The sequence below is a fragment of the Desulfovibrio sp. ZJ200 genome, from assembly GCF_011039095.1.
In the GTDB taxonomy this organism is placed as follows: Bacteria; Desulfobacterota; Desulfovibrionia; order Desulfovibrionales; family Desulfovibrionaceae; genus Desulfovibrio.
The window spans coordinates 1-103615 of sequence record NZ_JAAKEH010000005.1 but is presented as its reverse complement, the minus strand read 5'-3'; the positions used below and the strand labels follow the sequence as shown (position 1 = coordinate 103615).

At 59.0% G+C, this 103615-nt stretch carries 95 protein-coding genes and 1 tRNA gene; 48 read left to right on the top strand and 48 right to left on the bottom strand.

What is annotated here, in order from left to right; all coding sequences use genetic code 11:
• The 3 genes from G7Y52_RS02940 to G7Y52_RS02930 form a co-directional block, all read right to left on the bottom strand.
• Positions 1–230: helix-turn-helix domain-containing protein (locus G7Y52_RS02940; protein WP_165065509.1), on the bottom strand; the 230-nt coding region annotated here is incomplete at its 3' end.
• Between the two features lie 242 nt (positions 231–472).
• Positions 473–1153 (bottom strand): outer membrane lipoprotein chaperone LolA, encoded by a 681-nt coding sequence (lolA, locus tag G7Y52_RS02935; RefSeq protein ID WP_165065782.1) that lies wholly within the window; start codon positions 1151–1153, stop codon positions 473–475.
• A 25-nt stretch (positions 1154–1178) separates the two neighbouring features.
• Complete coding sequence (locus tag G7Y52_RS02930) at positions 1179–3512, bottom strand: DNA translocase FtsK (RefSeq protein ID WP_241159569.1); 2334 nt, start codon at positions 3510–3512, stop codon at positions 1179–1181.
• Here G7Y52_RS02930 and G7Y52_RS15195 point away from each other — a divergent pair.
• The gene (locus tag G7Y52_RS15195) at positions 3447–3635 is read left to right on the top strand and encodes a hypothetical protein (protein WP_241159570.1); all 189 of its coding nucleotides are present in this window, start codon (positions 3447–3449) and stop codon (positions 3633–3635) included. The genes G7Y52_RS02930 and G7Y52_RS15195 overlap by 66 nt on opposite strands.
• Before the next feature lie 378 nt (positions 3636–4013).
• Here G7Y52_RS15195 and efp read toward each other — a convergent pair whose 3' ends face one another.
• Positions 4014–4571, bottom strand: a complete 558-nt coding sequence (gene efp, locus G7Y52_RS02925) for an elongation factor P (RefSeq protein ID WP_165065779.1) — start codon at positions 4569–4571, stop codon at positions 4014–4016.
• Positions 4572–4764: 193 nt separating this feature from the next.
• Here efp and yihA point away from each other — a divergent pair, with 193 nt between their 5' ends.
• On the top strand, positions 4765–5391 hold the full coding sequence (gene yihA / locus G7Y52_RS02920) for a ribosome biogenesis GTP-binding protein YihA/YsxC (protein ID WP_165065803.1): 627 nt from the start codon (positions 4765–4767) through the stop codon (positions 5389–5391).
• A gap of 3 nt (positions 5392–5394) precedes the next feature.
• Here the strand turns inward: yihA and G7Y52_RS02915 are convergent, their stop codons facing one another.
• Positions 5395–6858, bottom strand: a complete 1464-nt coding sequence (locus G7Y52_RS02915) for a cation diffusion facilitator family transporter (RefSeq protein WP_165065774.1) — start codon at positions 6856–6858, stop codon at positions 5395–5397.
• A 62-nt stretch (positions 6859–6920) separates the two neighbouring features.
• Between G7Y52_RS02915 and G7Y52_RS02910 the strand changes: the two genes are divergently transcribed.
• Positions 6921–7292, top strand: coding sequence for a hypothetical protein (locus G7Y52_RS02910; protein ID WP_165065771.1), 372 nt, complete (start codon positions 6921–6923; stop codon positions 7290–7292).
• 450 nt (positions 7293–7742) lie between these two features.
• On the opposite strand, the gene G7Y52_RS02905 is transcribed toward G7Y52_RS02910, so the two are convergent.
• From G7Y52_RS02905 to G7Y52_RS02850, 12 genes are all read right to left on the bottom strand, one after another.
• Complete coding sequence (locus G7Y52_RS02905; protein ID WP_165065769.1) at positions 7743–8474, bottom strand: outer membrane protein assembly factor BamD; 732 nt, start codon at positions 8472–8474, stop codon at positions 7743–7745.
• 588 nt (positions 8475–9062) lie between these two features.
• On the bottom strand, positions 9063–9989 hold the full coding sequence (gene trxB, locus G7Y52_RS02900; protein WP_165065766.1) for a thioredoxin-disulfide reductase: 927 nt from the start codon (positions 9987–9989) through the stop codon (positions 9063–9065).
• Positions 9986–10309, bottom strand: a complete 324-nt coding sequence (gene trxA / locus G7Y52_RS02895; RefSeq protein ID WP_165065763.1) for a thioredoxin — start codon at positions 10307–10309, stop codon at positions 9986–9988. The genes trxB and trxA overlap by 4 nt, the downstream gene beginning before the upstream one ends.
• A 341-nt stretch (positions 10310–10650) precedes the next feature.
• Positions 10651–11736, bottom strand: coding sequence for a tRNA (adenosine(37)-N6)-threonylcarbamoyltransferase complex transferase subunit TsaD (gene tsaD / locus G7Y52_RS02890; RefSeq protein ID WP_165065760.1), 1086 nt, complete (start codon positions 11734–11736; stop codon positions 10651–10653).
• Between the two features lie 89 nt (positions 11737–11825).
• Complete coding sequence (gene fbp / locus G7Y52_RS02885; RefSeq protein ID WP_165065757.1) at positions 11826–12833, bottom strand: class 1 fructose-bisphosphatase; 1008 nt, start codon at positions 12831–12833, stop codon at positions 11826–11828.
• Between the two features lie 100 nt (positions 12834–12933).
• Positions 12934–14430: a hypothetical protein gene (locus G7Y52_RS02880; RefSeq protein ID WP_165065754.1), complete on the bottom strand. Its 1497-nt coding sequence runs from the start codon at positions 14428–14430 to the stop codon at positions 12934–12936.
• A gap of 182 nt (positions 14431–14612) precedes the next feature.
• Entirely contained in the window at positions 14613–15776 is a 1164-nt protein-coding gene (locus G7Y52_RS02875; protein WP_165065751.1) for a hypothetical protein, read from the bottom strand.
• A complete protein-coding gene (locus tag G7Y52_RS02870) occupies positions 15760–16086 on the bottom strand; it encodes a septum formation initiator family protein (protein WP_165065748.1) in 327 nt (108 codons plus the stop codon). Before G7Y52_RS02870 ends, G7Y52_RS02875 begins: the two co-directional genes overlap by 17 nt.
• Entirely contained in the window at positions 16083–16337 is a 255-nt protein-coding gene (locus G7Y52_RS02865; protein WP_165065746.1) for a hypothetical protein, read from the bottom strand. Before G7Y52_RS02865 ends, G7Y52_RS02870 begins: the two co-directional genes overlap by 4 nt.
• A complete protein-coding gene (gene pgsA, locus G7Y52_RS02860) occupies positions 16334–16897 on the bottom strand; it encodes a CDP-diacylglycerol--glycerol-3-phosphate 3-phosphatidyltransferase (protein WP_165065743.1) in 564 nt (187 codons plus the stop codon). Before pgsA ends, G7Y52_RS02865 begins: the two co-directional genes overlap by 4 nt.
• A gap of 368 nt (positions 16898–17265) precedes the next feature.
• On the bottom strand, positions 17266–18180 hold the full coding sequence (locus tag G7Y52_RS02855) for an Mrp/NBP35 family ATP-binding protein (RefSeq protein WP_165065740.1): 915 nt from the start codon (positions 18178–18180) through the stop codon (positions 17266–17268).
• Between the two features lie 43 nt (positions 18181–18223).
• Entirely contained in the window at positions 18224–18835 is a 612-nt protein-coding gene (locus G7Y52_RS02850; protein ID WP_165065799.1) for a protein-L-isoaspartate(D-aspartate) O-methyltransferase, read from the bottom strand.
• 228 nt (positions 18836–19063) lie between these two features.
• On the opposite strand from G7Y52_RS02850, the gene G7Y52_RS02845 reads away from it, so the two are divergent.
• On the top strand, positions 19064–20386 hold the full coding sequence (locus G7Y52_RS02845; protein ID WP_165065738.1) for a M23 family metallopeptidase: 1323 nt from the start codon (positions 19064–19066) through the stop codon (positions 20384–20386).
• A 30-nt stretch (positions 20387–20416) separates the two neighbouring features.
• On the opposite strand, the gene G7Y52_RS02840 is transcribed toward G7Y52_RS02845, so the two are convergent.
• Both G7Y52_RS02840 and folK read right to left on the bottom strand, forming a co-directional pair.
• On the bottom strand, positions 20417–20710 hold the full coding sequence (locus G7Y52_RS02840; protein WP_165065736.1) for a transcriptional regulator: 294 nt from the start codon (positions 20708–20710) through the stop codon (positions 20417–20419).
• A 133-nt stretch (positions 20711–20843) separates the two neighbouring features.
• A complete protein-coding gene (folK, locus tag G7Y52_RS02835) occupies positions 20844–21353 on the bottom strand; it encodes a 2-amino-4-hydroxy-6-hydroxymethyldihydropteridine diphosphokinase (protein WP_165065796.1) in 510 nt (169 codons plus the stop codon).
• 200 nt (positions 21354–21553) lie between these two features.
• Here folK and xerD point away from each other — a divergent pair, with 200 nt between their 5' ends.
• The 9 genes from xerD to G7Y52_RS02795 all read left to right on the top strand — a co-directional run bounded on the left by xerD (position 21554) and on the right by G7Y52_RS02795 (position 31529).
• Positions 21554–22477, top strand: a complete 924-nt coding sequence (xerD, locus tag G7Y52_RS02830; protein WP_165065733.1) for a site-specific tyrosine recombinase XerD — start codon at positions 21554–21556, stop codon at positions 22475–22477.
• Entirely contained in the window at positions 22474–25140 is a 2667-nt protein-coding gene (locus G7Y52_RS02825) for a CBS domain-containing protein (RefSeq protein WP_165065730.1), read from the top strand. The genes xerD and G7Y52_RS02825 overlap by 4 nt, the downstream gene beginning before the upstream one ends.
• Before the next feature lie 269 nt (positions 25141–25409).
• On the top strand, positions 25410–25886 hold the full coding sequence (locus tag G7Y52_RS02820; RefSeq protein WP_165065727.1) for an HIT domain-containing protein: 477 nt from the start codon (positions 25410–25412) through the stop codon (positions 25884–25886).
• Positions 25887–26056: 170 nt separating this feature from the next.
• Positions 26057–26512, top strand: coding sequence for a LapA family protein (locus tag G7Y52_RS02815; protein WP_165065724.1), 456 nt, complete (start codon positions 26057–26059; stop codon positions 26510–26512).
• 120 nt (positions 26513–26632) lie between these two features.
• On the top strand, positions 26633–29380 hold the full coding sequence (gene mutS / locus G7Y52_RS02810) for a DNA mismatch repair protein MutS (protein ID WP_165065721.1): 2748 nt from the start codon (positions 26633–26635) through the stop codon (positions 29378–29380).
• Positions 29377–29772, top strand: coding sequence for a DnaJ family domain-containing protein (locus G7Y52_RS02805; protein WP_165065718.1), 396 nt, complete (start codon positions 29377–29379; stop codon positions 29770–29772). Before mutS ends, G7Y52_RS02805 begins: the two co-directional genes overlap by 4 nt.
• A gap of 22 nt (positions 29773–29794) precedes the next feature.
• On the top strand, positions 29795–29971 hold the full coding sequence (locus G7Y52_RS14845) for a hypothetical protein (RefSeq protein WP_206215175.1): 177 nt from the start codon (positions 29795–29797) through the stop codon (positions 29969–29971).
• Positions 29941–30162 (top strand): hypothetical protein, encoded by a 222-nt coding sequence (locus G7Y52_RS02800; protein WP_165065715.1) that lies wholly within the window; start codon positions 29941–29943, stop codon positions 30160–30162. The genes G7Y52_RS14845 and G7Y52_RS02800 overlap by 31 nt, the downstream gene beginning before the upstream one ends.
• The gene (locus G7Y52_RS02795; protein ID WP_165065712.1) at positions 30135–31529 is read left to right on the top strand and encodes a hypothetical protein; all 1395 of its coding nucleotides are present in this window, start codon (positions 30135–30137) and stop codon (positions 31527–31529) included. Before G7Y52_RS02800 ends, G7Y52_RS02795 begins: the two co-directional genes overlap by 28 nt.
• Positions 31530–31881: 352 nt before the next feature.
• Here the strand turns inward: G7Y52_RS02795 and G7Y52_RS02790 are convergent, their stop codons facing one another.
• The 4 genes from G7Y52_RS02790 to rimI all read right to left on the bottom strand — a co-directional run bounded on the left by G7Y52_RS02790 (position 31882) and on the right by rimI (position 35197).
• The gene (locus tag G7Y52_RS02790; RefSeq protein ID WP_165065709.1) at positions 31882–32943 is read right to left on the bottom strand and encodes a Smr/MutS family protein; all 1062 of its coding nucleotides are present in this window, start codon (positions 32941–32943) and stop codon (positions 31882–31884) included.
• Positions 32944–33142: 199 nt separating this feature from the next.
• Entirely contained in the window at positions 33143–33544 is a 402-nt protein-coding gene (secG, locus tag G7Y52_RS02785; protein WP_165065704.1) for a preprotein translocase subunit SecG, read from the bottom strand.
• 385 nt (positions 33545–33929) lie between these two features.
• Positions 33930–34685, bottom strand: coding sequence for a triose-phosphate isomerase (gene tpiA / locus G7Y52_RS02780; protein ID WP_165065701.1), 756 nt, complete (start codon positions 34683–34685; stop codon positions 33930–33932).
• 47 nt (positions 34686–34732) lie between these two features.
• A complete protein-coding gene (rimI, locus tag G7Y52_RS02775) occupies positions 34733–35197 on the bottom strand; it encodes a ribosomal protein S18-alanine N-acetyltransferase (protein WP_241159568.1) in 465 nt (154 codons plus the stop codon).
• On the opposite strand from rimI, the gene G7Y52_RS02770 reads away from it, so the two are divergent.
• Positions 35196–35717 (top strand): NUDIX hydrolase, encoded by a 522-nt coding sequence (locus tag G7Y52_RS02770; RefSeq protein WP_165065698.1) that lies wholly within the window; start codon positions 35196–35198, stop codon positions 35715–35717. The two genes, rimI and G7Y52_RS02770, sit on opposite strands and share 2 nt — an antisense overlap.
• A 53-nt stretch (positions 35718–35770) precedes the next feature.
• On the opposite strand, the gene G7Y52_RS02765 is transcribed toward G7Y52_RS02770, so the two are convergent.
• Genes G7Y52_RS02765 through G7Y52_RS02755 form a run of 3 tightly spaced genes read right to left on the bottom strand, consistent with a single transcriptional unit; the run spans position 35771 to position 38640 of the window.
• Positions 35771–36562 carry an inositol monophosphatase family protein gene (locus G7Y52_RS02765; protein ID WP_165065695.1) on the bottom strand — a complete coding sequence of 264 codons (792 nt, stop codon included), beginning with the start codon at positions 36560–36562 and terminating at the stop codon, positions 35771–35773.
• Between the two features lie 12 nt (positions 36563–36574).
• On the bottom strand, positions 36575–37600 hold the full coding sequence (locus G7Y52_RS02760) for a rod shape-determining protein (RefSeq protein ID WP_165065692.1): 1026 nt from the start codon (positions 37598–37600) through the stop codon (positions 36575–36577).
• A 2-nt stretch (positions 37601–37602) separates the two neighbouring features.
• On the bottom strand, positions 37603–38640 hold the full coding sequence (locus tag G7Y52_RS02755; protein ID WP_165065688.1) for a GAF domain-containing protein: 1038 nt from the start codon (positions 38638–38640) through the stop codon (positions 37603–37605).
• 404 nt (positions 38641–39044) lie between these two features.
• Here G7Y52_RS02755 and G7Y52_RS02750 point away from each other — a divergent pair, with 404 nt between their 5' ends.
• Genes G7Y52_RS02750 through G7Y52_RS02735 form a run of 4 tightly spaced genes read left to right on the top strand, consistent with a single transcriptional unit; the run spans position 39045 to position 43582 of the window.
• The gene (locus tag G7Y52_RS02750) at positions 39045–40781 is read left to right on the top strand and encodes a hypothetical protein (RefSeq protein ID WP_165065685.1); all 1737 of its coding nucleotides are present in this window, start codon (positions 39045–39047) and stop codon (positions 40779–40781) included.
• Positions 40778–41530 carry a 16S rRNA (uracil(1498)-N(3))-methyltransferase gene (locus tag G7Y52_RS02745; protein WP_165065682.1) on the top strand — a complete coding sequence of 251 codons (753 nt, stop codon included), beginning with the start codon at positions 40778–40780 and terminating at the stop codon, positions 41528–41530. Before G7Y52_RS02750 ends, G7Y52_RS02745 begins: the two co-directional genes overlap by 4 nt.
• Positions 41531–41532: 2 nt before the next feature.
• Positions 41533–42774 carry a replication-associated recombination protein A gene (locus G7Y52_RS02740; RefSeq protein ID WP_165065678.1) on the top strand — a complete coding sequence of 414 codons (1242 nt, stop codon included), beginning with the start codon at positions 41533–41535 and terminating at the stop codon, positions 42772–42774.
• Positions 42758–43582 (top strand): lysophospholipid acyltransferase family protein, encoded by an 825-nt coding sequence (locus G7Y52_RS02735; protein WP_165065674.1) that lies wholly within the window; start codon positions 42758–42760, stop codon positions 43580–43582. Before G7Y52_RS02740 ends, G7Y52_RS02735 begins: the two co-directional genes overlap by 17 nt.
• Before the next feature lie 141 nt (positions 43583–43723).
• On the opposite strand, the gene G7Y52_RS02730 is transcribed toward G7Y52_RS02735, so the two are convergent.
• Positions 43724–43801: transfer RNA gene (locus tag G7Y52_RS02730), tRNA-Pro, on the bottom strand.
• A 136-nt stretch (positions 43802–43937) separates the two neighbouring features.
• Here G7Y52_RS02730 and G7Y52_RS02725 point away from each other — a divergent pair.
• The 8 genes from G7Y52_RS02725 to G7Y52_RS02690 all read left to right on the top strand — a co-directional run bounded on the left by G7Y52_RS02725 (position 43938) and on the right by G7Y52_RS02690 (position 53919).
• The gene (locus G7Y52_RS02725) at positions 43938–45002 is read left to right on the top strand and encodes a chemotaxis response regulator protein-glutamate methylesterase (RefSeq protein ID WP_165065671.1); all 1065 of its coding nucleotides are present in this window, start codon (positions 43938–43940) and stop codon (positions 45000–45002) included.
• Positions 45003–45028: 26 nt separating this feature from the next.
• Positions 45029–46966, top strand: a complete 1938-nt coding sequence (locus G7Y52_RS02720; protein ID WP_165065668.1) for a HEAT repeat domain-containing protein — start codon at positions 45029–45031, stop codon at positions 46964–46966.
• Positions 46967–47550: 584 nt separating this feature from the next.
• Positions 47551–48477: a protein-glutamate O-methyltransferase CheR gene (locus G7Y52_RS15190; protein WP_241159567.1), complete on the top strand. Its 927-nt coding sequence runs from the start codon at positions 47551–47553 to the stop codon at positions 48475–48477.
• A 12-nt stretch (positions 48478–48489) separates the two neighbouring features.
• On the top strand, positions 48490–49266 hold the full coding sequence (locus G7Y52_RS02710) for a ParA family protein (protein WP_165065662.1): 777 nt from the start codon (positions 48490–48492) through the stop codon (positions 49264–49266).
• A complete protein-coding gene (locus G7Y52_RS02705; RefSeq protein WP_165065659.1) occupies positions 49260–49922 on the top strand; it encodes a chemotaxis protein CheW in 663 nt (220 codons plus the stop codon). The genes G7Y52_RS02710 and G7Y52_RS02705 overlap by 7 nt, the downstream gene beginning before the upstream one ends.
• Before the next feature lie 136 nt (positions 49923–50058).
• Positions 50059–50427 carry a response regulator gene (locus G7Y52_RS02700; RefSeq protein ID WP_165065656.1) on the top strand — a complete coding sequence of 123 codons (369 nt, stop codon included), beginning with the start codon at positions 50059–50061 and terminating at the stop codon, positions 50425–50427.
• A 69-nt stretch (positions 50428–50496) separates the two neighbouring features.
• Positions 50497–53541 (top strand): chemotaxis protein CheA, encoded by a 3045-nt coding sequence (locus G7Y52_RS02695; protein WP_165065653.1) that lies wholly within the window; start codon positions 50497–50499, stop codon positions 53539–53541.
• Positions 53542–53724: 183 nt separating this feature from the next.
• Positions 53725–53919 carry a hypothetical protein gene (locus G7Y52_RS02690; protein WP_165065650.1) on the top strand — a complete coding sequence of 65 codons (195 nt, stop codon included), beginning with the start codon at positions 53725–53727 and terminating at the stop codon, positions 53917–53919.
• Positions 53920–53976: 57 nt separating this feature from the next.
• Here the strand turns inward: G7Y52_RS02690 and G7Y52_RS02685 are convergent, their stop codons facing one another.
• The 3 genes from G7Y52_RS02685 to G7Y52_RS02675 form a co-directional block, all read right to left on the bottom strand.
• Entirely contained in the window at positions 53977–57552 is a 3576-nt protein-coding gene (locus G7Y52_RS02685; protein WP_165065647.1) for a PEP/pyruvate-binding domain-containing protein, read from the bottom strand.
• 248 nt (positions 57553–57800) lie between these two features.
• Positions 57801–61502 (bottom strand): pyruvate carboxylase, encoded by a 3702-nt coding sequence (locus G7Y52_RS02680; protein ID WP_165065644.1) that lies wholly within the window; start codon positions 61500–61502, stop codon positions 57801–57803.
• Between the two features lie 5 nt (positions 61503–61507).
• Positions 61508–62317 (bottom strand): biotin--[acetyl-CoA-carboxylase] ligase, encoded by an 810-nt coding sequence (locus tag G7Y52_RS02675; protein WP_165065642.1) that lies wholly within the window; start codon positions 62315–62317, stop codon positions 61508–61510.
• Between G7Y52_RS02675 and G7Y52_RS02670 the strand changes: the two genes are divergently transcribed.
• On the top strand, positions 62316–63437 hold the full coding sequence (locus G7Y52_RS02670) for an HD domain-containing protein (RefSeq protein ID WP_165065638.1): 1122 nt from the start codon (positions 62316–62318) through the stop codon (positions 63435–63437). The genes G7Y52_RS02675 and G7Y52_RS02670 overlap by 2 nt on opposite strands.
• Positions 63438–63749: 312 nt before the next feature.
• Here the strand turns inward: G7Y52_RS02670 and ybeY are convergent, their stop codons facing one another.
• From ybeY to G7Y52_RS02655, 3 genes are read right to left on the bottom strand one after another with little or no spacing between them, the layout of a single operon-like run.
• Complete coding sequence (gene ybeY, locus G7Y52_RS02665; RefSeq protein ID WP_241159566.1) at positions 63750–64247, bottom strand: rRNA maturation RNase YbeY; 498 nt, start codon at positions 64245–64247, stop codon at positions 63750–63752.
• Positions 64244–66685 (bottom strand): HDIG domain-containing metalloprotein, encoded by a 2442-nt coding sequence (locus G7Y52_RS02660; protein ID WP_165065635.1) that lies wholly within the window; start codon positions 66683–66685, stop codon positions 64244–64246. Before G7Y52_RS02660 ends, ybeY begins: the two co-directional genes overlap by 4 nt.
• Complete coding sequence (locus G7Y52_RS02655; protein WP_165065632.1) at positions 66651–67649, bottom strand: PhoH family protein; 999 nt, start codon at positions 67647–67649, stop codon at positions 66651–66653. Before G7Y52_RS02655 ends, G7Y52_RS02660 begins: the two co-directional genes overlap by 35 nt.
• Before the next feature lie 158 nt (positions 67650–67807).
• Here G7Y52_RS02655 and G7Y52_RS02650 point away from each other — a divergent pair, with 158 nt between their 5' ends.
• Together G7Y52_RS02650 and G7Y52_RS02645 are read left to right on the top strand one after the other, a co-directional pair.
• On the top strand, positions 67808–69040 hold the full coding sequence (locus G7Y52_RS02650; protein ID WP_165065629.1) for a hypothetical protein: 1233 nt from the start codon (positions 67808–67810) through the stop codon (positions 69038–69040).
• Positions 69041–69245: 205 nt separating this feature from the next.
• Positions 69246–69677, top strand: coding sequence for a helix-turn-helix domain-containing protein (locus G7Y52_RS02645; protein ID WP_165065626.1), 432 nt, complete (start codon positions 69246–69248; stop codon positions 69675–69677).
• Positions 69678–69906: 229 nt separating this feature from the next.
• Here the strand turns inward: G7Y52_RS02645 and G7Y52_RS02640 are convergent, their stop codons facing one another.
• From G7Y52_RS02640 to G7Y52_RS02580, 13 genes are all read right to left on the bottom strand, one after another.
• On the bottom strand, positions 69907–70170 hold the full coding sequence (locus G7Y52_RS02640; RefSeq protein WP_165065623.1) for an RNA-binding protein: 264 nt from the start codon (positions 70168–70170) through the stop codon (positions 69907–69909).
• Between the two features lie 234 nt (positions 70171–70404).
• Positions 70405–70602, bottom strand: coding sequence for a hypothetical protein (locus G7Y52_RS02635; protein ID WP_165065620.1), 198 nt, complete (start codon positions 70600–70602; stop codon positions 70405–70407).
• 77 nt (positions 70603–70679) lie between these two features.
• On the bottom strand, positions 70680–71087 hold the full coding sequence (crcB, locus tag G7Y52_RS02630) for a fluoride efflux transporter CrcB (RefSeq protein ID WP_206215174.1): 408 nt from the start codon (positions 71085–71087) through the stop codon (positions 70680–70682).
• Between the two features lie 156 nt (positions 71088–71243).
• Positions 71244–71627, bottom strand: coding sequence for a fluoride efflux transporter CrcB (gene crcB, locus G7Y52_RS02625; RefSeq protein ID WP_165065617.1), 384 nt, complete (start codon positions 71625–71627; stop codon positions 71244–71246).
• A 78-nt stretch (positions 71628–71705) separates the two neighbouring features.
• Positions 71706–72920: an ammonium transporter gene (locus tag G7Y52_RS02620; RefSeq protein ID WP_165065614.1), complete on the bottom strand. Its 1215-nt coding sequence runs from the start codon at positions 72918–72920 to the stop codon at positions 71706–71708.
• 53 nt (positions 72921–72973) lie between these two features.
• On the bottom strand, positions 72974–73999 hold the full coding sequence (gene yut / locus G7Y52_RS02615) for an urea transporter (protein ID WP_165065611.1): 1026 nt from the start codon (positions 73997–73999) through the stop codon (positions 72974–72976).
• A gap of 143 nt (positions 74000–74142) precedes the next feature.
• Complete coding sequence (locus G7Y52_RS02610) at positions 74143–75105, bottom strand: urease accessory protein UreD (protein ID WP_165065607.1); 963 nt, start codon at positions 75103–75105, stop codon at positions 74143–74145.
• A 12-nt stretch (positions 75106–75117) separates the two neighbouring features.
• Positions 75118–75750 (bottom strand): urease accessory protein UreG, encoded by a 633-nt coding sequence (gene ureG / locus G7Y52_RS02605; RefSeq protein WP_165065604.1) that lies wholly within the window; start codon positions 75748–75750, stop codon positions 75118–75120.
• A gap of 154 nt (positions 75751–75904) precedes the next feature.
• Positions 75905–76690, bottom strand: a complete 786-nt coding sequence (locus G7Y52_RS02600; RefSeq protein WP_165065601.1) for an urease accessory UreF family protein — start codon at positions 76688–76690, stop codon at positions 75905–75907.
• Positions 76650–77360, bottom strand: a complete 711-nt coding sequence (locus G7Y52_RS02595; protein ID WP_165065598.1) for an urease accessory protein UreE — start codon at positions 77358–77360, stop codon at positions 76650–76652. The genes G7Y52_RS02600 and G7Y52_RS02595 overlap by 41 nt, the downstream gene beginning before the upstream one ends.
• Before the next feature lie 185 nt (positions 77361–77545).
• On the bottom strand, positions 77546–79264 hold the full coding sequence (locus G7Y52_RS02590; RefSeq protein ID WP_165065595.1) for an urease subunit alpha: 1719 nt from the start codon (positions 79262–79264) through the stop codon (positions 77546–77548).
• Positions 79265–79303: 39 nt separating this feature from the next.
• Positions 79304–79711, bottom strand: coding sequence for an urease subunit beta (gene ureB / locus G7Y52_RS02585; RefSeq protein ID WP_165065592.1), 408 nt, complete (start codon positions 79709–79711; stop codon positions 79304–79306).
• Positions 79712–79747: 36 nt separating this feature from the next.
• The gene (locus G7Y52_RS02580; protein WP_165065589.1) at positions 79748–80050 is read right to left on the bottom strand and encodes an urease subunit gamma; all 303 of its coding nucleotides are present in this window, start codon (positions 80048–80050) and stop codon (positions 79748–79750) included.
• A gap of 516 nt (positions 80051–80566) precedes the next feature.
• Between G7Y52_RS02580 and G7Y52_RS02575 the strand changes: the two genes are divergently transcribed.
• From G7Y52_RS02575 to G7Y52_RS02545, 7 genes are all read left to right on the top strand, one after another.
• Positions 80567–81655, top strand: coding sequence for an RluA family pseudouridine synthase (locus tag G7Y52_RS02575; RefSeq protein WP_165065586.1), 1089 nt, complete (start codon positions 80567–80569; stop codon positions 81653–81655).
• 307 nt (positions 81656–81962) lie between these two features.
• Entirely contained in the window at positions 81963–83327 is a 1365-nt protein-coding gene (der, locus tag G7Y52_RS02570; protein WP_165065583.1) for a ribosome biogenesis GTPase Der, read from the top strand.
• Between the two features lie 165 nt (positions 83328–83492).
• Complete coding sequence (locus G7Y52_RS02565) at positions 83493–84623, top strand: branched-chain amino acid ABC transporter substrate-binding protein (protein ID WP_165065580.1); 1131 nt, start codon at positions 83493–83495, stop codon at positions 84621–84623.
• Positions 84624–84800: 177 nt separating this feature from the next.
• A complete protein-coding gene (locus G7Y52_RS02560) occupies positions 84801–85709 on the top strand; it encodes a branched-chain amino acid ABC transporter permease LivH (protein ID WP_165065577.1) in 909 nt (302 codons plus the stop codon).
• Positions 85710–85711: 2 nt separating this feature from the next.
• Positions 85712–86935: a branched-chain amino acid ABC transporter permease gene (locus tag G7Y52_RS02555; protein ID WP_165065574.1), complete on the top strand. Its 1224-nt coding sequence runs from the start codon at positions 85712–85714 to the stop codon at positions 86933–86935.
• A complete protein-coding gene (locus tag G7Y52_RS02550; protein ID WP_165065570.1) occupies positions 86932–87717 on the top strand; it encodes an ABC transporter ATP-binding protein in 786 nt (261 codons plus the stop codon). The genes G7Y52_RS02555 and G7Y52_RS02550 overlap by 4 nt, the downstream gene beginning before the upstream one ends.
• Positions 87710–88414 carry an ABC transporter ATP-binding protein gene (locus G7Y52_RS02545; protein WP_165065567.1) on the top strand — a complete coding sequence of 235 codons (705 nt, stop codon included), beginning with the start codon at positions 87710–87712 and terminating at the stop codon, positions 88412–88414. The genes G7Y52_RS02550 and G7Y52_RS02545 overlap by 8 nt, the downstream gene beginning before the upstream one ends.
• Positions 88415–88623: 209 nt before the next feature.
• Here the strand turns inward: G7Y52_RS02545 and G7Y52_RS02540 are convergent, their stop codons facing one another.
• On the bottom strand, positions 88624–89730 hold the full coding sequence (locus tag G7Y52_RS02540) for a glycosyltransferase family protein (RefSeq protein ID WP_165065564.1): 1107 nt from the start codon (positions 89728–89730) through the stop codon (positions 88624–88626).
• Between the two features lie 192 nt (positions 89731–89922).
• Between G7Y52_RS02540 and G7Y52_RS02535 the strand changes: the two genes are divergently transcribed.
• From G7Y52_RS02535 to G7Y52_RS02505, 7 genes are all read left to right on the top strand, one after another.
• A complete protein-coding gene (locus tag G7Y52_RS02535) occupies positions 89923–90513 on the top strand; it encodes a tetratricopeptide repeat protein (RefSeq protein WP_165065561.1) in 591 nt (196 codons plus the stop codon).
• Between the two features lie 385 nt (positions 90514–90898).
• Positions 90899–92179, top strand: coding sequence for a DNA repair exonuclease (locus G7Y52_RS02530; RefSeq protein ID WP_165065558.1), 1281 nt, complete (start codon positions 90899–90901; stop codon positions 92177–92179).
• Positions 92179–96159, top strand: coding sequence for an AAA family ATPase (locus tag G7Y52_RS02525; RefSeq protein WP_165065555.1), 3981 nt, complete (start codon positions 92179–92181; stop codon positions 96157–96159). The genes G7Y52_RS02530 and G7Y52_RS02525 overlap by 1 nt, the downstream gene beginning before the upstream one ends.
• A gap of 133 nt (positions 96160–96292) precedes the next feature.
• Positions 96293–96469, top strand: coding sequence for a hypothetical protein (locus G7Y52_RS02520; RefSeq protein WP_165065552.1), 177 nt, complete (start codon positions 96293–96295; stop codon positions 96467–96469).
• A 229-nt stretch (positions 96470–96698) separates the two neighbouring features.
• Complete coding sequence (locus G7Y52_RS02515; protein ID WP_165065549.1) at positions 96699–98219, top strand: APC family permease; 1521 nt, start codon at positions 96699–96701, stop codon at positions 98217–98219.
• Between the two features lie 42 nt (positions 98220–98261).
• Positions 98262–99338: an ABC transporter substrate-binding protein gene (locus G7Y52_RS02510; RefSeq protein WP_165065546.1), complete on the top strand. Its 1077-nt coding sequence runs from the start codon at positions 98262–98264 to the stop codon at positions 99336–99338.
• A 103-nt stretch (positions 99339–99441) separates the two neighbouring features.
• Positions 99442–100467 carry a transporter substrate-binding domain-containing protein gene (locus G7Y52_RS02505; protein ID WP_165065543.1) on the top strand — a complete coding sequence of 342 codons (1026 nt, stop codon included), beginning with the start codon at positions 99442–99444 and terminating at the stop codon, positions 100465–100467.
• 141 nt (positions 100468–100608) lie between these two features.
• Here G7Y52_RS02505 and G7Y52_RS02500 read toward each other — a convergent pair whose 3' ends face one another.
• Positions 100609–100851 carry a hypothetical protein gene (locus G7Y52_RS02500; protein WP_165065540.1) on the bottom strand — a complete coding sequence of 81 codons (243 nt, stop codon included), beginning with the start codon at positions 100849–100851 and terminating at the stop codon, positions 100609–100611.
• 10 nt (positions 100852–100861) lie between these two features.
• Between G7Y52_RS02500 and G7Y52_RS02495 the strand changes: the two genes are divergently transcribed.
• From G7Y52_RS02495 to G7Y52_RS02480, 5 genes are all read left to right on the top strand, one after another.
• Positions 100862–101377: a hypothetical protein gene (locus tag G7Y52_RS02495; protein WP_165065537.1), complete on the top strand. Its 516-nt coding sequence runs from the start codon at positions 100862–100864 to the stop codon at positions 101375–101377.
• Between the two features lie 20 nt (positions 101378–101397).
• A complete protein-coding gene (locus tag G7Y52_RS02490) occupies positions 101398–102036 on the top strand; it encodes a DUF4433 domain-containing protein (protein ID WP_165065534.1) in 639 nt (212 codons plus the stop codon).
• 8 nt (positions 102037–102044) lie between these two features.
• Positions 102045–103118 (top strand): macro domain-containing protein, encoded by a 1074-nt coding sequence (locus G7Y52_RS02485; RefSeq protein WP_165065532.1) that lies wholly within the window; start codon positions 102045–102047, stop codon positions 103116–103118.
• Between the two features lie 2 nt (positions 103119–103120).
• Entirely contained in the window at positions 103121–103252 is a 132-nt protein-coding gene (locus tag G7Y52_RS15450; protein WP_277424276.1) for a hypothetical protein, read from the top strand.
• Positions 103253–103320: 68 nt separating this feature from the next.
• The coding region (locus G7Y52_RS02480) for a helix-turn-helix domain-containing protein (RefSeq protein ID WP_165065529.1) at positions 103321–103615 on the top strand (295 nt) is incomplete at its 3' end.

The following is a 103615-nucleotide window of genomic DNA, read 5'->3' as shown; positions in this document are numbered from 1 at the left end:
TTTTTATCAAGAAGGGCTTGCAATTCCCGAATCTCCTCGCATGAGAAACAACTTGGGCGATGGCCATTGGGTTTGGCTGATAATCGTTGGTTTTCACGGTAAGCTCTGACCCAATTGCAGATGCTAGCCGGGGTATAACCTAAAATATCTGCCAATTGCCTGGCTGTTGCTTTTCCATCAAGATACGCATGAACAGCCTTGGTTCGGATTTCTTCAGATGCAAATTTCATCTCTGCAATCTAAACGATTTTTAAATAAAATAAAAGTCAAATTGCTCTAGAGCATACTGCTTTTGAAACGCTCGCTCCGGCGCTTCACAGCGCAAGTAAATTTCGCCTGCGTCTCTCTCTACTGTTGTCATCTGTAAGGCGACACAGCCGCCAACGGCTGACGCGCGCGGCGGGCATGGCTTCGCTCTGCCAGAGCGTTGAGCTACTTTCATGAGCAAAACGCCCGAAAAAAACTTCATTCTTTACTTGAACAATTCTTTTTCCGGCACTGCCTGCTCAATGCGATCCTCCACTTCCACGCCTTTGGGCGGCGTAAAGCTGAAATCAGAGGCTTTGGATCGCGTATCCGGTTTAAACTCGGTGAAACGCACGTCATTGATGTTGCCGTAAAAATCCACAATACTGGCCCGGCGGATATACCCGCTCCCCGGCTCCACCCAGATCAGCGCTTCCACCATTTGCGGCGCGGGTTCCTTGGGATAAAGACGCAATTTGGCAAGTCCGTTTTCCAGGCCCTCATCCTTGACCTCAAAGTCCTGGGTCAAAACCGCCTGCCCGGTAATGACCTGGATGATGCTGCGCGAATCCTGCGCCAGGCTGGGCGGGTACCGGTACGCCACCTCTTCATCCGGCAGGTAATCCCAGATTTCCCTGGCCGTCACCACCAGGGTTTCGGCATGCGGTTTGGCCGTCTGCCAACGGATCAGCAATGGCTTTTGAAACAGGAGCGTGCCTTGCCGTTTTTCCACGGAGCCGCTTTCCTTGTGGGTCAGGGTTTGCTCAAACGAGGCGGAAAAAGATTGCAATTTTTCATACCGTTGCTGAATGAGGCCGGTCAGATCCGACGCCAGGGCCGGGACCGACGCGCAGAGCAAGGCGCAAAAAAGTGTTCCGGCAGTGCTGATTCTGCAAAAATTGCGCATGCTACCTCCAGAATAACGCGGCAACTTACCGGACAACGGGCCGCGGCTTGCTGCCGTCGGCCGGTCCGATGATACCGTCTTGTTCCAGTTGTTCCACAAGGCGGGCGGCGCGGTTGAAACCGATTTTGAAGCGGCGCTGTACCAGAGAAATGGAAGCCCGGCCCTGCTCGCTGACAAAAGCCTGCACTTCGGCATACAGGGGATCCTGAGCAGCGTCGCCGGCCCCGCTGCTCTGGCCCGCGCCGCTGCTTTCCACGCCCCACTCGGCAAAATCCACTTTGTACGAGGGGCGCAAGTGCCGCTTCCAGTACGTCACCACGCCCTGCACTTCCTCGTCGCTCAAAAACGGACCGTGCAAACGCTGCAAACGACCGCCGCTGGGCTTGAACAGCATATCTCCCCTGCCCAGCAGGTGCTCGGCGCCGACCTGATCCAAAATAGTGCGCGAATCATGTTTGGATGTGACCTGAAAAGAAATGCGGCAGGGGAAATTGGCCTTGATCAGGCCAGTGACCACATCCACGCTGGGGCGCTGCGTGGCCAGAATCAAGTGAATGCCGGCGGCGCGCGCCAACTGGGCCAGGCGCACGATGCTGGTTTCCACTTCGCGGGCCGCGGTCATCATCAGATCCGCCAGTTCGTCAATGACAATGACAAGATACGGCAAGGGTTCCAGATCCGCAAAGTCGGGCGGCAGATCATTTTTAAAGGCCGCCAGCTTCTGATTGAAGCCTGCCACATTGCGCACGCCAAGACGCGCCATGGCTTCATAGCGGCGGTCCATTTCGTGCACCGCCCAATCCAGCGCATTTTTGGCCTCATTCATTTCCGTGACCACAGGATGCACCAGATGCGGCTCATCGGCATAGACCGCCATTTCTATGCGCTTGGGATCAACCAGCAAAAGCTGCATATCCTCCGGCTGCGTCCGATAGAGCAGGCTGATCAGAATACCGTTCAGGCAGACGCTCTTGCCCGCGCCCGTGGCTCCGGCCACCAGCAAATGCGGCATGCGGGTGAGATCGGCCATAAAGGGCTTGCCTGCAATATCCTTGCCCAGAATCATGGTCAACGGGCCGCAGCCCTTGCGAAAAGCCTCACAGGCGGCCAGTTCCCTGAAGTTGACAATTTCCCGATTGTCATTGGGTATTTCAATCCCCACTGTGTCCGAGCCGGGAATGGGCGCTTGAATGCGCACGGCCATGGCCTTCAGGGCCAGGGCAAGATCGTCGCTCAGGTTGGCGATGCGGCTTACCCGGATGCCCGGGGCCGGGCGCACCTCATACATGGTCACCACCGGCCCCGGCGTGATCCGCACCAGCTCGCCCTGAATGTCAAAATCCTTGAGGCAGGCCATCAGGGTCCTGCCTTTGCCTTCGCGATCTTCACGGCCTTGACCGTGCGGCGTTTTGGCGGGCGGCGCAAGCAGTTCCAGGCCCGGCAACGGCACAGGAGCCTTTTTGCCCATGGCAGCGGAAATCAGTTTCTCCCATACCGGTTTTTTCGCATCACGCTGATGATCCTTTTCAACACCGCCGTCCACCGGCATTTCCTGCCTGGGCGTGGCTAAAGCCTGCTCTTTGTTTTCAATCGGTTCCGGAGCAGCCTCATCCCCGGAATGCGCCGCCATGTCGCCCAGATCCTCGGTCTGGGCAAAAGGCTCGTCATTGTCTTCGCCCGACTGTGCTTGCTTTGCCTTTGGAGCTCGCGGCGCAGCTTTTTTTTCATTATCATAGACTTCGGGCAGGGCATCAACGGCGGGGCGGATGCCGCCGAGCGCATCCCGCCATTGGGCCAGGCGGGTCAGAAAGCTCCATTGCGGCAAACGTAATGGGGGCAGGCGCCATTTTTTGCGCCCCTCCTGATCGCTCACAGCCGCGTTTTCGGCATTGAGCCTGGCGCTCAGCCAATGACCAAAGCGCCCGGCCAGGCTGAACCAGGAGATATTGCAGGCCAGTTGCAGACCGACCAGCAGGACAAACACCCACAGCAAGGCAGAGCCGCCGGGGCTTAAATAAAGGCTGGCGTTGTTATGCAGGGCGTTGCCTACCATGCCGCCGCCCCAGAGATCGCCCAGAGAAATATCCCAGGCTGCGCCTATGACAAGCAGACAGACAGTCAGGAGAAAAAAACCGCACCAACGCCACCAGTGCATTGCGTAGGCCGGGGAGACATAGGCGGCGCCCAGCGCTCCGAAAACCAGCGGCCAGAGCAAGGCGGCCACTCCGAAAACATCATTGAGAAAACCTGCCGCGTAAGCGCCGAACAGGCCTGCCTTGTTCTGCACATCCGCATGTCCGCTGACTACATGATTAAAGCTTGGATCATTGGCGTCAAAGCTGAGCAGGCTGAGCAGCAAAAGCAAAGCCCAGAAGAGAAGAAAAAGGCCGAACAGCTCCCGGCCGAATTTGTGGGCGTCCGTAAGACTAACCTCCCGGACAGAGCAAGGGCTTTGCTGCCTGCTCCGTTCGAAAGTGGATAAAAACGCCGGGCTCTGTTTTCCCTGTCCTCTGTTTTTTGCCGACAAGCAAGGACAAAGGCAGCAAAGCCGACCGTTGCACTCCCTGCATTGCGGATTGAGCAGAGGGTTGAGCAGCGGCATCCGACAAGAAACAAATCCCCAAAGCCGCCCCTGGGAAGGGAAAGAAAGAAGCGCGGCGCACAGCACGAACTGAAACCGTACTGCCCCCTTCCCTGCTCAAGCCCCGGGCCTGTTCGGACACAGTACCAGGAAGAGCGGCGCCCATTTCCTGCGCACTGGCTCGCGCATTTGATCCGGTCAGCAAAGGAATGCCGGGGGAAGTCGGGAACATATCGCGGCAGCAAGTCACAGGAACTGCCACGCTGCAAACGCCTGCTCTCATTCCCTGCCCAGATACTCCCTGGTGCGCGTGTCCACTTTGATTCTGTCGCCGGTATTGACAAAGATGGGCACCTGGACCATGAGGCCGGTTTCAAGCTTGGCCGGTTTGGTGACATTGCTCACCGTATCGCCCTTGACGCCCGGTTCGGTTTCCGTGACTTCCAGCACCAGGGTCAGCGGGATATCAATATCCAAAGGAGAGCTTTTGTAAAGCAGCACGCGGCACTCCTGCCCGTCTTTGAGAAAGCCCTCTTTGCCGCCGGTGGAAGCGACGGCCATCTGCAACTGCTCGTAGGTTGTCATGTCCATGAAAATAAGCTCGTCATCCTGCCGATAAAGAAACTGCATGTCGCGCGTTTCCAGATCCGGCTTCCCCACCTTGTCGCCGGAACGAAATGTTATGTCCTGCATACGCCCCGTCAGAATATTGCGCAGCTTGGTGCGAACCATGGCGCCGCCTTTGCCGGGCTTGAAATGCTGAAAATCCACTATTTCGTAAGGCGTGCCTTCCACTTCTATCTTAAGGCCCTTGCGAAAATCTGTGGTCGAATACATGCTTTCCTCCTGCATGAAGCCGCATGCCCGGTAGTGGCCGAAAAGCTCGCCCTTCATTTGCCAAACAAGGCTGGAGCGGCTACTCTGCGCCGAAAGTTAGGTTGTGTGAGAGCAGAATCCCGAATTAAAAATATTCGATGAAAAGCGCCTTGTTGTCAAGATATAATAATAAAGTAAAACATGAGGTTTTATGATCACCGTCAGTCTCACGCTGGAAACCACGGCCTATACATTGGATCAGCTGATTTCCCGGCCAGAGCCGCAGCTTGCCCTTGCAGGGCGCTCCAATGTGGGCAAGTCATCACTGATCAACGCGCTCGCCGGACGAAAAAAACTGGCCAAAGTCAGCTCAACGCCCGGCAAGACGCGATCCGTCAACTTTTACAAGGTGGAGCCCCATGACTTCTATCTTGTGGATCTTCCGGGCTACGGCTATGCCCGCGCAAGCCATGCGGAGCGGCAGAAATGGGCGCGCCTGTTGGAACACTATCTGGCGGACTGCAAGAAGCTCAGGGCTCTTGTTCTTTTGTTGGACTGCCGTCTGCCGCCGCAGAAAATAGATCTGGAGCTGGCCTCGTTTGCCCGCCAGTGCCGCCTGCCCCTGCTGCCCGTTCTGACCAAGGCTGATAAATGCAAGCAGCAGGAACGCGCCTTGCGGCAAAAGCAATGGCAGAATCTGCTGGGCGTAAGGCCCGTGGTGACTTCGGCCGAAAGCCGCTTGGGCATGGAGCAACTCTGGCGGGCATTGGCCGCTGCTGCGGAAGCGGCGCCTGAAGCGCGGCAAAGCACTCCGGCAAGCGAAAAAAAGCCGGAAGAGTAACCTTCAGCGGGCTGCCTCTTCCTTGCCCGCCGCAGCTTGCCGCGGCTCCATGTGCACGATAATTCGTGCCAGAAACGGCACTGCGGCGCGGAGCTGCTTTTCCAGCCTGAGGCAGACAGTATGCGCCTCCTGGACGCTCAACTTGCCGTCGATATTGCAATGAAAAGAAATGCAGATGCCCTGCTCCGGCAATTCATATATGGAAAATTTATGCGGATTGTCAGCCAGGGGCTCGCTGGCCACAATGGATTGAACCTGCTTCCAGGCCAGCTCATAGAAAGGCACGGAAACAGCGGCCCCGGCGCACAGCACGCTGGCTGCGCCTTCCGGCTCCATGTGGCTCACGACCTCAACGCCCGGCAGAGCGCGGCGCAAATCCTGCTCAAAAGCCTGTACGCGCGCATACCCTTTGGCAAAGGGCAATACGCCGGGCAGTTCCACATGCAGCTCAATATGATCGAATTCGCCGCCGCGCAGCACATGCACATTATGCGTCGCCAAACCGTGTTCCGAGGCGATGAGCTGCACCAGGACAAAAGGATTGTCGCTCCGCTGTGAGCCGTTGCTCAACGGTTCCACATGCACGCTCACGTCCGATCCCGGCAAAACCGCTGCCACGGCCTGTTCCGCCTCATGGGCCAGTCTGTGCCCGTCACTGACGCGGATGCCCGGGGCCACTCCCACGGTCAGTTCTACAAAGCTTTGCGGTCCGCTGCTGCGCAAACGCACGCGGCGCACCGCGGTTATGCCCGGAACCTGTTTGACGGCGGCGACCACGTCTTTTTGCTCTTTCGCAGAGCCCGAATCCATGAGCGCGTTAACGGCTGCGCAGGCCATGCTCAGGCTGGCCCGGAAAATAATCAGAGCCACCAGCAAGGCCGCCACCGTATCGGCCTGGGTCAGCACTCTGTACAGGGGCTCGGGCAATTGCAGGGTTGACGCCAGCCAAACGGCCAGCACGCCCACCAGAACCACCACGGAAGAAAGAATATCCGTGGAAAAGTGCAGGGCATCAGCTTCCAGGGCCTGACTTTTATACTGCCGGGCAACACGTCGCAAAATGCGCACGCGGTTGACGTCAACGGCCACGGAGATTGCCATGACGCCAACGCCCCACAGGGATGGCGTCACCGGACTGGCCCCCTCCATCAGGCGTCGCACGCCTTCGTAAACCACCCAGATACAGGTCAAAAACAACAGGAGAGTCTCGCCCAGCGCGGAAAGATTTTCGATCTTGCCGTGGCCGTAGGGATGACGGCTGTCCGGCGGCAGCGCTGAAATCCGCACTGCCATCAGGGTCATGCCTGCGGCAAGCAGATCAAGGCCGCTGTGCAAGGCTTCGGAGAGAATGCCCAGACTGTTGGTGTGCAAGCCGACTGCCAGCTTGAGCGCGGTCAAGGCAAAAGCGGCGACCAGCGAAGCAAGTGCCGCCCTGTGCTTTTCGGTTGTAGCGTCAGGAACCGTCATGGGCTTTCTCCCGCGAGTCCAAGTAAAAAAGCCCCGGAAGGAGCCCAGCACTTATTTCAACTTTGTATATCCCGGTTTTCAGCGGCGCTGATAAGCATTTTTGGCGCCGGCTGCATCCGGAGGGTGCGTCCTGCATCCCTGAAAAGTTCTACGTTGAAATTCTGTGCGGGATCACGCGCTATTCCACCGTCAACCACAGGGCACAGCCCTGCTCGGAAGCAATCAATATGCGGTTCGTTGCAGGCTGTGAGCAAGCACAAAGGTCAGATTTTGCCACAGCCGCTGTGAAGCTCTTGTCGCGGTTTGCGAACGTGGTAAGCGACAGCATCGACAGAGACTGCAAACATCGGAACATAGAGCATTTTGCTTTTGAAATTATTCAATTTCAAAAGCGGCGCTGCCATCATTTTCCCGCAAGCGGGACAAGCGCCTGAAAAGCGTGGTTTTCAGGCTCATTGCTTCAGCCGTTGCGACGAAGGAAGCTACGGATGAAGACAGCAACTGGTTACTGCGACAGCCAGCCAACGCAACCGCTGTCGCTATCCGTAAGCAAGCAAAGCTTGCTAACGGCTACCGCCGGCGCGGGCGTCCGCTCCCGCGGCCGCCAGAGCGGTTGCCGTTTGCAACAGCAAACCGCTCTAGAAAAATCTCAGCGGCTGAAGCACAATCGCGCGTTTAGAGCGTTTTGCTCATGAAAGCAGCAAAACGCTCCAGCCTTCGCTGCGGCAGTGGCATACGGATACCCGCAACGATTCCTTTGGACAAAGCTCAGTGCAAGCCAACTGCTGTTTTTCTCCGTACGGCTCGCCGAGCTCGCCTGCGGCCAAAGCAAAAGCGTAGTGTCAGCAGGTCCTGGAGACAGTCTCTGCGCTCATATATCGGAATTACAGCCAGGTAAACCACTGCCGCCAGGTCCCCTGCCGCTTTTCACGCACTTGGGCCCCTTGCTCTTCACGATAGTAATGATACGAGGCAAGGCCTTTTTCTTTGGCGTGATCCGCAACTTCAGGCACATCTTTAAAGTTTTCCACGATAAACTCATAGCGTCGCCAGGCCGGGCCGTATTTTTTCATGTGCCAGAACACGTCAGCTATGTACAGCTCATGCTCAGCCATCAGTTTGCGGCAGGTGAGCATATGTTCTTCCGCGCTCTTGGCATACGGAGAATCCGGATAGGTCTGGCGCAGGCGGTTGAAATAATCATAGGCTTCCTGCAAGCCCGTCGTGGCCCTGTCAATGGAGCGGAATTGTTTCAAGAGAGACATGCCCGTCTGATAAAGCACATAGGGAATAGCTTCGTGACGAGGATGCAGCGACTCGAAATCTTTATAGCTTTCAGCGGCCAGCTCATACTCTTCATCCAAAAAGTAGGCGTCGCCAAGGGAAAGCTCGGCATCAATGGTATAGGGGCTAAAAGGATAGGCATCACGCAACTTATTATACAACTCCACGGCGCGCACATAATTCTTCTCGCTCATGGCGTCATTGCCGGCTTCAAAAATCTCTTGCGCGGTATCTTCAGCAGGCGGCAGATAAATCATGTCGATAATGCCGCAACCGGAAAACGCGAACATGCTGATGACAAGCAGGAGCGAGCGAAGCAGTTTTTTATGCATGGAGCTGTTCCAAAAAGGCAAAACAGATTGAATGCAAAATCGCTGAAGCGATCCTGCGAGCCAAAACCGCGAAGGCTCTCGCGGCTCTTCCCACGCCGATGCCGGTCTTTTGAGCGCCGACACGCGATGTGGCCTGGATGCCGCAGAGGCCAGTGCGGCTGAGAGGCGCAAAAGCCGCTCAGGCCGCCGATTATGTCCAAACGTATCAGGTAAACGCACTCCGCTGGAGGTACCCTTCCAGCCAATGGGCAGCCCCTGCCCATTCTGAAGCATAGTGCTTTTGAAACGCTCGCTCCGGCGCATAACGGCGCAAGTAACTTTCCTCTGCTGTCGTCATCCGTAAGGCGGCACAGCCGCCAACGGCTGACGCGCGCGGCGGGCATGGCTTCGCCCTGCCAGAGCGTTGAGCTGCTTTCAAAACGCTCTAACTTGAAAAATACTGCACACCCTTTGAAAAGAATGGGGCAAAGCACGCCAAGCGTCTTGCCTTTCGTCTCGCACGGTCAAAATCTGAAAATTTTATCCGGCAGCCCAGTGCAGATTGTTCTTCAAAAAACGAAGAAACGCGGCACATTGAAAAAAATCCATTCAGGGATGAAGCTGCTCCAAAAAGATAAAGGCCGCTTGGGCCGCTGTCGCCCCATCGCCAGCGGCGGTAATAACCTGTCGGCAAAGTTTTGAGCGGATATCGCCTGCTGCGAATATGCCGGGAATATTGGTGCGCATTTCCGTATCCGTCACAAGAAAGCCCTGGGCATCCCGCTCCAGCGCCTCGGGCAGAAATTCCGTGGCAGGCGTGAGGCCCACATAGATAAAAAGGCCATCAAGGGGCAACTGTCTCTCTTCACCGGTTTGAACATTCTGAAGAGTGAGGCCGGTCAGCTCGGTATCGCCGTTCAGGCGAGTGATAATGGTGTTCCGCAGAATCTCGACCTTCTCCGGCATGCCTTCCAGCCTGTCAAGATAGACTTTAAGGCCCCTGAATCCTTCGCGTCGATGAATCAGATATACTTTGCCCGCAATGTTGGAGAGGTACAGAGATTCCTCCAGAGCCGCGTTGCCCCCGCCGACGACAGCCACGGCCTGATCCCGAAAAAAATTTCCGTCGCAGAGAGCACAGTACGAAACGCCATGCCCGAGCAACTTGTCTTCATTTTCAAGGCCCAGGGGACGATGACGCGCGCCAGAACAGACCAGGACGGTTTTGCAGGCATATACCTCGCCGCTGGCGCGCACATTGAACTGGCCCGCCGTGCCGGAAACGGATTCCACGGCGCCGGTGGGCCGTTCAATGTCAAGGCCGTCCAGATGGGCGGCAAAGAGATCCGCCAGCTCATATCCCTTGATGCCTTTGGGGTAGCCGGGGTAATTCTCAAGGGATTCCGTTGAAAGCACCTGCCCTCCGGGGCTCAGTTGCTCAAACAGGAGCACGGAGCAGCCGGAGCGCGCAAGATATAAGGCAGCCGTAATGCCGGCAGGCCCGCTGCCAATGACAACGGCGTCAAATACCTTCATGCCAGGGCCTTTGAATCGAGCAATTCTTTCATGGCCGCCTTGGTGACGGCGCCGGTGATTTGTTCCACAGTTTCACCGTTTTTAAACAACACCAAAGTGGGAATGGCGCGAATGCCGAATTTGGTAGGCGTGGCGGGATTTTCATCAACATTCATCTTCACGATGCGAACTTTGCCGTCGTATTCTTTGGAAAGCTCATCAATGATCGGACCCACCGCGCGGCAGGGGCCGCACCAGGGAGCCCAGAAGTCGAGAAGAACCGGCAGTTCGGATTTGAGCACGACATTTTCAAAGGTAGCGTCAGTTACCTGTTCAGCCATTGGGACATCTCCTTGCTTTTCTTGGCGTCACGTTTCAGGCGTCGATACGCCTGCAACGGCGGGACGCTCATTGTGCAGGCGGCAGCCGGCAAGGCAGCGACCGTTGCCGTATGTACTGAGAGTAGATTCCAAACGCTTCAGTGTCAAGATAATCTGCGCCTTTCAGCAGGGCTGACGCATCTTATGCGGCAGCCCTGGCGGCGATGCGAGAGCATCGCCCGAAGCCGCAGGCTTCGTGGGAGCGAAGTGCGGCTCCGCCGCCGTAGCGGCTCTTACCAGCGTTTATGATAACACAGCAAAATTATTGCGCTTAATCTTTAGATGCATCTGCCCTGCGCCTTTCAGTCGGTTTGCAGCTTTGAGGCGCAGGAGGCCGCGCAAAACATATCATCCGGGATGCGTCTGCCGCGGGGGATAGTCTCCATCCGCAAATCATGACGATAACCGGCACTGCCGAGCAGCCAGCCGGCATAGGCGATCATGGCGGCATTATCGGTACAGAGAGCGCGGCTCGGCATAAGGGCGTCACCTCCCCTCTCCCGCATCAGCTCTGTCATGCGCTTTCGCAAAAGGCTGTTGGAAGCGACGCCTCCGGCCACCAGAAGCCTGCGCAAGTCCGGATGGCGCTTCAAGGCACGCTCCACTTTTGCGCAAAGCGTCTCCACCACTGCGGCATTGAAGGAGGCGCAACAATTTCTCAAGGATTCCGGCGCGTCTTCAATCCGCCGCAGAGGGCGCGGCCACTGCGCGGAGCCGAAATTCCGCTCAATATACGCGGCGGCTGCCGTTTTCAGGCCGCTGAAACTGAAATCCAGGTTGTCATTGTCAAGGTAAGGGCGAGGGAAAAGCCCGGGAGAGGCCACACCGGCCCTCGCCAACGCGTCCATCAACTGACCGCCGGGATACGCCAATCCCAGAAGTTTGCCCACTTTATCAAAGGCCTCGCCCGCGGCATCATCCAGCGTGCGGCCCAACTGCAGGCAGCGCCAGGGCGACTCCAGGCGGTAAAGATGGGTGTGCCCGCCGGAAACCAGCAGCCCCAGGGCCGGAAAGGTCAGATCGCGTTCCAGCCCAACGGCCAGCAAATGCGCATGCAAATGATTGACGCCAAGAAAGGACGCGCCCAAGCCCAAAGCCAATGTTTTTGCAAAGGCCACGCCCACCAGCAGGCTGCCCAGCAAACCCGGACCGCGCGCGACAGCCACGAGATCGATACTGTCCGGTTCTGTGCCGCAACGCTGCATAAGCTCGTCAAAAAGAGGCCCCAGATAGCGATAATGCTCGCGCGAGGCCAGTTCAGGCACTACCCCCCCGAAAAGCGCATGCACATCGGACTGGCTCGCCAGCACGGAACCCAGCAGGCGTCCGTCCTCCACCAGGGCCAAGGCGGTTTCGTCGCACGAACTTTCAATACCCAGACAAAGCATGGAGCCATCTTCCGGAGTTGAGAGCGAGGCCTGAGCGGGCAGGTCGAAGCAGCCCCATGCCAGGGCGCAACAATCGACGCCAAACCGGTTCAGGCAGTCTTGTGCCTGGCATAGACTTTTTCCACGGCTTCCACGTCTTTGACGGAACCGATAAAAAGAGGAGTGCGGGCATGCAGGCGCTCGGGCCGGAGATCCAGAATCCGGCGCTGGCCGTCGCTGGCCTTGCCTCCCGCCTGTTCCGCCAGAAAAGCAAGCGGTGAGGCCTCGCACATCAAGCGCAACTTGCCGTTGGGCTTGTTGACGTCGGGCGGATACATGTAAATGCCGCCGTAAATCAGGGTACGATGAAAATCCGCAACCAGGGCGCCCACATAGCGGGAGGAATAAAATTTGCCGTCCTGAGTTTCACAACCGTGAAACCACTCCACCGCTTCGCGGGTCGGCGCATCCCAGTTGTTCCTGTAGCCTTCATTGACGGAGTAAATGCCGCCTTGCTCAGGAATGCGCATATTGGGATGGGAAAGCAAAAATTCCCCCACGCCGGGGTCTAATGTAAAGCCGTGCACGCCCTGCCCGGTGCTGAACACCAGCATGGTGGAAGGGCCATATAAAATATAGCCTGCCGCCACCTGATTGCGGCCGGGCTGGAGCACTTCTTCCAGGGCCACCTCGCCCGTGCAGCCTTCCGGTCGCCGCAAAATGGAAAAAATAGTGCCCACATTGATGTTGACGTCAATATTGGATGAGCCGTCCAAGGGATCAAAAATCAGGATATAGTCGCCGCGGGGAAATTCCGGGCTGACGCGGATCAGCTCAGCCTCCTCCTCAGAGCTCATGGCGCACAACGCTCCGCAGCGTTCCATCCGGTAGATCATGATCCGGTTGGCGATTTCATCCAGCTTTTGCACATTTTCGCCTTGCACGTTCACTTCACCCGTGCCGCCCAAAATATCAAGCAGACCGGCCTTGTTGATGCGGCGGGAAATGGTTTTTCCGGAAAGAATAAGATCGTAAAGCAGGCCGGTAAACTGCCCTGTGGCCTGGGGGGTTTGCTTCTGATGGAGAAGAAGGTGCTCGGTAACCGTAACGTCAGCCATGATGACCTCCTTGCTAAGGCAGGAATGCGAGTTTGGAGCCGGCTCAGTAAAGGCTTGCGCCACCCTGACGGGCGGCGCAGGCCAGTATTTCCACGATGCTTCAGTTCCTCGGTCCGAAGGGGCTCGGGCGACCGCCCGGCAGTTGAGCAGGCGGCTCTGCTGCGGGCGCGCTGTCCGTGGTTTTGTTCTCGGACGGTTTTGTTTGCGCAGCAGGCAGCGCGTCCTGATGCTGCGCCGGAGTCTCGGTTTGCTGAGCCGCCGGGGCCTGCTCATTGCGCTGATCGCCGTGATTGGGTTCCCCCCCCTTGGATGCCTCAGCCGGAGCGGTCGTTGCGTCCGTGCGCGGTCCGAATGGACTGGGCCGCTGTATGCCCGGAGCCTCGCGCGCGGGCCCGAAGGGGCTGGGGCGACCGCCGGGCAAGGAGGGCATATCGATATCCGGCACAAGATCCACGCTCGGAGCGCGGCGCGGACGCTGGGGCGCAACGGCCTTGGCGGGACGCCGCACGCGCTCCACCGGCGCATTCTCGCCTGCCAGAGGACGTTCATCCACGCGGGATTTTTCCGCGCCCTTGCCCTTGAGCAACACACTGTCACGGCTGCCCGGCTGGATGTCGTTGGGTGAAGTTCCTCCCGCAGTCCCGGTGGGCGCGCCCAAGGCATTGCCGTCAGATACGCCGCTCCGGGCAGGCGTTCCGAAGGTCTGTCCCTCGGACAAATCGGCTCGGGTCTTCCTCTCGGGCTGGGGCGGCGGCAGTTTTTCCCGTTCCTTGGGAAAGAACGGCAGCCCCTGCGCCACATCGCCGTTGCCTTCAGGGAAGGCGCCTGACTCGGCCACGGCAAAAACCAGGGGCAGATTGCCCAGGTAACGCACCATGTAATAAAAAGTGCCTGTGGCATTGGTGCATGTGCCGGAAGAGCTTTTGGCCACGGTCTCAGACCAGTTCACGCCGGCCAGGGGCGTTGCTGCGAAATCATACTTGCCGGGCCAGAGCAGCGCGTGAGGAGAAAGAATGACCAGATTTTCCGGATTGTCGGAATATTGCATCAGAGCCCGCATATCGAAGTATGCCGCCACAATGCCCAGGAAGTCCACGCCGTCGTAGAGCGGAGCCGCCAGCATGACTTCCGGGCCCAGAGGCGTGTTTTGCACATCGCCGCGCAACGCGCGGCTGTTTTGTTTTTTATCTTCATAAAGAAGGGGTATGAAATCCAGTTCTTTCAGAGAAGTCGCCGGCTCCTGCCCCAGTATGGTGCCGTCATATTTGACGCCCGCAAAACCGTTGATCCAGGGAAAGGCAGTGAAGAAATCGGCGAGCCACTCCTTCGTGGGCGGCTTGTCGGCATTCAGCATGACGCGTTCGAGGCGGCCCAACTCCACGTCGATACCCAGCATGGAAGTCGTCAGCGCCAGAGCGCGGGGGGAAAGATTCCCTTTTTCTTCATAGTCCACGGTGGCCGGAGGGCTGACGTAGGTGTTCCAGAATCCTTTGGTGCTTTTCCAGGCGTTTTTGGTGGGCTGATAGGAACTGCAGCCGGCCGCCAATGCCGCAACGGCTATCAGCAAAAGAAAACAACGCAACAATGATTTTGACACCGTACTCTCCTCTGCTTTAGAGCGGTTTGCTGTTGAAAACGGCAACCGCTCTGGCGGCCGCGGGAGCGGACGCCCGCGCCGAATGAGCCTGAAAACAACGCTTTTCAGGCGGCTTGTCCCGCTTGCGGGGAAATGATGGCAGCGCCGCTTTTGAAATTGAATAATTTCAAAAGCAAAATGCTCTAGCTGTGCGCCCTGGCTTCCACGCGCTCCGCCAACGCCTCAAGCATGCTGATCAGCTTGTCTTTGCCGCTGGCAGACTCCGGCTGGGCCGGGGGCGGCGCCTCATCCGCTTCCTGGGCCGTGCCGAGCCGCGCGCTCAGGGTAGCGATGCGCTGCTGCAGATCGGCAGTCTCCTGAAGGCTGACCGCGGCTGCAGCCAGTTCATAATAAATGTCCAAGGCGCCCCTGATGTCGCCCTGCTCCGCCAGCACTTCCGCCATGGAGCGGGTGCGCAGGGAAAAGCGTTCCTCGGCGTCTTCGGATTCATCGCGGGGGAAGACGGCGCTTTCTGTTCCCGGCCCGGCTTCGGCCTGCTTCTTTACAGCAAAATTCTGCGCCGCGGGATTGGCTTCGGCCTCCTGCCGCACAGCGGCAGAGGTTTCTTCCGGCAAAGGCTCGTCGTCGGCCATGGCCGCAGCGGGATCAAAAGCCGTCTCGCCGCCGTACTCCGGCTCGGGAGCATCAGCAAAGACTGCAACGTCCGTATCCGGCAGGGCGGCCGACGCGCCGGGCGCGCCTTCCAGCGGCAACAACATCTCGTTTTCTTCGCTCTCGGGGAAAGCGAAAAAGCCCTCGCTTTTTACAGATTCAGCTTCCGTACTCCCGGATTGAGGCGCATCTTCAGCGGGTTGCGGCTGTACCGGCGCAATCTGCGCCTCGCCCGCAGCGTTTACCGGCTGGGGCACAGGACGACCGCTTTCCTGCCCGGCGTTTTCTTCCAGAAGGGAGGCAACGCCCCGATCCAGAAGCTCATGCAGCGAGACCGGGCCGCGCAAAAAATTGGCAGCCAGAACGCGCAAGACAGCGGCGGCATCCGGCGATTCTCCCGAAGCCGAAAGGCAAGCGGCCCACGCCTGCCAGAAACCCGCGTAGGCGGCGAACATTGTGCTGAGCTTGTTGACCTGGGCTGTGCAGGCAGGCCGCCGCCCGGTTTTGAACAGGAGTTCAATAAAAAAAAGCCGGGCCTCCAGAAACTCCGAATGCCGCTCCAGCCCGCGCTCCAACACCTCCACTGCCTCGTCGTACCGTTGCTCTTCGGCCAACATCCGGGCAAGGGGGAAAAAAACCTTTGAATTGGGTTCCAGCTCCAGAACTTCTTTATACCATTCAATTTTTTCCGTCATCTTTTACGGCTCCCGATCCGGTCTCGCGCGAATCGCCAAAGAGGTATAACACTTCATTGTCCCGTACATAATGCAGGCGTTGCCGAATCATTTTCTCAACATACTGCCTGTCGGACTGCAACAGGCGAATTTCCTGGCTCAAGGCCAGATTTTCCGTATCAATGTCGGTAAGCTCTTTTTGAAGCTCGGCATACTGCCCTTTGAGCTCGCGGTATTCCACAAGCCCGGTGGGTCCCCAAATCATACGACTGAAAAGCACCACGTTAACCAGGCCCACAGTGACCAGCAAGAAAACCCGCAAGATAATCATTGCAGCGGGTGCTTTTGTTGCGGCCGGCTCTTCGGGGAAAGCCTGAGCTCCGACAAAAAACCGGCTGTGGCGGTTTCAAGCCGCTGCACGTCGTCCTCCGCCAGGTCCATGGCATCCACGCGCTGCAAGCAAGCCTTGAGGGTCGAAAGCTCCTCGTCAAAATGCCGCCCCCAGATCCCGGCGCGCATATCGGGCTCGAGCTCGAGGATAGTCTGAATGCAATTTTTAAGACGCAGTTGCAATGTGCTCATGCTTGATTCTCAGGCTGGGGCTTACCGCAGGTATTACGATAAAAATCATAGCAATAATTGACGCCGGAAATCAGGGCCAGGATCATCGCCACATACAAAAGAACCTCGCCTGTGGGCCAAAGCCGGACCCCAAATATGGGATAATGGAGCATCAAAGGCACTATGGCAAAGATCTGGAGCACGGTTTTGGCCTTGCCGAAGTAGTCCGCCGCCAGCACCACGCCTTCGTCAATGGCCATGGCCCGCAATCCCGTGACCACCAGTTCGCGGCAGACAATCACGATCACCACCCATGCCGGAGCCCAGGCCAGCTTGACGAACATGATCAGCACCGAGCAGATCAGCACCTTGTCGGCCAGAGGATCCAAAAATTTGCCCATGCTGGTGACCATGTTGCCACGTCGCGCAATATATCCGTCAACCCAATCGGTGATGGAAGCGAAGATGAAAGCTAGGGTCGCCAGCACACAGAAGACCGGACCCTGGAAATAAAGCAGAAGTACCACCAGAGGCGCCATAAGAATACGCAACAATGTGATTTTATTGGCAAGGTTAAACATTGTTCCTCTCTGGCGTTCAAAACATTTTTCTGTTTTTCTAGCACAAAAGCACTGCGGAGAAAAGAAGAAATATGCTCCCCTGGACGGGCCTGAGCGTCGTCTCGGGGGAGCATTTGAACGGGAGCCGTGTGCCGGAGCAGGTCGGCGACGGCATGAGAGCGTTTTGCTAATGAAATCAGGGGCAGCCCTCATTAAAACACCGCCCGCGAAAAGCCGAGTTTTTTCGCCCGGCAAGGCGCAAGGCAAACATTGGGCGAAGCTGTATTGAACATACCGCAAGGTCAATGTTGGCCTTGCAACGCCGCCGGACGGAAAAAGGCGGCTTTGCAGCAGGTGGAGTAATGAGGGCTGACCCTGGCTAAACCGCTCTAACGCTGCGAGCCGGCGAGAGATTCCAGGCTGCTGTCCGCGGCTTTGGCAATAGCATCCGCCAGAGCCAGAAAAGCCGTTTTGGCAGGGCCGTCAGCCTCGAGATAAACCACGGGCACCCCGCGATCCGCAGCTACGACAGTAGCCGGATCCAAAGGCACGGCCCCCAGAAACGTGAGCCCATAGCGATTTGCCAGTTCCTCGCCGCCGCCTTTTTTGAAGAGATCGATTTCCTGCCCGCAGTGCGGACAGACCAGGCCGCTCATATTCTCTACCACCCCCAAGACATTGGCGTTGGCATATTGCAGGAAATTCACCGCCTTGCGCACATCTGCCAGAGAAATCTCCTGCGGCGTGGTGACCACCACGCAGAGGGCGTCGGGAATGCTTTTCACCACCGTCATATGCTCGTCGCCGGTTCCAGGGGGCGAGTCGATGAACAGAAAATCAAGTTCGCCCCAATTCACATCCGCCATAAACTGGCGGATGGCGGCGGTTTTTTTGGGCCCGCGCCAGAGTATGGCCTGATCCTTATCCTGCAGCAACGAGTCCATGGAAATGACGGACAAGTTTTCATTGTACGCCGCAGGCAACATTCGACGACCGTCCTGGTCCAGTTCGACCGTGCCGGCAAGACCCAGCAGGTTGGGCACGCTGGGGCCGTGCATGTCCACGTCCAGCACGCCGACCTTGAACCCGCGCCGGGCCAGGGCCGCGGCGGTATTGACCGTCACCGAGCTTTTACCCACGCCGCCCTTGCCGCTCATGACGAAAATCTTGTGGCGAATCTTGCCCAGAGTGGCGGCAATGAGCCGATCCTGCAGGGCCATGGGATCATTGCAGTTGCCGTCGCCGCCGTTGCCCGGGGCGCTTTGGCAGGAGGCAGCGGAAGAACAGGAGGAACAGGAAGACATACGATCTCCTTGCTGGTATGAAAAAAGCTTGCAGCCGCACGGCTTACCAGCCGTGATCGCCCACAAGGTCAACAAAAATGACGGAACCGAGATCCTCGCTGCGGACGTTCCCACGCTCTTTGCGCAGGCGCAGCAGTCGCTGCGTGCGCGGGCGCGCCCCCACGGGGATGAGCATAATGCCCCCCTCATCCAGTTGCTCCACAAGGGGACGGGGAATCTCAGGCCCGCCCGCGGTGACGATAATCCGCTCGAAAGGCGCGGCGTCAGGCATGCCCAGAGTTCCGTCGTGCCGTTGCATATGGATACTCCGAAGGCCGAGTTGCCGCAAGAGGGCCCGGGCGCTCTGATAGAGTTCCCGCAATCGCTCCACGGTAAAGACCGTGCAGCCCATAGTGGCCAGCACGGCCGCCTGATAGCCCGAACCGGTGCCGATTTCCAGCACGCGCATGCCCCGTCTGGCTTCAAGCAGTTCAGTCATCAGGGCGACTATATACGGTTGCGAGATGGTCTGGCCGTGGCCGATGGGCAAAGGGGTGTCTTCATACGCCTGAGCCCGCAGAGCTTCCTGCACGAAGAGGTGTCGGGGCACGACCGCCATGGCCGAGAGCACCGCGGGGTTGCTGATGCCCCTGGCCTCAAGTTGCTCGCGCACCATGCGGCGGCGCAGCCTTTTGGGGTCCACCTGAAAAGTCTGCGGGGCCAGGGCGGCGTGAGTATATACGTTACCGTTCTGCATGCTGTGGAACAGAAAACAGATTTTGATCGCCAAGTCAATGCGCCGGAATCGGCCTTGCCGCTTTCGTCAAGAAAATATCAAGACTTTTCCTTGAAAATTGCTTCTCTTTATGCAAACATTTTCGAGCCGGAGAACAAGGAGTCCTCAATGCGCAAAAAAAGTATGTTTTCCAGCTTGTTAGGTTTGCTGGTCATCGCTGCCCTGGTCGCGGGGGGATATACCTTTTTCAAGGATATGGACGGGCCGACCGTGCAGGTTTCGCCCACTACCGGCAGAGTCTCCCCTGCCAGCGTCCTGCAGATCAGAATGAGCGATCCCTCCGGCATTCGCTCCCTTTCCGTTGGTATTCGGAAAAATAATGTGGTTAATGTGATTTTCAAGCGGCATTTTGATGAATATCTGCCCGAGCGCGTGGTGGAGGTTCCGCTTAAAGACGCCAATCTGCGCGAAGGCGCGTTTGATCTGGAAGTGCGCGCCACTGACGGCTCTTTGGCAGGTTTCGGCCAGGGCAATACGCGCACGGTGCAGCTGCCCATGCGGCTGGATACCCAGCCCCCGCGCATTTCCGTCAAAACCCTGCCGCCCTATGTGCGTCGGGGCGGCTCCGCCGTCATCCGGTATGCCATTGACGAGGACGTCAGCACTTCCGGCGTGCTTGTGGCCGGCTACTTTGTGCCCGGTTTTCTGCAAAAAGACGGCAGCTACCTTTGCTTTTTCCCCTTTCCCTATACCATGACGGCCAAGGACTTCAAAAACGCGGTGGAAATCACTGCTACGGATCTGGCCGGGAACCTGACCAAAAGCCGTTTGACGGTCATGGCCTATGAACGCAACTTCAAAAGCGACAGCCTGGAGCTGAGTGACGCCTTTCTCCAGACTGTAGAGAACAAATTGCGTGATCTTGCTCCCAATGCGGCAAATCCTCTGGAATGCTATTTATACATTAACAATCAGGTGCGCGCGGGCAATGCGCAGCGTTTGCGCGAAATAGGCCAGGATACGGCCGCAGCCATGCTCTGGGACGGCGTGTTCCAGCGTTTGCCCCGCTCCGCCGCGCGGGCGGGCTTTGCGGATCACCGCTTCTTTCACTATCAGGGCAAGCTCGTGGGCGAATCCTTCCATCTGGGCTTTGACCTGGCTTCGGTACGCAATGCGGAAGTCCCTGCCGCCAACAGCGGCCGGGTTGTTTTCGTAGGCGACCTGGGCATTTACGGCAATCTGATTGTTATCGATCATGGCCTGGGGCTTATGTCGCTCTACTCCCATTTGAGCGAGCAACTGGTCAAACCCGGCGACGTGGTCAAAAAAAGGCAGACCATCGCGCGCACAGGCAGTACCGGACTGGCCTTTGGCGATCATCTGCATTTCGGCATGCTTGTGGGCGGCATTGAGGTGACGCCCCTGGAATGGATCGATGCCAAATGGATTCGCGACAATATCACGGGCAGGCTTGACGCGTCTGCCAATTAGAGCGTTTGCTCATGAAATTAGCTAAACGCTCTACTCGCGCGGCGGCAACTCCCGGCCGCCTTCTTCCAGGCGTTGTAAAAATTTATCGCGGCAGTCATAGCTGCAAAAGCGGTAGGTTTTGTCGCCGTCACGCACGGAAATATTGCCGTCCACCGAGACATAAGCGCCGCATTCGGGATCTTTCACCATTTCTCCGGCTGCCACTTTCCGCTCCAGATCCGCCGCACTCTCTTCTTTATTAGCTTGTTTTTTTTTAAGAATGTCATTGGCAAAAAGTCGGTAGAGCACGTAAATCGCCAGGAGTAAAATAAGCCATTTCCACATGTTTTGCTCCTTTGGCCGTTGCGGCCCGGGCTGTCAACAAAGACAACGATCCCGCCAGGCTCCATTTGCCGGCTGCCGTTTCACTGGCCTGGCATCAGACCAACCCTCAACGTAGCATGAAGGGCTTGCGGCGTCACTGAAAAATTCTGCGGCCTTCCAGCCGATAGGTCAAGCGCGCCAGCCAGCTTGCTGCGGGAAGGCCGTCAATACAGATCTGCGGGGCAATATCCAGCAAGGGCACAAGAACAAAGGCGCGTTGGGTAAGGCGCGGGTGCGGCAGCACGCAACGCGGATCGGCATGGCGTTCCCCGCCATAGAGCAGCAGATCCGCGTCAATGACGCGCGGGCCGTAGCGCATGGCCGGGTCAGGGCTGCGCACGCGCCCCATCTCCGTTTCCAGCCGGAGCAAGGACGCGAGCAAGCTTTGGGGCCGCCAAGATGCCTCGGGCACGATCTCCACAACCTGATTCAAAAACCAGGGCTGATCGGCAAAGCCCTGGGGTTCGGTGCTGTATACAGGCGAAGCCGCAGTGAGGCGCAACCCGGGCAGCCCCGCAATGCGACGGCGCGCCTTGTTCAGCATGGTCTCGGCGTCCGGGCTGTTGGAACCGAGCCCCACATAGGCTTTCACGTTTTGTTCCATGTTCACGCCGACTCCGGCAAAGTACTACGGCTACAGACGGCAAGGCGGGGGCCGGGGCTGTTTTCATTGAGGATTGTGCGCATTGTTTGAGCATAGCCTATCGTCGGGCTGCTGAAAAGTTTCTTTTTTCTTGCGGATCTTGCCGTTGCCTGCCTCGCAAAAGGCTTGCCCGCTCACGCCAAGGCGGCTAGCATACAGGAATGATGCAAATCAAACCCGGGTCCACTCCACTTGCCGGACTGCTCGCGCCCTGGAAAGATTACCTGCTGGCGCAGCGGGGCCTTTCACCCCGCAGCGTTGCATCCTATGGGCAGGATCTGGAAAGTTTTTTTTTGTTTCAGGAAGAATTGGCGCAAGGCGGAGCCGCCTCAGGCGTTCTGAACGAGCAGGAAATATTTCTTTACCTGGCCTGGTCGCGGGCCAGACGCAACAGCGGGCGCACGCTGGCCCGGCGGCTTTCGGCGTTGAGGGCTTTTTTCAGCTTTGCCGTGGAGGAAGGGGCGCTGCGCGCGAATCCAGCGCTTTTGCTGGAAAATCCCAAGCTGCCGCACTATTTGCCGGAAGTGCTCAGCCGGGAAGAAATGGAACGCCTCCTGGCCCTGCCCGATATGAGCGACAAAAGCGGCCGCCGTGATCGTTGCATGCTGGAATTGCTTTACGCGGCCGGGTTGCGGGTTTCCGAGCTTTGCAATCTGTGCGTCAGGGATCTTGATTTGCAGCGGGGCCTGGTGCGTGTTTTCGGAAAGGGCGCAAAGGAACGTCTGGTGCCTTTGCACGATATGATCCAAAAATTGCTTGCCGACTATCTGCGCCACTGGCGCCCGGCCTTCTCGCCCGGCGGCGAACAACTTTTCGTCAACCGCTCCGGCCGCGCTCTCAGCCGCCAGTATGTCTGGAAGATGGTAAAAAAGTACGCGCTCGCGGCCGGCATCCGGCGGCCCATCTCGCCGCATACGTTCAGGCATTCCTTTGCCACGCATCTTCTGGAAGGCGGCGCCGACCTGCGTGCCGTGCAATTGCTGCTCGGCCATGCCGACATCAGCGCAACGGAAATCTATACGCATGTTCAGGCCGAACGCCTGCGCGGCGTGCATCGCCAGTTTCACCCCCGGAGCCGCTTATGAACGCCGCCGGGTCTACCCTGATCACCTGCCACGCCAATGCGGATTTTGACGCCTTTGCCGCCATGCTTGCGGCCAGACGTCTTTACGCTCCCTGCGTTCTGCTCTTTCCCGGCAGTCAGGAACGCGGCCTGCAGAAAGTCTACGCCAACCTGGACAAGTCAGCCTACAATCTTGTCGAAGCCGGGGATCTGCACTGGGAGGATTTTGATTGTCTGGTCCTGGTTGATACACGTCAGCGCACCCGTGTGCGTCATGCGGCTCCCTTGCTGGATCGACCCGACGTGCGCGTGGCAATATGGGATCATCACCCGGACTCGCCCGACGACATTCAGGCCGCTGAAATCCATCTGGCCGAGGTGGGAGCTGTGACCAGCTTATTGGTGCTGAGCCTCCAGGCGCGTGGCATCCGCCTCAACGCCGAGGAGCCCACCCTGCTTGGTCTCGGCATCTACGGCGATACAGGGTCTTTTACCTATTCCTCCACCACGGCGACGGACTTTCAGGCCGCGGCCTGGCTGCTCGGGCAGGGCATGGACGTCAACCGGATCAACGATCTGGCCGCGCAAGAGCTGACCAGCTTGCACATCCAGGCTCTGAACAGCCTGCTGGAGTCGTCGCGGGCCTATGCCGTCAACAATACGCAGGTGGTCCTGGCCGAAGCTTCCATGGAGCATTACCTGGGTGATTTCGCCTACCTCGCGCACCGGCTCATGGAGATGGAAAAGTTCCCGGTGCTGTTCGCCATCGGGATTATGGAAGATCGCATTCAAGTTGTGGCGCGCAGCCGCAGCAACGCCATAAACGTGGGCGAAATCTGCGCCGAACTGGGCGGCGGCGGCCATGCCTACGCCGCTTCGGCTTCCGTCCGATCCATGACGATCAGCGAGGTGCGCGAGGTTATTGTGCGCCGCCTGTATGATCAGGCCTCCCCCGGCAAAACCGCGCGCGAGTATATGTCCACACCCGCCGTGGGTATAGAGTCGACAGCCAGCATACGTGAAGCGGACGAGCTTATGCTCCATTTCGGGCTGAAGGCCGTGCCTGTCTTCAAGGCCGGAAGCCGCGTCTGCGCGGGGCTTTTGGATGCCCAGACGGCTTCCCGGGCTGCCGCGCACGGCCTGGGGGACTTGCCGGTTGACGACTATATGCAGCGCAGCGTCCTCACCTTGCCGCCTGAAGCGGGCCTGAAGGAGCTTGCCGACGTGATTGTGGGCTCGCGTCAACGCCTGGTGCCCATTGTGGAAAAGGAAAAGGTCGTGGGCGTGGTGACGCGCACGGACTTGATTAATGTTTTTGCCGATGAACCCGGCTTGCTGGCGGATCGGGCCAGACTGGGAGCCAGGGAGCGAAACATCAGCAAATTCATCCAGGATCGCCTCCCTTCAGAAATCCGCCAGATGCTGCATCTGGCCGGAAAGCTGGGCAAAGAGCTGGCTTTGCCGGTCTATGCCGTGGGCGGATTCGTGCGCGATCTTCTTTTGAACAAGCCCAACCGGGACATTGATCTGGTGGTGGAGGGCAATGGCATGGCCCTGGCCCGGGCTCTGGCCCGGGAACTCAATGGCCGAATGCGCGAACACCCGAAATTTCTGACGTCAGTGGTGATTTATCATGACGCCAGGGGGGAGGAATGCCGCATTGACGTTGCCACGGCCCGGCTGGAGTATTATGAATATCCTGCCGCTTTGCCCACGGTGGAGCTTTCATCCATCAAAATGGATCTTTTCCGGCGTGATTTTACCATCAATGCCCTTGCCGTGCGCCTGGACAGCACGCCTTTCGGCCTGCTGGTGGATTTTTTCAGCGGGCAGCGCGACATAAAAGACAAGGCTATCCGAGTCCTGCATACGTTGAGCTTTGTGGAAGATCCGACGCGCTGCCTCAGGGCCGTCCGCTTTGAGCAGCGGTATAAGTTCAGGATCGGAGCAAGCACGGAAAAGCTCATCAGGAACGTGCTCTCGCTCAATCTCATGGATCGTCTTTCGCGGTCGCGCCTGTTTAATGAATACCGCCATATCTGCGAGGAGGCCGATCCCGTGGCCTGCCTTTCGCGCCTGGATGAGTTAGGCATTCTCCAGGCCATCACGCCCCAACTTGCTCTTACCCCCAACAAAAAAAACCTGCTCCGGCGTCTTATGGAAATGCTCGCCTGGTACCGGCTGCTCTATTTTGACGAAAGAGCGCAAGCCTGGCTGGTCTATTTTTACGGCCTCAACCTGCGCCTGAACTATGCGGAGACCTCAGCCAATTTTGACCGTCTGGGGCTGCCGGAGATAAAAAAGGCCGAAATCCTGGGGCAGCGTGAGCGAATGCGCGCCATCCGCCCCAAACTGGCGGATTGGCAAAGCAAGGACGACGTGGGCGTCGCCAAGGTCAGCGCGTTGTGCGAGTTGCTGCGCCCCATCTCTCTGGAATGTCTGCTGTACTGCATGGCCGACGCCACCGACCAGGGACTGCAAAAAAATCTTTCCCGCTATATTACGCAATGGCGCAGGGAAAAAGCCGATATCAACGGCGCGGATCTGCTTCGCCTCGGCCTTGAGCCGGGCCCGCTGGTCGGTCGCATCCTGAAAGCCGCTCTCACTGCCAAGCTGGACGGCAAAGCCGTTACCGCGGAAAGCCAGCTCAAGCTGGCCCGCAAGCTGATTCGCGAATGTTCCTGAGCAGGCCCCGGCACATGTTGCGCACTGAAGGCCAGCCCGCAGGACTGCCCGCGCCCGCCGGCAACGCCGATCCCCGCTCCGAAGCAGCCACGGCGGTGAGGCGACAGCCCGCGCGGGCTGCATTTTTCTTCCGTAACCGCCCGGATTTTGCCGCCCTCGCCAATACTTCTGCCGAGGGCAGACCAGATGCCGCCCCGGCGACATGATTTTGCGCCGCATTCCAATCATTGCTTGCTCCCAGGCAAGAATCCGTGTAGACTAAAGAGGTTATGAAACAGCTTTGGGCGCCCTGGCGCATTGAATATATCCTTGGGGCCAAACCTGACACTTGTGTCTTTTGCCTGCCCGAGAGCACCGGGGAAGACGAGGAACGCCTCGTCCTCTATCGCGGAGCGCGGGCATTTGTGATCATGAACAAGTTCCCCTATAATAACGGGCACATCATGGTATGCCCCTTCAGGCATGTGATGGATCTGGCGGATCTCGACAGCACTGAAACCCACGAAATAATGGATTTGCTCCAGCGCTGTGCGCTTATTCTGAAAGAGCACTTTCACTGTGAAGGCATCAATATCGGCCTCAATCAGGGGCAGGCTGCCGGCGCGGGGATTCGTGAGCATTTGCATTTTCATCTTGTGCCGCGATGGAACGGCGACTCTTCGTTCATGGCTGTTTTTGACGAAGTGCGCACCATGCCGGAGCATCTCCGCCGGACATACGCGGCATTAAAGCCCCGCTTCAAGTAAGCGGAGGCGCATGGAACGAATCAGGCGTTTCCTTTGACAAGGCGGGGATTACGGCGGCATTGCATCCTCTCATCCGCAATGGCTGATCGTTATGTACTGTACGGACGCGGCATGGTCTCAGGAACGCCTCGCAAGTGTTTTCAGAAAGCTTGTAGCCCGAGGAGTTTTTTATGCGTTATCTCAAGGTGCTGTTGCTCATCATCCTGCTCTTTCTGGTCCTGGTTTTCTTTTTCCAGAATCAGGGCGCGCTTTCTCAGGACATGGTGCTCACGCTCAACCTTTTCTTTATTCCGCCCATGTCTTCCATACCGCTGCCCTTCTATTTCCTGATAATTGCCGCATTTTTTGTGGGCGCGCTGCTTTCGCTTTGTTTTCTTGTCTGGGATAAAGTCAACCTTTCAGCCCGGCTTATGAAGAGTAAATGGCGCGTCAGCAGCCTTGAGCGCGAGGTGGAAAAGTTGCACAAAAATCTGGGCAAGGAAGCTTCCCGCAACGCATTTTTGCGTAAAACGCAAATCCGTCCGGCAGAAGCTGCCGCAACGGAAAACGTGGCCATCAGACAGCCTGAAACGCCTCCTGCTTCCAGGCCCGAGGATGTGCTGGCCCCGGATCCCGACAAGGCCTGATCCGCGCGTATTTCCAGTTTTCCATCGGTGCGCCGCTCTTCTGTATTGTTTACGGAAGAGCGAAAAACAGATTATTGTGTATTTCTGGCGAGCCTCTCACCTTTAGCGCACCGGAATGTCATGTCTGAAACTTCCGCCAAGCTGACGCCCATGTTTGAGCAGTATATGCGCATCAAGGCTGATTACCCTGATGCGCTGCTCTTTTACCGGATGGGCGATTTTTACGAGCTTTTTTTCGACGATGCCGTAACCGCCGCGCGCGAATTGCAGATCGCTCTCACCAGCCGCAGCAAGGACTCCCAAAACCCCGTGCCCATGTGCGGCGTCCCCTGGCACGCAGTGCAAGGTTATGTGGCCCAGCTCATTGACCGGGGCTTTCATGTGGCCATCTGCGACCAGACGGAAGACCCCAAAGCCGCCAAAGGTCTGGTCAAGCGCGCCGTCACGTGCGTGATTACGCCGGGGACGGTGCTGGAAGACGCCAACCTGAGCGCCAGGAGCCATAATTATCTTGGCGCGCTCTGCTATAATTCGGCCCAGGGCCGAGGCGGTTTTGCCTGGGCTGATATTTCAACGGGTCAATGGTCCGGCGTGGAATTCAAACGTCAGACCGAGCTCTGGCAATGGGCGCAGAAACTGGCCCCGCGCGAGCTCCTGATCCCCGAAGGTTTGGATCTGCCGCCGCGCTGCCTGCTTGAGGGCGTGCGGCTTGTGCACATGTCAGCCGCTCATTTTGATCTCAAACGCGCCACAGAACGCGTGCTCCGCGCCCAGGGCGTGCGCGAGGCAGGAGCCCTTGGCCTGAAGGGCAAATCCGAATTGATGCGCTCGTGCGGCGCACTTCTGGTCTATCTGGATCAGACCCAGAAGCGCAACCCGGATCACCTCATGCCGTTCAGGCCGCTGGATCTGAGCCGCCGTTTGCTGATCGACGAGGTGACCGAACGGAACCTTGAGATCTTCACCCGGCTGAACGGGCGCACGGGCAAGGGCACCTTGCGGCATGTCCTGGATGATACGATGACGCCCATGGGCGGTCGCTTTCTGGAAGACATGCTCCGCCATCCCTGGCGGGAAGCCGCGCCCATTGAGCGCATTCAGGAATGCGTGGCCTTTTTCCATGACGACGACAATCGACGCGCCGCCCTGCGGGAGGCCCTCCGGGGCGTGTACGATTTGGAGCGCCTTTCCACGAGAATCAGTCTCAATCGCGCCACGCCGCGCGATTTTATCGCTCTGCGCAACAGTCTGGGAGCCTTGCCCAAAGTCCATGACGCCTTGCTCAAAAGCACGGATTCAAGCTATCCCACGGAAGCACAGGCTTTGGGCCATGAACTGCCGCAAAGCCTCTACCAGATCGTCAAGACCTGGGATCACCTTGAAGATTGCGCCGCCTTGCTGAGCAACGCCCTGGTTGACAGCCCGCCCGCGGTTATCACCGACGGGGGGTTGTTTAAAAGCGGCTATCATGCCGATCTGGACAAGCTTCTGGATCTGGTGGAGCATGGCGAACAAAAACTTCAGGCTCTGCTTGAAGAAGAGCAAAAAAGAACCGGCATAGCCAAGTTGAAACTGGGCTATAACCGCGTCTTTGGCTATTATTATGAAGTGACGCGCGCCGCGTATTCCGGGCCGTTGCCCGAGCACTTCATCCGTCGGCAGACGCTGGCCAATGCCGAACGCTTTACAACCACTGCCTTAAAAGATCTGGAGGAAGAACTGCTTTCAGCCTCGGATCGGCGCAAGAGCCTTGAATACAGGCTTTTTCAGGATTTGCGCGAGCATATGGCCAAACAGCGCGAACGTATCGTGCATATGGCGGATCTGGTGGCTCAGCTCGACTACTGGCAAAGCCTTGCCGAAGTGGGACGCCGGAACAACTGGTGCAGGCCGCAGCTCACGGACAATGCGGATCTGGACATCCGGGAGGGACGCCATCCGGTTGTGGAAGCCATGCTCGGCAGCGCCAACTTTGTACCCAACAGTTTCCGCCTGGATCACAAGCGCCGCCTCTGCCTGCTCACCGGGCCCAACATGGCCGGCAAATCCACGGTGCTGCGCCAGGTGGCGATCATTTGCCTGCTGGCCCAGGCGGGCTCCATGGTTCCGGCCGCTGAAGCCAGGCTGGGCCTGGTGGATCGCTTGTTCTCCCGTGTGGGGGCCTCGGATAACCTGGCTCAGGGGCAAAGCACCTTCATGGTTGAGATGATGGAAACCGCGCGCATTCTCCGCCAGGCCACACGGCGCAGCCTGGTGATTCTGGACGAGATCGGGCGCGGCACAAGCACCTATGACGGCGTGGCCCTGGCCTGGGCCGTGGTGGAAGATCTGGCGCAACGGGCGGGCGGCGAGCTGCGCACCCTCTTTGCCACCCATTATCACGAGCTGACGGCCCTGGAAGGCCGGATACCCGGCGTTTTCACCATGAATATCGCCATCCGGGAATATAACAACGATATCCTGTTCCTGCACAAACTGGTGCCGGGCCCTTCGGACCGCAGCTACGGGGTGGAAGTGGCGCGGCTGGCTGGCGTGCCCGGGCCCGTGGTGCATCGGGCCAGAGCCATTCTGGCCGGGCTGGAACGGGGCCGCGACGGCGCGCGCAAGGCGGTGGCCGTGGCCTCAATGCCCTTGCCGGGCCTGACGTTGCCGGATGCCGGGCAAACAGCGGCCAGGCGTGCGGACCTGCCGCAAACAGCGGCCGCGCCGCCTGCGGCGGAACACCCGCTCGTGCGGATGCTGCGCGAACTCTCACCCGAAACTTTAAGCCCCCTGGACGCGCTCAAGTTGCTGATCGAATGGAAGAGCCTCTGGGCTTCCAAGCCGGAAGCGGCGTCGTCCGTCCCGCAAGAGGCTGAAGAAGCATGAGCGACGCCAACCCCTGGTCCGTGATTCAGCTCATTGCGGAAAAACGCATTGAAGAAGCGCAGTCCAGGGGTGAATTTGAAAATCTTCCGGGCCAGGGTCGCCCTCTGCATCTGGAAGATATGAGCCATGTGCCGGAAGAGCTGCGCATGGCCTACACAATTTTGCGCAATGCAGGCTGCCTTCCGCCCGAATTGGCCGAGCGCCGCGAACTCAACCGGCTTGTGGATCTCCTGGAAGCATGCGAAAATGAACAGGAACGGGTGCGGCAGATGCAAAAGCTGCGCTATATGATCATGCAGGCGCAAATGCGTCACCAGCGCCCCATCCATGTGGAAGAAAACGACCCCTATTACGCGCGTTTGCTGGAGCGCATCGGCAGACTGAAAAAATAGCGCCATCCAGAGCGTTTTGCTAATGAAATTAGCCAAACGCTCTGGCGACAGCGTTAGCTGGCGCCCGCGCCGAATGAGCGTCCAGAACGCGGTCAGGACGCGAAATGATGGCAGCGAAGTGATTGAAAATGAATATTTTCAATCAAAAAATGCTCCAGGAGAAGGCTCATGCCGGAGGCTGTTGAAAATCAAGCCGTGAACCGGCGTCTTTGTGATTTTTTCCCGCCGCAACAGAAAGTAATCGCTTTTTTCATTGACCAGATTGCCGTGTCGCCGGATGTCTGGATGCGTGTTCTCGCGGAAGAGGCGAGGCTGCTCGGCTACGGCACAGTGGGCTTGCTCACGGAAAACAGCCGCGAAGCGTGCTGGACAGCGTGGATTTGCTGCTGACGGTCGCTGTGGAAGATATCCGTTATCTGGAAAGAATAGATCTTTTTTGCGTGACGGATTGTGAACGCATTGCCTACCCTGCGTCCTCGCGCGTGCTTTCTTTTGCGCATGCCTGCGCCTACTGGAGCGGCCCAACCGACGCGCCCTCCGCCATTGAGAACCAGCTCTACTTTGACGGCTATGCCGTGAGTTATCCCCTGGAAAACAAGCGGGACATTTTTGAAAAATTGTGGACGCATTTTTTCCCGCCGCAAGCCTGCAAGCGCCCTGCTACGGATTTTCAGATACTTCCCATCGGGTATCCGCGCCTTGACGCCCTGTTCCGCAAACTTGAAAAAAATCCTTCGCCTGCCCTGGACAGCATCATCTATGCGCCTATCAGTATTGAATATGCAGTAAGCATGGGCGGTTACCGGGTGCGAAAATACGCGCCCGGCATGATTCGCTGTCTGCTTGATGCCTTTCCCGGCATGAGGGTGATCGTTTGCCCCTATGTGGCGGACAGCTCGCATCCTCATATTGTGGAGCTGGCGCGGCGCTTCGCGGATGAGCCGCGTTTCTTTCTTGATTGCGAGCGGGATCATTCCGCGTCCTTTTCACGCGCGGCAGTTCTGATTACCGATTTCTCCCACATCATGAATACCTTTGCCTTCAGCACGCTGCGCCCTGCAATTTCTTTCATGCCGTGGAGCAAAGAGCGCGCAAGCGGCCTGCGTTGGAGCAGCTACGGCTTTCGAGTAACAAGTTTTCGCGGCCTGGTGCAGGCCCTGAACTATGTGTTCACGCATCTTCAGGAATGTTCCCAGCACTTGGCAGAAATACGCGAGCGCGGCCTGAACCGCCCGGAGTATGCGCTCCGCTCTCTGGCCGCGGCTTTGGGTGATTTTCTTGCCGGGAAGTCCCGGCCCGAATGGCTGAGCATCTCTCGCGCACTGCGCCAGCCCCCTGACGGCGACGGCAGATGGTCGGCAACGCGCTCCCTATACGCCGCCCTGTGCCGGACGGTTGACGCCGAACGCCTCAGTCTTGTTCGGGCCATCTGGAGGCAATGCAAAAACAACCCCCTGCTGACTGCCGCGGCCTTGCACCTCGGGAAAATATATGCGCCGCAGGACAAAGATGCCGATACTATCGCCAATGCCGCGCGATCCATGCTTTCTCTGCCCTTGCAAGAGGCAAAGGACTGTGGCGAGGTTGAGCTTGATCTGGTGCTTTGCCTCTACGATCTGGCGGAAAGAGCAGCGCGCGAGGCTCAGGACGCGGATCAGGAACGACTCGCCGCTTTTTTGAAAAATTTTGCGCGTCACCCAGCCGCCACGTTGCATTGGTCAGCCGCGGACAATGCGCTCAGCCTCAATGCGCAGTGAGAAAGAAAATACGCCATCGGAAATTTGATTAAAAATATCCATTTTCAATCAAAAAATGCTCTAGCAAACCGCTCTAGAGCAGATTACCTTTGACTTTTTATGAAAGTCACAGGTGGCATTCAGGCGAAAAACGCGGTTTTCGCCTGAATGTACGCCGCGTTGCGGCGGCTGCCGCTTTCGCGTCAGCAGAGCAGTTTCAAAGTGAAAACGCTCTAGAGCATTTTGCTTTTGAAATTATTCAATTTCAAAAGCGGCGCTGCCATCATTTCGCGTCCAGAACGCGGTCTGGACGCTCATTCGGCGCGGGCGTCCGCTCCCGCGGCCGCCAGAGCAATTTCAAAGTGAAATTGCTCTAATACAAATCCGCGTCGGCAGGCATTCTTTCCCAATAAATACGCCCTTTTTTACGATACTTGCGCAAAAGCACATACACGCTGCCCGGGCCGCCGTCATGAGGCTGGGCTGTGCAAAAAGCCAGCACCACGCGCTTGAAGGGCTCCTGCGTCAGCCAGCTTTGCAATTTCTCCCGCAATACTCCCATGCCGTCCGGGGAATTGCGGCCCCGGCCCGGCACCACCAGCACCGTGCGCAAGCCCTTGTACCAGCAGCCGCGCATAAATCCGCGCAAGGTCTCAAAGGCCTGCACGGCATTGAGACCGTGCAGATCGAGATGCGCTTCCGGGCTCAGCAGGCCGGCACGCAATTTGTCCATGATCATCTGATCCAGGCCTACCACATGCCCTTCCAGATATTCATCAGTGAAGGAAAGAGCAAATTCCAACTTCCCGTCCAGAAAATCCTGCAAGCTCAGTCCGGCCTGGGGCGGCGGCATGATGCTCTGCGACGGCTCAGGCACAACTTCCCGCCCGCGTGCTTGCAGAGGCCGCACCTGCCGCATGGCGCGCAAAAAAGCCTCGGCTTCCTCGTCTTCGACGGAAAGAGGGTTTTCACTGTCCAGCGGAGAGCGCGGGATGGTCGATCCGGCAGGCGCAGCTTTTTCCCCGACAACGTCTTTGGCGCTGCTGCCCTGCGCTTTGTCCGACGCGGCAGAAGGGGATTGAGACCCATCCCGCGCCTTTTTCCGCTCTGTGCCTGTGGGCAAGGCACAGTGCTCTGCCAGGGAAAAACCCCGCTTTTTCCCGGATTCGCGCGATGCAGGCGACAGCACGCGGCTCATGGCCTGCAAAAACAGGCGGTTTTCTTCCGCGTCCTGCGCCTGCGGCGCTTGCCGGGCGGCATTGGAAGCCGCTTTGCCCGGCACCGCGCCGCGCCCCCCGCTTTGCTGTTTTGTTCGTTCCAGGGCCGAACCGGGCAAAGACGCCGGAAGCGTTGCGCCGTGTCTGCTCTTTTCGGGAAAAAGTTTGGGGTTCAGGGCTCGAAAAGGGTTTTCCGTGAATGAGGCATTATCGGACATGGCGAGGGGCATCCTGCTGGAGGTAAAGCATTCCAGCGTTGAAAATAGTAAAATACTCTGATGGAAGCAAGAGGGCGCTGTGCTTCTCTGTGTGCGCCCGGGGCGGCAGCAACTCACGGCGTTTCACTACGGATTATTCCGGAAGAGAAAGAAAAACCGCGGCAATGCCGCGGTTATGACGCCTTTCAAGGACAAGGCATTATTGTGCGCCGCCTGTGCCGTTGCCGGCAGGGGCCGGCGGCGATTGAGCATCAGACGCAGCCGCAGGCTGCTGAGCCGGCGCAGCCTGCTCGCTCTGTTCGGGCGTGGCAGGCGGCGTCACGGGAGCGGCAGGCTCTTCGATGGTGACGTTCAGAATGGCGGAATCATTGCTGGGACGCGAGCTTGTCACATAGGTATAGCTCAGGGAAGTAATGACAAAAATAACCGCCATCAGGGTCGTCAGCTTGGCCAGGATGCTGCCTGCGCCGCTGCTGCCGAAGACAGAGGCGTTGCCTCCGCCGAAAATGACGCCCATGCCTTCCTTGCCAGACTGAAGCAAAATCAGAATGACCAGCAATATGCAGACGATAATATGCAGCGTAAGAATGAGAGTTTGCACGATTTCCTCCTGGCTGCCCGGCACTGCCCGACAGCGCCCCGGAAACGGGCCCAGAGCCCGATGTTCATGAAAAAAACATTGCGTATGAAATCGACCCTAGAGCATTTTTTGATTGAAAATATCCACTTTCAATCACTTCGCCGCCATCATTGCGCGTCCAGGCTTCAGCCGTTGCGACGAAGGAAGCTACGGATGGAGACAGCAATCAGTTACCGCAAAAAACATTCAACGAAACCGCTGTCGCCATCCGTAAGGCTCGCAGACTCGCCAACGGCTGGCGCAAGCAAGCAAAGCTTGCTAACGGCTACCGCCGGCGCGGGCGCCAGCTAACGCTGTCGCCAGAGAGTTCAGCTGATTTCTCATTGGCAAGACGCTCTCAAGGAGCCTAAACCCCTGCGATTTGCGCAAAACTTTGGGCCTCCAGCGAGGCGCCTCCTACCAAAAGACCATCCACATTGTCAAGTCCGATGAGCATCGTGGCATTGTCCGCTTTGACGCTGCCGCCGTATAAAATGGGCAGGCGGCTCCCGTCCGCTCCCGCAAATTCCGTGAGCAATCTGCGGGTTTCGGCGTGGGCTTCCAACACTTCTTCAGGCCCGGCCACCTTGCCGGTGCCGATGGCCCAAACCGGCTCATAGGCAATGGCCAGACGCCCGGCCAGACGCTCCTGAGCAAGCGGGCCGACGGCTGAGCCAAGCTGGCGGGAAAGTACCTCATGCAGGCGGCCTGCGACGCGTTCATCCAGGGTTTCCCCCACGCAGAGCATGACCTTGAGGCCGTGAGCCAGAGCAAAAGCCGTTTTGTCGGCCACAAAAGCGTCGCTTTCACCAAGGACGTGCCGACGCTCGGAGTGCCCGGTCAAAACCCAGCTTGCCCCGGCATCGCGCAGCATTCCCGGGGAAATTTCGCCGGTATACGCGCCCTGTTCCGCAGGGTAGCAGTTCTGGCCGCCCACGGCCAGAGCCTCCTTGCCTGCAAAAGCCGCGGCCACCTCGGTGATGGCCGTGAAAGGAGGAAAGACCAGCACTTGCCGGCCTTCAAGATTTTTCTCCGCCAGGGCCGCCGCCAGATCTTTCGCTGTTTGCGCGGCCTCGCCGCGGGTCTTGTGCATCTTCCAATTGGCAGCGATGATCTTCTGCATAAAAAGCCTCTGCGATGTTTGAGACGAAGGCGTACATGAGGAGCGCGTCAGAATGCCAGCGCACAAGCGTAAATCAGCGCGTCTTCGCCGGAATCGGTATAGTAACGGGGGCGCAGGCCGATCCGCTGAAAGCCGCTGCTTTCATAAAGGCTGATGGCGGCGTGATTGCCTGCGCGCACTTCAAGCAGAACTCTATGCATACCCATTTTACGCGCCACTTGCAAGGACAGATGCAGAATGCGGCGGCCCAGACCCTGGCGGCGCGCCTCCGGGACAACGGCCAGGTTAAGTATTTCCAGCTCATCCACGGTATGATAGACGGAAACATAGGCCACAAGCCCCTGCTCGCCAAGCAGGCCAAAGGCTGCGAATGCCGGTTGCGCAAAAGCCGCGCGGCACTGCTCTTCAGACCAGGGGAGCGGAAAACAGCGCCGCTCCAGTTCATGCATCATGCCGGCATGACGCACGTCAAGACGCTGGAACTGCACTGCGCCGGAAACAGGATCACTCATGGAGAAAAACCTTTTTTATCCGGATTTGAAAAACGCCCCGCGCTATCTTGAAGTAGTGGACAGGCACAATGCGCCCCTCTGCGTCATGAACTGGGAAGATGTTTTGCGCCAGCGACTCCGGCATCGCGCCACGGCCCTGCTGATTCGCGACAGCACAGGCAGGGCGCTTTTGACGTTCCGGCCGGGCCTGGGCTGGGGCTTTTCGTCCTTTGGCCTTGTGCAGGCAGGGCAATCGTTTGAGGATCGGGCCCGCGCCCTGCTCCGTGATGACTGGGACAGGGCAAGCAGCCGCCTTTTACCCCTGGGGCTTTGCCCTCCCCATGCGGAAGGCCGCCAGGCCTTTGTGGCGATTTTTGAGGCCCGCTTGCCCGCCGTGCTGGCCGCAGAAAAAATTTTTGACCCTGACAGGCATATGTTGTTGGACTATGACGAACTCAAAGGCTTGAGCGCGCACTTTACGGATTTGCTCTCGCCCTTGCTGCGCATTGCCGTGCAAGGGGGCTATCTGCGGCCAGGATAATAATTGATGTGCGCCGTTACGCGCCGGAGCGAGCGTTTCAAAAGCAATATACGCTACTGAGGGCTGATCCCGGCAAACAAATCCGCCAGCGCATCGTGCAAACGGCCGTTGCTGGCCAAGAGCGCATCCCCGAAGCGCAGGGCGTCCTTGCGCAAGTTGCTGACCCGGCCGCCGGCTTCCTCAACCAGCAGCCAGCCCGCCGCCAGATCCCAGGGCTTCAGTCCGGCCTCATAAAAAGCATCCAGACGCCCGCAGGCCACATACGCCAGGTCGATGGAAGCGGCGCCGATGCGCCGCAAGCCTTGGGCGGCAGGCAGGACGACGGCCAGACGGGCCATGATTTCCGGCAGGTGATCGGCCACATCGTAGGGAAAACCGGTTCCCACCAGAGCGTCATTGAGTTGGGCGGCCCTGCTCACGCCCGCGGCTTTGCCGTTGCAAAAAGCGCCTTGCCCGCGTGCGGCCCAAAAGCATTCGTCCAGCATGGGCACGTTGACCACGCCCAGCATGACCCGCCCGCCCTGCCACAAGGCCACGGAAGTGCCCACCTGCGGAATGCGGTGCACAAAGTTGGTGGTTCCGTCCACGGGATCGATAATCCAGCAAAGCTCTCCGGGTTCCTGATCCGCCCGGCTGCTCTCCTCGGCCAGAAAGGTGGCGCCGGGCAGAAGCCTGGCCAGATTTTCCTTTAAAAAGACTTCCACCGCCAAATCCGTTTCCGTGACAAGATCAATGCTGCCCTTGTGACGTACCTGACTGGCTTGCGACCAGTGCGAGCGGATAATCTCGCCGCTTTGACGAACGATGGCCACGCACTCCTGCAAAAGTGACGACGCTGGGGACATATTTTTCTCTTTTCAGTTGATGAAGACGGAATGGTACGTCCGGCGGTCGAGCATGGCGCGAGCCGTACCGCGCAAAACAGTCGTGAGCGGATCTTTGTCCACAAAGACTTTCAGGCGAGTTTCGCGGGAAATGAATTGATCCAGCCCTTTGAGCAGAGAGCCGCCCCCGGCCATGAGCATGCCGTTGCGGTAAATGTCGGCGGAAAGTTCCGGCGGCGTTTTTTCCAGAGCGCGCAACACCACATTCAGAATGGCCTGTACCGGTTCGCGCAGGGCCTCGCGGATATGACCTTCCGTGACAGTGACCACTTTGGGCGCTCCATGGAGCATATCCTTGCCGGAAACCTCCAGCACGGGCGCATGGGGCTGCGGAATGGCCGAACCCAGAATTTTTTTGACGTTTTCAGCCGTATTGTCGCCGAGCTCCATGCGAAAGACATCGCGCATAAAACGCTGCACGGCCATATCCATGGCGTCCCCGGCCACGCGAACCGACTGGGAGCCGGCAATGCCGGCAAGAGAAATGACCGCCACTTCGCTGGTGCCGCCGCCGATATCCAGCACCATATTGCCCAAAGGCTCATGGATAGGAAGATCCGCGCCGATGGCGGCGGCCATGGGCTCTTCCACCAGGGCCACATCCGCGGCCCCGGCCAGGAGAGCGGAATCAATGACCGCCTTTTTTTCCACCTGCGTAATGCCCGTGGGTATGCAGATTACCATCGAAGGCCTGGCCAGCCGCAGCCCGGTAATGGCTTTGCGCACAAAGTAGGCGATCATGTCGCGGGTCACGTCGAAATCGGCAATGACCCCGTCCTTCATGGGGCGAACGGCGCGGATGCGCTGGGGCGTCCGGCCCAGATACTCCTTGGCCGCGGCGCCCACGGCCAATACTCTGTTTTTCTGCACGTCGATGGCCACCACCGAGGGCTCATTGATCACAATGCCCTGAGCCCTGGTGTACAGCAGGGTGTTGGCCGTGCCCAGATCCATGGCGATGTCTTTGGAGAGAAAACGGAAAAGACGCGGCAAAAGCATGATCAGAATTCTTTGCCGGAAGGCACGGGCGCGCTGTCGGGATCGTAGGGCTGAGGGCCGTGGCTGTGCACCCGGGCTTTGGGCAGCAATGAGCGCAGACGGGTTTTGAGATACAAATTCTCCAGAAAGAGCGCCAGATGGTCCACGGCCTGACGGACAAAGCTGCGCATGGTTTCGTCTATCTGGCGTGGACTGGTATGGGCAAGGCAGAGAACTCCGCGCGTGCTTTTATTGACCATAACCGGCATGCAGACGGCTGCCTGAAAGTCGGGCATGTCCGGAAGCTTGCCGAAAAGCACTGAGGCGGGGGCCCCTTCCACGCCTTCGGCCACCACAGGCTGATCATTGCGGAAAACCCAACCGGCAATGCCGCTGCCCATGGGCAAAACCAGCGGCTCACCTTCCGCAAGCAGCAAACGGGTTGACTCGCACTCCACGCAATAGGTTTCGCCGGGCGTGTCCACTGAAGCAAAGGCGCAGTAATCAAAGCCGGTGGCCTCGGTCATGGTGCGCAAATAGTTTTGCAGAAATTGCGGCCAGCGTTTGTAACGGAAGCGCAGATCCTGAATCACGCCCAATTCCGCAAAATAGCGCGGAATATCCCCTGCAAGTTCCTGACGGCCGCGATTGCTCTGCTGGCGAGAGACAAGCTCCGCAAAAAGCTGGAGGATTTTATGATCCTTGTCGGAAAAGGAGTATTGGCGCTTGCTGTCCACGCACAAGGCCCCGCCCGTGGGCACCGGACAGCCCATGAAGGCCTTGATGCTGGCTTCTTCATTAACCGTGTAATAGCCAAGATTGCTCTGGCACTGATCGAAATTGGGCACCAGCAGAGGCTGGCGGTTGCGGATGATCCAGCCCACAAGCCCCTTGCCCGGCAAAACGACCGCCGTGGAGGATATTTTATCGCCCAGGCTGAAGAACGCGGCCAGATGATGGGTTTCGCCTTCTTCATCCGGCAGAAAAAGCACGGACGAGTACGCGTCAAAAACACTGCAAACAATGCTCAGAATATGTTTTTCAAGAGTGTTGGCGGTCATGGCGCATGGGGTTGAGGGTGATGAGGTGCGACGGACCGTAAAAACACTCGCCCGCAAAAAAGATTGTAACAAAGCGGCCCAGGCGTCGCAACTGCTTTTGCGCGCATCGCGGTTTGCGGGCGGACGGCGCATGACGGGCAAACCATAAAAATCTTCGGGAGTTGAACAGGCCTTGGCAAGTATTGGCCGAAACCATAAACTCCGCTGGAAGTTGGGGCGGCTTTGCGCAGGTTGCATGCCAACATTGCGATATTTTTACATATATTTTTCAGGCGTCCCGGCTCTTTGCGCCGTATCAGGGCTGCCGCATAAGATGCGTCTGCCCTGTGCGCCGGATGGTTCCTACTGGAAAAAAGTTTAAAAAAAAGCTAAAAGAGCCAAAAAAGAGGCGCGGGATTTACCAGATGATTAAATGGCAAGAGGTTTTCAGCAAAGACGGTCTGCCCTGGCGGAACGCCATGACTCTCTCCGAGCCTGTTGCCGTCAGGGATCTGCTTGAACTCAAACGCTTTCTGGACGCGGTGCACATCCGCTTCTGCCTCGTCAAACCCTATCAGGAAAACAAGAACTATCCACTTGTGGAAGCGCGCGAGCTTTTGCCCTCCTTTGACAACGACATGTTTGAATACAAGAACCTGCCGGGCTTCGCGCTTGTGGCCTTTCCCCGCCAGCTGGATTATTTTTCCGAAATTTTTCAGTTCGACAAGCTCCATCCCGTGATCACGGAGGGCGATGGAGCCTGCTGCCCGCTGGAACATCAGGTCATTGAGCAGAATCTTCAGACCCTCTCTTCACGGTTGCCCCGCGTGCTTCAGGAGGCGTTCCGCCAGGAGTTTCGCTACACGGACACTGCGCTGCTGGACAATTACCCCGCGCTCATGCCCTATCTTCTGAATATGGACAGGGCTCAGGTTCTGGCCTGGGACGCGGATCGGCTTTTCCACCTGGCCGGGGTCTTCGCTTCTTTCCCTTCGGACATCGACAGCGAGCTGAAGCGCTTTGGCATCCGCATCGGCAAGTTCGTCTATGGCGACAGCGAGCTTTATGAACGCAACCGCATGTTTGTCTATCAATATCTCATGGAGCTCTACGGCTTTCCTGTTGTCTCGGAGCGCCGCACCTCCAGCGCCCTTTTTGCCCGCAAACTGCACAAAATGGGCGAGCGTTTCCTCTTGCGGGTCATAGGCCAGACGGATCGCACCCTGACGACCTATACGTCAACCGGTGAAAACAGGCGCTATCCTCTCCTGGAAAAAATCGCCCTTGTGGCTGTGGATGCGGATCAGGAGGAAGCCCTGAAAAGAATCGGCGATGACGGATTTTTTCTGGACAAGCCCAGGCGGGTGGTCATTATCCGTATTCTTTACAGGCAGCACCGTTTTGACTCCAGCAATGTGCGTCAGGATCGCGCTCTTTCCGTGGCCGGTCAGGAAGTGCTCCACCCGCTCACCGGCGAAGCGCTGCGGGGGCTGAACATCATCAAGGATGCCAGCAATATGTTTCTGCGCCTTAACGACATCGTTCGAGGCGAGTTCACCGGGCGCATCATCTACAAGCGAACCGAGGTGGTTGAAAACACCGACACCGACGAAAAACGCCTTAAATTTCTTTATACCTGGCTGACCAAGCATCAACGCAGGATGATCAGCTACAGCGACGAGTTTTTCTCCAATGTCAGCAAGGTGGTTTCCGGCTACCTGTACGCGCCGGAAAACAGCGATATTTTTGACAGCATGCGTGAGCTCTATCAGGAAGTGCGCACGCGCTTCAGCTATATTCAGCAGGCTCGCAGGGTGCGTATTCTTGAAGACCTCTGTCAGCGTGTTTTCAAGGGCGCGCGCATCACCTACCGCCAGATGATGCGTGAAGCCGTGGATCTTCTCAACGATCTCAAGTTTGAAATCGTCAACTTTTTTCCCGCCCTTGTGGACGATGTCATTGAATGTATGGAAAAAATCCTCCAAAACCGCTATTTGCGGCGCAACTATCTGGACGTGCCAGAGGAAGGCCTGACCAAAGCCGGTATGGAGATACGCAAAAACTACGGGCGGCTGGTCTCCCTGCTGGATGGCTTCAAGGCTGTCCGCAAGGCGCGCCTGGGCCCTGAAGCCAAGACCTTGAAAGAAGCGATGCCGGTATGAGCGTGCCTTTTTTTTACCTTCCGCCCGGGGAATGGGGGCAGGAAGTCTGCCTGGAAGGCCAGGAAGCCAGACATCTTGCGCAGGTCTTGCGGCTTGAAGCCGGACGCGAAGTCGGGCTGCTTGATGGGCAGGGCCGTATCGGTCGCTTTGTCATCCGCAAGGTGAGCAAAAAAAACGCCTGGCTGGAGCAAGTGAGCGAAGAGCTTTTCCCCCGCCCGGCTTCGCTGGCCGTCATGGCTCTGGCTTTCAGCAAGGCGGTGCGGCGCGGCTTTTTCATGGAAAAGGCCGTGGAACTCGGCGCCCACGCCGTTTGGCTCTGGCAGGGCGATCACAGTCAGGGCAAACTGCCTGCCGATGCGCAAGCTTCCTGGCAGGGCCAGATGATCGCCGGAGCCAAGCAGTGCGGCAATCCCTGGCTGCCCGAGGTGCGTGCTCTCTCTTCGGGCGTGGAGGAGCTCATCGCCCTCTCCGCAAAGGCTGATTATCGTATTCTGCCATGGGAAATGCAGACAAATGTGCCCATGCTTACTCCGGATATGGCGGGCAGGACCGGGCTCACCGTCTATGTCATCGGCCCGGAGGGAGGTTTTTCCGGCCGCGAGCTCGCGACGCTGCATGAAGCCGGATTTACGCCGGTGAGCCTTGGCGCCCGCGTCCTGCGCTGCGAGACAGCGGCCACGCTCTGTCTGGGCATTCACTGGTGGGCTTCGCAGTTGCCCGCAAGAGCCGGAAAAATCAGAGGGAACTAAGCATGGCGATCAGCAAACCTCTGCCGGAGCGCATGCGCCCCGATGATCTGGCGCTTTTTCTGGGCCAGCCGCATCTGGCGGATCGCCTGCGTTCTCTGATGCAGGCCAGGCGCCTGCCGAGTCTGCTTTTTTTCGGGCCGCCCGGCTGCGGCAAATCCACGCTGGCCATTTTGCTGGCCAAATCCACCGGCAAAAAGTATCTGCGCCTTAGCGCGCCGGAAGCGGGCCTGCAACATTTGCGACGTGCTCTGGCTGGCGTGGAAATTCTGGTTTTGGATGAGCTCCACCGCTTTTCCAAGGCGCAGCAGGATTTCTTTTTGCCTCTGGTGGAATCGGGCGAGTTGACGCTGCTCGCCACCACCACGGAGAATCCCTCATTCAGCGTCACCCGGCAACTTCTCTCCCGCCTGCATGTTCTTCGCCTGCGCCCTTTGGGCCGGGCGGAACTCGCGCAACTGGCGCGACGCGGCGCGCAGGAGCTGAGCGCGCCCCTGCAGGATGACGTGCTGGAGCTGCTGGCGGGCGTTTCTCACGGCGACGCGCGCACCCTGCTCAATCTGGTGGAGTATGTGGCTGCCCTGCCCGGCGATCGCCAGAATCTCGAGCAGATCAAGGCCGCGTTGCCCGAAGTGCTGATCCGTCACGACAAGGACGGCGACAGCCATTATGAGCTGGCCTCGGCCCTGATCAAATCCATCCGCGGCAGCGACGTGGACGCCGCCCTCTATTATCTGGCCTGCCTCCTGGAAGGCGGCGAAGATCCGCGTTTCGTCTGCCGCAGGCTCATTCTCTCGGCCTCGGAAGACGTGGGTCTGGCGGATCCCGGCGCTTTGCCCCTGGCTGTGGCCTGCCAGCAGGCCGTTGAGTTCGTGGGCATGCCCGAGGGCTTTATTCCTCTGGCTGAAACCGTGGTCTACCTGGCCCTGGCGCGCAAGAGCAACGCTTCTTACGCTGCGTACCTCAATGCGGCGCGCGAGGTAAAACTCAACGGCGCGCGGCCTGTGCCCCTGCATCTGCGCAACCCCTCCACACAGTTGCAAAAAGAATGGGGGTACGGCAAAGAATACAAATACCCGCACAACTTCCCCGATTCCTGGATAGAGCAGGCGTATTTGCCGCAGGAACTGGAGGGCCGACGTTTCTACCAGCCGCGCGACAACGGCGAGGAGCCGCGTCTTTCTCAATGGTGGCGCAAACTCCATAAAATCAAAAAGACGGAGATCCCGCATGATCCCGCATGTTGACGGCGTATTCGCAACAAAGTTTCTCAGCGGCGATTTTTACAGAAGCCCTGTGCTCCACGCGGGCCCGTTCCGCCGCATGTTCCCCTCCCTGAGCTTCTACAGCCGGCTTTTTCTGGGGCCGCTGCGCTGGCTTTGCCGCAGAGCCGCCAAGGGGCAATGCGACGACGCGGCCTGGGTCTATGCCAGCGTCTGGGTGGCCGAGCTGATGGAAAGCATGGGCTGCCCCATTGACGTGCAAGGCATGGATGCCGTCACTGCCGCAGACGGCCCCTGCCTCTTTGTGGCCAACCACATGAGCACCCTGGAAACATTCATGCTGCCGGGCATGATCCGCCCGCGCAGGCCCGTCACCTTTGTCGTCAAAAAGAGCCTGACCACCATGCCTTTTTTTGGCGCGGTGATGCGCTCGCGCGACCCCATTGTGGTGAACCGGGTCAATCCACGCGAAGATCTGGCCGCAGTGCTGGAGGGCGGCGTGGAGCGGCTCAAAAAAGGCATTTCCATCATTGTCTTTCCCCAGAGCACGCGCTCCGTTGTTTTTGACGCGCAACGATTCAACAGCATCGGCGTAAAACTGGCCCGTCGGGCCAAAGTGCCCCTGGTGCCCCTGGCGCTCAAAACCGACGCCTGGGGACAGGGCAAAAAGATCAAGGAACTTGGCCCGATCAAGGCGGGCATGGCCATACGCTACCGCTTTGCAAAGCCCATCCGCGTGCAGGGACAGGGCAAAGAAGAGCATGCGGCGGTCAGCGAGTATATCGCCACGACTCTGGCAGCCTGGCAGGAAAAGGACGGCGTGAACCGCTAGAGCATTTTTTGATTGAACATAGCCATTTTCAATCAAAAAATGCTCTCGAAGGACCTGCGGTTGCTCTGCAAAAAACAAACAAAGCCCCTCCAGGCTTTCAAAAAAAGGACTTGCGGCAATTGTCGCAAGTCCTGTTTGGCCTGGTCGGGATGGCGCGATTTGAACGCGCGGCCTCAGCGTCCCGAACGCTGCGCTCTAGCCAAGCTGAGCCACATCCCGTTAAGAAGGAGACTTTACCCCACCTCCTTTTTTTTTGCAAGTTATTTTTGTATTTGTCAAAAGTCCGCTCCTGGCGTAACATGCCCTAATCCGCTTGAACGATACGGGGAAACATCATTCCGGAGTGAGCATATTTATGATTCGTGTTCTCGTCGTGGACGATTCAACCTTTATGCGCAACGCTCTTGTTGCCCTGCTGGAGCAGGACCCGGATATCAAAGTCGCCGCCACTGCGCGGGACGGGCAGGAGGCTCTTAAGAAAGCCGCGGAACTGGATGTGGACATCGTGACCCTGGATGTGGAAATGCCTCGTCTTGACGGGCTGAGCACATTGCAGGAACTGATGCGGACCAATCCTCTGCCGGTGATCATGGTCAGCTCTCTTACGGAAAGCGGCGCGGAAACCACGCTCAAGGCTATGGAACAGGGGGCGCTGGATTTTATTCCTAAAACCATGAGCAATGATCGCGATCGTTTCGGTGTGGAATTGCGCCGCAAAGTCAAAGCTGTGGCCCGCAAAAAAACCATCATTAAAATGAAGTACCGCCGTATCAACCATATCGTGCCCCCTGTTGTGCCCCGCCCTCCCAGCCAGCCCACGGACTATGTGCAGACGCCCTGCCGCGGTCCGCGCGATTTGGTGGTTATCGGCGTTTCCACCGGCGGGCCGCCGGTGGTGCAGAAAGTGCTGGGCGCCCTGCCCGCGGATATACCCGCTTGCATTCTTATTGCCCAGCATATGCCGGCCGCGTTTACCGGGCCTTTTGCCAAGCGCCTGGACAGCGTGTGCAAAATTTCCGTTTCCGAAGCGGAGAACGGCGACAAATTCAAGAACGGCCATGCCTATGTCTGCCCCGGCGGCAAACATATCGGGGTACGGATGCGCGGCCCCCTGCCTGAAGTGGCTGTGACCGAAGAGCCCCGTAACGCCCTGTACAAGCCCACCGTCAATGTTCTCATGGAAACGGCCGGTCGCGCCATGGGGCGGCGCACCCTCGGCGTCATGCTCACAGGCATGGGCTCTGACGGCTGCGACGGGGCTAAGGTGCTCAGGGAAAAGGGCGGTTGCCTCATTGCCCAGAGCGAAGCCTCCTGCGTGGTCTACGGCATGCCCAAGGCCGTGGTGGACGCGGGACTTGCCAATCTGATTCTGGATGCAGAAGATATTGCAAAGGCCATCATCGCAACGGTCAAAGGCTGAATCGCAGCTCAGCAGGACATGAAATTATGACAGTGGAAACTCTGCAACAAGACGTGGCTCAGATTCTTGCGGCTCTGCAATCCGACGACAATGATGCCGTGCGCAGCGCCGCTTTCAGCGCGGGCGACATGATCCTCGAAGAGGCGGTGCCCCTGCTTTGCGAACAGATCAAGAGCAAGAATACCGGCGTGCAGGAAGCCGCCGAGTACGGCCTGCGCAAAATCCGGGGGGCGCGGACAGTTGACGCCCTGCTGCCGCTGCTGCGTAGCGACGAGGCGCCGGTGCGCAATGTGGCCATGGACATCTTGCGGGAAATCGGCCTGGACAGCATTGAAAGCATGCAGCCCTATCTGCATGACAATGACCCTGATTTGCGGATCTTCATTGCCGATATTCTCGGCCATTGCAGCAATCATCAGGCAGCGCTGCTGCTCTGCGACGCTCTGCTCAAGGATCCGGAAGTCAATGTGCGTTATCAGGCGGCCGTCAGCCTGGGCACGCTGGCATATCCCGAGGCTGTGGGCGCTCTTTGCCAGGCCATGCACGATGAAGAGTGGGTTCAGTTCGCCGTGGTGGAAGCCCTGGCGAAAATCAAAGCTCCTTCGGCCACCACTGCTCTTGTGCAGTTGTTGCCGCAATCCTCGCCTCTGGTCAGTTCCGCCATCATTGACGCCCTGGGCGATATGGGCGATATCAAAACCATTCCTCTGCTTTTCAACGCGTTGGAAAACGTCAGCGTGGCGTTGCGCCACAAGATCGTCAAGGCCATCGTGCAGATCCTGAGCGGGCGTTCTCTCTCGCTGCTGGCGGCCAAGTCCCAGGAACGCCTGCGGACCTACTTGCTGGATGCCCTTTCAGACAGTGACGAAGATATCCTGCTGGCCGCGCTGCAAGGCCTGAGCGGCATCGGCAAGGAAGACGCCAGCAGCGCCATTCTGGAGCTGGCCGCGCGCCTTGATCCGGAACGGAAAGCCGAACTGTACGAAGCCGCCATTCGCGCCATCGCCTCTATCGGCTATAATGATACAGTGCGGGACGCATTGCGCAGCGAGGACGAAAACCGGGTTATGATCGCCATGGAAGCCTGCCAGCTCATGGATGATCGTCGCCCCGTGGAAGAAATTAAAACGGCTTTCTGGCGCGTAAACCCTGATCTGCAACGAGCCGCCGTAGCGGAAGTTGCTCAATTGGGCAATTGCGACGACATGCCTTTTTTTCTCTCGGTCATTGACGAATGCGAAGATACTGAGGTACTGAAGAGCGCGCTGTTTTTTTTCGGCAACCAGCACACCTGCCCGGATGTGGAAGATGTGGTTTTCAGCCAATTGGATCATCGCTCTGCGGATGTTCAGGAGATGGCTCTGGAGGCCTGCATCAATCTGCACAGTCCCACGCTGAATGTGCGCTTTAAGGAGCGATTTCACAGTGACGACGCCATGCAGCGCATGATGTCCGTCTATGCCTTGGGCCGTTACAGTGTTGTGGAAAATCTTGCGGAGCTGACCGAAGCCCTGAAAGACGAAGATCCCGGCGTGCGACAGACGGCCGTAGAGGCTTTTTTGAATCTGGGCGGCAATGCGGAACGCTATCTGCCCCGGCTTTTGCCACGTCTTTCTGACGAAAACAAAGACGTGCGCACCGCTCTGGTGAATCTGCTGGGGCAAATCGGAACGTCCGCTGTTATCCCGCATCTGATCACCGCGCTGCGGGATGAAAACGACTGGGTGCGCATCCGCGCCATTGAGGCTCTGGGCGTCAATAAAAATGCTGAGGCCGTGCCTACCCTGTCGCAAATGCTGGAAGATGCAAGCCCCATGGTTGCCTTTAAAATTATTGAGGCATTGGGTAAAATCGGCGGCAATGTCGCTTTCAGCGTCTTGCTGGGCATGATGGATCATGAAGATCCCGAAATTCAGCATGCCGCGGCTGAAGCCGTTGCGGCCATCCAGGCGGAACAGGAGTAGGCATGTCAATCCCCCCCAGTTTTTTTTCCAAAATTCAGACGTCGAAAAACGCCTCTGATGCCGATCCGCAGGCCACACTCACCCCCGGCTCCGCCGGGCAGCCGGCGTCCGCAGGCCCGGCCCAGCAGCCCGGCTCTGCATTCAGGCCTGCCGGGCAATCGCCGCTTTCTGCCGGCAGCGGCCTGAATCCCTCGGCATCCAGATTTTCAACACAGCAAACCACGCCCGGCACTCAGCCCTCGTCCACGTTCAGGCCTGCGGCGCAAGCCGCGCGCCCGGCGCCCGCATTCCGGCAGCCAGCGCAGGCTTCCCCCGCGGCACAAAATCAGCCGGCTTCCACGTTCCGCTCTTTTGCCCGAACAACCGGCACAACAGAGGCAGGCGCGCAAGCCGCGCGCCCGGCTCCCGCATTCCGGCAGCCAGTGCAGGCTTCCCCTGCGGCACAGAATCAACCGGCTTCCACGTTCCGCTCTTTTGCCCGGACAACCGGCAAAACAGAGGCAGGCGCGCAAGCTTCGACATTGGGCACGCCCACAAGCGCGCCGCGCCCTTCGTTCCGCAGTCAGCAGCAGCCTGCTGCGGGCATGAGCCAGACCGGGCAGCCGGCTTCGGCCTTTCGATCGCAGGCTCAGACGGCTCCCAGCTTCCGGGGCGCCTCGCCCTTTCGCAAGGATTTGCAGATTTCCGATGAAGAATTTCTGCAGCTCCGCGACTTTATCTACCAGCAATGCGGCATTTTTATTGCTGAACACCGCAAATATCTTGTGGAAAACAGGCTTTCCATTCGAATCAAGGAATTGAACCTCAAGAGCTATAACGAATATTACAACTTTCTGCGCTTTGATGCCAATCGGCGCAACGAGTTGAACAAGCTCTTTGAGGTGGTCACCACCAATGAAACAAGTTTTTTTCGCAATCCTCCGCAGCTTGAAGTTTTTCAAAAAAGCGTCCTGGCCGAAACACTGGAGCAGTGTAGAAAATCCGGGCGCAAACGGCTGCGGATCTGGTCCGCCGGATGTTCCACAGGCGAAGAGCCCTATACACTGGCGATCATTCTGCATGAGGTGCTGAAAAGCGACATCCGCCTCTGGGACATTAAGATTACGGCCAACGATCTGTCCGAAGCGGTGCTGGCTGCGGCCAGGCGCGGCGTGTATAATGAATACGCGCTGCGCACCACCCCCAAGGAGATTGTGAACGCCTATTTCACCAAAGAGGGCAATGTTTACAAAGTCAACCCCATGCTCAAAAACCTTGTCTCCTTCGGTCAAATCAACCTGAGCGACAAAGAGCAGCTCAGACGCGTGGAAAAATCGCAAATAGTCTTTTGCCGCAATGTGATCATTTACTTTGACGATGAAATGAAACGAAAGGTGATCAACGCCTTTTACGATAATCTGGAACCCGGCGGGTCATTGCTCATCGGCCATTCGGAATCATTGCACAATATCAGTCGCGCCTTCCAGCTTGAGCATCATAAGGGGACTATTGTCTATCGTAAAATGGCTTGATGCCAGGTGCCCATGAGCGCGAAAATTCTGGCCGTAGCCAATCAGAAAGGAGGCGTGGGCAAAACGACCACATCCCTGACTCTGGGCAGCGCCTTGTCGCGCAAGGGGAAAAGGATTCTTTTGCTGGATCTGGACCCGCATGCCTGCGCTACGCTGCATGCCAGAATTTATCCGGAAGAACTGACTGCCAGCCTGCACGATATTTTTCTGGCCGAGGACGCAGCCTGGCCGAGCCTCTGGCCGACCATAATCCGGCCCAACGCGCTGCAGGGCATGGATCTGGCGCCGGGCAGCATTCGCCTCTCGGAACTGGAGGTGGATTTTGGAGAGCGCAAGTCCAAAGGCAGCGTGCTGGCCCGGAGCCTGCAATGCATCTCCGGCCACTACGATTTCGTTGTTCTGGATTGTCCGCCGCATGTGGGCATTTTGCTGATTAATGCCCTGCTGGCGGCTGATTTGCTGATTATTCCCATCCAGACGGATTTTTTGGCGCTGCATGGGCTCAAGCTTTTGTTCGATACGCTGCATACGCTGAATAAGGTGCTGCCCCGGCCCATTCGCTACAGAGCGGTGCCGACCATGTACGACAAGCGGGCCAAAGCCTGCACGCGGGTTCTGGAACTGATGCAGCGTAAAATGGGTCATGCTCTGTTTTCAACGATAATCGGCGTGGATACGCGCTTTCGCGAGGCCAGCGCCCTGGGCTGCACTGTTTATGATATCGACGCTCATTCACGCGGGGCGCTCTGCTATGACGCCCTGGCGGAAGAAGTTCTCAGATTATGGTAAAAACTCCTGAAGAATATTTTGCCGATCAATGCTTTGATCAGCCTGCTTCCCAGGAAGGGTCTCAGGGGTTGACCGCTGTGGAGCAGGCCTTTGTCCGCAAATATCTGGGTGAAGACGCGTTGCCCGGTTTGCCGGTGCTTGAGCCTGAAGCCGCTCTGGATTCGGAGCCGGATCGGCAGTCGACTCCCGCGGTTTTATCAAAAAATCTGCTGCGCAACGAAGCGCGCATTCAGATGGTCTCTTTTTTTGTGCGGGATCAGATTTTTCTTCTGCCCGTGGCGGCTATTCACGAGGTGCTACGGCATTTGCCGCTGATCCGGCTGCCCCTGGCCCCGCCCTTTGTTGCTGGAGTGGTCAACCTGCGGGGCCGTGTGACCCCTTTGCTGCACCTGGACGCCCTGCTGACCAATGAGCGGCAGTACCGGTATACGCCGCAGCATTTCATCATTGTCTGCGCCGGCGACGAAATGCAGTTGGGCTTGATCGTCGACAAGGTGCATACCATGTACATGGTCGAGCAAAACAAGATCACCTGGAACGCAGAGGCCCAGTTGGGAGCCGGCGCCGAATTTCTCTGCGGCATAGCCGATATTGACGATCGGGTCTGCGGCATTGTGGCGCCAGACATGATTGTGCAAAAACTGTTGGAAAGTTGAGAGGGGCTGCCTTCATCGTTGCCGTGGACAGTGCCGCTGCGGCGTGAGAGCGTTTTACAGTCAAGATGCTCTGAAAGCTGTGGTTAACTCCAGATTATTGATGACATCCAGAATTTGACTGACAGGAACGGAAATTATGAGCAAACACATTATGGTCGTCGATGACTCCAAAACCATCCGCAACCTGGTGGCCTTCGTGCTCAAGGCAGAAGGCTTTAAAGTCAGCACAGCCGAAGACGGCTTGGACGCCATTGAAAAACTCTATGCTCTGGAGCCGGTGGATTTGATCGTATCCGACGTCAATATGCCGCGCATGGACGGCTTTACGTTCATCAAGACCATTCGCACCCAGGAGGCCTACAAGGACATCCCCATCATCGTACTTTCCACTGAGGGCCAGGAACAGGACATTCAGACCGGCATGAGTCTCGGCGCCAATCTGTACATGGTCAAACCGGCCCAGCCGGAAAAAATGGTCCGGAATATAAAGATGCTTCTTGGCTAGCCGATAAGGAAAGCAGTATATGCCTGACTTCAGGCGTCTATACTCTTTCAGCCAAACGAAGGTACGAGTATGAGCCAGGAATTCTTTGATCCGGAACTTTTTGCGGATTTTATCGCGGAAGCCAAAGAACACCTCGAAACCATCGAGCCGAATCTCCTGGAGCTTGAAAAAACTCCGGACAATCTTGCTCTGCTCAATGACATTTTTCGCCCCATGCATTCGCTGAAAGGGGCTTCCGGCTTTCTGGGGCTCAATCGCATTAACCAGCTGGCCCATAAATCCGAAAATATTCTGGATGAATTGCGCAAAGGCAGCATGGTGGTGACCTCCGAAATCATGGATGTCATCCTGGCTTCCACGGACGCCCTGCGCCAGATGATCGACAACCTTGAAGCCAATAATTCTGAAGGCGATGTCGAAATTGATCATATCATGGCGCAGATCGATGCCATCATGGCCGGTGAAAGCGCGCCTGCTCCAGTCGAGCCCCAGCCCGAGCCTGAGGCGCCGGTAGAAAGCGCGCCTGCTATGGCCGCACAGGCAGATCCGGAAGTACCCTGCCCGGCGTCGGCCGAAGAATCTGCCAAAGAATCCCCTGCCCCGGCTCCGGTATCTGAAGAAGGAGAAAGCAATGCCGGCCAGGGTATGAGCACCAAGGACTGGGTTGCCGGGCTTCCCGCTACCGGAGCCTATGAGCTCACTGCCTTCGGTGAAGGACATCTCAAAGATTTCATTGATGAATCATCTGAAATCATTGAAAATCTTAACATGGGCCTGCTGGAATTGGAAGAAAACCCCCTTGGCCAGGACGGCCTGGTCAATGACCTTTTCCGTTTCTTCCACAATATGAAGGGCAACAGCGGCATTATCGGCTATACGGAACTTAATGCGCTGACCCATGAAGCGGAAACCCTGCTGAATAAGGTTCGCCAGGGGGAAATTACGCCCAGCCACGAGCTCATTGATCTTCTCCTCCTGGTTGTGGATGTGATGGAAGCTCTGGTGCAGAAAATCGACGTGACCAGCGGCCAGGCATCCCCCTTTGACACCAGTCTTGTCCTTAAGCAATTACAGCAGGTTCTTGCAGGCGGCCCCATTTCTCTGCCCAGGGAAGTTCTGGCGGCCAAGAGCGCAAGCCCTGCCGCGCCTGATCCCACTGCGGAAGTTGAGGCCGCTGCACCCGAGGAGCAGGTCAAAAACCAACCTGTGGAAGTTGTGAACCCCACAATCATCCCGGTAGGTTCCGAAGGCGACGACGCCGATGTCTTTCGCGTAACAGTGCGGCAGCAAATTGAAATTATTCATGCCGCCCTGCAAACGCTGAAAAAGGACGGCACGCATAAAGACTCCATTGACGCGGTTTACCGCTGCCTTATTGCCGTCAAGAACGCCTGCAACTTCGTGGGCCAGAACGACATCAAAGTCTATGCCGAACGCACGGCCGGCATTGTAGAGCAAGGCCGGAAAACCAACCTGGATTTCGGCCTGATGGTGGACTTGCTGCAACAGGAAGTGGGCATTATTGACGATATGGTGCAAAAGGCCTTGAGCGAAGGCAAAATCGGGGCCGCCACCGACCCGGGAGCCGCCCCTGCCGCATCGGAACCGGCCAAATCCGCTCCTGCGGCTCAAACAGAGAAAGCCCCCGCGCCGCAAGCTCAGCCGTCGACCCCGGCAAATCCGGCTGTAACCGCGCCCAAGACCTCTGCCCCGGCGCCGGCTGCCGCATCTGCCGCAGCTCCGGCAGCCACGCCGCCGGCCGCTTCCGCGCCTTCCAAACCCAAGTCATCCACGGCCAAAGCCGCAGCTCCCGCTGCTCCGGCAAACGACGCGCACAAAAGTTCCTCTACCATCCGCGTGGATCACGAGCGTCTGGATCATTTGATGAATCTGATCGGCGAACTGATCATCAATCGCAACCGCTATACCATGATTGCGCGCTCTCTTGAGGACGGCGGGCCTGAAGTGGATATTTCACACGTGGCGCAAAGCCTCTCGGAAACCACCTACGCCATGGCCCGTATTTCCGACGACTTGCAGGATACCATCATGAAAGTGCGCATGGTGCCTGTTTCCTCGGTATTTTCCCGCTTTCCGCGGCTGGTGCGCGATCTCTCGCGCAAGAGCGGCAAGGAAGTGGATTTGATCATGGAGGGTGAGGAAACCGAACTGGACAAGAGCGTCGTGGAAGTCATCGGCGACCCTCTGGTGCATCTGATCCGCAATTCCGTGGACCACGGCATTGAATCCGAAGAGGTGCGCGTTGCCGCCGGAAAACCGGCCAAGGGCAAGGTGACCTTGCGGGCTTTCCACAAAGGCAATTCCGTTGCCATTGAGATTGAAGATGACGGCAAGGGGATTGACCCGGAAAAGATGCGCGAAGTCGCGATCCGCAAGGGCGTCATCACCCCTGAAGAAGCCTCGCAGTTGGATGATCGCGAATCCATAGAGCTGATTTTCGCGCCCGGCTTTTCCTCGGCCGAAAAGATTACCGATATTTCGGGACGCGGCGTGGGCATGGATGTGGTGCGCACCAATATCAAGAATCTCAAGGGCAGCGTCAATACCTATTCCGAAGTGGGCAAGGGTACGCGCTTCACCTTGAGCCTGCCCCTGACCTTGGCAATTATTGACGCCCTGATGGTCAATGTCTCGGGGCAGATGTATGCCATACCGCTGGACGCGGTGTCGGAAACCACCAAGATCGAGGCTGTGCGGCTTACCGACGTCAAGGGCCGCAAGGCTGTCACCCTGCGCGGCGAAGTCCTGGGCATTGTGGAGCTTGCCGAAATGCTCGGCCTGCCGCGCACCGACCCGCTGCCCGATGTGCTCTCCGTGGTCGTCATTCACGATAATGAGCGGCGTCTGGGCCTGGTGGTGGACCGTCTCCTGGAGCGCCAGGAAATTGTGATCAAGCCTCTGGGCGCCTATCTGGGGGATCTCAAGGGCATTTCCGGCGCCACGATCATGGGTGACGGCTCGGTCATTCTGATTCTGGACCCGCACGAAATTTATGTCATGTCCACCTCCAAGGCCGCCAGCATGGGACCGGACGGCGACCCCGCCAAGCCTCAGGCCGGCATGTCTGCTGCGGCAGCGGCAGCCAGGCAGTAACTGCTGAAAGGGAGCGCGCTCCCCTCGGGCAGACGACAAAGCCCGCTTTCTGATGCAGGGCGCGCGCTCCGACAGCACGTTGCGGGCGCAAAAACATGAAAACTGCCCGCTTTACGCTGCCGTCAAGCCGAGATTCTTCACTGTTTTTGCACCTGCCGGATTTGCCGACAGCCTTAGGGCGTTTTGCTAGAGCATTTTCTCTTTGAAAATGCTCTGCTGACGCGAAAGCGGCAGCCGCCGCAACGTGGCGTACATTCAGGCGAAAACCGCGTTTTTCGCCTGAATGCCACCTTTGACTTTCATAAAAAGTCAAAGGTGATCTGCTCCAGGGATCGCACGCTCCCTTTTTTTACCAGCTCATGGCTTTTTCCGGCATAAAAAAACGGCCTGCATTCCATGGAATCCAGGCCGTTTTTCTATGCCTTACTCGGCAATTCAAGCATTCAGTTGGCGGGAACGCTCAAGCGCCTTACTCTGCTCTTCAAAATCCTTGAAGCCGGATTGATGCAGAGCGTCCTGCACGGTATCGTCCCAATTCCAGGTGGCATAAATGACGGGTTTATGAAACGTGGAGCGGAAGCTTTGCAGTTCTGCGCGGTAAAAGTCTTCCTTGGGCGTGTCCAAGTGCTCGCGCAACTGTTCATGCCGCCGCTGCAGCTCGCCTTCATACCACTCCTGAATATCCTGCGGCTCGGTATATTTTTTGAGGATATGCCCGTAACCGGCGGTTTCCATGAGGTCTGCCAAACGTTTGTGATGCTGCCGGCCAAGCCATTTGCCCAGCTCGGAAGTGGGAATATTTTCTTTTTCCACAGCCGCAATGTCAAAAACGGTCTGGTAGTATGTATCGGGCACCACAGACGCCGAAGTGATGCCGGCAATGGCCACCAGGCCCCGTAAAATAAGGCTGTTGGAAACCCCCTGCCCGCAGAAGCCGACCTTTTTGCCGTATTTCTGGCCGGTAAAGATACTTACCAGAATGGCCCAGACAACAGCGGGGTCCTCCTCGTCATAAATGTGGGAAAGCCGGGAGTTATCGCGATCCGTCGCCAAAACCATCTGCGTCATGTCATTGGAACCAATGGAAAAGCCGTCGAATTCGGATAAAAACTGCTTGGCAAGGATTGCATTGGAAGGCAGTTCGGACATCAGAATGATCTTCAGACCGTCCTGCCCGCTCTTGAGTTTGTGCACCTGATCCAAATAGCAGCGCATGGAGCGCGCTTCCTCCAGCGTGCGCACAAAGGGCAGCATCATGCGCAGATTACTGCCGCCATAGACGCCGCGCGCCAGTTTGAAGGCTTCGATTTCCCAATCATGGATATTGCGGGATACGCCCCGGTAACCCAGCATGGGGTTGGCTTCCTGGTGCTCGAACAAGTTGCCGCCCAGAAGATTGCGGTACTCGTTGCTCTTGAAGTCCGTGGTGCGATAGGTGATCGGCTTGCCGTAAAAGGCCATGGCAAAGAGCGCCAGGTTCTGCGCGAGCGTTTGGACGTAATGCTCCTTGCCGGTACGGAAGCCGCGGGACTTGATGATCCCACGGATCTTTTCCGGCAGATTGCGCACGTCGTCCATTTCTTTTTTCAAGCCGGTGCGCAGGCCCACCTCTTCCCTGAGGCGCGAGATATTCTCCAGCAGCTTGACCACAGCAGGCAGATCTTTGATTCGCTGCACATGGGCATCAACGCTGGCTTCAATCTCCGCGGCGCGTTTGGCAGCCTCGGGATCAGTGGAGGAAAGCAGGGCCAGCTCATCATCGTAGCCCATGATGATCCGCACATGATCCGCGAGATTGGGGGAGGTCTTCAAAATCTCAATGCGGCGGGAAGCTATTTCCAGATGCTGATCGATTTTATGATCCAACTCGCGCATCTTGCGGTGTTGCAGAAGCACATCTTCCGCGCTCTGGCCCTTGTCGGCGTCTGCAAGAGCCGACACTTCCGCCGCCAAACCCGTGACCTCGCCCACATAGTCCCGCAGGTTGAAATTAAAGACAATCAGGCCAGCGGCCATCTGCTCGCGCAACACCTTGGAAAGACGATCTTCCAGTTCCTTGAGCTTGGACTGGACAACGCCGTCCAGTTCGCCGTTGTCAAAGGCTTCCAGGGCCTGAGGATGAATGCCGATATTGCCGAGCATGAATTCCGCGCGCAACAGGCCCACTTCAAACTGTTCATAGCTGCGCAGACGGGAAAGAAAGAGCGCCTGGCCCACGTCGGCCAACACCAGGCCGACCTTGGTTTTGGTCTGCGGCAGTTTGGCCACATCCATTTCGCCGCCCACCTGCTTGAGCGGCAAAAGCCCTCTGTAGACGCGGCCCCGCGTGCCGTCCACAGTCACTTCCACCCCGTCCAGGGCGCGCAACACTTCCAGGCGCTGAATGCCGATGACCGCCGCGATGCCCAGTTCCCGGGAGGTAATGGCCGCATGGCTGGTGTCGCCGCCCACGTCGGCCATGATCGCTGAGGCCACGCGCATGCCCGGAACCATGTCCGGATCTGTGCGTTCGGCTGCCAGCACGTCGCCCTTGGCAATTTTGTTGAGCTCAAGGGCCGAGCGCAAAAAACGCACCGTGCCCTGCCCCGCTCCGCGCGAAGCGCCGTTGCCTTCCACCAGGATCTCGGCTTCCGCGGCGGCCTTGGGGTCCACTTCGCGGCGGCGCATGAAAATGGTGCTGGGGTGCAGCTCCAGATCTTCATTCCAACGGGTTTCGGGGCGGGCCTGCACAAACCAGAGCTTGTCGTTGGCGTCAATGCAGAATTCCGTATCCATGATCATCCCGCCGTAGGCCTTGCTCACGGCGCGCACGCCCCTGGCCACGCGCTCTGCCTGGCTCAGCGAGAGAGCCCAGCGCAGGGCTTCCAACTCAGGCACCGGCACTTCACGCGTGCCGCCCTTTTCGTCATAGACGATCTTCATGTCTTTGCAGCCCATCTGGCGGATAACCACCTCGCTGCCGTCATCGCGCTGAAAGACGTACAATTTGTCGGGCGTGACCTTGCCCCCCACCACAGCCTCGCCAAGGCCGTAGCTCGCGTCAATGCTGACCAGATCCTTGCGATCCGTGCCCCGGCAGCCCGTGGCCGTATCCGCTGAAAAAGCCGTGCCGGAAATCATGGGATTGATCATCTGCATCATGCAGACCGAAAGAGAGGTGTGCTCAATGGCCCACTCCTGCTTGGCGGCCTCGGCAATGGATTCATCCCCGGTTTCCTCGGCCCTGGCCAGCGCGTCCAGAATGGCTTCGCGCCGGTAGGTCATGGAACGCAGATTGTAGGCCGAGGCGCAGTCCCAGTGATAGGCTTCCGCAACCCTGTCCGCGCCGACCATGTTCAAATAGGTATCCTGCAGGCCCGCAAAGGCCTTTTTGCGCGAATCCTCGCCGGCGGCCGAGGAACGCACGGCCACAGGCGTCATGTCGTCGCTGTTTTCCTCGCAGATGGCCTTGTACGCGCCGCGCACGGCCGCATCCACTTCCTCGGGCAGATCCACGGACAAAATGGCGGCCTGAACCATGACCGAGCGTTTGCGCAACTGGTCAATGCCCTCTGGCGAGGTGGCAAAGCCCTCAACTATATTATTGATAAAGGTGCGGAGTCTGGTATGCGATTGCTCGCCCTCGGCCTTGGCTGCATCATGACTTTGCCTGCCCAATTGGCGCACGAACTTTTGCAGAAAGTCGGGGTCCTGGTTGATCTCGGGATCATTCCAATCAATACGCGTATACTCTCGATCCACCACGCTGCGCACCACCCGACCGTTGACCCTGGTCTCATCCAGCAGGCGATGAAAGGCCACGGAAGAAATGGCGCGAAAGTGCGGGGCCTGGATGCCCTCAATCTGACTGATCAAAGCGGTATTATAGTTTTTTCCGCCCACAAGCAGCTCTGCCTCGGGGCCAAGCTTCACAATATCCGCGCCGGCAAGCACCAGCTTTTTCTGAATGTTTTCAGAAGAATCGGTTTTGGATTTTGCCTGCGCTGTTTTGGCGGCCGGACTTTTAGCCATGACTTCCTCCGGTTTGGCGGGAAAGAGAAGCATTGCAACTGCGATAGTATATACTGCTGCCGGGAAACTGTCCACAGATTCTCGCGCGTCGCGGCGGAATCCACTACGACGCGCCAGGTAAACCTTTATGTTGCGCCACAGGCTCGCTTTGCCCGAAAGCAAAGCGTTGCTTTGCTCACGGCATCCGGGCCCTGTGCCGGCCCCGTGCCCGGCGGCCGGTTCCGTGAAGCGTTGGACATTGCGCGGGATTACCCCACACGCGAGCCGCAGTAGGGGCAGAACGCCGCATTGTCCATGGGGATGGGTTGTCCGCAGGCTTCGTTGCGGCACACGCGCGGCACCGGGCCCAGTTCCACAATCAATTCCCCTTCGCGCACTGAAACCATCTGCTTGTTTTCTTTAAAGTCAGCCGTCTTGAGCACGCGTTTGACAATGCCGTCCACCGGGGCCAGCACCGCTTTTTCCTGTTTCATAATGGAAACATTGAAAAGTTCTTCTCCGGCCTTTACCACCTCGCCGGGGTGAATGTACATCACCCACAGGTCGCCATTGCTGGGCGCGGCCACATGGTAGGGATTGGCGGGGTCGGCCATCAGCGTGCCTTTGGCGCTTGAGCCTGAAGGCCGGCTGACCTGAACTTCGCAACTCATGATTTCGGAATCCAGCACATAGCGGCATACGGAAACGCCCAATTCATTGGGCCGTGAAATGCTCAGCAAAACCAGATGGTGCGGTTTGCCGCTGCTGTCGTTGAAATAGAGATCCTGCCCCACTTTCAGGCCTTCAAACCAGACATGCAGCGGCAGATTGTTGGGATCTCCGTATTTGGCCTTGAACTGGATAGTTTTCAAGGCGTCGCCCGGATGGTTCAGATAAAGAACAAATTCTTCGGCATTGGGCCGCCGCTTGAGGATCTCGGTGCAGCTTTTTTCCTCAGCGGCCAGATTGATTTCCGCCAGGGTATCCAGGGGCGAATTTTCAGTGCGGTTGGCAATGGCGCTTTTCCAATCCAGGCCGAATGCGCTCTCATAAACCCAATTTGCCGGAAAACCCAGAGGGAGTTTGCCGAACTTGCCCAGCAAGAGATTGCGGAAGGCGTCATTGCAATCCTGATAGATGCCCAGACGCGCTTTGCGCATTTCCGGCGAAAGCTCGGCTTCGGGCGTGCGGGTTACTTCGCCCAGCACTTCAAGAAGATAACGCACCTCCTCTTCGCCGCCTCGCTTCCAGGCCCCGCTCACGGCCAGAAAAGCCGTATTCCAGGTAATCTGCGAACCCGGCGTCACATCATGGTAGCGCACGATTTTGCGCGTCCCTTCCAGGAATTTGAGCATATAGGGCAAAAGATGGATATAGCCCTGCTTCATGGCCCCTTCCTGAGAGGATGACGTGGCTCCGCCGGGCATGCCGTGCAGGGTGACGTCATAGTCTATGCCCTGGAAATACGGCGCGCAGTAGCGATCGTAATAGGGCATAATCTGTTTGCAGACAAAATTGGCGTCACGAATGGCGCTTTTGTTCAAGCGGCAGGTGAGCCCCAGTTCGTCTTCCACATAGGCCATCATGGACAGCACGTCTCCCTGCCCGTAGGAGCGCACAGCCGAGCCCAGGCCCACGTCAAGAATGTGCGCTCCTGCCTTGGCTGCCGCGCCGCAGGCGGGCACAAACAGCCCGTCCGTGTAGTGGCGGTGATAGTGGAGCACCAGTTCGGGCCAGCTCTTGCGCAGCGCGCCGACCAGTTCGGCCATGAAGCGCGGCGGGCAAACCCCGCCCATGTCCTTAAGGCCGAGAATGATATGGCGCGAGGCCTCTCCGGGGTCCACGCCCATGACGTCGCCCACCATGCGCAGGATTGCTTCCGTGACGCTCAGATAATGGGGAACGTCAAAGCCTCTGGACCACGAGAGAGAAATGGCCGGTTGGAAAATGACGTCGCGACGCGACATGACCACTTCGGCAATGGGCCGCATGTTCTCAACATGGTTGAGAAAATCGAAACAGCGCACCACCTGGTAATGATCGCAGATCATCTCGCCGGTTTTGCGCATCAGGTTGCGCGGCTGCGGCGTGTAGCCCAGCACATTGGTGGAGCGGACCAAAAGCTGCTTGAACGTCTTGGGCGCAAAGCTGTTCCACTCTCTGGCTTCGCTGAAGGGATAGGTCATGTTGGCCATCATGGCCACATGAAAATGAGCGCCGCCGCCGTTTTCAATGGAAAAATAGCCCACATTGTCCAGATAGGGGCCGATCAGCCTGTCCTCGGCCAGACGGAAGCGGTTGCCGGAATTGGACTGCGTGAAATCACGCGGCGTGGTGTCGGTAAAATGCACATACCCGGAATCGCGAATGAAATCCAGGGTGGCCAGACGATCGCCCTGCGGGTAGGGAGAAGGCCGCCGGCGCGCGACCGTGCTTATGGCGGGCAAGACAGGCTCAAAAGGCCCGAGACAGGGAGTGGTAGCCGAGCGGTATTCGCCCAGCTGCACATGGGGATTATAGCCCTTGGCCGAAATTTCGGCCACCAGCCGGGCCAGGCGCTCGCCTTCCGGGGCCAGATCCGTGTAGAGCATGAGTTCCGGATGATCGGCAATGAAGTTGGTATTCATCTCGCCTTTCCGGAACACCGGATTTTTGAGCACCTGCCGGAAAAAGGGAATCGTGGTCTTGATGCCGCCGATGATATATTCGCTCAGCGCGCGATCCATGATGCCCAGGGTTTTTTCCCAGTCATGGGCGTAGGCGATAAGCAAGGCCCCGGCCGAATCGTAGTTGGCCGGGAACTCATAGCCGGCGCTGATATTGGAATCCAGGCGCACGCCCGGGCCGCCGGGCGAGACATAGCGCGTGATCAGGCCGGAATTGGGCGCAAAGTTGTCCTGCGGGTTTTCGCAATTGATCCGCACCTGCATGGCGCAATAGGAGGGCCGCAGGCTTTCCTCCCGATAGCGCAATGCAGCGCCGAAGGCCACGGCGATCTGCTCTTCCACCAGGTCGATGCCGTAGCGGGATTCGGTGATGCCGTGCTCCACCTGCAGACGGGTATTGACTTCAATAAGATAGGGCGAACCGTCGGGCGTGACCAGAAATTCCACTGTGGCCAGAGAATGATAACCCACGGCGCGCACCAGCCTGCGCGCATAATCCTTGAGACGGTCGCGCAGTTCGCGGGTCATGCCGCTCCAGGGGGACGGGGTGATTTCGATCAGTTTCTGGTGATTGCGCTGCACAGTGCAGTCGCGCTCGTCAAAGGCAAAGACATTGCCGTACATGTCGGCAATGACCTGGATCTCGATATGGCGCACATCGGCAAGAAGTTTTTCCACAAAAAGACGCGGATTGCCGAAGGAAGCCTGAGCCATGGTGGACGCCTTGAAAAAGGCATCCTCCAAATCGGCCTCGTTATGGACGGCAAAAATGCCCCGACCGCCGCCGCCGCCTTCGGCCTTGAGCATGATCGGCAGGCCGATTTCCGCAATCAGTTTGCGGGCCGTGGGGATATCCACCGCGCCGTCCGAGCCGGGCACCACAGGGATGCCCAGTTTGCGGGCCACGCCTCTGGCCTGCACCTTGTTGCCCAAAAGGTTCATGGCCTCGGCCGTGGCACCGATGAAGGTAATGCCCGCCTCTTTGCAGCGCCGGGGAAAGCGCGTGTCTTCGGAAGCAAAGCCCCAGCCCGGATGAATGCCCACCACGCCGCGTTGCCTGGCCTTGTCGATAATTCTGTCGATATCAAGATAGGCGCGCGGCTCGGAACCCAGCAGCACCAGTTCCTGAGCAGTGGAAGCGGCAGGCGCGGTTTTATCCACGTCAGTGGCGGTCATGGCGGCCACGGCATCAAACCGTTCCCGGATGGAACGGCAAATGCGGCGACCGGGGATGCCCCGGTTGGCCACCAGAATAACCTTGCCCTTCAAAAATTCCTGCACTTCCGCGAATGTCTTGTTGGCCATGCCTTTCAGCCCTTTACGCTTGCTTCGGTAAGCCTGAGGCTCCCGCTTAAAAATTCTTCAAGCTTTCCATTAACGCGCAGACAGAGACCTCCGGTCGTGCTCAGACCCACCAGCCTGCCGTGCGCAGACTGTCGCTCGTCATGCAGTTCCACCTCTCTGCCGCGCCAGAGCAGCAGTTGTTCCGCGTGGGTTTTCCATTGTCCGGGCTGAGAGAGGCCGTTAGTATAGGACGAATGCATGTGCTTTACAAGACGCTCCCAGAGCAATTCGGCGGGAGGAAGCGTCAGGCCCGGCGCCGAGGCTGTCTGGGCCAGACTTGCGGCCTCCAGGGCGCTTTCCTTGCGCAGGGCTGTTGCCGGGGGCGCGTTGTTCACATTGACGCCGATGCCGGCCAGCAAGATGCCCCCCCGCTCTTCCAGCAGAATGCCGGCCACCTTGCGCGGCATGCCGCCCATGACGCGCAGCACCAGATCATTGGGCCATTTGAGTTCCACGGGCCAGCCCTCTTCTCTGAGGGCCAGAGCCAGCAGCAGCCCCATAAGCGGCGAAGCTGCGGTGCCGTCGAACGGGGGCGCCGGAGGCAGGCGAAGCGCCGCGTAAATATTGCCCGGCGGCGAGGCCCAGCGCCGCCTGAGCTGGCCGCGTCCGGCTGTCTGGCTTGCGGCCAGAAGGCTGTCCCAGACAATGAGCCTGCCGCGCAAGGCCAGCAGAAAAGCCGCGTCCAGACTGGATACGACTTCTCCCAGCCGCCATACGAACGGAGGGCGCGCGCTTGCGCTTTCCCCCTGGCGAGAGCTGTGGCATACTGAAGACATGGAACTCTACCTTGTTGGCGGGGCCGTGCGCGATCTGCTGCTGGGGCGCGCGCCCGCTGAGTTGGATTATGCTTTTGACGGCACAACGGTCGATTTTCTGAAGGCGCATCCCGACGCCAGGCAGGTGGGCAAAAGCGTGCAGGTCTGCCTCTGGCGCGGTCGGGAATACATGCCCTTGCGAGGTCAGAATCTGGAGGCCGACCTTCTGGCCCGGGATCTGACCGTCAATGCCCTGGCCCTGGACGACCGCGGCATACTGCATGCCCATCCTCTGGCGCTGGCGGATCTGCGCGCCGGCCTGCTGCGCCCGGCTTCCGGCACGGCTTTTCGCGACGATCCGGCACGGATTTTCCGCCTTGCGCGTTTCGCGGCCCAATGGCCGGACTGGCAGGTCAGCGATCAAGCCTATGCCCAGATGCGTGCCCTGCCGCGCGACAGTCTGTTCCACATTCCCGCGGAGCGCATCGGTCGGGAATTGCGCAAGGCTCTGGCCGCGCCCGCGCCGGCACGTTTTCTGGAAGTGCTCGCCGCGGGCGAGACGCTCGCGCCCTGGTTTGCCGAGCTTGAGGCGGCTCGCCATATCCCTGCCGGGCCCGCGCCCTGGCACAAAAGCTCCGTATTCGGGCACAGCCTGCGCATCATGAACCAGACGGCAGGCAATGAACTGGCGGTCTGGATGGCCCTGTGCCACGATCTGGGCAAAATCGCCACAGACCCGCAACTTTTGCCCCACCACTACGGGCATGAGCAGCAAGGCGTGCCCCTGGCGCTGGCCCTGGCCGAACGGCTGCGCATGCCCGCGCTCTTCGCAAAGGCCGGAGCCCTGGCAGCCGCGGAGCATATGAAAGCGGGCATCTTTTCCCGTTTGCGCCCCGGCACGCGCCGCGACGTGCTCTGGCGCGTGCACCGGACCGGCCTGAGCAAAGCTTTCTGGCAAATGGCCGACGCTGACAGCCAGAGCGCCGTCAGCGCCGAGGCGGCACGGCAATTACAGGCCATCCTGAACGTCAGGCTGCCGGAAGCCGACCGAAACAAAGGCGCACACTCGGCCCGGAAGCTGCGCGAGCTGCAGTGCCGGGCCCTGGCAAATCTGCCTGCTGCCGGGTATGCCGGGGCATAGAGCAATTTCACTTTGAAATTGCTCTGGCGGCCGCGGGAGCGGACGCCCGCGCCGAATGAGCGTCCAGACCGCGTTGCGCCAGCCGTTGGCGAGTCTGCGAGCCTTACGGATGGCGACAGCGGTTTCGTTGAATGTTTTTTGTGCTAACTAATTGCTGTCTCCATCCGTAGCTTCCTTCGTCGCAACGGCTGGAGCCTGGACGCGAAATGATGGCAGCGCCGCTTTTGAAATTGGATAATTTCAAAAGCAAAATGCTCTAGCCGGATTGCCGCGCTGAAAATCTTCCTTTTCCTGCCTGCCGCCTGTGATCCCTCACGACCCGGAAAAACCGGCGTCATGCGCCGCCACAATTTTTTGCGCGGCTGCCAGGCAGGCCCGGCACTGGCGATCCATGTCCAGGCCATGATCCAGCCCGGCCAAATGCCCCATGCCGTGCGCCAGAAGCCGCAGGGTATGCAGCCCCGGCTCCTGACCATAGAGCAGGCACTCGCGCGCCAGGGTATCCGGCGAAAAAAGCAATATGCCCGGCAGATCGCCGCCGCCGGGAAAAGAGAGCACATTGGTCGGACCGGTACAGTCCATAAAGCGGCGATTGGCGACACTCATGACCGCGTCGTCCACCAGGTGCAGGTCCACGCCCGCTGTGACGCAGGCGTTGCCCTCCGGCAGGGCGCGCAACATGGCCTGCAAGGCCAGGGCAATGGCGGCGCGGCTCATGGGCAGCAGCCAGGCCGCGGCAGCGTAATGGCTGAATACCCGCACCCTGCCGCCCGCGGGCGCAGCCTGGACGAGTTTTTCCGCAAAGCTCACTGCCCGCGGCCCCCGGCATTGCAGGCCTGCTCCGTCTCCGGGGGCGCGGCGCTTTGAGCGGGTTCGGTTTCTTTTGCGACCGGAACAGGGGGCGACGGGTTTTTCGCCTCTGGCGCAGAGCTGTGCGGCGTCTGGCCTGCCCCGGAGGCAGCGCGGGGAGCGCCCGGCTTGCCGCCCGCCTGCGCCTTGCCTTCAGCGCCCCTGCCCTCGGGCCTGCCTTTGCCGGACTGGGCCGCATCCTTGATTTTGGCTTCGGGATAGGCAATGCGCTGATGAAAAATGCCGGTCAGAATCCGCTGGAAGTTTTCGCTCAGGAAGTGCAAATCCTTGAAGGTCAGCTCGGATTCGTCCAACTGCCCTTCCGAGAAAATGCCCTTGATGATCGCATCAATATGATTCTTAATCCGCGCGGGCGTCGGATCGGCCAGCGTGCGGCTGGAGGCCTCCACGGAATCGGCCAGCATCAAAATGGCCGCCTCCTTGGTCTGCGGCCGCGGGCCGGGATAGCTGTAATCGGATTCCCGCGGTTTTTCGCCCAGCGTAAGAGCCTTCTGGTAAAAGTAGCGGATCAGGCGCGTGCCGTGATGCTGCCGGATAATATCCGTGATCTCCTGCCCCAGCTTGTAGCGTTCCGCCAGTTCCGTGCCCTTTTTGACATGCGAGAGCAGAATCAGCGAACTCATGGACGGCGCCAGTTTGTCATGCTTGTTGGGGCCGCCGAACTGATTTTCAATGAAGTATTCCGGATACGAAAGCTTGCCCACGTCATGATACAAGGCCGCCACCTTGCAAAGCAGGCTGTTGGCGCCTATGGCCTTGGCCCCGGCTTCCACCATGTTGGCCACTACCAGAGAATGGTGATAGGTGCCGGGGATGGTCACCATCAGCGCCTGCATCAGAGGCTGCTCAAGACTCATCAGCTCCATGAGGCGGAAGCGCGTGCTGTAGCCGAAGGCCAGTTCCAGCACCGGGCTCACCGCAAAGAGCAAAATCAGGGAAAGCAGGCTGTTGACCGCCACGGCGGCGAGCTGCGCGGGCAGTTCCCCGGCTTCCGTCTGCGCCAGAAGCGCCGTGGCGCACCAGAGCAAGGCCTGGCCCACGGCCAGGGGAATGACGCTCCAGACGACATCCTGGCGGCTTTGCGCGCTGGTCACCAGCCATGTGGCCAGCATGCCGGCCAGAAAATGATAAATGAAAAAGGGAAAGTCGGCCCGAAACATGAGCATGCAAAAGAACGAAAGCAAAAGGCCCATGGTGCAATAGCGCCTGGCCGCAAAAACCATGGCCACCAGGCCCACGGCCCCGGCCACGGGAAAACCCACGGCAAAAGCGTTGAGCAGGCTTATGCTGTCCATGCGCAGCCCCAGCAGATCCACGCCCTTGGCTCCCGCGCAGAACAGCAGCAGCACCAGGGAAATGAGCAGCATGTCTTTGCATCGCAACGGCGTGCCCGGCTTGCCGCTGGGCGCCACGAAAAAACCGATGGAAAGCAGCAGGGAACAGAGAAAAGCCCCCCCTGCCGTGGTCCAGCGCATGGGATCGGCCGCGGATTTATATAATGTCTGCAATTTAATCTGCTGCTCGCGGCTCACCCGCTCGCCTTTGCGCACCACCAGCTCGCCTTTTTGGATCTGGTAATACACCGGCTCCACCGTGGCGACAACGGCGGCCCCGCGCTTTTGGGTGGCTTCGCGATTCAGGGTCAGGGAAGCAGGCATGGTGGCTGAGAGCAGAATATTGATCGCTCGCCGCGATTGCGGGTTCAGGCTCGGGGCCTGACGGATCTGCGAGGAAATTTCAGCCAGAAAGGATTGCACATCCGGCAGGGCGTTGATGTCCGGGCGCAAAATTTCCGTATTATTGTCCAGGTTGCGGATGATCGCTCCGGAACGGCCAACCCGGGCCGAGCGGATGTCCCCCACCAGCCCCTCGGCCATGCGCTCCCGGATCTGGGGCAGCAATTTTTTCAGCAAATAGGCCTGAACTTCCCGCAGGGCCAGCTCCGGCAGGACTTCGTCGGCCACGGCGGGCGTCAGCTCCTCGATCAGGCGCTGCAGCGGCCCGTCAGGCCCGGATTTGTGATCCCCGCTGTTAAGGCCGCGCAGGGTTTCCAGAATCCTGCCCTGAAACAGCGTATAGGGCTCCAGGCTCAGATCGTAGACCGGCGGCTGCAGCAAAAGCACCTGCTTGCGGCGGGCCTTGGTGGCCTGCGTGTCTTCCACCAGGATGTCCCGATCCGCAATGACGTCGTTTTCCGCCACCTGGCCGGCCACATAAAAACGCTGCACAGCCTCGAAGTTGGCCCCGGCCAGCAGAGAAAGCAGAAGCAGAGTGCCGATCAGCGCGCCAAGGCCCCAGCCGCAGTGGTGCCGGATTTTCAGCGTCCGTGCAAGCGCCAGGACGCTAGACGGTCGCGCTGTTTTTTTCTGCATGGTCATATGCGCTTACAATGGCTCCTACAAGGGGGTGACGCACGACGTCGGCCTTGCTGAAATGATGCATGGCAATGCCGGGCACGTTCTGCAGGACAGTGAGGGCATGGATCAAACCGGAACGGGGGCGCGCGCGGCCGGGCTGCACCGGCAGGTCAATCTGGGTCGTATCGCCGGTCACGGCCATGCGCGAGCCGAAGCCCATGCGGGTCAGGAACATTTTCATCTGTTCCCGGGTGGTATTCTGCGCTTCGTCCAGAATAATAAAGGCGTCATTGAGCGTGCGACCGCGCATGAAGGCCAGAGGAGCCACTTCAATGGAACCCACTTCCAGCATGGAAGCCACCTTGGCCTGGGGCATCATATCATGCAAGGCGTCGTAAAGCGGCCGCAGATACGGATTGACCTTTTCGGCCAGATCGCCGGGCAGAAAGCCCAGCCGCTCCCCCGCCTCGACCGCGGGCCGGGTAAGCACAATGCGCTTGACCCGGTGTTGCTGCAGCATGGACAGCGCCATTGCCACAGCCAAATAGGTTTTGCCCGTGCCCGCCGGGCCCACGGCAAAGACCAGCTCATTGCGCCGCAGAAGATCCAGATATGTCTTCTGGGCCACATTGCGCGCAGCCACGGTTTTGCGCGGCGTGTTCACAAAAACCGCGTCCCGGTAGATCTGCGCGAGATTCAGCCCCGAGTCGGCCCTGAGCATGGCATAGGCGCGGGCAATATCCTGCTGGCTCAGGACGAGGCCGCCGCGCAGCAATTCATACAACTGCATGAAGGCACTGCACAGAGCCTGCCGCACGTCCTGATCCGGGCTTTCAATAAAGATGCGTGTGCCGCGAGTGCTGATCCGCGCGCCGCTGGCCGCGGCCAACAAATCAAGATGCGCATTGTGAGGGCCGAAAAGCTGGTTGGCAAGGGCCGGGTCGTCAAACTCCACTGTCTCCAGCATGGAAGAATGTACTGTCATGTGTCGTGACTAGCTTATTTAGAGTATTCTGTCCATCTTTTCAAAGCCCGTTGCGCAGCGCGTGCGCGGAAAGCGTCGGGCAGGCCTGGTCTGATCTTTGCATCTTGTCGTGAAAAAGGTCCCTGTGCCCTGCAACGGTAAAATCTGCCGGGGGAAATATGAGCGTATCAGGCATAAGCAATTATAATAATATGATCTTTCAGTGGCAGAACCAGCAGCTGAAAAATACTTCCGCCGGTTCTTCCAAAAGTTCTTCGGCAAGCGGCCTGAGCAGTCTGTTCGGCAAAAATGCCTCCATGACCAGCCAGCTTTCCAGCATGGTGGAGCTGACCAGGTACGCCATGGACGCCATGGGGCTTTCCAGCGACAGCCGGGTGACGTTCAGCCAGATCAGCAAGTACAGGGAACAGCTCAAAAACGAATTCACGCAAGGCGTGAAAGGCGGGCTTGCCCGGACAGGCGTCAAGGCTCCGGGCGCCCTGACCTTCACTCTCAACAAGGATGGCTCGATCACGGCCAACAGCGACAACGCCTCGGATAAAAAAACCATGCAGGCCTGGCTGGACGCCAACCCTTCCCTGGGCAAGGATCTTCGTAAAAATCTTGCAGACGCAGGCATCGACGCCAACGCCAGGATTGAAAAGCGCATCGGCGCATCCGGCAAATTGAGCGTGGTCAATGCGACCAATGACACTATGCAAAAAGTTTTGGACGGCGACGCGGAGCTGAGCGAGGATGTGCGCACGGCCCTGGACAATATGGGCGTGGATCTGAGCGCGGGCATTGCTTTTGCGTTCAATGCCGAGGGCAATCTCGTGGTCAGCGGCGGGCATGAAAAGGCGGAGGCGATCAATCAATGGCTGTCGGAAAATCCCGAGCTGGCCGACGCGGTCAAAGAGCAACTGGAAAAGCGGGATGTGGATGCCTCGGCTGTCAGCCTGAAGCTGGGGGCCGAAGGCACGGTGCGGATTACGGTCAACAGCTCGGATCTCAATGACATCCAGAGCGTGCTGGACAAGGAAAACGAACTGGGCAAAAAAATCCAAACCGGTATGGATAGCCTGGGCATTGACCCGAACACCGATTTTTCTCTGCAAATAAATCCTGACGGCAGCGTGTCAATCATCAGCGACAGCGCGGATCGCGACAAGATCCAGCAATTCTTTGATGAAAATCCCGCGCTGGTCAAAAAATTCCTGCAGATCGATGCCCTGTCCGGCATTGATGATGCCCGCAAGGCCATGCAGATTGCTCCCAACGAGATGCGCAAACGCATCCAGATCGAATCCATGGCCGCGTGGTGGGCCGGCTCCAACGACGCCGGTTCCTATTTCGGCATGTATTCTAACGGCAACCTGTCCATGCTGTCCGGACTGAATCTGAATGTGTAGCGCAAGTTCACTTTGAAAATACTGACGGCTCCGGGTGCATGAGAGACTACGAACTTGTGATGTAACTATATTTACCCCTTTCAAAAAAAAATTTTGCTTACCTGATTTCTTCTTCTCAAGCAAGAAATCGCTTGCCGTGAGGATATGACTTTCAGAGTGACAAACGATAAAAAAAAGTGTTATCCTTGCATTGCAAGGGGGCAATATGGAGCCAACATGTATAAGGTGTGGATCAAGCGCATGTGTCAAAGATGGGTTTCTTCATGGCAAACAACGCTATAAATGTAAGGAATGCTGTTATCAGTTCACAAAAATGACCCCAAGGGGAAGACCGGAACGAGATAAGATATTAGCATTATTGTTTTATCTGTCTGGTATTTCTATGCGAATGACTGGTAAAATTATTGGTGTGAGCACTCAAACAATACTGCGATGGGTTAAAGATGGTTATTATAAGTACGCAAAAGAACATGAAGAATTGTTTCAAAAAGCTCAATTTGAAGAAATTGAAATTGATGAAATGCACCATTTTATTGCTAAAAAACACAAACAATTTGGATATGGCAAGTTACTGACCATACAAGCAGAGCTCTCATCTGGTGGATATGTTGTGATCGCAGTACCCAAACCCTCCTGAAACTCAGTGAAAAAATCAATATTCTGAAAGAAAAACGTGTTTTTACGGATAGATATGTATGCTCTGCCGAAGTGACAAGTTCCCGCTCACTGCGCCAGGGAAAAGCCAATACCTGCCAGATGGAGCAGAATACTTTTTTGCAAAGGCATTGGCTGGCGGGAGATTTTCTTCATACAAAAAGAAGGCCGCGGAAAATTCCGCGGCCTTAAGGTTGTATGCCGGTAACTGCTTACCAGCGCCGGGGAGCCGGGCGCTTTTCGGCTTCGTTCACACGCAGGGTGCGGCCTTCAAAGTCGGTACCGTTAAGAGCGGCAATGGCATTGCGGGCGTCATGGTCTTCCATTTCCACAAAACCGAAACCACGAGGGCGGCCGGTGACGCGATCCATGATCAGATTGACGGAAATGGGCGTGCCGTGTTGGGCAAAAAGGGCTTCAACGCTGGACTGACTGCTGGTAAAGGGCAGATTGCCCACATAAAGAGAAGTGGCCATGATAAGGCTCCAAATGTTGCGGGGAGGTACACTTTCGCTTGAAGCCTTGGCACACGCAAAGTCTCTGGCAAAAAAGAAATACGACACCCAATCAATGAACGAAAATGAAAATACAGGCCGCGAACGGCAAAGTCAAGTCATTTAATTTTTATTTTTTTGTTCTTTTGCCGTTACACTCCGGACAACGCTGCGCGACGAAAAATATTTGAAGATGCCGTACAGGCTGATCATAAATCAGAAATCTTCCACAAGAAATGCAGACATGTTGAATTTGAAGAGCAATGAAATGCCGATCAGCAGCGAAGCAAGAGCGTTAGAAATGAAATAGCGCAACTGCCCGTTTGAAATCCTGCCCAACTGCAACAAAAGATATGTGCCGAGCAGAAGCACCAGCCCGATCTTGCCGGTAACATCATGAAATGCGCAGCGCATGCGTTCCTCTTTGCAAAAGTCGCTCCCCTCTTGGGTAGTGGTTCAGACGCGATCTGACAGCAGGCGTCGAATGTTTGTCAGGCGGCCGCGCCGGTCGCGGCGCGGCGCGGGCACATAAGGCGGTAGCCCAGCCAGACCGCGCCGATGCAGAGCGCCAGACTCAGGAGCGCATAGAGCGCGGCCAGGCCGCCCTGCCCGCCGCGCCAGAGATCAAAGACGTCCAGGGAAAAATGCGAAAATGTGGTGAAGCCTCCCAGAAAGCCGGTCCCCAGCAGATTGTACCCCAGGGCGAAGGGTTTGCCGCTGCGCTTCATGACACCCTGAAGCAGACCCATCAGCAAACCGCCGAGCACGTTGATGCAGAGGGTGCCGACGGGGAAATTGATCATGAAGGCATGCGTGATTGCGGCGTCCATCCTGAAACGGGCGAGCGCGCCCAACGCGCCGCCGATCATCACGGCCGCCGCGTTTATGACATATCCCACAGCCGCCTCCTAGAGCATTTTTTGATTGAAAATATCCATTTTCACTCACTTCGCTGCCATCATTCCGCGTCCAGACGCGGACTGGACGCGCATTCGGCGCGGGCGCCAGCTAACGATGTCGCCAGAGCATTTCGCTAATTTCATTAGCAAAACGCTCTACTGAGCTGCCAGCCAGAAGCCCAGCGCAACAGCGCCCAAGCCCGGCACAGCGTTCAAAAAAATGTTCCACACGCCCTTCCCGGGCTGTCCGTCGCGGAAGGCCGCGAAACTGTCCATGGAAAAGGTGGAAAAGGTGGTCAGCGCGCCCAGCAGGCCCTCGCCGATGAAATCATGCCAGGGTCGCGGGGGAATGAGCGCGTGTTGCGTCAAGCCCGCCAGCAGTCCTATGCAGAACGAACCGAGCACATTGACGATCAGCGTGCCGCAGGGGAAGGCTTTTCCGAACCAGGTTGTGGCCCGGGCGGAAATCCGATAGCGGCCGAAAGCGCCGAGAGCTCCGCCTCCGGCCACCCATAATGCGCTTGCAAGTTCCGTGGTCATCACAGCATCCTTATACATCCAAAGGGAAGGAGCGCCGATGCGCGGCCCTCCTTCCCCGGAGTTTCGATTCTTTCCGGCTTACAGCCGGTAGGCGTCTTCGCCGTACAGCGATTCGTCCAGGCCGCGCTCTTCTTCTTCCCTGCTCACGCGGATGTTGCAGATCCGGCTGAGGAGCCAGAGAATGATCAGGGTCAGAACAAAGGCGTACACGGCCACGATCACCACGCCGCAGATCTGCACCCAGAACTGGCGCGCGCTCGCGCTCACCGCATTGATGTGCGGGCTGGCCAGCAGGCCCAGCAGCAGAGCGCCGGTCAGGCCGCCCATGCCGTGCGCCCGCCAGACTTCCAGGGCGTCGTCAAAGGCGAAGCGATCCTGCACGCGCTTGGCGTAATAGCAGATCAGCGAGCCCACCGCGCCGATGACAATGGCCGCCCAGGGCTCCACATAGCCGGCGCAGGGCGTGATGGTGGCCAGGCCGGCCACCGCGCCCACCAGTACGCCGGAAAAGGAAGGCTTGCGACGGGAAGACCAGTCCAGGATCAGCCAGACGAGCATGGCGATGGAACCGGCAATGGTGGTGTTGACAAAGGCGTAGGAGGCCAGGGCGTCGGCCGCGTAAGCGCCGCCGGCGTTAAAGCCGAACCAGCCGAACCAGAGCAGGCCCGCGCCCACGGCCACCAGGGGCAGATTGCTGGGGATGGTTCTGGCGCCCGGAGCCATGCCCGCGCGCCGGCCCAGATAGAGCACCGAGGCAAGCGCTGAAAAACCGGCGCTGACGTGGATGACGATGCCTCCGGCAAAGTCGGCCACGCCCAGGCGGGCCAGAAAGCCGCCGCCCCAGATCCAATGGCAGACCGGAATATAGATGAAGATCATCCACAGGATCAGAAAGCCGAGGTAGCCCTTGAAATTCAGGCGGCCGGCAAAGGCGCCGGTGATCAGGGCCGGGGCAATGACCGCGAACATCATCTGGTAGGCGAAAAAGAGGATGAAGGGAACCGTGCGGGCGTAGTGCGCCCCCGGCGCGGCTCCCACGCCGTCCAGAGCGAAATGGAACCTGATGTCGCCGATGACGCCGCCCAGATCCGGCCCGAAAGCCAGACTGAAGCCGCCGAAGATCCAGATCAGGGCAACGACCCCCATGGAGATGAAATTCTGCATCATAATGGTCAACACGTTTTTGCTGGGCACAAGGCCGCCGTAAAACAGGGCCAGAGCCGGCGTCATCAGCAGAACCAGCGCGGTGCAGAGCATCACAAAAGCAGTGTCGCCGGTATTGAGAATATACATGGGTAAACTCCTTGCTGGCGCGCCCGGCCTGTGCCCGGCGCGCGCGTTTCTATTCAGACGGCCGGCCTGGCCGGTTCGCTCTGGTGGCTGGCCGGATGCAGATCAATATTGGGCAGAAGGAAAATCCAGGCCGCGATGACAAAGGGGAAGGTGAGCGTGGGAATGCCGTAGACATGCAGAAGCACGTTCAGCGCGCCCTGCGCCACCACCGTGAAAATGACGCCCAGGAAGGCGTACAGGATCACCCGCCAGCCGGGCTTGTAAAAGGTTGTGCTCAGGCCGATGGCGGTCAGCACGGCGCTGAACTGGAACAGGCCGGCCACAATAGCCGTGGAGCCGCCGCCCAGCAGAAGAGCCGTGCCCACGGCCAGAAGGGAGCCGGCAAGGGCGAAGACCGCAGCCCAGATGGAACTCACTGCCAGGCCGATGAGAAAGAGCACGCCGGTAACGACGTTGTCGATCAGAAACACCTGGGACACGCCGGTAAAGGCCGCTTTTACAAGCTGCCGCAGATCCAGGGCAAAGAGATCGCTCAGGGGCGGCTGCACGGCGATGGACGGGCGCGGCAGGCCGTCGATGCGGATGTTGCCGAAATTATAGGCGGCCAGCATCAGAAACCAGGTGGTGATCACAAACGGCCCGGTCATGGCCGAAACCTTCCAGGTGCGCAGCACGCTGGAAATGGCCAGCATCAGTATCGTGGAAAAAACCGCGCCGGCCACGATGTAGGCCCAGAGCAGGGGCGTGGGCGCGAAAAAAGTGGGCAGGGCGCAGCCCACCAGGATGCCGTTGTAGCCGTGCAGGCCCATGTTGATATTGGCTCTGGGCGCTCTGAGCAGACAGGCGGTCAACGTGCCGACCGCAACCCCGACCAGCGCGCCCCAGGCCACGGCGGGCATGTGCGCCCGGTACGCGCCCCAGAAAATGCCGATCAGAAAAAACAGGCCGGTGAGCGCGTTGTTCTGAAACATCACCTGACCTGCGCCGCGCAGGCAGATATCAATAAAATGCAGCGCGGGATTGCGGGCCGCAAATCCGGCCCAGCCCCCTGCGGGAGCGCTTGTTGCGTCTGCCGTCATATATACCTCCAGGACACAGGGATTGTCATAGAGCGTTTTAAAAGCAATATGCTCTCATGCGAGAGCATTTCACGTTTGAAGTGCTCTTGAGGCCCGCGTTGCATCGGCGCGCAGCAACCGGGCGGGCCTTGCCCGCGGCGCGGTCAGCGCCACAAAAATTTTTCGGGCAGATCATGCCCGGTCACCGTGCCGCGGGCGATGCGCCAGAACTGGCGGATAGCCTCGCGCACCGCTTCCGAGCGCAAGCCCAGCACCTTGAAAATCAGGCCGCAGTCCTGGGGCAGCAGGTCGGCCCCGTACGCCAGCTCCGGGCCCACAGCCGCGCCCGCGGCCTCGCGCACGCGCAGGGCCTTGTCCCGCTCCGTGAGCAGAATGACGTTGCCGAAAATCTCAAAGCCGTTCATGACGCCCGTGCGCGTCAGATCCGTGGCGCCGGGCCTGAGGATGAATTTTTCCGCGAACAGCGGCTGCCCGCTTTCCCGGCGCGCGGCCCGCACCGAAGAGGAATAGAGCTCATAGCCGAAGAGCTCGTCCTGATGGTGATGCTTGCGGCCGGGCAACAGCATCTCGGCGTAGAGCAGGCTGCCGCCCCCGGCAATGGAAATGTCCGTGCGGGAAAAAAAACGCGAGGTGCGGTGCGGGATCATGGGTTCGGGCATGTATTCCAGGTAGCCGCCCTTTTCCACCACCAGCTCCTGCCACTGCGCGGCGTAATTGGCGTTCATCATGTGGATCTTGCCGGCGGACTGCGTGGTCACATGGGCCTGGGCGTTTTCGCCCACCGCAATCTCCAGGGCCGTGCGATCGCCCTGAAGAATGCAGCCCGTGGTGCTAATGATGAACACGCAGGGCATCCGGGGCATGGCTTCGTCCCAGTAGAGCGCGCGCTGGGCCAGCAGCGGCACGCGGCGATCCATGAAGGACAGTTCGCTGCGGCCGTTGCCGGCCGTGAACTCCAGACGCAGATAGCCGTTCTTGCCCACCGCGCCGCTGGGCATCTGGGCCGGTTCGTTCTGAAAAGCGCGCAATTCCGGCGCCTGGCGTCCGAGCCGTTCAAGGTTTTCGCGCGCGCGCCGCACGCGCGAGATGTCCGCACATTGGGTCATAGAACCGTTTCCTTATTGTTCCGCTGGCTTGAAATCAAAGAGCGCGTCGCGGATGATCATTTCCGCCAGAGCTTCAATGTTTTTCCCGGTCTTGCAGTTGGTGAAGAGAAAGGGCTTGCCTTCGCGCATCCGGCGCGAATCGCGCTCCATAACCTCCAGGCTGGCGTCCACATAAGGAGCCAGATCCTCTTTGTTGATCACCAGAATATCCGACTGACAGACGCCGGGCCCGCTTTTGCGCGGAATTTTGTCGCCCGCGGCCACGTCGATGACGTAGATGAAAAAATCCGCCAGCGCCGGGCTGAAGGTCAGGGTCAGATTGTCGCCGCCGCTTTCGATGAAAATGAGATCGCTGTCCGGGAAGGCGCGCTCCAGATCCTCCACGGCCGCCAGATTCATGCTCGGATCTTCGCGGATGGCCGTATGCGGGCAGGCGCCGGTCTCCACGCCCACGATCTTTTCCGCTGCCAGCACTCCGGCCAGCTCGCGCTGGACATGTTTGGCGTCCTCGGTAGTCACCACGTCATTGGTGATGATCAGGGGCTTGATCCCCTTGCGGATCAAGACCGGCGTAACTGCCTCAATGATCGCTGTTTTACCGGAACCCACGGGCCCGCCCACGCCTATGCGCGTTATCTTTTTCATGCGGTACTCCTTCCAGAGCATAGTGCTTTTGAAACGCCGGGCGTTGCAACGTGCATTGCTCTTCCCTGTTGCGCGCGCTTCTCTCCCGCGGCGCTTGCCAATGCCGCCCCGGGCGGAAGAAAGGCCGGCGCGCGCCCTGCCTGCGGCCACGCGCTCAGCTCATAAACAGCCTGACCCGCGCCCGCCGGTGGTTGGCGGCCAGAATGTCGATCATGGGCGCGTAGCCGTGCATCTCTTCCAGAGGGCTGTGCAGGGCCGCGTCACAGAGGGCCGCGAAGCGCGGCGTCAGATCATAGAGGATGCGCTGGATGTCGATGTGGGTGACGCGCATCAGACGCAGCGCCGCGTTCAAAACAGTCATGGCCGTGCCGTACAACTGCACGGTCAGGGCCTGGCGGATCAGATCGTCCTCCCGGCGGACGGGCAGATCCAGAGCCGCGAAAAGCACGGCCAGCGAGACGGCGTGCGTGCCGGGCGCGAGGCCGCCTTCAAGTATCCCGCGCCATTGGCGCAATAAAGGCCGTTCCACGACCTGCGCGCCCAGCTCGGCCAGTTTGCGGCCCATGCGCGTGCTCATCTGGCGGTTTTCCTCGCCGAGTTTGCGGGCATAAAGAGCCTGATCAATGCGGATCAATTCGGCCGTGTCCTCCACCAGCGCGGCGCGCAGAGCCCAGACCAGGGCCACGCCGTCCGAACGGGCGGCCACTTCCAGCGCGGTAAGCGCGTAGCGGCGCAGATCCTCGGCATGGCGCACTACGCCCGTCTGCACCGCGGATTCCAGACCCGCGGAAAAAGCAAAGGCTCCCACGGGCAACACGGAATCCGCGAACTGAAGCGCGCGGGCCAGACTGAGGATTCCGGCGGCCGCCGCGTCCTGTTCCGCCTCCGGCGCGGGGGCCTCAGCCGTTCCGGCGCGCGTTTCCGGCATGATCGCACTCATGGCCGCCTTCCTCGTGCTGGTGGTCCGGGTCGCCGCAGTCCTGACAGGCGCGCCGCTCGTGCCGGTGGTCGTGGCAGTGGCCGGATTCTTCGACGCCGTGCTCATGGTCATGCGCATGGCTGTGCCCGCCGTGCATGGGGCGCTCGCTGCCGCCGAACAGACGCCGGGCCTGGGAGGGGTTGAGCTTGTCGAGAACTTCCGCGCCCGGCGCGAAATGATAGCTGATGCCCGGGAAATGATGGGTCTGCATCACTGCGTTCATGACCGGACGGCTCACGGCCAGGGGCACATATACGCGGCCTTTCTGCGCCACGGCCGGCCAGTGCTGGTTGCCCAGAGCATGGCCCAGACGCACGCAGCGCTCCATGAGTTCCACGGCAGGCAGTTCGCGCAGGCCGTCAAGATCAATGACCAGCACTTCGCAGAGATCGATCCTGCAAACCACGGCCCGGCGCTGCGTTTCGTCCCAGAGCAGCACGTCGCCGTCGTGCAGCACGGCGTCGCGATCCAGAGAAACGGCCACCAGCAGGCCGCCGGTCGTTTCCTTGCGCAGGCGGTTTTTCTGCGCGTCCCACTGGCTCAGTTTCAGCGTGTCCACCCGGGCTTTGTCCAGGCGTTCTTTCCATACCGATTCCCGGATGTTGCCGAGAACCTTCTCCACAAGCTGCATGAGGTCTCCCTGGCTCCGCCCAGGGCGGAGGGAAGGCCGGAAGGCGATCTGGGGCCGCCTTCCGGGCTGAAGGTCCCAGAGCAGTTTCAGAGGAAAACTGCTCTCGAAGAAGCGTGGATTCAGGAAAAAGCGCATTTTCCTGAATGATTCCGATTGAAATTGGCTAATTTCATTAGCAAAACGCTCTAACTGAAGAAGTACAACTGCCCCAGAGACACCCTTTCGACCGGCTTGACCGTGGCGTGCTCGCCGTCCACCTTCACGGCAAAGGTTTCGGGGTCCACCTCGATCCTGGGCAGCTTATTGTTGCGTATCATGTCCTGCTTGCTCAGGCCGCGGATATTGCGCACCGCTTCCAGGCGGCTGCGCAGTTGCAGCTTTTCGCCCACATTGCAGTCCAGAGCGGCCTGGGAGACGAACGTCATGCGGGTGCGGGGCAGGGCCAGGCCCATGCCGCCGAACATGCGCCGGTAACAGGCAGGCTGGGGCGTGGGCAGCGAAGCGTTGGGATCGCCCATATTGGCCCAACTGATCATGCCGCCCTTGATGATCAACTTGGGCTTGGCGCCGAAGAAGCGGGGCTCCCAGAGCACCAGATCCGCGTATTTGCCCGCTTCCACCGAGCCGATCAGATGGCTCACCCCCTGGGTGATGGCCGGATTGATGGTGATCTTGGCCACATAGCGCAGCACGCGCTGGTTGTCGTTGCCCGGTTTGTCTTCGGGCAGCGGGCCGCGGGCCGCCTTCATGGCGTCGGCGGTCTGCATCACGCGCAGCCAGTTTTCGCCCACCCGGCCCATGGCCTGCGAGTCGCTGGAGATCATGGAAATGACGCCCATGTCGTGGAGCACGTTTTCAGCAGCCACGGTTTCAGGACGCACGCGGCTTTCCGCGAAGGAAACGTCCGAGGGCACGTTGGGATTCAGGTTATGGCAGACCATGATCATGTCGAAAAGTTCGGCCTGGGTGTTGATGCCAAAGGGCAGCGTGGGGTTGGTGGAGCTGGGCAGCACGTTGGGCTGGCCAGCCACCTTGATGATGTCCGGGGCATGGCCGCCGCCCGCGCCTTCGGTGTGGAAGGTATGAATGACGCGGCCGGCAAAGGCCGCAATGGTGTCTTCCACATAGCCGGCCTCGTTCAGGGTGTCGGTGTGGATGGAAACCTGCACGTCCATATCGTCGGCTACGGAGAGAACCGCGCGGATGATGCCGGGCATGGCGCCCCAGTCTTCATGCACTTTGAAGCCGCAGGCGCCGGCTTTGATCTGCTCCACCAGGGGCAGATCGTCGCAGGCATGGCCTTTGGCCAGAATGCCCATGTTCACGGGCATGCCGTCGCAGGCCTCGAGCATTTTGGCGATGTTCCACGGGCCCGGGGTCATGGTGGTCCCGTTGGTTCCGTCCGTGGGGCCCACACCACCGCCAAAGAAGGTGGTCACACCGTTGGAAAGGGCGGCCAGGGCCTGTTGCGGCGAAATATAGTGCACATGCGTGTCAATGCCGCCGGCCGTGAGGATAAGATGCTCGCCGGTGATGGCGTCCGTGGAGTTGCCCACCACCAGATTGGGGTCCACCCCGTTCATCATGGAGGGGTTGCCGCTTTTGCCGATGCCTGCGATTTTGCCGTCGCGGATGCCCACGTCGGCCTTGACCACGCCCTGCACGGCGTCCAGCACGGTAACGTTGGTAATCACGATGTCCAGCACGCCGGCTTCACGGCTCAGGCGGGCGTCGCCGCCCATGCCGCCGCGCAGGGTTTTGCCGCCGCCGTACATGGACTCATCGCCGTAGTGACGGAGATCCTTTTCAATTTCAATGTAGAGATTTGTATCCCCGAGCCGTATTTTGTCGCCCACGGTGGGGCCGAACAAGGCCGCATGTTCCTTGCGGGAAATGGTTGGCATATAAAGACTCCTTGAAACCGCGCCCAACGCGGTTGCTGCTTACTGCCTGGCGTTCCTGAAACCGAGTTTGTCGGCGCGTTCCTCGTTGATCACCCGCTGGTGCTCATCGCCGGTCCAGCCGTCCACGAGATTGTTGAAGCCGTAGGTTCCGGACGTGCCGCCGATGGCTATCAGAGACACGGTTTTCTCGTCGCCGGGCTCAAAGCGGATGGCGGTAGTGGAGGAAATGTTCAAACGCATGCCGTAGGCGGCGTGGCGGTCGAATTCCAGGGCCCGGTTGACTTCAAAAAAGTGAAAATGGGAGCCCACCTGGATGGGCCGGTCGCCGGTGTTGCGCACTTTCACATCCACTGTTTTACGTCCGACATTGAATTCAATGGGCTCTTCAGCCAGAATCAGGCCGCCCACAGATGTTTTTTCCGATGCGCTTGTATTGTCATTGTCCATGATCTTTTCCTTGGAGCATTGTACAAGTGAAATGCTCTAGTTAATGGGCTGGTGAATGGTGATGAGCCGGCTGCCGTCAGTGAACACGGCTTCAACCTGCACGGCAGGGATCATGTCTGCCACGCCTTCCATGACATCGTCGCGCTTGAGCACTTTGCGGGTTTCGGCCATGACCTCTTCCACGCTCTTGCCGGCACGCGCTTCTTCCAGAGCCGTGGCGGAAAGCACGGCCACGGCCTCGGGATGGTTGAGCTTCAGCCCTTTTTCCTTACGCTTGAGCGCCACGCTCGCCAGGGAATGAATCATGAGTTTGTCAATTTCACGCGGGGTGAGATGCATATATACCTCCTTGGCGTCATGATCATTGCAATGGCGCCATTCGTGTTGCGCAGACGGATATGTCTTCAGGCGCGCACGCGCGCATGCCTGCTGCCAAAAATGCGTTTCCTCCGCCTCGTGCAGAACTGAATTTACTATCCTGTATTGCGTGCAGAATCTTCCTATTTACAGTAATATCAGCTTGTTGATGCAGACTTACAAGCTGTCATGTCTTTTTTATGGAACAAATTTATAGAAATGTCTATAAGAATATAAGTAAAATAATTTTTTATATGCAGACAGGCATTCTGATTTCTGACTTTCAGGCAGGTACAGTATACAAAAAAATTTCAAGTATTTTCCTGGTGTTGCAATAAGTTATCTGCCTGTTCTTGAGGGATTCACCTTTGCGATGATTTTCGTAAAAAATTCATTTGACTTTTCCATGGTTGAGAAAGGATTTTCACTCTAAACGTCATGCCTTCTGCCCCATCTCCTGCTTGACGGCCAGCGCGCTTTGGGGTCAAAGTATTCTGTATGCCATCGGACGACACCCCGGCTCCGGCCCCTGATCCGGCCTCCAGCATTGCCGTCACTGACAGCCCTGTTGTGAGCGAGGCTGAAAGCGGCCAGAAACTTCTTCAATTTCTGCAACGCAGGCTCAATCTGCCGCCCGCTTTGCTGCACCGTTGGGTGCGCACCGGCCAGATACGGATCAACGGCGGTCGCTGCAAGCCTTTTGCCCGCGTGCGCCGCGACGACGTGATCCGCCTGCCGCCCTTTGCCCTGAAAATGGCGGCGCAAAGCAGTGGGAGCGCGGAACGGGATTTTGCAGGCCGCGCGCTTTTACCGGAACGCATGGCTTTTCCGGTCGCGGCTTCCCCGGCTTCTTTGCCGCCGCCTGTGATTGTCCGCGCTGAAGGCCCCATTTGGGCCGTGTTCAAGCCCGCGGGCCTGCCGACCCACCCCGGCACCGGCCACAGCGACAGTCTGGTCACCCGGCTTGCGGCTCACCATGCGGGCGCGACCTTCAAGCCAACGCCCGCGCACCGCCTGGACAAGGATACATCCGGCATTTTGCTGGTGGCCGCCAGTTTCGAGGCTCTGCGCGAGATACAGCAGGCCATGCGCGAGCGCGCCGTGATCAAGGAATATGTGGCCTGGGTGCGCGGCCGTTGGCCCTGTGCCGAGACGCGCCTTTTGCGCCACCATCTGCGCAAAAGCTTTGAGCGCGGTTATGAAAAAATGCGTGCCGTAAAAAGCAGCGACAATGACCATTCCGCGCGGGAAGCCCTGTGCCTGGCCCGGCCTTTGCGCGTGCAAGAACAGGAAAGCCTCTTGCTGATTCGTCTGCTCACGGGCCGGACCCATCAGATACGCGTGCAGTTGGCAAGCCTGGGGCATCCCGTGCTCGGCGACGCCAAATACGGAATGCCCGAAGACAGCGCGGCGGGCCGCATGTATCTGCACGCTTTGCGCATCGTCCTGCCGCGGGGAGAGGTTTTTGCCTGCCTGCCGGAATGGCCCGGGGGACGCGCGCTGCATGCCTTGCCCGACTGTCTCGATCTCTCCGGCTCCGAATATCCGCAGGTTCCCGACGCCGGGCTTTCTTTTGAGCGGGGATGATGGTAAACAGGCTTTCCGGGCTGCCGCTTTGCAAAGCGGCATGGCAGCGCAGATGTTCAATATCCTGTAGTGCAGGTCAATCCTGCCGTTGCGCTGAAAAAGCGTTTATGGCTGAACCGACGGCCGCAGTGCGGCGCAGTGCCGTTCAGGCCGCCTGAGCGCGCCTGCGCAACGAAACTCGCTCCAACGCACACATCCAACACTTTAAAAAGACGGCTTTGTTTCCTGCGCACGCGCGCGGCCTTCCCGACTCCCGGGTTTCCCGTGCGCAGTGAACGATCCGGCTTTTAGAAAAGGCCCTCTCCGTATGTCCCAATCGCTTCCCTGTATTGTCCTGGTGGGCCGGCCCAATGTGGGCAAATCCACCCTGTTCAACCGTTTGATCCGCAGCAACCGTGCCATCACTCACGACAGGCCGGGCATCACGCGCGATCGCATGGAAGGCCTGGTGCGCCGCAAAGGCTTGCCCGCCTTCGGCATTGTGGACACCGGCGGCATCACCCTGGACGCGCACGCCGCCGTCACCGAAGGCCCTGAGGGCATCCGCGGTTTTGAGCAGGACATTCTGAATCAGGCCGAGGACGCTCTGGCCGGAGCCGCGGTCGTGGCTTTCGTGGTGGACGGGCGCGACGGCCTGCTGCCTCTGGATGAGTATCTGGCCGCGCATGTGCGGCGCAAAGGCCTGCCCACGCTCTGCGTGGTCAACAAGGTGGACGGCGCGGAACGCGAGGACGAGCAGACGGCCGAGTTTCACAGTCTGGGCTTTCCTCTGGTGGCCGTTTCAGCCGAGCACGGCCATAATCTGCGCGCTCTGGTCGAGGATCTCGCCGCCATGCTTCCCGAAGCAGCATGCCCGGCCGAGCCCCCGGCCCCTCCTGCCCTGCGCCTGGCCATGCTGGGGCGTCCCAACGCGGGCAAGTCCTCGCTGATCAACGCTCTGTCCGGCGAGCAACGGATGATCGTCTCCGACGTGGCGGGCACCACCCGCGACAGCGTGGACGTGCGCTTTGCAAAGAACGGCCTGGAATACGTCTTTGTGGACACTGCGGGCGTGCGCCGGAGGACCAGAATCACGGACAACGTGGAAAAGTATTCGGTCAACGCGGCCATCAAATCCAGCACCAAGGCCGACGTGACCCTGCTCGTGCTGGACGCCGCGGAAGGTGTGAGCCAGCAGGACAAGCGGCTCATGGACATGCTGGATACCCGCAAGACTCCTTTCATGGTGCTGATCAACAAATGCGATCTCGTGCCCCGCGGCTCGCTTGCCCAGCTCAAAAAAAACGTGACGGAGTTGCTGGCTTTCTGCGGGCATGTGCCCATGCTGCCGGTTTCCGCGGCCAGCGGCAAAGATCTTCATAAAATTCTGCCTCTGGCCCGAAAAATTCATGAGGAATGTTCGATCCGCATCCCCACCGGCCAGCTCAACCGGGCCATGGAAGAAGTGCTGACCCGCCATCAGCCGCCGGTCGTCAAAAGAGTGCGGGCCAAATTCTTTTATCTGACCCAGGCGGAAACCGCGCCGCCGACCTTTGTCTTTTTCGTGAGCGATGCCGAAAGGGTGCCGGAAAGCTATACCCGCTACCTGGAGCGCGCGCTGCGCAAAATATTCGGCATCAGCCATGCGCCCATGCGCATTCATCTGCGCTCCAGCCACAAGAAGAAAAGCTGAGCGGCGGTGCATGTGCGCAAAACGCATTGACACGGCTTTGGCAATAATGCAATAGAGAGATCTTATCCATGCGCGGATGCGGCGGCTGCCGCTTTCGCGTCAGCAGAGCAGTTTCAAAGTGAAACCGCTCTGTCCGCGCACACATTTTTCCCGGAGGATGGGCAGATGAAAAAATGCATGACCTGGCTTGCGGCAATGGCGCTCTGCGTGGCTGCCGCCGCGCCCGCGATCGCCGCGGAATCCATCAAGATCGGCGTGCAGGGAGCCCATTCCGGCGATCTGGCTTCCTACGGCGTGCCGAGCCTCAACGCCGCGAAGCTCGTCATTGATGAAGTGAACGCCAAAGGCGGCATTCTGGGCCGTCAGCTCGAGCTGGTCGCCCAGGACGACCAATGCAAGCCCGAACTGGCCACCAGCGCGGCTACCAGACTCATTTCCGACAAGGTGGCCGTGGTCATGGGCCCGATCTGCTCCGGCGCCACCAAGGCCACCCTGCCCCTTTACGCCGAGGCTCGCATCGTGGCCATGTCCCCTTCCGCCACCACCCCGGAGCTGACCGCGGGCGGCAAGAATCCCTTCTTCTTCCGCACCATTGCCAACGATAATGCCCAGGGCCGCCTGACCAGCGACTTCATGCTCAACAATCTCAAGGTCAAAAAAGTCGCCTACCTGCATGATAACGGGGATTACGGCAAGGGCTTTGCGGACATCAACCGCGCCCACCTGGAAAAGGCCGGCGTGGAAACAGTGCTTTTTGAAGCCGTGACGCCGGATGCCGTGGACTTTTCCGCTGTGGTGCGCAAGCTGCGCCGGGCTAAGCCCGATATTCTGGTTTTCGGGGGCTACCAGCCCACAGCCTCCAAACTGATCCAGCAGATGCGCCGTGATCGGGTGACCACCCCCGTGCTCGGCCCGGACGGGCTCATGGACGAAGCCTTCATCAAAATGGCCGGCAAGGACAGCGAGGGCGTCTACTCCTCCTATCCCAAAGACACCCGCAACCTGCCCGAGTTCAAGCACGCCCGCGAAGCCCACGTCAAGCAATTCGGCGTGGAGCCCGGCTCTTTCTACTACAATGCCTATTCGGCCATGCTGGCCCTGGTCAACGCCATTGAAAAAAGCGGCAGCACGGACACGGACAAGATTATCGAAGCACTGCACACCGCGCCGGTCAAGACGCCGCTCGGCACGCTTACCTTCAGCAAGACCGGAGATGCGGCGGGCATGGGGCTTTCCATCTATCAGGTCAAAGACGGCAAATTCGTGGAGCTTGATCACAGCATCACCCTTGAGTAAGCATTGGGGGCGCGGTTCGCCGCGCCCCTTTTCCGCTGTGTGCCGCTTTGCGGGGCCTGCCAGGGGGCCGATCCGCCGCTTTCCACCCGCCGCGGACTGCGAGCGGTCTGAATTTGAATCGCTCTGGACTGTCGGCGCGCCCGACAAGTGGGCGGGCGCAGGCCCGCGCGGGAAAATATGGATATACAATTCTTCATAGAACTCTTTTTCGGGGGGCTGACCCGGGGCAGCATCTACGCCCTGATCGCCCTGGGCTATACCCTGGTTTACGGGATCATTGAGCTCATCAACTTCGCCCACGGCGAAATCTACATGCTCGGCGCATTCACCGCGCTGCTGGTTGCCGGGGCCCTGGGCGTTTACGGCTTTCCGGCAGGCGGCATCTTGATCGTGGCCGCGCTGGTGGCCATTCTGTGGTGCGCGGCCTACGGCTTTACCCTGGAGAAAGTCGCCTACAAGCCCTTGCGCGGCGCTCCCCGCCTCTCGCCGCTGATTTCAGCCATCGGCATGTCCATCTTTTTGCAGAATTATGTGCTGCTGGCCCAGACCTCGGACTTTGTTCCCTTCCCGCGCCTTTTGCCGGACATGGAATTTCTGGAGAGCATCGACTACGTCATGGGGCCCAGCGACTTTCTGATCCTGCTGGTCAGCACCCTGGCGATGATCGCGCTTTCGCTCTTCATCCGCTTCACCCGCATGGGCAAAGCCATGCGCGCCACGGCCCAGAACCGCAAAATGGCCCTGCTGCTCGGGATCAACGCGGATCGGATCATCTCCCTGACTTTCATCATTGGCTCGGGTCTGGCCGCGCTGGGCGGCGTGCTGATTGCCTCGCACATGGGCCAGGTCAATTTCGGCATCGGTTTTCTGGCCGGGCTCAAAGCTTTTACCGCGGCCGTGCTGGGCGGCATCGGCTCCATCCCCGGGGCCATGGTCGGCGGCCTGGTCCTGGGCCTGGCCGAAAGCTTTACCACCGGCTATTTTGCCGGCAACTATGAAGACATCCTGGCTTTCGCCATTCTGATTCTGATTCTGATTTTCAGGCCCGACGGCATTCTGGGCAAAGCCAAGGTGCAAAAGGTATAGGCATGCGGCGTTCACTCAAAGCCCTGCTGACGGCTCTCTGGTTCATGCTGCTCACCCTGCCCGTCATGGGCATCAAGCTGAATACGCTTGATAAAAGCGTGCAGTGGCGTTTTGACCGCATTCTCTGGCTGGGCCTGGGCGTGTTTGTTCTTGCGCTGATCTGGGACTGGTGTTTTTCACGCAAGGCCAAAGGGCTGCCGCTGCTGTGTCTGCCCGCCGGGCTGGACGCCGGGCTGCGCTCCCTGCCGGGCGGCAAGCCCTGGCTGAAGACAGCGGGCCTTGCGGTGCTCGGCGTGATCATGCTGATCATGCCTGTGCTCGGCTCCTTTTACCAGACCAATATCATGATTTCGGCTCTGCTCTATGTGATGCTGGCCCTGGGCCTGAACATCGTCGTCGGCCTGGCGGGTCAGCTGGTGCTGGGCTATGTGGCCTTTTATGCCGTGGGCGCATATACCTATGCCCTGCTCAATCAGTTTCTGGGCTGGGGTTTCTGGGCCTGTCTGCCCGCGGGCGGCATTGTGGCCGTGCTCTTCGGCCTGGGGCTCGGCTTCCCGGTGCTGCGTCTGCGTGGGGATTATCTGGCCATCGTCACTCTTGGCTTCGGCGAAATCGTGCGTCTTTCCCTGCAGAACTGGACCAGCCTGACCGGCGGCCCGCGCGGCATAAGCGACATTCCCCGGCCCGGCCTGTTCGGCCTGCAGATGGACATCAACGCCTCCACCACCTATGTGTATTATCTGGTGCTGGCGGCTGTGGCGATCACAATCATCGTGATCTACCGGCTCAAGAATTCGCGGGTGGGTCTTGCTCTGCAAGCCCTGCGCGAAGATGAAATCGCCTGCGAGGCCATGGGCGTGGACATCACCCGCGTCAAGCTCTCGGCCTTTGCCCTGGGCTCCTGCTGGGCCGGTTTTGCGGGGGTTATTTTCGCGGCCAAGACCACCTACATCAATCCCTCCAGCTTTACGTTCATGGAATCGGCCATGATCCTCTCCATGGTGGTTTTGGGCGGCATGGGTTCCATATCCGGGGTGGTTATCGCGGCCATGATTCTGATCCTTGCCCCCGAATATCTGCGCGCCTTTTCCGAATACCGAATGCTGATCTTCGGCGCGATCATGGTGGTTATGATGATCTTCAGGCCGCAGGGGCTGATCAGCGGCGAACGCCGCCGCTACCGGATCAGCGGCCTGGAGCGGGCCAAGAGCGGAGGCCGGGCATGAAACCGGTGCTGGAAGTCACAGGTCTTTCGCAGGATTTCGGCGGCCTGCGCGCGCTGAACGATTTGGATCTGCATGTGGACGCCAATGAGATCGTTGCTCTGATCGGGCCCAACGGCGCGGGCAAAACCACGTTTTTCAACTGCGTCACCGGCATTTACACGCCCACTGACGGCAAAATGTACCTCCATGCCGCGGACGGCGAAAGGCAGTTGCTCAACGGCAAAAAGCCGCACACGATCACGGCCCTGGGCATGGCGCGCACCTTTCAGAACATCCGGCTGTTCAGCGACATGACCGTGCTGGAGAATGTCATGGTGGGCCGCCATTGCCGCACCCGCGCGGGCATTCTGGGCGCTGTGCTGCGGGACGGCCGCACCCGTCGCGAAGAGCAGGAAAGCATCGACATCAGCTATGCCCTGCTGGAAACCGTGCATTTGCAGGACCTCTGGAATGAAAAGGCCCGCAATCTGGCCTATGGCGCGCAGCGCCGCCTGGAAATAGCCCGCGCTCTGGCCACACAGCCGCGCATGCTTCTGCTGGACGAACCGGCCGCGGGCATGAACCCCCAGGAAACGCATGAGCTGGAAGAGCTGGTGCGCTTTATCCGGGACAGCCGCCGACTTTCCATTCTGCTCATTGAGCACGATATGAGCATGGTCATGTCTCTTTCGGATCGCATTTACGTCATGGAGTACGGCTCCTGCATCGCCTCGGGCAAGCCCGGCGAAGTGCGCGCCGACCCGCGGGTGATCAAAGCCTACCTGGGGGAAAGTGATGCTTGAACTCAGGGATGTGGATACCTACTACGGCAACATCCAGGCCTTGCGCGGCGTCTCCCTGCGCGTGGACGACGGCGAAATCGTCACCCTGATCGGAGCCAACGGCGCGGGCAAGTCCACCACGCTGATGACCGTCTGCGGCATCAACCGGCCCAGGCGCGGCGAGATCTTCTGGAACGGCGCGCCGATCCACGAGTTGCCGCCGCATGAAATCGTGGCCCTGGGCATCTCTCAGGTGCCGGAAGGCCGCCTGATCTTTCCGGATCTGAGCGTGCGCGAAAACCTGGACCTGGGCGCGTTTCTGCGCAGCGACACGCAGGGCGTCAAAGAGGATCTGGACTATGTTTTCAGCCTCTTCCCCATTCTGGCCGAGCGCCGCCGCCAGGCGGGCGGCACGCTTTCCGGCGGGGAACAGCAGATGCTGGCCATCAGCCGCGCGCTGATGGCCCGGCCCAGGCTTCTTTTGCTGGATGAGCCCTCCCTGGGCCTGGCGCCGATTATCATTCAGCAGATCTTCGCCATCATCCGCAAGGTCAATGCCGACGGCACCACAGTCTTTCTGGTGGAGCAAAACGCCAATCAGGCCCTGCGCATCGCGCACCGCGGCTATGTCATGGAAAACGGCCGCATCGTCATGGAGGACACAGCCGCCAGGCTGCTTGAGAGTGAAGAGGTGCGCAGCGCCTACCTCGGCATGTAGGCCAGGCAAGCCCGGGTCATCCGGGCGCGCTTTGAAGGCAATACACTGCACCGGCAAGCCCATATCGCGGGCCGGCCGGTCGTACTCCACGCCTTCGGGCATGACCTTGCCCGCTCGCAGCGCGACTTCCGCCGCAGATATATGCCCATGCGCCCCGCATGACTGGCCGGTTCAGCCGAAAATGCCGCAACGGCGCAGCCGCGCGATCGTCAATGGCGCGGCTGCCCTGTGCCGTGTTCTTCCACGCCGGGAGCGCCGCTCAGCGGCAGACTGCCGTGCCGGATAAAATACTCCGTGAGGCCAAAAACCAGGTCGTTGCCGCAGAAAGTCCCTGCGGCAATGGCAGCTTTATACCGGGGCAGATTCTCCTCGAAACGCCGCAACAGGCCTGGTTCCAGGCCGTACATGTCGGCCTGCATGCCGTAGCCCAGGCGCTCCACATACAAGGCATTGAAACGCTGTTCCACCATAGCCTTGAGCGGCAGGGTCAGGATAGGCTTGCCCAGGTGCAGGGCTTCGCTCATCAGGGTATGACCGCCGCCCAGAATAACGTAGGAGCAGCCTTCCAGCAGGCGCAAAAAGCCTTCTTCGCTTTTTTGCATGAAGATCACATTGCCCTCGCGGCCCTCCGTGCGATCATAGCCATACACATAGCAGAGGCGATCCGTGGCCGCGCGCAGAAAATCCACCAGCTTTCGGTGCGTGGAATTGCTTTGGTAGACCAAAACATGCCCGTCGTCGCGCGGTCTCAGGGCCAGCACGCTCTCGCGCAATATGGGCGGGGCGATCCGCGCCTTGTAGCGGGGCAGCACCGGCGGCGCATAAAAGGAGATGATCAGGTTTTCGTCCGTGGGCCGGAAAAGATGCCGCGGGGTGAGGCCCTGCGTAAATGCATCCCACCACATATTGCGCGGCAGATCGTGGCGGCAGCAGGTCAGCACATGCTGATGATCCAGGGTCAGACAGGGCAGGCCCGCGCGTTCGGCGGCCCGCGGAACGAAATATTCGAGGTCGGTCATGCAGACGTCGGGCCGGAACGCCTCCATGATCCGCAGGGCCTGCTCAATATAACGCTCACGGCGCAGAAGCAGGGGCACGGCCCGGGCGATGGTGGCGCTCAAATCCACCTTGTAATTTTTGAATACGGTTCCCAGATTGGGCAGCCGGCGAACCTCAAACTCGGGCTCCAGCACCTTTGGCGCGTCGTCGTCAGCCACGAACAGGAATTCATGGCCGGAGAGCCGACGGGCTATGGTCAGGCCGCGCATGGCGTGTCCATGCCCGGTGCCGTGGATGCCGTAAAGTACGCGCGCCATACTGTTCCTTTGCCGCCGTGGAAGGTGCGCGACAAACCTATCAACGCGCGCTCCGCGCGTCAATGGAAGGAGACAGGCCGGACAGGGCTGACCATCTTATGCGGCAGCCCTGTGCGACACGACGTTCCGGCTTGCTCTCCGAAAATGAATGGGGCATACTTGGGAAATAGCCGAGTGTACGGGAGCCGAATCATGAATATACGTAAAATCCGCGAAGATTTGGGGCGGGTCAAAACAAGCTGCATGCGCCGCGACTTCCCGCGTGCGCTCTTCCTGGCCATTACCGCCTTGAAGGAATTGGGCGGGATGAACGCGCCCGCGGATGTGCGCGGCGATTTCCGCGAGGCTCTGACAGTGCTGATCTCCACTCCTGAATTCAAAAAGGCCTACAGCCGCCCGGTGAGCTATCAGCCGGGCGCGGAACGCGCGCTGCTCAGCCTGTTCATCGGGCTTTACAAGGAGCTCAAGGGACAGGAGGATCAGGAAGATTACGAGACCACGCTCCAGCGCAAGCTCAATCTGGATCGCCTTCTCAAGGAAGGCAGATTCTATCTTGCGCAGGGCAAAGCCTCGGAAGCCGACGCCAGCTTTGCCCAGGCCCTTCAGTACGTCAAAAACGAAACCGCGGTCTTTGCCCTGATGGCCAAAGCCATGATGGAGGCGGGCGAATATGTGCGCGCCTTGGGCCATATCCGCAACGGCCTGAAAGTCACGCCTCAGGATGCCGAGCTGTTCCGTCTGGGCGAGGAGTGCAAGCGCCTGCGCGCCGCATCCGGCAAGTAACGGCTTTGGCCACACTGCGGCGGGCGAGGCTTTGCCCTGGCCGAGGCATTGCGCCCGGCCCCGCCGGTAACTGCCGCCCCCGGCAGATCCTGACGCCTGGGCGCTCTTTCCCGGACACAGCCCTGGTTCTTTATATCCCGCGCCTGCTCTTGCGCCCCTGAGCGGCCGTCCGGCCCCTCGCCTGCGGCGTATGCTTCCTGCCCGTGACAGCCCGGCATCGTTTTTTTGCCTGTCTCACGCTCCAGACGCGCGCCGATCGATCGTGATCCGAAGACGCGGCGGAAAAATGCCGACGCCCCTATCCCGCGCTTGTCAGATCTTTTGAAAAAGTCTAGATTTTTTACTTCCGTTCGTTCTTCCACCTTCCGCAAGCGAGTTATTGCGCATGGACGTTATTCGGTACATCCACGCGGCTGATCTGCATCTGGATACGCCCTTCCAGGGCCTTTCCCGCGAGGCCGCGCAAGGAAACCATCTGGCCCGCCTGCTGCGCGAAGCCACGTTCACGGCCCTGGAGCGGCTGTTCCGCTTTTGCGAGACTGAAAAGCCGGATTTTCTGGTGCTCGCCGGGGATATCTACAACCAGGAAAACCACAGCGTCAAAGCCCAGCTCAAGCTGCGCGACGGCTGCGAGCGTCTGAAAAGCCTCGGCATCCGCGTTTTTCTGGCCCACGGCAATCACGACCCGCTGGCCTCCCGCCTTGCGGCCGTGCAGTGGCCGGACAACGTCACGATTTTCGGCCCCGAGCCCTCGCGGCATGTCCTGAAAAAAAACGGCGCGCCTCTGGCCGTCATTCACGGCATCAGCCACGCCAAAGCCAGGGAGGGCCGCAATCTGGGCCGCCTGTTCGAACGCGATCCGGCGCATGACTGTTTTCAGTTGGGCGTGCTGCACTGCACTGTGGACGGCGAAAGCAAGGCGGATCGCTACGCCCCCTGCTCCCTGGATGATCTCAAATCCACCGGCCTGGACGCCTGGGCCCTCGGGCATGTCCACGAACGCAAAACGCTCTGTGAAAGCCCGTTTATCGCCTATTCCGGCAATGCCCAGGGCCTGCACGTCAACGAGGCGGGCCTGCGGGGCTGCCTGCTGGTCACGGTCGCGCCCAGGGGTGACGCCTTTGCCTGTGAGGCTTCTTTTCTGCGCCTGGGACCGGTCCAATGGGAAAGGTTCGAGCTTGATCTGGAAAACGTGGAACATCTGGACGAGGTGGAACGCCGTTTGACGCAATTGCTGGAACAGGCCGGGGAAGCAACCGAGCCCGGCTGCGAAGCGATTCTGGCCCGGGTGTCCCTGAAAGGCCGAACCCGGCTGGACGCCGTGCTGCGGGATGCCGCCAATCAGGAAGATCTGGCTGAACGTCTGGCTCACCTGAACACCGGCGTCCCCGGAATCTGGCTCAAGGATCTGCGTGTGGAAACAGCGCCCCTGGGGGATCGCGCCGAATATCTCCAGCGCGAGGATCTGCTGGGCGAGGCATTGCGCCTGAGCGAACGCATGCGCCACAGCAACGAGGCCCTGCGCGAAGTGAGCGATCCGGCTCTGAACCCGCTTTTCGGGCATAGCCGTCTGCGCAAGGTTCTCAGCCGCCCGGATGACGCGCAAATGCAGGTCCTGCTGCATGAAGCGGAACGCCTGTGCATGGATTTGCTGGAGGCCCGCTGATGCATATCCGCTCCTTTCACATTGACGGTTTCGGCATTTTTTCCGACGTGCGGGTGGAAGCCCTTTCGCCCGGTCTGTCTGTCTTTCTGGGCCAGAACGAAGCGGGCAAGTCCACATGCCTGGAATTTCTGCGCGCCATGCTCACCGGCTATCCCGATCCGCGCAGCAGGGAGGCCCGCCGCAGCCATGCCCCCCTGCGCGGCGGCACGACCGGCGGCAGTCTGGTGCTGTGCGCCGAGGGCCGCGAGCCCCTGCACCTCACGCGGCGGCCCGGCGGCAACGGCGGCGTGCTGACCGTGAGCGGGGCGGACGGCACGATGCTCCAGCCCGAGCTGCTGCAGCAACTGCTTTTCGGCGTGAGCCGGGAGGTTTACCGCAATGTCTTCGGCTTCAGCCTGAGCGAGCTGGAGCGTTTTGAAAGCCTGAGCGCCGAAGGCGTGCGCAACGCGCTGTACGGCGCAAGTTTCGGCCCGGGACTGCGTTCGCCCGGCGACGCGCTGAAAATCCTGGAACGGCAGGCCGAGGATATTTTCAAAAGCGGCGGCGTAAAACCCCCGCTGAACAAGGCCTTGAGCCAACTGGAAGAGTTGCGCGGCAAGATCCGTGACGTGGAGGAGGAGTGCGCCGGTTTTGACGCCCTGGCTCTGGATCTTTCGCAAAAAAAAGAAACCCTCGCGCAACTGCGCCAGCGCAAAAGCGCTTTGGAGGGGGAGCGCCGCCTGCTGGAGCGCCGCCTGGGCGTCTGGCGGCAATGGGATGAATGGCGCATGCTCTGCGCGCGCCTGGAGGGCCTTGCGCCGGTTGACGAAAGCTTCCCCGAGGACGGCGCGGCCCGCCTGGCGCGCGCTCAGGAAGCGCGGGATTCCTGCGAGCGGCAATGGGCCGCGCATTGTGAAAAACGTGTGCGCCTGCGGGCGAGGCGCGACGCGGTACATGTGGATCAAGGCCTGCTCGACGCCCTGCCGCAATTGCGTATTTTATCCGAACGCAAAAGCAGTTTCCGCCAGGCCCTGACGGCCTTGCCCGTCCAGGAGGAAAGCTGCAAACGGGCACAGGCGGATCTGGAGCGCGAACTGGCCCGCCTGGGCCCGGACTGGAGCTGTGAGAGGATTCGCGCCACGGATCGCTCCCTTTTCGCGCGCGAGGATCTGGAAAAACAAGCCAGGGAAATGACTGCGGCGGACTCGGCCCACCGGGCTGCCGTGGACGCGCTGAGCAAGGCCAACCGCGCGGTGGAAACAGCCGGGCGCGACGTGGCTGCGGCCAGAGAGGCGCTGGCTCTCCTGCCCGTGCCCCTGGCCGCCCTGCCGGACGAGGCCCGCGACAATCTGCGCCAGGCCCTGGCCCGGCTGGAAGACGGCCGCCGCCAGTTGCCGGGCCGGGAGCGCGCCCTGCACAATGCGCGCACGGCCTTTGCCCGGGCCTATGATCCCCTGCGCCTGTCCGCCCAGTCCGTCCCGCAGCCCGACGAAGCGCTGGACGCCCTGCTCGCCCGGCAGGAAGAGGCCCTCACGCTGGCCGTTGACGTTCAGGAACGTCTGCGCGAAGCCGCCGAAGCGTCGCTGGCCGTGCAGCAGGCCGAAGAGCAGGTGGAGACGATCAAGAGCCGCATGGAACAACTGCGCGAGGAGCAACGCAACGTCAGCGGCCCGAGCCGCGAGGCCCTGGACGGGCGCGCCGCCGCGCTGCGCTCCTTGCGGGCCCTTTCCGCCAACCTGACCACAGAGCGCGAGCGCCTGCAGGAGCTGGACAACCGCATCAGCAACGAGCAGGCGCCCTCGCCGGTCAAAAGCCTGCCCCTGCTGGTAGTGGGCGCGCTTTTGATCCTCGCGGGCGCGGGCATTCTGCTGGGCTATTGGCGCTGGGGCCTGACCAGCCTGCCCTTGACTGACACCCTGGCTCTGCCTGTAAGCCTCTGGTCCGGCTATCTGGTGTTGGTCTGCGGCGTGGGCTTTCTGGCCGGAGGGCTGCCGCGCAGCGGTCCTGAAGCCAAGCGCCACCGGCGGGAGATGGATCAACTGCGCAACCGGCGCGAAACCTGCGCCCTGCATGTGGCCGAATTGGGCGAGCAGGCCCGCCAGCTTTGCGCGGCCGCCAATGTGGAGAGCATGGACCCGGTGACCCTGGAAGCCACGGAAATGCTGCTGGAGCGCGAACGCGAACAATGCTTCAACGAAGAGCGTTCCCGTAAGGATATGAACGCCTTGAAGCGGGAAATGGACGCCGCCGCAACCCAGGTCAGCGCGCAGCAGGGCAGGCGTCATGAATTGGAAAGCGTGGTGCAGCAGACCCGTCGCCGCTGGCACGAGTTCATGCTCAGCCTGCATGTGAGCACTGTTCCGGCTCCTGAAGGCGCGGCGGCCTTTTTTGCCCGGGCGGAATCCGCCCGCCTGGCTTTCAGCGGCCTGGCCGCGGCTGAAGCCGAGTTGCGCGCCCTGGAAGAAGACCTGCGGGAGCAGGAAAACCAGATGCGCGCGGTGCCCGCCGTGGCCGAACGCCTTGCAGACCGGACGGACAGCGCCGCTCTGGCCGAATGCGTGCGCCAGGTGCTGGAGAGCTGCCGCGAGGCCGATGCCGCGCGCGAGCAGAGGATCAAGGCCTCTGCCGCGCTTCAGAACCGCGAGAGCGAGCTGGAGCGCGCGCAAGACATGCAAGTCGAGGCTTCGGAGCAATTACACGCGGCCGAGGAACGCTTGCGCGCGGCCCGGGAAATCTGGGGGCAATGCCTTCAGGGGCTGGGGCTGGGCGACGATCTGGACCCGGAAACCGTGCGCGAGGCCTTCAAGTATATGGAAAACTGCCTGGCAGCCGAGTCGGCATTGGAGCGTTCCCGGATGGAGCTTGCGCAGAGCCGGGAAGAACTGGCCGCCCTGCGCGACCCCTTGGCCGGGCTTCTGGCCGATCTGGGGCGAATGCCCGGCAATGCCCAGGAGACGGAGCGCGAAACGGATTGGCTGGCCGCGCTGGACGCGGCTCTGGCAGACGCGGAAAGCATGGCGGCTGCGCAGGCCGAACGCGCCCGCCTGGCCGCCCTGCTGGCCGAAGAAGAGGATGAGGTCCGCGCCTGCGAGGCCGCTCTCAACAAGGCCGCCGGCAGCGAGCGCAACCTGCTGGCTCTTGCCGGGGCTGCCGACGCCGAGGACTTTCTGCGCCTGGCCGCGCTGCGCGAGGAGCAACGCTCTCTGAGCCGCCGCTGCAAGGAGCTGGAAGACGCCCTGCGCCTGGCCGCGGACCGCCTCCCTCTGGAAGAGTTCCTCGCCTCTTTCAAGGAGGCCGAGCAGGAAAGCCAGGAAAAACGCAGCGTGGCCATTGAGGAGGAACTCAGCGGGCTTCTGGATCAGGAACAGGATCTGACCACGGCCGTGGCGGGCCTGAGCGCCAGGGTCTCAACCCTGGCCCGCGCCGACGAGCTGGCGGATCTGCGCCAGCAGGAAGCCTCGCTGCTGGAAAGCATGGAGCGCATGGCCTTTGCCTGGAGCCGCCGCGCCCTGGCCCGGGAAATCCTGCTCGCGGCCAAGCGCATTTTCGAGCGCGAGCGGCAGCCGGAAGTCATCCGCCAGGCTTCGGAAATATTCGCCCGGATCACCAACCGCCGCTGGCGGGGCATCAGCGCTTCGCTGGAAAATTCAAGCCTGAGCATTTTGCCCGAGCAGGGGGAACCTGTGGCGCCTGAAGTCTTGAGCCGCGGCACCCAGGAACAGGCCTATCTGGCCCTGCGCCTGGCCTACATCAAAAATCACGCGGCCCAGGCCGCGGCTTTGCCCGTGATCATGGACGAAGTGCTGGTGAACTTTGACCCGCAACGCGCCGAGCGCACGGCCCGCGCCTTTGTGGAGCTGACCAGCGGCCAGGATGGCCCGGCCCATCAACTGCTCTATTTCACCTGCCAGCCGCATATGGTGGAGATCCTGCGCAAAGCCGAGCCGCATTGCGCCCTGTTCAAAGTGGAACATGGAAGCATTGAGGCCGTGACGGCCTGAGGGCGTTTTGCTCATGAAATCAGCTAGAGCATTTTCACTTTGAAAATGCTCTAATTGCTGTCTCCATCCGTAGCTTCCTTCGTCGCAACGGCTGAAGCCTGGACGCGAAATGATGGCAGCGAAGTGATTGAAAATGGATATTTTCAATCAAAAAATACTTCAGGGTTCTGGCCATCTGCCGGTCATGGCCGGGGCCATGATTCTGCGCCTGGGCTGGCCGGATCGCGGCTTTTGCGCCCCGAGACCGGGAAAAACGCAAGGGCAGGCATTCGGCAACTTGCCAAAAAATGCCTTGCTGAATAGTGCGTAAGCCCTTGACGAACAGCGTCTCTACCCCCTAAGACACAGATCAGGTACCTCAAGAACCATAACACGGAGCGTTTTTTACGGTTGAAGCACAGAACGCCGGGCTGCGCCGTCGCGCCAAGCCGTTCGGCTGAGCATTTCCGGTGGTAGTATCCGGCCTGCACGTTGAGGCCGGTGTCTATCCCGAATGCCTGTACCGGCCCGATAAACAGACAATGATCTGGAGGACGCGCATGGGGGATACACCGGAAAAGCACAATCATGCGGGCGAAGTGCGTGAAGAACTGGAAAAAACGCTCCGCCCCCTGGAGGTGCTGGCCCTGGCCTTGGGCGCCATTGTGGGCTGGGGGTGTTTTGTACTGCCCGGGATACGCTTTCTGCCTGATGCCGGCCCGCTGGGAACAGTCATTGCGTTCTTTGTGGGCGCCCTGTTTCAATGCATCGTGGCTTTGAGCTACAGTTTTCTGATCAAGCCCTATCCGGTGGCAGGCGGCGCGTTTGCCTATGCCTATGCCGGTTTCGGGCCCAGGGGCGCCTTTATTTGCGGTTGGGCCCTGGTGCTCAGCTACATCTGCGTTATCGCGGCCAATGCCATGGCCATGATTCTCCTGACCCGCTATCTGTTGCCCGGCGTTTTTGACGTGGGCTATTTGTATACCATTGCAGGTTGGGACATCAATGCCGGGGAGCTGGCTTTTGTTTCCGCGGTGCTGGTGCTTTTCGGCTGGATGAATTTCCGGGGCATGGGCGCGGCCAGCGCCATTCAGGTCTTCCTCGCCTTTGCCCTTACCCTGGGCGTGCTGGTTTTGACGTTCGGCACGCTCCAGGCCGACACGTCGGCCTGGAGCAATCTGCAGCCGCTCTTCTCGGAAGACCGCTCGCCCCTGGCCAGCGTTCTGGTGGTCCTGGCCCTGACGCCCTGGCTTTACGTTGGGTTCGACACCATTCCCCAGACGGCCGAGGAGTTTACCTTTTCCCCGCACAAAGCCCGCGATCTGATGCTGCTCTCAATCATCTGCGGCGCGATCATTTACACTCTGGTGGCGCTCTGCGTGGCCGGCCTTATCCCCTACAAGGAACTTTTGAGCCAGAACCACGCCTGGGCCACAGGCTGGGTCGCAGACCAGATCTTCGGAAGATGGGGCGGCGTGGCGCTTACCGTGCCGGTGCTGGCCGGCATTCTGACAGGCATGAACGGCTTTTTCATGGCCACGACCCGGCTGCTGTTCAGCATGGGGCGCAGCAAATTTCTGCCCGACTTTTTTGCCGCGGTGCATTCCCGCTACAATACCCCCTGGAAAAGCGTGCTCTTCACCCTGGCGCTCTGCCTGATTGTGCCCTGGTTCGGTCGGGCCGCTCTGGGCTGGATTGTGGATATGTCCGCCATCGGCACGGCTCTGGCCTATTTGTTCACCGCCCTCACCGCCTTCAAATATCTGGGACAGAATCCCGAGCTGCCGGAAGCCCGCTGGGGCAGACCTGTCTGCCTGATCGGCGCGGCCACTTCCATTGTCTGCTTTGTGCTGCTGATCTTTCCCAGCTCTCCGGCGGCCATCAGCGTGCCTTCATGGATCATGCTCTTCATCTGGGTGGGACTGGGCAGCCTGTTTTATCTCAACAGACGCCAGGACTTGCTGCACATTCCTCATAGCCGGTTGCGTTATCTGTTGTTCGGCAAGTCGGATTATCCGGTGCTGTTCAAAATCTCCGCCGACGAAGAGGAAGGGGCGGAGGAATCTGTTCCCGGACAATAAGACGGCCCTGCAACAACATTTTACCATGATACGGAGAACTCTATGCGGTTGAAAAAATGCTTCGCTTTCGCTCTGTTGTCTCTGTTTTGCCTGAGCGCGGCCCTGCCCGTCCGAGCCGCGGATCTGATCAAGGTGCCCACTGCCTGGCTGCCGGGGCAGGAGGCCTTTCCCATGTGGTACGCCAAGCAGCAGGGCTGGGACAAGGAAGCCGGGCTCGACGTGCGCATGTACTCCTTTGATTCCGGCGCGGACGCTCTGCGCGCCTTTCCGGCCAAAAGCTGGGTTTTCGGCGGTCTCGGCGCCGTGCCGGCCATGCTCGGGGCATTGCGCTACAATATGAGCACCATCGGCCTGGGCAACGACGAAGCGATGGCCAACGCGGTCATGGTGCGCGCGGACAGCCCCATCCTGAAAACCAAAGGCTGCAACAAGGACTGCCCGGATATCTACGGTTCCCCTGAAAGCGTGCGCGGCAAAACCATCCTTTGCACCAGGGTCACTTCCGCGGACTATGCCCTGCACCTCTGGCTCAAGGCTCTGGGTCTGAAAGAATCCGACATCGTGCTCAAAAACCTGGAACAGGCGCCTGCCTTGACCGCCTTCGACTACAACATCGGCGACGCTGTGGTGCTCTGGGCCCCCTTCACCTTTGTGGGCGACAAGCGCGGCTGGAAAACCGTGGCCACCCCCAAGGACTGCGGCAAGCACCTGCCCATCGTGCTGGTGGCCGATACCGCCTACGCCATGCGGTACCCGGATGTGGCGAAATCCTTTCTCACCCTCTATCTGCGCGGCGTCAACTGGCTCCAGACAGCTCCCCGCCAGGAAGTGATCGCGCAATTCAAGAAATATTATCTGGAATGGCTCGGCCAGGACTACAGCACGGATTTGATCAATCTCAATCTCAAGACATATGAATTCTTCAACCTTGAGGCGCAACGCAGGCTGTTCGCCGCCGACAAAGGCCCCAGCGAAGTGCAGCAGTGGCAAAGCGAGATAGCGGAGTTTTTCACCTCCGTGGGCCTGCTCACGCAACAGAATCTGAAGGAACTCGGCAACAGTTCCTATGTGACCTCGAAATATATCGACCTCGTCACGCCGCAATCCGTGACAAAGTGACAACCTGCCGAAGTCGCGCTGTTTTTTGCAAAAACACCTGCGGGGAGGCATGCCTCCCCGCGGTGGGCGCGTCTTTTTGAACCAAAGCAAAGCGGAGAGCCATATGCGCCAGTTGCTCACACTCTGTCTGGGACTGTGCCTTATCGCCCTTCAGGTCATTCTGGGCCTTAAGGCCTTTTATCCTGAAGCGTTTGCCGACAAAACCGACGTGGTGGACGTTCTGGTGCAGGAAAAAAAACCCCTCCTGGATCAACTTTCTCCCGGTGAGCTGGCCTGGCTTACGCAGCACCCTGTCGTGATCATCGGCGCAGACCCCAATTTTTACCCGCTGGAAATGTTTGACGAACGGGGGCGGTACACTGGCCTGGGCGGAGATTATCTTCGCCTTTTGCGCAAGCTTACGGGTCTTGAATTCCGGGTTCCCCGCGTCAGGGACTGGGCCACGGTGGAGCAGCTTGCCCGCCAGAACCACATCGACATGTTCATGGCCATTGCCAAAACCGGCCGCCGCGATGAGTACATGGTCTTCACCGAGCCCTATGTGAATATGCCGGGCATCATCATGACCCGCCGGGGCAGCGGGCTGGACAAGATCGGTATTGAGGATCTCAAGGGCAAAAAGGTGGCTGTGGTCAACAATTACTCCTGGCATGACTTTTTGCGGGAGTTCCACCCCGAAATCATCCCCGTGCCCGCGGCCGACACGCTGGAAGCGCTGCAACGCGTGGTCACCGGCGAGGCCGACGCGATCATTGACTATGAATTCAATCTGATGGAGAAGATTCAGACCGGCGGCATCATGCAGATCCAGCCCGCGGGCAAGGTGAATTCGTCCTACGGCCACGCCATAGCCGTGCGCAAGGACTGGCCGGAACTTTTCAGCGTCATCTCCACGGCCCTGTCTCAAATCACGCCTGAAGAACGGCGGATTCTGGCGCAAAAGTGGCTGCACCAGCAAGACCGCCCGGCCGGGCAGGAACGCCGCCTCCAATGGATCTTCTTCTTTGTGGTGGAATCCATTCTGCTTTGCCTGGGCCTTTCCTGGCTCTGGCAGTCCCAGATGGAAAAAGCGGTGGCCCGGCGCACCAGGGAGCTGAAAGCCAGGCTGGCCGCTGCCGGGCGCGCGTAGAGCTTCGCTCGGCAAGCCTGCGCGAATTTGCACGCAAGACTGCTGTGGCAATGGCCTGCCTTTGAGATCCTGGGCCTGCAATGGCATCCCCCTGCCAGGCACGGCATTTCACCGCAAGCCGTCCTGCATGCGCGCCTGGCCTCAAGGCCCGCAAGAAATACGGCGTCGCAGCCTTTTAGAGCAGATTACCTTTAACTTTTTATGAAAGTCAAAGGTGGCATTCAGGCGAAAAACGCGGTTTTCGCCTGAATGTACGCCGCGTTGCGGCGGCTGCCGCTCTCGCGTCAGCAGAGCATTTTCAAAGTGAAAATGCTCTAACGCACGAGGATGAAGACGAATATTCTGCTGATGACACTGAAGAGCAGACGGAATAAACCATAACAAGGATAATACTATGCATCCACTTACCATGTTTCTCAAAGTTGTCGCCGAGGCTGTCAGAGCTTCCACGCCGCCTGGAAGCGCAGTCAACCAGGCTGCCAGTGGAATTAAGCAGGGCGTCGCTTTTCTTGATGCCCTCACGGCGGATACCCCCGCCAAGCAGGTACAGGCAATGGCCGCGTTGTTGTCGGAGGCCGCTTACGCTAACTCAACCTCGGAAAAAGAGCGCTTTGCCCTGACTCTTGGCAATGCCCTGATGCTGGCCCTCGAAGGCGCACAACATATTCAGACCGCAAGTCAGCCGATGCAAATCAATTCGGCTGCCGGCGCTATACCACCGTGGCTCCAGTCCTACCAAAATCAAAGCGCTCAATTCACAGCGGAACTGCAACGCTGCATGTGTGAAAGGCAGGAGCAGCAACGCCAGGCGGAGGAACATCGCCAGGCGCAACTGCTTCAACTCCAGCAGCAGGCTGCCGCAAGGGAACGTGAGCTTGCCGAACTCAAGCGCCGTCTGGGCATGTTGTAGGAATACCGACAGAGGCTGCTATGCCCGTACCCGCACAACCCAAAATCTATCACATTGTCCATGTGGACAGGCTGCCGCATATTATTGCCGCTGGGTATCTCTATTCAGACGCATATATGCACGCACAGCATGGCATGGGTACCACCATCGGCATATCCGTCATCAAGGAGCGACGTTTGACTCTTCCTCTCAAGAGTCACCCCGGTCTGCATGTGGGCGATTGTGTGCCTTTTTACTTTTGCCCCCGATCTGTCATGCTGTATTTGTTCTCCCAGAATAACCATCATGGCTTGACCTATCGGGGCGGCCAAGGCCCCATTGTCCATCTTGAGGCTGATCTGTATGCTACTATCGCTTGGGCAACGAAACAACGAAAACGCTGGGCTTTCACCTTATCCAACGCGGGTGCGTATTATTTTGAAGATTACTGCGCAACAGATGATTTGAATGCTATCGACTGGAAAGCTGTTGCGGCACGCGATTGGCAAGGGCACAAAGAGGCCAAACAGGCAGAATTTTTACTTGAACAGCACTTTCCCTGGACATTGGTTGAGCGCATTGGCGTTCAGTCTGAAGCTGTTCAGCAGCAAGTCAATATAGCGCTACGCCAAACGGACCACAAACCCCCGGTGGTTGTCTTGCCAGACTGGTATTATTGAGGTTTGTCATGATTGAATACAAGAGCGGAGACCTTCTTAGGGAAGAAGTCGACGCCATTGTCAATACCGTCAACTGTGTGGGCGCCATGGGACGCGGCATTGCCTTGCAGTTCAAAAACGCCTTTCCCGCCAATTACAAGGCCTATGAAGCCGCCTGCAAAAAAAAGGCTGTTGTGCCGGGCAGCATGTTTGTCTACGCCACGGGCACGCTTACGGCCCCACACTTCATCATCAACTTTCCTACCAAACGGCATTGGCGCGGCAAGAGCAGCCTCAAGGATATAGAAAACGGTCTGGATGATCTTGCCCGCGTGATACAGGAGCGGGGCATCACTTCCATTGCCATTCCTCCGCTGGGCTGCGGGTTGGGCGGACTGGATTGGCCCACAGTGCGGGCTGCTATTGAACAGTCCCTTTCCGGTCTGAGCGATGTGCGGATTGTCCTTTTTGAGCCCAACGGCGCTCCACACAGCAACACCATGCATCACGCCTCAAAGGTGCCGCACATGACCCCGGGGCGTGCCGCGCTGTTGGCGCTCATGGAGCATTATTTGCGGGGCCTGCTTGATCCTTTTGTCACTCTGCTTGAAGTCCACAAGCTCATGTATTTTATGCAGGAGGCTGAGGAAGACCTCAAGCTTAGGTATGAAAAAGCCCCATTTGGCCCCTATGCGGAGAATTTACGCCATGTACTGCACGCCATTGAAGGGTTCTATGTGACCGGCTATGCCGACGGAGGCGACGCGCCGGAAAAGCCCCTCAACATAGTGCCTGGCGCGGAAAAAGATGCAGCCGCCATGCTTGAACAGCACCCAGAAACGCGAGCACGCCTTGAGCGTGTATTCAGGCTTGTGGAGGGTTTTGAATCATCCTTTGGGCTGGAATTGCTGGCCTCAGTACATTGGGTGGCAACCCGCGAGGCTCCAAACTCTTTGGAGGTACTCACCCAAAGCATCTACGCCTGGAATCCTCGCAAAAGGAAATTTTCAGAGCGACAGATTGCCCTTGCCGCCAATGTATTGCAGACTCAGGGCTGGCTTGGAGCCTGGCCCACACCGCCCGCTCAACACAACCAAGGATAATTATGCCCACCAACATCAAGGAATCCGGTCTCGAATCGCTCATTGTCAGCCACCTTGTGAATGAGGGAGGCTATGAGCAAGACAGTAATGCGGACTGCGACCGCTCCCGTGCCATGAAAATGATGCTCTTTTGAAAAATAATCTACTATATTCTAGAGCAATTTGACTTTTATTTTATTTAAAAATCGTTTAGGTTGCAGAGATGAAATTTGCATCTGAAGAAATCCGAACCAAGGCTGTTCATGCGTATCTTGATGGAAAAGCAACAGCCAGGCAATTGGCAGATATTTTAGGGTATACCCCGGCTAGCATCTGCAATTGGGTCAGAGCTTACCGTGAAAACCAACAATTATCAGCCAAACCCAATGGTCATCGTCCAAGTTGTTTCTCATGCGAGGAGATTCGGGAATTGCAAGCCCTTCTTGATAAAAATGGTGATATGACGCTTCAGGAAATTAAAGAGCATTTTAATAAATCCTGTTGCCTGGCTGCCATCC

Bases quoted from the DNA above. Each gene is read 5' to 3' on its own strand.
- lolA (WP_165065782.1), bottom strand. From the start codon at position 1,153: ATGCGCAATTTTTGCAGAATCAGCACTGCCGGAACACTTTTTTGCGCC.
- G7Y52_RS15195 (WP_241159570.1), top strand. From the start codon at position 3,447: ATGTCCGCTGACTACATGATTAAAGCTTGGATCATTGGCGTCAAAGCT.
- efp (WP_165065779.1), bottom strand. From the start codon at position 4,571: ATGTATTCGACCACAGATTTTCGCAAGGGCCTTAAGATAGAAGTGGAA.
- G7Y52_RS02915 (WP_165065774.1), bottom strand. From the start codon at position 6,858: ATGACGGTTCCTGACGCTACAACCGAAAAGCACAGGGCGGCACTTGCT.
- G7Y52_RS02905 (WP_165065769.1), bottom strand. From the start codon at position 8,474: ATGCATAAAAAACTGCTTCGCTCGCTCCTGCTTGTCATCAGCATGTTC.
- trxB (WP_165065766.1), bottom strand. From the start codon at position 9,989: ATGAAGGTATTTGACGCCGTTGTCATTGGCAGCGGGCCTGCCGGCATT.
- trxA (WP_165065763.1), bottom strand. From the start codon at position 10,309: ATGGCTGAACAGGTAACTGACGCTACCTTTGAAAATGTCGTGCTCAAA.
- tsaD (WP_165065760.1), bottom strand. From the start codon at position 11,736: ATGCTTTGTCTGGGTATTGAAAGTTCGTGCGACGAAACCGCCTTGGCC.
- fbp (WP_165065757.1), bottom strand. From the start codon at position 12,833: ATGGCTGACGTTACGGTTACCGAGCACCTTCTTCTCCATCAGAAGCAA.
- G7Y52_RS02875 (WP_165065751.1), bottom strand. From the start codon at position 15,776: ATGACGGAAAAAATTGAATGGTATAAAGAAGTTCTGGAGCTGGAACCC.
- G7Y52_RS02870 (WP_165065748.1), bottom strand. From the start codon at position 16,086: ATGATTATCTTGCGGGTTTTCTTGCTGGTCACTGTGGGCCTGGTTAAC.
- G7Y52_RS02865 (WP_165065746.1), bottom strand. From the start codon at position 16,337: ATGAGCACATTGCAACTGCGTCTTAAAAATTGCATTCAGACTATCCTC.
- pgsA (WP_165065743.1), bottom strand. From the start codon at position 16,897: ATGTTTAACCTTGCCAATAAAATCACATTGTTGCGTATTCTTATGGCG.
- G7Y52_RS02855 (WP_165065740.1), bottom strand. From the start codon at position 18,180: ATGTCTTCCTGTTCCTCCTGTTCTTCCGCTGCCTCCTGCCAAAGCGCC.
- G7Y52_RS02850 (WP_165065799.1), bottom strand. From the start codon at position 18,835: ATGGTGCGCGAGCAACTTGAGGCCAGGGGCATCAGCAACCCCGCGGTG.
- G7Y52_RS02845 (WP_165065738.1), top strand. From the start codon at position 19,064: ATGCGCAAAAAAAGTATGTTTTCCAGCTTGTTAGGTTTGCTGGTCATC.
- G7Y52_RS02840 (WP_165065736.1), bottom strand. From the start codon at position 20,710: ATGTGGAAATGGCTTATTTTACTCCTGGCGATTTACGTGCTCTACCGA.
- folK (WP_165065796.1), bottom strand. From the start codon at position 21,353: ATGGAACAAAACGTGAAAGCCTATGTGGGGCTCGGTTCCAACAGCCCG.
- xerD (WP_165065733.1), top strand. From the start codon at position 21,554: ATGATGCAAATCAAACCCGGGTCCACTCCACTTGCCGGACTGCTCGCG.
- G7Y52_RS02825 (WP_165065730.1), top strand. From the start codon at position 22,474: ATGAACGCCGCCGGGTCTACCCTGATCACCTGCCACGCCAATGCGGAT.
- G7Y52_RS02820 (WP_165065727.1), top strand. From the start codon at position 25,410: ATGAAACAGCTTTGGGCGCCCTGGCGCATTGAATATATCCTTGGGGCC.
- G7Y52_RS02815 (WP_165065724.1), top strand. From the start codon at position 26,057: ATGCGTTATCTCAAGGTGCTGTTGCTCATCATCCTGCTCTTTCTGGTC.
- mutS (WP_165065721.1), top strand. From the start codon at position 26,633: ATGTCTGAAACTTCCGCCAAGCTGACGCCCATGTTTGAGCAGTATATG.
- G7Y52_RS02805 (WP_165065718.1), top strand. From the start codon at position 29,377: ATGAGCGACGCCAACCCCTGGTCCGTGATTCAGCTCATTGCGGAAAAA.
- G7Y52_RS14845 (WP_206215175.1), top strand. From the start codon at position 29,795: ATGAAATTAGCCAAACGCTCTGGCGACAGCGTTAGCTGGCGCCCGCGC.
- G7Y52_RS02800 (WP_165065715.1), top strand. From the start codon at position 29,941: ATGCCGGAGGCTGTTGAAAATCAAGCCGTGAACCGGCGTCTTTGTGAT.
- G7Y52_RS02790 (WP_165065709.1), bottom strand. From the start codon at position 32,943: ATGTCCGATAATGCCTCATTCACGGAAAACCCTTTTCGAGCCCTGAAC.
- tpiA (WP_165065701.1), bottom strand. From the start codon at position 34,685: ATGCAGAAGATCATCGCTGCCAATTGGAAGATGCACAAGACCCGCGGC.
- G7Y52_RS02770 (WP_165065698.1), top strand. From the start codon at position 35,196: ATGGAGAAAAACCTTTTTTATCCGGATTTGAAAAACGCCCCGCGCTAT.
- rimI (WP_241159568.1), bottom strand. From the start codon at position 35,197: ATGAGTGATCCTGTTTCCGGCGCAGTGCAGTTCCAGCGTCTTGACGTG.
- G7Y52_RS02765 (WP_165065695.1), bottom strand. From the start codon at position 36,562: ATGTCCCCAGCGTCGTCACTTTTGCAGGAGTGCGTGGCCATCGTTCGT.
- G7Y52_RS02760 (WP_165065692.1), bottom strand. From the start codon at position 37,600: ATGCTTTTGCCGCGTCTTTTCCGTTTTCTCTCCAAAGACATCGCCATG.
- G7Y52_RS02755 (WP_165065688.1), bottom strand. From the start codon at position 38,640: ATGACCGCCAACACTCTTGAAAAACATATTCTGAGCATTGTTTGCAGT.
- G7Y52_RS02750 (WP_165065685.1), top strand. From the start codon at position 39,045: ATGATTAAATGGCAAGAGGTTTTCAGCAAAGACGGTCTGCCCTGGCGG.
- G7Y52_RS02745 (WP_165065682.1), top strand. From the start codon at position 40,778: ATGAGCGTGCCTTTTTTTTACCTTCCGCCCGGGGAATGGGGGCAGGAA.
- G7Y52_RS02740 (WP_165065678.1), top strand. From the start codon at position 41,533: ATGGCGATCAGCAAACCTCTGCCGGAGCGCATGCGCCCCGATGATCTG.
- G7Y52_RS02735 (WP_165065674.1), top strand. From the start codon at position 42,758: ATGATCCCGCATGTTGACGGCGTATTCGCAACAAAGTTTCTCAGCGGC.
- G7Y52_RS02725 (WP_165065671.1), top strand. From the start codon at position 43,938: ATGATTCGTGTTCTCGTCGTGGACGATTCAACCTTTATGCGCAACGCT.
- G7Y52_RS02720 (WP_165065668.1), top strand. From the start codon at position 45,029: ATGACAGTGGAAACTCTGCAACAAGACGTGGCTCAGATTCTTGCGGCT.
- G7Y52_RS15190 (WP_241159567.1), top strand. From the start codon at position 47,551: ATGAGCCAGACCGGGCAGCCGGCTTCGGCCTTTCGATCGCAGGCTCAG.
- G7Y52_RS02710 (WP_165065662.1), top strand. From the start codon at position 48,490: ATGAGCGCGAAAATTCTGGCCGTAGCCAATCAGAAAGGAGGCGTGGGC.
- G7Y52_RS02705 (WP_165065659.1), top strand. From the start codon at position 49,260: ATGGTAAAAACTCCTGAAGAATATTTTGCCGATCAATGCTTTGATCAG.
- G7Y52_RS02700 (WP_165065656.1), top strand. From the start codon at position 50,059: ATGAGCAAACACATTATGGTCGTCGATGACTCCAAAACCATCCGCAAC.
- G7Y52_RS02695 (WP_165065653.1), top strand. From the start codon at position 50,497: ATGAGCCAGGAATTCTTTGATCCGGAACTTTTTGCGGATTTTATCGCG.
- G7Y52_RS02685 (WP_165065647.1), bottom strand. From the start codon at position 57,552: ATGGCTAAAAGTCCGGCCGCCAAAACAGCGCAGGCAAAATCCAAAACC.
- G7Y52_RS02680 (WP_165065644.1), bottom strand. From the start codon at position 61,502: ATGGCCAACAAGACATTCGCGGAAGTGCAGGAATTTTTGAAGGGCAAG.
- G7Y52_RS02670 (WP_165065638.1), top strand. From the start codon at position 62,316: ATGGAACTCTACCTTGTTGGCGGGGCCGTGCGCGATCTGCTGCTGGGG.
- G7Y52_RS02675 (WP_165065642.1), bottom strand. From the start codon at position 62,317: ATGTCTTCAGTATGCCACAGCTCTCGCCAGGGGGAAAGCGCAAGCGCG.
- G7Y52_RS02660 (WP_165065635.1), bottom strand. From the start codon at position 66,685: ATGACCATGCAGAAAAAAACAGCGCGACCGTCTAGCGTCCTGGCGCTT.
- G7Y52_RS02655 (WP_165065632.1), bottom strand. From the start codon at position 67,649: ATGACAGTACATTCTTCCATGCTGGAGACAGTGGAGTTTGACGACCCG.
- G7Y52_RS02650 (WP_165065629.1), top strand. From the start codon at position 67,808: ATGAGCGTATCAGGCATAAGCAATTATAATAATATGATCTTTCAGTGG.
- G7Y52_RS02645 (WP_165065626.1), top strand. From the start codon at position 69,246: ATGGAGCCAACATGTATAAGGTGTGGATCAAGCGCATGTGTCAAAGAT.
- G7Y52_RS02640 (WP_165065623.1), bottom strand. From the start codon at position 70,170: ATGGCCACTTCTCTTTATGTGGGCAATCTGCCCTTTACCAGCAGTCAG.
- G7Y52_RS02635 (WP_165065620.1), bottom strand. From the start codon at position 70,602: ATGCGCTGCGCATTTCATGATGTTACCGGCAAGATCGGGCTGGTGCTT.
- crcB (WP_165065617.1), bottom strand. From the start codon at position 71,627: ATGACCACGGAACTTGCAAGCGCATTATGGGTGGCCGGAGGCGGAGCT.
- G7Y52_RS02620 (WP_165065614.1), bottom strand. From the start codon at position 72,920: ATGTATATTCTCAATACCGGCGACACTGCTTTTGTGATGCTCTGCACC.
- yut (WP_165065611.1), bottom strand. From the start codon at position 73,999: ATGACGGCAGACGCAACAAGCGCTCCCGCAGGGGGCTGGGCCGGATTT.
- G7Y52_RS02610 (WP_165065607.1), bottom strand. From the start codon at position 75,105: ATGACCCAATGTGCGGACATCTCGCGCGTGCGGCGCGCGCGCGAAAAC.
- ureG (WP_165065604.1), bottom strand. From the start codon at position 75,750: ATGAAAAAGATAACGCGCATAGGCGTGGGCGGGCCCGTGGGTTCCGGT.
- G7Y52_RS02600 (WP_165065601.1), bottom strand. From the start codon at position 76,690: ATGAGTGCGATCATGCCGGAAACGCGCGCCGGAACGGCTGAGGCCCCC.
- G7Y52_RS02595 (WP_165065598.1), bottom strand. From the start codon at position 77,360: ATGCAGCTTGTGGAGAAGGTTCTCGGCAACATCCGGGAATCGGTATGG.
- G7Y52_RS02590 (WP_165065595.1), bottom strand. From the start codon at position 79,264: ATGCCAACCATTTCCCGCAAGGAACATGCGGCCTTGTTCGGCCCCACC.
- ureB (WP_165065592.1), bottom strand. From the start codon at position 79,711: ATGGACAATGACAATACAAGCGCATCGGAAAAAACATCTGTGGGCGGC.
- G7Y52_RS02580 (WP_165065589.1), bottom strand. From the start codon at position 80,050: ATGCATCTCACCCCGCGTGAAATTGACAAACTCATGATTCATTCCCTG.
- G7Y52_RS02575 (WP_165065586.1), top strand. From the start codon at position 80,567: ATGCCATCGGACGACACCCCGGCTCCGGCCCCTGATCCGGCCTCCAGC.
- der (WP_165065583.1), top strand. From the start codon at position 81,963: ATGTCCCAATCGCTTCCCTGTATTGTCCTGGTGGGCCGGCCCAATGTG.
- G7Y52_RS02565 (WP_165065580.1), top strand. From the start codon at position 83,493: ATGAAAAAATGCATGACCTGGCTTGCGGCAATGGCGCTCTGCGTGGCT.
- G7Y52_RS02560 (WP_165065577.1), top strand. From the start codon at position 84,801: ATGGATATACAATTCTTCATAGAACTCTTTTTCGGGGGGCTGACCCGG.
- G7Y52_RS02555 (WP_165065574.1), top strand. From the start codon at position 85,712: ATGCGGCGTTCACTCAAAGCCCTGCTGACGGCTCTCTGGTTCATGCTG.
- G7Y52_RS02550 (WP_165065570.1), top strand. From the start codon at position 86,932: ATGAAACCGGTGCTGGAAGTCACAGGTCTTTCGCAGGATTTCGGCGGC.
- G7Y52_RS02545 (WP_165065567.1), top strand. From the start codon at position 87,710: ATGCTTGAACTCAGGGATGTGGATACCTACTACGGCAACATCCAGGCC.
- G7Y52_RS02540 (WP_165065564.1), bottom strand. From the start codon at position 89,730: ATGGCGCGCGTACTTTACGGCATCCACGGCACCGGGCATGGACACGCC.
- G7Y52_RS02535 (WP_165065561.1), top strand. From the start codon at position 89,923: ATGAATATACGTAAAATCCGCGAAGATTTGGGGCGGGTCAAAACAAGC.
- G7Y52_RS02530 (WP_165065558.1), top strand. From the start codon at position 90,899: ATGGACGTTATTCGGTACATCCACGCGGCTGATCTGCATCTGGATACG.
- G7Y52_RS02525 (WP_165065555.1), top strand. From the start codon at position 92,179: ATGCATATCCGCTCCTTTCACATTGACGGTTTCGGCATTTTTTCCGAC.
- G7Y52_RS02520 (WP_165065552.1), top strand. From the start codon at position 96,293: ATGGATATTTTCAATCAAAAAATACTTCAGGGTTCTGGCCATCTGCCG.
- G7Y52_RS02515 (WP_165065549.1), top strand. From the start codon at position 96,699: ATGGGGGATACACCGGAAAAGCACAATCATGCGGGCGAAGTGCGTGAA.
- G7Y52_RS02510 (WP_165065546.1), top strand. From the start codon at position 98,262: ATGCGGTTGAAAAAATGCTTCGCTTTCGCTCTGTTGTCTCTGTTTTGC.
- G7Y52_RS02505 (WP_165065543.1), top strand. From the start codon at position 99,442: ATGCGCCAGTTGCTCACACTCTGTCTGGGACTGTGCCTTATCGCCCTT.
- G7Y52_RS02495 (WP_165065537.1), top strand. From the start codon at position 100,862: ATGCATCCACTTACCATGTTTCTCAAAGTTGTCGCCGAGGCTGTCAGA.
- G7Y52_RS02490 (WP_165065534.1), top strand. From the start codon at position 101,398: ATGCCCGTACCCGCACAACCCAAAATCTATCACATTGTCCATGTGGAC.
- G7Y52_RS02485 (WP_165065532.1), top strand. From the start codon at position 102,045: ATGATTGAATACAAGAGCGGAGACCTTCTTAGGGAAGAAGTCGACGCC.
- G7Y52_RS15450 (WP_277424276.1), top strand. From the start codon at position 103,121: ATGCCCACCAACATCAAGGAATCCGGTCTCGAATCGCTCATTGTCAGC.